At 35.9% G+C, this 115,343-nt stretch carries 99 protein-coding genes, 2 rRNA genes, 3 pseudogenes and 4 riboswitches (2 of these 108 only partly in view); of the genes and pseudogenes, 73 read left to right on the top strand and 31 right to left on the bottom strand.

Going from position 1 to position 115,343, the window contains the following annotated elements; translation table 11 throughout:
• Both ACUN26_RS25590 and rrf read left to right on the top strand, forming a co-directional pair.
• A 23S ribosomal RNA gene (locus tag ACUN26_RS25590) occupies positions 1-1,149 on the top strand; it begins 1,773 nt to the left of the window's first position.
• A 49-nt stretch (positions 1,150-1,198) separates the two neighbouring features.
• Positions 1,199-1,314: ribosomal RNA gene (rrf, locus tag ACUN26_RS25595) — 5S ribosomal RNA — on the top strand.
• 45 nt (positions 1,315-1,359) lie between these two features.
• Here rrf and ACUN26_RS25600 read toward each other — a convergent pair.
• A complete protein-coding gene (locus ACUN26_RS25600) occupies positions 1,360-1,626 on the bottom strand; it encodes a hypothetical protein (protein ID WP_000927496.1) in 267 nt (88 codons plus the stop codon).
• A gap of 299 nt (positions 1,627-1,925) precedes the next feature.
• A riboswitch (purine riboswitch) is annotated at positions 1,926-2,027 on the top strand.
• Between the two features lie 110 nt (positions 2,028-2,137).
• On the opposite strand from ACUN26_RS25600, the gene purE reads away from it, so the two are divergent.
• The 12 genes from purE (at position 2,138) to purD (ending at position 15,197) form a co-directional block, all read left to right on the top strand.
• Positions 2,138-2,623, top strand: coding sequence for a 5-(carboxyamino)imidazole ribonucleotide mutase (purE, locus tag ACUN26_RS25605; protein WP_000839361.1), 486 nt, complete (start codon positions 2,138-2,140; stop codon positions 2,621-2,623).
• Complete coding sequence (gene purK / locus ACUN26_RS25610) at positions 2,620-3,771, top strand: 5-(carboxyamino)imidazole ribonucleotide synthase (RefSeq protein ID WP_000196786.1); 1,152 nt, start codon at positions 2,620-2,622, stop codon at positions 3,769-3,771. Before purE ends, purK begins: the two co-directional genes overlap by 4 nt.
• Positions 3,768-5,075: an adenylosuccinate lyase gene (gene purB / locus ACUN26_RS25615; protein WP_000610752.1), complete on the top strand. Its 1,308-nt coding sequence runs from the start codon at positions 3,768-3,770 to the stop codon at positions 5,073-5,075. Before purK ends, purB begins: the two co-directional genes overlap by 4 nt.
• 88 nt (positions 5,076-5,163) lie before the next feature.
• Positions 5,164-5,883, top strand: coding sequence for a phosphoribosylaminoimidazolesuccinocarboxamide synthase (purC, locus tag ACUN26_RS25620; protein WP_001170546.1), 720 nt, complete (start codon positions 5,164-5,166; stop codon positions 5,881-5,883).
• Positions 5,876-6,130: a phosphoribosylformylglycinamidine synthase subunit PurS gene (purS, locus tag ACUN26_RS25625; protein WP_000278820.1), complete on the top strand. Its 255-nt coding sequence runs from the start codon at positions 5,876-5,878 to the stop codon at positions 6,128-6,130. The genes purC and purS overlap by 8 nt, the downstream gene beginning before the upstream one ends.
• Positions 6,127-6,810: a phosphoribosylformylglycinamidine synthase subunit PurQ gene (purQ, locus tag ACUN26_RS25630; protein WP_000666769.1), complete on the top strand. Its 684-nt coding sequence runs from the start codon at positions 6,127-6,129 to the stop codon at positions 6,808-6,810. Before purS ends, purQ begins: the two co-directional genes overlap by 4 nt.
• On the top strand, positions 6,794-9,013 hold the full coding sequence (gene purL / locus ACUN26_RS25635; protein WP_000055550.1) for a phosphoribosylformylglycinamidine synthase II: 2,220 nt from the start codon (positions 6,794-6,796) through the stop codon (positions 9,011-9,013). Before purQ ends, purL begins: the two co-directional genes overlap by 17 nt.
• Entirely contained in the window at positions 8,998-10,413 is a 1,416-nt protein-coding gene (purF, locus tag ACUN26_RS25640) for an amidophosphoribosyltransferase (RefSeq protein ID WP_000879031.1), read from the top strand. Before purL ends, purF begins: the two co-directional genes overlap by 16 nt.
• Before the next feature lie 104 nt (positions 10,414-10,517).
• The gene (gene purM / locus ACUN26_RS25645) at positions 10,518-11,558 is read left to right on the top strand and encodes a phosphoribosylformylglycinamidine cyclo-ligase (protein WP_001262428.1); all 1,041 of its coding nucleotides are present in this window, start codon (positions 10,518-10,520) and stop codon (positions 11,556-11,558) included.
• The gene (gene purN, locus ACUN26_RS25650; RefSeq protein WP_000088570.1) at positions 11,555-12,142 is read left to right on the top strand and encodes a phosphoribosylglycinamide formyltransferase; all 588 of its coding nucleotides are present in this window, start codon (positions 11,555-11,557) and stop codon (positions 12,140-12,142) included. Before purM ends, purN begins: the two co-directional genes overlap by 4 nt.
• Before the next feature lie 24 nt (positions 12,143-12,166).
• Positions 12,167-13,702: a bifunctional phosphoribosylaminoimidazolecarboxamide formyltransferase/IMP cyclohydrolase gene (gene purH / locus ACUN26_RS25655; protein WP_000745414.1), complete on the top strand. Its 1,536-nt coding sequence runs from the start codon at positions 12,167-12,169 to the stop codon at positions 13,700-13,702.
• 223 nt (positions 13,703-13,925) lie between these two features.
• A complete protein-coding gene (gene purD, locus ACUN26_RS25660) occupies positions 13,926-15,197 on the top strand; it encodes a phosphoribosylamine--glycine ligase (RefSeq protein WP_001101935.1) in 1,272 nt (423 codons plus the stop codon).
• 36 nt (positions 15,198-15,233) lie between these two features.
• On the opposite strand, the gene ACUN26_RS25665 is transcribed toward purD, so the two are convergent.
• From ACUN26_RS25665 to ACUN26_RS25675, 3 genes are all read right to left on the bottom strand, one after another.
• On the bottom strand, positions 15,234-15,398 hold the full coding sequence (locus tag ACUN26_RS25665) for a toxin-antitoxin system HicB family antitoxin (protein WP_001085171.1): 165 nt from the start codon (positions 15,396-15,398) through the stop codon (positions 15,234-15,236).
• Between the two features lie 16 nt (positions 15,399-15,414).
• On the bottom strand, positions 15,415-16,260 hold the full coding sequence (locus tag ACUN26_RS25670) for an SPFH domain-containing protein (protein ID WP_000660691.1): 846 nt from the start codon (positions 16,258-16,260) through the stop codon (positions 15,415-15,417).
• 218 nt (positions 16,261-16,478) lie between these two features.
• Positions 16,479-16,856: a YgaP family membrane protein gene (locus ACUN26_RS25675; protein ID WP_000812337.1), complete on the bottom strand. Its 378-nt coding sequence runs from the start codon at positions 16,854-16,856 to the stop codon at positions 16,479-16,481.
• 306 nt (positions 16,857-17,162) lie between these two features.
• On the opposite strand from ACUN26_RS25675, the gene ACUN26_RS25680 reads away from it, so the two are divergent.
• The 6 genes from ACUN26_RS25680 (at position 17,163) to pruA (ending at position 25,907) form a co-directional block, all read left to right on the top strand.
• Positions 17,163-17,852, top strand: coding sequence for a heptaprenylglyceryl phosphate synthase (locus ACUN26_RS25680; RefSeq protein ID WP_000272083.1), 690 nt, complete (start codon positions 17,163-17,165; stop codon positions 17,850-17,852).
• Positions 17,853-20,102, top strand: a complete 2,250-nt coding sequence (gene pcrA, locus ACUN26_RS25685; RefSeq protein WP_001149618.1) for a DNA helicase PcrA — start codon at positions 17,853-17,855, stop codon at positions 20,100-20,102.
• A 15-nt stretch (positions 20,103-20,117) separates the two neighbouring features.
• Positions 20,118-22,127 (top strand): NAD-dependent DNA ligase LigA, encoded by a 2,010-nt coding sequence (gene ligA / locus ACUN26_RS25690; RefSeq protein WP_000031436.1) that lies wholly within the window; start codon positions 20,118-20,120, stop codon positions 22,125-22,127.
• A 16-nt stretch (positions 22,128-22,143) separates the two neighbouring features.
• A complete protein-coding gene (locus ACUN26_RS25695) occupies positions 22,144-23,340 on the top strand; it encodes a CamS family sex pheromone protein (protein ID WP_000717025.1) in 1,197 nt (398 codons plus the stop codon).
• A 95-nt stretch (positions 23,341-23,435) separates the two neighbouring features.
• On the top strand, positions 23,436-24,206 hold the full coding sequence (locus ACUN26_RS25700; RefSeq protein WP_000343983.1) for a TSUP family transporter: 771 nt from the start codon (positions 23,436-23,438) through the stop codon (positions 24,204-24,206).
• A gap of 153 nt (positions 24,207-24,359) precedes the next feature.
• Positions 24,360-25,907 carry an L-glutamate gamma-semialdehyde dehydrogenase gene (gene pruA, locus ACUN26_RS25705; RefSeq protein WP_000259542.1) on the top strand — a complete coding sequence of 516 codons (1,548 nt, stop codon included), beginning with the start codon at positions 24,360-24,362 and terminating at the stop codon, positions 25,905-25,907.
• A gap of 249 nt (positions 25,908-26,156) precedes the next feature.
• Here the strand turns inward: pruA and ACUN26_RS25710 are convergent, their stop codons facing one another.
• Positions 26,157-26,720 carry a cysteine hydrolase family protein gene (locus ACUN26_RS25710; RefSeq protein WP_000844920.1) on the bottom strand — a complete coding sequence of 188 codons (564 nt, stop codon included), beginning with the start codon at positions 26,718-26,720 and terminating at the stop codon, positions 26,157-26,159.
• A gap of 241 nt (positions 26,721-26,961) precedes the next feature.
• Positions 26,962-27,066: riboswitch (SAM riboswitch) on the top strand.
• A 124-nt stretch (positions 27,067-27,190) separates the two neighbouring features.
• On the opposite strand from ACUN26_RS25710, the gene ACUN26_RS25715 reads away from it, so the two are divergent.
• Genes ACUN26_RS25715 through ACUN26_RS25725 form a run of 3 tightly spaced genes read left to right on the top strand, consistent with a single transcriptional unit; the run spans position 27,191 to position 29,741 of the window.
• On the top strand, positions 27,191-28,210 hold the full coding sequence (locus ACUN26_RS25715; RefSeq protein ID WP_000622986.1) for a methionine ABC transporter ATP-binding protein: 1,020 nt from the start codon (positions 27,191-27,193) through the stop codon (positions 28,208-28,210).
• Positions 28,200-28,865, top strand: a complete 666-nt coding sequence (locus tag ACUN26_RS25720) for a methionine ABC transporter permease (protein ID WP_001261855.1) — start codon at positions 28,200-28,202, stop codon at positions 28,863-28,865. The genes ACUN26_RS25715 and ACUN26_RS25720 overlap by 11 nt, the downstream gene beginning before the upstream one ends.
• A gap of 21 nt (positions 28,866-28,886) precedes the next feature.
• Positions 28,887-29,741: a MetQ/NlpA family ABC transporter substrate-binding protein gene (locus tag ACUN26_RS25725; protein ID WP_000721581.1), complete on the top strand. Its 855-nt coding sequence runs from the start codon at positions 28,887-28,889 to the stop codon at positions 29,739-29,741.
• Between the two features lie 171 nt (positions 29,742-29,912).
• Here ACUN26_RS25725 and ACUN26_RS25730 read toward each other — a convergent pair whose 3' ends face one another.
• The 4 genes and pseudogenes from ACUN26_RS25730 to ACUN26_RS25745 form a co-directional block, all read right to left on the bottom strand.
• The gene (locus ACUN26_RS25730; protein WP_002037859.1) at positions 29,913-30,380 is read right to left on the bottom strand and encodes an HXXEE domain-containing protein; all 468 of its coding nucleotides are present in this window, start codon (positions 30,378-30,380) and stop codon (positions 29,913-29,915) included.
• 57 nt (positions 30,381-30,437) lie between these two features.
• Positions 30,438-30,629, bottom strand: coding sequence for a DUF3926 domain-containing protein (locus ACUN26_RS25735; RefSeq protein WP_000544097.1), 192 nt, complete (start codon positions 30,627-30,629; stop codon positions 30,438-30,440).
• Positions 30,622-31,802 (bottom strand): annotated as a pseudogene (locus tag ACUN26_RS25740) (ArsA family ATPase). The gene ACUN26_RS25735 and the pseudogene ACUN26_RS25740 overlap by 8 nt, the downstream one beginning before the upstream one ends.
• 227 nt (positions 31,803-32,029) lie before the next feature.
• Entirely contained in the window at positions 32,030-32,512 is a 483-nt protein-coding gene (locus tag ACUN26_RS25745; protein WP_000942480.1) for a MarR family winged helix-turn-helix transcriptional regulator, read from the bottom strand.
• 230 nt (positions 32,513-32,742) lie between these two features.
• Between ACUN26_RS25745 and ACUN26_RS25750 the strand changes: the two genes are divergently transcribed.
• From ACUN26_RS25750 to ACUN26_RS25800, 11 genes are all read left to right on the top strand, one after another.
• Positions 32,743-32,979, top strand: coding sequence for a YiaA/YiaB family inner membrane protein (locus tag ACUN26_RS25750; RefSeq protein ID WP_001254393.1), 237 nt, complete (start codon positions 32,743-32,745; stop codon positions 32,977-32,979).
• A gap of 141 nt (positions 32,980-33,120) precedes the next feature.
• Positions 33,121-33,411, top strand: a complete 291-nt coding sequence (gatC, locus tag ACUN26_RS25755; protein ID WP_000086999.1) for an Asp-tRNA(Asn)/Glu-tRNA(Gln) amidotransferase subunit GatC — start codon at positions 33,121-33,123, stop codon at positions 33,409-33,411.
• A 15-nt stretch (positions 33,412-33,426) separates the two neighbouring features.
• Positions 33,427-34,884, top strand: coding sequence for an Asp-tRNA(Asn)/Glu-tRNA(Gln) amidotransferase subunit GatA (gatA, locus tag ACUN26_RS25760; protein ID WP_000051450.1), 1,458 nt, complete (start codon positions 33,427-33,429; stop codon positions 34,882-34,884).
• A 14-nt stretch (positions 34,885-34,898) separates the two neighbouring features.
• Positions 34,899-36,326: an Asp-tRNA(Asn)/Glu-tRNA(Gln) amidotransferase subunit GatB gene (gene gatB, locus ACUN26_RS25765; protein ID WP_001047676.1), complete on the top strand. Its 1,428-nt coding sequence runs from the start codon at positions 34,899-34,901 to the stop codon at positions 36,324-36,326.
• Between the two features lie 507 nt (positions 36,327-36,833).
• A complete protein-coding gene (locus tag ACUN26_RS25770) occupies positions 36,834-37,739 on the top strand; it encodes a diacylglycerol kinase (protein ID WP_000977668.1) in 906 nt (301 codons plus the stop codon).
• A gap of 131 nt (positions 37,740-37,870) precedes the next feature.
• Positions 37,871-38,626 carry an HAD family hydrolase gene (locus ACUN26_RS25775; RefSeq protein ID WP_000416652.1) on the top strand — a complete coding sequence of 252 codons (756 nt, stop codon included), beginning with the start codon at positions 37,871-37,873 and terminating at the stop codon, positions 38,624-38,626.
• Between the two features lie 145 nt (positions 38,627-38,771).
• A complete protein-coding gene (gabT, locus tag ACUN26_RS25780; RefSeq protein WP_001093028.1) occupies positions 38,772-40,136 on the top strand; it encodes a 4-aminobutyrate--2-oxoglutarate transaminase in 1,365 nt (454 codons plus the stop codon).
• Between the two features lie 115 nt (positions 40,137-40,251).
• Entirely contained in the window at positions 40,252-41,619 is a 1,368-nt protein-coding gene (locus ACUN26_RS25785) for a sigma-54 interaction domain-containing protein (RefSeq protein WP_000225129.1), read from the top strand.
• The gene (gabD, locus tag ACUN26_RS25790) at positions 41,612-43,063 is read left to right on the top strand and encodes an NADP-dependent succinate-semialdehyde dehydrogenase (RefSeq protein WP_000358974.1); all 1,452 of its coding nucleotides are present in this window, start codon (positions 41,612-41,614) and stop codon (positions 43,061-43,063) included. The genes ACUN26_RS25785 and gabD overlap by 8 nt, the downstream gene beginning before the upstream one ends.
• A 47-nt stretch (positions 43,064-43,110) precedes the next feature.
• The gene (locus ACUN26_RS25795; RefSeq protein ID WP_000641000.1) at positions 43,111-43,434 is read left to right on the top strand and encodes a DMT family transporter; all 324 of its coding nucleotides are present in this window, start codon (positions 43,111-43,113) and stop codon (positions 43,432-43,434) included.
• Positions 43,435-43,566: 132 nt separating this feature from the next.
• Entirely contained in the window at positions 43,567-44,055 is a 489-nt protein-coding gene (locus ACUN26_RS25800) for a DUF4352 domain-containing protein (RefSeq protein WP_000915101.1), read from the top strand.
• A gap of 44 nt (positions 44,056-44,099) precedes the next feature.
• On the opposite strand, the gene ACUN26_RS25805 is transcribed toward ACUN26_RS25800, so the two are convergent.
• The 4 genes from ACUN26_RS25805 to ACUN26_RS25820 all read right to left on the bottom strand — a co-directional run bounded on the left by ACUN26_RS25805 (position 44,100) and on the right by ACUN26_RS25820 (position 49,212).
• Positions 44,100-45,329 (bottom strand): aminopeptidase, encoded by a 1,230-nt coding sequence (locus ACUN26_RS25805; protein WP_000007352.1) that lies wholly within the window; start codon positions 45,327-45,329, stop codon positions 44,100-44,102.
• A gap of 116 nt (positions 45,330-45,445) precedes the next feature.
• Positions 45,446-46,528 carry a polysaccharide deacetylase family protein gene (locus tag ACUN26_RS25810; RefSeq protein ID WP_001233762.1) on the bottom strand — a complete coding sequence of 361 codons (1,083 nt, stop codon included), beginning with the start codon at positions 46,526-46,528 and terminating at the stop codon, positions 45,446-45,448.
• 175 nt (positions 46,529-46,703) lie between these two features.
• Positions 46,704-47,813: a polysaccharide deacetylase family protein gene (locus ACUN26_RS25815; RefSeq protein ID WP_000760986.1), complete on the bottom strand. Its 1,110-nt coding sequence runs from the start codon at positions 47,811-47,813 to the stop codon at positions 46,704-46,706.
• Between the two features lie 202 nt (positions 47,814-48,015).
• The gene (locus tag ACUN26_RS25820) at positions 48,016-49,212 is read right to left on the bottom strand and encodes a NupC/NupG family nucleoside CNT transporter (protein WP_001200495.1); all 1,197 of its coding nucleotides are present in this window, start codon (positions 49,210-49,212) and stop codon (positions 48,016-48,018) included.
• Between the two features lie 202 nt (positions 49,213-49,414).
• A riboswitch (purine riboswitch) is annotated at positions 49,415-49,516 on the bottom strand.
• A gap of 121 nt (positions 49,517-49,637) precedes the next feature.
• Between ACUN26_RS25820 and rlmD the strand changes: the two genes are divergently transcribed.
• The 3 genes from rlmD (at position 49,638) to ACUN26_RS25835 (ending at position 54,397) form a co-directional block, all read left to right on the top strand.
• Complete coding sequence (gene rlmD / locus ACUN26_RS25825) at positions 49,638-51,014, top strand: 23S rRNA (uracil(1939)-C(5))-methyltransferase RlmD (protein WP_000105007.1); 1,377 nt, start codon at positions 49,638-49,640, stop codon at positions 51,012-51,014.
• A 161-nt stretch (positions 51,015-51,175) separates the two neighbouring features.
• On the top strand, positions 51,176-52,165 hold the full coding sequence (locus tag ACUN26_RS25830) for a tRNA dihydrouridine synthase (protein ID WP_000566715.1): 990 nt from the start codon (positions 51,176-51,178) through the stop codon (positions 52,163-52,165).
• A gap of 213 nt (positions 52,166-52,378) precedes the next feature.
• Positions 52,379-54,397, top strand: coding sequence for a GAF domain-containing sensor histidine kinase (locus tag ACUN26_RS25835; RefSeq protein WP_000947550.1), 2,019 nt, complete (start codon positions 52,379-52,381; stop codon positions 54,395-54,397).
• A 154-nt stretch (positions 54,398-54,551) separates the two neighbouring features.
• On the opposite strand, the gene ACUN26_RS25840 is transcribed toward ACUN26_RS25835, so the two are convergent.
• Positions 54,552-54,791: a hypothetical protein gene (locus ACUN26_RS25840; RefSeq protein WP_000924184.1), complete on the bottom strand. Its 240-nt coding sequence runs from the start codon at positions 54,789-54,791 to the stop codon at positions 54,552-54,554.
• Positions 54,792-54,905: 114 nt separating this feature from the next.
• Between ACUN26_RS25840 and ACUN26_RS25845 the strand changes: the two genes are divergently transcribed.
• Positions 54,906-55,424, top strand: coding sequence for a YehS family protein (locus ACUN26_RS25845; RefSeq protein ID WP_001251732.1), 519 nt, complete (start codon positions 54,906-54,908; stop codon positions 55,422-55,424).
• A gap of 94 nt (positions 55,425-55,518) precedes the next feature.
• Complete coding sequence (locus ACUN26_RS25850) at positions 55,519-56,226, top strand: M48 family metallopeptidase (RefSeq protein WP_000582098.1); 708 nt, start codon at positions 55,519-55,521, stop codon at positions 56,224-56,226.
• Positions 56,227-56,441: 215 nt separating this feature from the next.
• On the opposite strand, the gene ACUN26_RS25855 is transcribed toward ACUN26_RS25850, so the two are convergent.
• Both ACUN26_RS25855 and ACUN26_RS25860 read right to left on the bottom strand, forming a co-directional pair.
• On the bottom strand, positions 56,442-57,137 hold the full coding sequence (locus tag ACUN26_RS25855; RefSeq protein ID WP_000217534.1) for a hypothetical protein: 696 nt from the start codon (positions 57,135-57,137) through the stop codon (positions 56,442-56,444).
• 14 nt (positions 57,138-57,151) lie between these two features.
• On the bottom strand, positions 57,152-58,261 hold the full coding sequence (locus ACUN26_RS25860; RefSeq protein WP_000704469.1) for a mandelate racemase/muconate lactonizing enzyme family protein: 1,110 nt from the start codon (positions 58,259-58,261) through the stop codon (positions 57,152-57,154).
• A gap of 93 nt (positions 58,262-58,354) precedes the next feature.
• On the opposite strand from ACUN26_RS25860, the gene ACUN26_RS25865 reads away from it, so the two are divergent.
• Complete coding sequence (locus tag ACUN26_RS25865) at positions 58,355-59,626, top strand: hypothetical protein (RefSeq protein WP_000584376.1); 1,272 nt, start codon at positions 58,355-58,357, stop codon at positions 59,624-59,626.
• Here the strand turns inward: ACUN26_RS25865 and nhaC are convergent.
• Positions 59,615-61,036: a Na+/H+ antiporter NhaC gene (gene nhaC, locus ACUN26_RS25870; protein WP_000711509.1), complete on the bottom strand. Its 1,422-nt coding sequence runs from the start codon at positions 61,034-61,036 to the stop codon at positions 59,615-59,617. The genes ACUN26_RS25865 and nhaC overlap by 12 nt on opposite strands.
• Positions 61,037-61,329: 293 nt before the next feature.
• On the opposite strand from nhaC, the gene ACUN26_RS25875 reads away from it, so the two are divergent.
• Positions 61,330-62,445 carry a M20 peptidase aminoacylase family protein gene (locus ACUN26_RS25875; RefSeq protein WP_000853538.1) on the top strand — a complete coding sequence of 372 codons (1,116 nt, stop codon included), beginning with the start codon at positions 61,330-61,332 and terminating at the stop codon, positions 62,443-62,445.
• Between the two features lie 234 nt (positions 62,446-62,679).
• On the top strand, positions 62,680-63,285 hold the full coding sequence (locus ACUN26_RS25880) for an SAM-dependent methyltransferase (RefSeq protein WP_001005642.1): 606 nt from the start codon (positions 62,680-62,682) through the stop codon (positions 63,283-63,285).
• A 35-nt stretch (positions 63,286-63,320) separates the two neighbouring features.
• On the opposite strand, the gene ahpF is transcribed toward ACUN26_RS25880, so the two are convergent.
• Both ahpF and ahpC read right to left on the bottom strand, forming a co-directional pair.
• On the bottom strand, positions 63,321-64,847 hold the full coding sequence (ahpF, locus tag ACUN26_RS25885) for an alkyl hydroperoxide reductase subunit F (protein ID WP_000599520.1): 1,527 nt from the start codon (positions 64,845-64,847) through the stop codon (positions 63,321-63,323).
• Positions 64,848-64,861: 14 nt separating this feature from the next.
• A complete protein-coding gene (gene ahpC, locus ACUN26_RS25890; RefSeq protein ID WP_000924420.1) occupies positions 64,862-65,425 on the bottom strand; it encodes an alkyl hydroperoxide reductase subunit C in 564 nt (187 codons plus the stop codon).
• A 593-nt stretch (positions 65,426-66,018) separates the two neighbouring features.
• Between ahpC and mtnK the strand changes: the two genes are divergently transcribed.
• From mtnK to ACUN26_RS25905, 3 genes are read left to right on the top strand one after another with little or no spacing between them, the layout of a single operon-like run.
• Positions 66,019-67,248, top strand: coding sequence for an S-methyl-5-thioribose kinase (gene mtnK / locus ACUN26_RS25895; RefSeq protein WP_000033272.1), 1,230 nt, complete (start codon positions 66,019-66,021; stop codon positions 67,246-67,248).
• A gap of 9 nt (positions 67,249-67,257) precedes the next feature.
• Positions 67,258-68,301, top strand: a complete 1,044-nt coding sequence (gene mtnA, locus ACUN26_RS25900; RefSeq protein WP_002037870.1) for an S-methyl-5-thioribose-1-phosphate isomerase — start codon at positions 67,258-67,260, stop codon at positions 68,299-68,301.
• A gap of 51 nt (positions 68,302-68,352) precedes the next feature.
• Positions 68,353-68,994 carry an L-fuculose-phosphate aldolase gene (locus ACUN26_RS25905; protein ID WP_000926574.1) on the top strand — a complete coding sequence of 214 codons (642 nt, stop codon included), beginning with the start codon at positions 68,353-68,355 and terminating at the stop codon, positions 68,992-68,994.
• Positions 68,995-69,039: 45 nt separating this feature from the next.
• On the opposite strand, the gene ACUN26_RS25910 is transcribed toward ACUN26_RS25905, so the two are convergent.
• From ACUN26_RS25910 to ACUN26_RS25920, 3 genes are read right to left on the bottom strand one after another with little or no spacing between them, the layout of a single operon-like run.
• Complete coding sequence (locus tag ACUN26_RS25910; protein ID WP_000982878.1) at positions 69,040-70,047, bottom strand: FecCD family ABC transporter permease; 1,008 nt, start codon at positions 70,045-70,047, stop codon at positions 69,040-69,042.
• Positions 70,044-71,084: a FecCD family ABC transporter permease gene (locus tag ACUN26_RS25915; protein WP_002037873.1), complete on the bottom strand. Its 1,041-nt coding sequence runs from the start codon at positions 71,082-71,084 to the stop codon at positions 70,044-70,046. Before ACUN26_RS25915 ends, ACUN26_RS25910 begins: the two co-directional genes overlap by 4 nt.
• Before the next feature lie 48 nt (positions 71,085-71,132).
• Positions 71,133-72,050 carry an iron-hydroxamate ABC transporter substrate-binding protein gene (locus ACUN26_RS25920; protein ID WP_000732581.1) on the bottom strand — a complete coding sequence of 306 codons (918 nt, stop codon included), beginning with the start codon at positions 72,048-72,050 and terminating at the stop codon, positions 71,133-71,135.
• A gap of 331 nt (positions 72,051-72,381) precedes the next feature.
• Here ACUN26_RS25920 and ACUN26_RS25925 point away from each other — a divergent pair, with 331 nt between their 5' ends.
• The gene (locus ACUN26_RS25925) at positions 72,382-73,431 is read left to right on the top strand and encodes an NAD(P)/FAD-dependent oxidoreductase (protein ID WP_001078287.1); all 1,050 of its coding nucleotides are present in this window, start codon (positions 72,382-72,384) and stop codon (positions 73,429-73,431) included.
• Between the two features lie 263 nt (positions 73,432-73,694).
• On the opposite strand, the gene ACUN26_RS25930 is transcribed toward ACUN26_RS25925, so the two are convergent.
• On the bottom strand, positions 73,695-74,063 hold the full coding sequence (locus ACUN26_RS25930; RefSeq protein ID WP_000235485.1) for a hypothetical protein: 369 nt from the start codon (positions 74,061-74,063) through the stop codon (positions 73,695-73,697).
• A gap of 180 nt (positions 74,064-74,243) precedes the next feature.
• Here ACUN26_RS25930 and ACUN26_RS25935 point away from each other — a divergent pair, with 180 nt between their 5' ends.
• The 7 genes from ACUN26_RS25935 (at position 74,244) to ACUN26_RS25965 (ending at position 80,038) form a co-directional block, all read left to right on the top strand.
• Complete coding sequence (locus tag ACUN26_RS25935) at positions 74,244-74,483, top strand: helix-turn-helix domain-containing protein (protein ID WP_002037874.1); 240 nt, start codon at positions 74,244-74,246, stop codon at positions 74,481-74,483.
• Between the two features lie 236 nt (positions 74,484-74,719).
• On the top strand, positions 74,720-75,244 hold the full coding sequence (locus tag ACUN26_RS25940) for a hypothetical protein (RefSeq protein WP_000051642.1): 525 nt from the start codon (positions 74,720-74,722) through the stop codon (positions 75,242-75,244).
• 20 nt (positions 75,245-75,264) lie between these two features.
• On the top strand, positions 75,265-75,708 hold the full coding sequence (locus tag ACUN26_RS25945) for a hypothetical protein (RefSeq protein ID WP_000446700.1): 444 nt from the start codon (positions 75,265-75,267) through the stop codon (positions 75,706-75,708).
• A gap of 178 nt (positions 75,709-75,886) precedes the next feature.
• On the top strand, positions 75,887-76,555 hold the full coding sequence (locus ACUN26_RS25950) for a hypothetical protein (RefSeq protein WP_001003899.1): 669 nt from the start codon (positions 75,887-75,889) through the stop codon (positions 76,553-76,555).
• Between the two features lie 237 nt (positions 76,556-76,792).
• Positions 76,793-78,058, top strand: a complete 1,266-nt coding sequence (locus ACUN26_RS25955) for a hypothetical protein (protein ID WP_000433167.1) — start codon at positions 76,793-76,795, stop codon at positions 78,056-78,058.
• Between the two features lie 142 nt (positions 78,059-78,200).
• Positions 78,201-79,427, top strand: coding sequence for an ATP-binding protein (locus ACUN26_RS25960; RefSeq protein WP_001046090.1), 1,227 nt, complete (start codon positions 78,201-78,203; stop codon positions 79,425-79,427).
• A gap of 230 nt (positions 79,428-79,657) precedes the next feature.
• Positions 79,658-80,038, top strand: a complete 381-nt coding sequence (locus ACUN26_RS25965; RefSeq protein WP_000424106.1) for a hypothetical protein — start codon at positions 79,658-79,660, stop codon at positions 80,036-80,038.
• Positions 80,039-80,066: 28 nt separating this feature from the next.
• On the opposite strand, the gene ACUN26_RS25970 is transcribed toward ACUN26_RS25965, so the two are convergent.
• Complete coding sequence (locus tag ACUN26_RS25970; RefSeq protein ID WP_000862990.1) at positions 80,067-80,699, bottom strand: cyclase family protein; 633 nt, start codon at positions 80,697-80,699, stop codon at positions 80,067-80,069.
• Between the two features lie 85 nt (positions 80,700-80,784).
• A riboswitch (SAM riboswitch) is annotated at positions 80,785-80,897 on the bottom strand.
• A 150-nt stretch (positions 80,898-81,047) separates the two neighbouring features.
• On the opposite strand from ACUN26_RS25970, the gene ACUN26_RS25975 reads away from it, so the two are divergent.
• Both ACUN26_RS25975 and ACUN26_RS25980 read left to right on the top strand, forming a co-directional pair.
• The gene (locus ACUN26_RS25975) at positions 81,048-82,157 is read left to right on the top strand and encodes a PRK06851 family protein (protein ID WP_000147480.1); all 1,110 of its coding nucleotides are present in this window, start codon (positions 81,048-81,050) and stop codon (positions 82,155-82,157) included.
• A gap of 111 nt (positions 82,158-82,268) precedes the next feature.
• Positions 82,269-83,051, top strand: a complete 783-nt coding sequence (locus ACUN26_RS25980; RefSeq protein WP_001208227.1) for a nucleotidyltransferase domain-containing protein — start codon at positions 82,269-82,271, stop codon at positions 83,049-83,051.
• 116 nt (positions 83,052-83,167) lie between these two features.
• Here ACUN26_RS25980 and ACUN26_RS25985 read toward each other — a convergent pair whose 3' ends face one another.
• Complete coding sequence (locus tag ACUN26_RS25985) at positions 83,168-84,469, bottom strand: MFS transporter (protein ID WP_001183103.1); 1,302 nt, start codon at positions 84,467-84,469, stop codon at positions 83,168-83,170.
• Positions 84,470-84,611: 142 nt separating this feature from the next.
• Positions 84,612-86,138, bottom strand: a complete 1,527-nt coding sequence (locus tag ACUN26_RS25990; protein WP_000199981.1) for an FAD-dependent oxidoreductase — start codon at positions 86,136-86,138, stop codon at positions 84,612-84,614.
• A 581-nt stretch (positions 86,139-86,719) separates the two neighbouring features.
• On the opposite strand from ACUN26_RS25990, the gene ACUN26_RS25995 reads away from it, so the two are divergent.
• Positions 86,720-87,805, top strand: coding sequence for a fatty acid desaturase family protein (locus ACUN26_RS25995; protein WP_000661221.1), 1,086 nt, complete (start codon positions 86,720-86,722; stop codon positions 87,803-87,805).
• A gap of 52 nt (positions 87,806-87,857) precedes the next feature.
• Here the strand turns inward: ACUN26_RS25995 and ACUN26_RS26000 are convergent, their stop codons facing one another.
• The 3 genes from ACUN26_RS26000 to ACUN26_RS26010 form a co-directional block, all read right to left on the bottom strand.
• Positions 87,858-88,550: an amino acid ABC transporter permease gene (locus tag ACUN26_RS26000; protein WP_000461553.1), complete on the bottom strand. Its 693-nt coding sequence runs from the start codon at positions 88,548-88,550 to the stop codon at positions 87,858-87,860.
• 93 nt (positions 88,551-88,643) lie between these two features.
• Positions 88,644-89,438, bottom strand: a complete 795-nt coding sequence (locus ACUN26_RS26005) for an ABC transporter substrate-binding protein (RefSeq protein ID WP_000728039.1) — start codon at positions 89,436-89,438, stop codon at positions 88,644-88,646.
• Between the two features lie 121 nt (positions 89,439-89,559).
• Positions 89,560-90,282 carry an amino acid ABC transporter ATP-binding protein gene (locus ACUN26_RS26010; RefSeq protein WP_000616930.1) on the bottom strand — a complete coding sequence of 241 codons (723 nt, stop codon included), beginning with the start codon at positions 90,280-90,282 and terminating at the stop codon, positions 89,560-89,562.
• A 375-nt stretch (positions 90,283-90,657) separates the two neighbouring features.
• Between ACUN26_RS26010 and ACUN26_RS26015 the strand changes: the two are divergent.
• The 9 genes and pseudogenes from ACUN26_RS26015 to ACUN26_RS26055 form a co-directional block, all read left to right on the top strand.
• Positions 90,658-90,843: pseudogene (locus tag ACUN26_RS26015) on the top strand (HAMP domain-containing protein); the annotation flags it as partial.
• A gap of 15 nt (positions 90,844-90,858) precedes the next feature.
• A complete protein-coding gene (locus ACUN26_RS26020; RefSeq protein WP_406565772.1) occupies positions 90,859-91,785 on the top strand; it encodes a methyl-accepting chemotaxis protein in 927 nt (308 codons plus the stop codon).
• Between the two features lie 153 nt (positions 91,786-91,938).
• Positions 91,939-92,388, top strand: a complete 450-nt coding sequence (argR, locus tag ACUN26_RS26025) for an arginine repressor (RefSeq protein WP_000711836.1) — start codon at positions 91,939-91,941, stop codon at positions 92,386-92,388.
• 269 nt (positions 92,389-92,657) lie between these two features.
• Entirely contained in the window at positions 92,658-93,890 is a 1,233-nt protein-coding gene (gene arcA, locus ACUN26_RS26030) for an arginine deiminase (protein WP_000682324.1), read from the top strand.
• 30 nt (positions 93,891-93,920) lie between these two features.
• Complete coding sequence (argF, locus tag ACUN26_RS26035) at positions 93,921-94,919, top strand: ornithine carbamoyltransferase (RefSeq protein WP_000930305.1); 999 nt, start codon at positions 93,921-93,923, stop codon at positions 94,917-94,919.
• A 99-nt stretch (positions 94,920-95,018) separates the two neighbouring features.
• Positions 95,019-96,434, top strand: a complete 1,416-nt coding sequence (gene arcD, locus ACUN26_RS26040) for an arginine-ornithine antiporter (RefSeq protein ID WP_000503405.1) — start codon at positions 95,019-95,021, stop codon at positions 96,432-96,434.
• Between the two features lie 37 nt (positions 96,435-96,471).
• The gene (gene arcC, locus ACUN26_RS26045) at positions 96,472-97,434 is read left to right on the top strand and encodes a carbamate kinase (RefSeq protein WP_000113957.1); all 963 of its coding nucleotides are present in this window, start codon (positions 96,472-96,474) and stop codon (positions 97,432-97,434) included.
• 200 nt (positions 97,435-97,634) lie between these two features.
• Positions 97,635-98,324, top strand: a complete 690-nt coding sequence (locus tag ACUN26_RS26050; RefSeq protein WP_001081909.1) for a Crp/Fnr family transcriptional regulator — start codon at positions 97,635-97,637, stop codon at positions 98,322-98,324.
• Between the two features lie 157 nt (positions 98,325-98,481).
• Positions 98,482-99,165, top strand: a complete 684-nt coding sequence (locus ACUN26_RS26055; protein WP_000251621.1) for a hypothetical protein — start codon at positions 98,482-98,484, stop codon at positions 99,163-99,165.
• A gap of 122 nt (positions 99,166-99,287) precedes the next feature.
• Here the strand turns inward: ACUN26_RS26055 and ACUN26_RS26060 are convergent, their stop codons facing one another.
• Positions 99,288-100,622 (bottom strand): FAD-binding oxidoreductase, encoded by a 1,335-nt coding sequence (locus tag ACUN26_RS26060; RefSeq protein WP_000814886.1) that lies wholly within the window; start codon positions 100,620-100,622, stop codon positions 99,288-99,290.
• A 398-nt stretch (positions 100,623-101,020) separates the two neighbouring features.
• On the opposite strand from ACUN26_RS26060, the gene ACUN26_RS26065 reads away from it, so the two are divergent.
• The 4 genes from ACUN26_RS26065 to ACUN26_RS26080 all read left to right on the top strand — a co-directional run bounded on the left by ACUN26_RS26065 (position 101,021) and on the right by ACUN26_RS26080 (position 108,456).
• Positions 101,021-102,685, top strand: a complete 1,665-nt coding sequence (locus tag ACUN26_RS26065) for a glycoside hydrolase family 13 protein (protein ID WP_001044715.1) — start codon at positions 101,021-101,023, stop codon at positions 102,683-102,685.
• Positions 102,686-102,891: 206 nt separating this feature from the next.
• Positions 102,892-104,529, top strand: coding sequence for a PTS transporter subunit IIBC (locus tag ACUN26_RS26070; RefSeq protein WP_000705554.1), 1,638 nt, complete (start codon positions 102,892-102,894; stop codon positions 104,527-104,529).
• A 4-nt stretch (positions 104,530-104,533) separates the two neighbouring features.
• A complete protein-coding gene (locus ACUN26_RS26075) occupies positions 104,534-105,325 on the top strand; it encodes an endonuclease/exonuclease/phosphatase family protein (protein ID WP_000772006.1) in 792 nt (263 codons plus the stop codon).
• 305 nt (positions 105,326-105,630) lie between these two features.
• Positions 105,631-108,456 (top strand): YhgE/Pip domain-containing protein, encoded by a 2,826-nt coding sequence (locus ACUN26_RS26080; RefSeq protein WP_000810063.1) that lies wholly within the window; start codon positions 105,631-105,633, stop codon positions 108,454-108,456.
• A gap of 35 nt (positions 108,457-108,491) precedes the next feature.
• Here the strand turns inward: ACUN26_RS26080 and topB are convergent.
• A pseudogene (gene topB / locus ACUN26_RS26085) lies at positions 108,492-110,366 on the bottom strand (DNA topoisomerase III); the annotation flags it as partial.
• A 138-nt stretch (positions 110,367-110,504) separates the two neighbouring features.
• Between topB and ACUN26_RS26090 the strand changes: the two are divergent.
• The 4 genes in view from ACUN26_RS26090 to ACUN26_RS26105 are tightly spaced (each overlapping or abutting the next) and all read left to right on the top strand, a layout consistent with a single transcriptional unit that may run on beyond the window.
• Complete coding sequence (locus ACUN26_RS26090) at positions 110,505-111,752, top strand: site-specific integrase (RefSeq protein ID WP_167092516.1); 1,248 nt, start codon at positions 110,505-110,507, stop codon at positions 111,750-111,752.
• The gene (locus ACUN26_RS26095; RefSeq protein ID WP_167092513.1) at positions 111,736-113,679 is read left to right on the top strand and encodes a helix-turn-helix domain-containing protein; all 1,944 of its coding nucleotides are present in this window, start codon (positions 111,736-111,738) and stop codon (positions 113,677-113,679) included. The genes ACUN26_RS26090 and ACUN26_RS26095 overlap by 17 nt, the downstream gene beginning before the upstream one ends.
• The gene (locus ACUN26_RS26100) at positions 113,669-115,306 is read left to right on the top strand and encodes a site-specific integrase (RefSeq protein ID WP_445540891.1); all 1,638 of its coding nucleotides are present in this window, start codon (positions 113,669-113,671) and stop codon (positions 115,304-115,306) included. Before ACUN26_RS26095 ends, ACUN26_RS26100 begins: the two co-directional genes overlap by 11 nt.
• On the top strand, positions 115,293-115,343 hold the 5' portion of the coding sequence (locus ACUN26_RS26105) for a hypothetical protein (protein WP_445540892.1). The gene runs 639 nt beyond the window's last position; 51 of the gene's 690 nt are visible here — the first part of the coding sequence; it begins with the start codon at positions 115,293-115,295; its stop codon lies beyond the right edge, outside the window. The genes ACUN26_RS26100 and ACUN26_RS26105 overlap by 14 nt, the downstream gene beginning before the upstream one ends.

Here is a 115,343-nt window from a genome sequence, read left to right on the forward strand (position 1 = left end):
CCGCAGTGAATAGGCCCAAGCGACTGTTTAGCAAAAACACAGGTCTCTGCGAAGCCGTAAGGCGAAGTATAGGGGCTGACACCTGCCCGGTGCTGGAAGGTTAAGGAGAGGGGTTAGCGTAAGCGAAGCTCTGAACTGAAGCCCCAGTAAACGGCGGCCGTAACTATAACGGTCCTAAGGTAGCGAAATTCCTTGTCGGGTAAGTTCCGACCCGCACGAAAGGTGTAACGATTTGGGCACTGTCTCAACCAGAGACTCGGTGAAATTATAGTACCTGTGAAGATGCAGGTTACCCGCGACAGGACGGAAAGACCCCGTGGAGCTTTACTGTAGCCTGATATTGAATTTTGGTACAGTTTGTACAGGATAGGCGGGAGCCATTGAAACCGGAGCGCTAGCTTCGGTGGAGGCGCTGGTGGGATACCGCCCTGACTGTATTGAAATTCTAACCTACGGGTCTTATCGACCCGGGAGACAGTGTCAGGTGGGCAGTTTGACTGGGGCGGTCGCCTCCTAAAGTGTAACGGAGGCGCCCAAAGGTTCCCTCAGAATGGTTGGAAATCATTCGTAGAGTGCAAAGGCATAAGGGAGCTTGACTGCGAGACCTACAAGTCGAGCAGGGACGAAAGTCGGGCTTAGTGATCCGGTGGTTCCGCATGGAAGGGCCATCGCTCAACGGATAAAAGCTACCCCGGGGATAACAGGCTTATCTCCCCCAAGAGTCCACATCGACGGGGAGGTTTGGCACCTCGATGTCGGCTCATCGCATCCTGGGGCTGTAGTCGGTCCCAAGGGTTGGGCTGTTCGCCCATTAAAGCGGTACGCGAGCTGGGTTCAGAACGTCGTGAGACAGTTCGGTCCCTATCCGTCGTGGGCGTAGGAAATTTGAGAGGAGCTGTCCTTAGTACGAGAGGACCGGGATGGACGCACCGCTGGTGTACCAGTTGTTCTGCCAAGGGCATAGCTGGGTAGCTATGTGCGGAAGGGATAAGTGCTGAAAGCATCTAAGCATGAAGCCCCCCTCAAGATGAGATTTCCCATAGCGTAAGCTAGTAAGATCCCTGAAAGATGATCAGGTTGATAGGTTCGAGGTGGAAGCATGGTGACATGTGGAGCTGACGAATACTAATAGATCGAGGACTTAACCATATAATATGTAGCAAATGTTATCTAGTTTTGAAGGAATATGCCTTCATAGTTTGGTGATGATGGCAGAGAGGTCACACCCGTTCCCATACCGAACACGGAAGTTAAGCTCTCTAGCGCCGATGGTAGTTGGGACCTTGTCCCTGTGAGAGTAGGACGTCGCCAAGCAAGCTTAAGACGAGTCAGAATGACTCGTCTTTTTTGTGTTTATTTTTATTTACCAAATGTCATAATCCATAAATTTAATAACGCCAAAAATGAAAAAAGAATGAAATAGAGACTGTTTAAAATAATGGCAATGATTTTTGGTGTTCCTGATTTTCCGACTGCCCTAAAATAATACTTAAGAACAGGAAACATTATTTCTATTATAAGTATATATTTTAAAAAATGAGAGTAGAAAAAATGGGATGATATAAATAAGTATTCAATCATTATAGCAATTACTGCGATAGAGAAAAATAAATAAGATAATAGCATAGTTATTTTTTTTCACGGTTATTCTCCCCCTAAAAATTAAATCGCTATAATATAAGTTCTATTGATGTATAGAGAATAAGAGTTTATATACTTTTATTAAAATGTACTGAAGTACCATATAAACAATTGTACGTAAAATAGATCTCTAGAAATATATATTCTAATTCCCTTTCCTTCTTGCATATAGTTGCAATTCTTCTTTTGAATATAACTAAAACACGAACGTTATTGGTAACTAGTAAAAAAACATTCGATTATTTATTGACATTGTTTATAAAATATTGTTAATATAGCCATAGAAACAATAATATATAAGACCTCATATAATCGCGGGGATATGGCCTGCAAGTCTCTACCTAACGACCGTTATTCGTTAGACTATGAGGGAAAGTCACTCGGTATTTTTCTATTCACAAGGGATACGTATGCCTGAGTAGAGCGCTTTCTCTCATAGTAAAAGAGAAACTGTTCTATTTCAGGCTTTTTTTATTTGAATCGGGGGGATTCTAATATGAAATCACTAGTTGGAGTCATAATGGGAAGTACGTCAGACTGGGAAACAATGAAATTTGCTTGTGACATTTTAGATGAATTAAATATACCGTATGAGAAAAAAGTTGTATCCGCTCATCGGACTCCGGATTATATGTTTGAATATGCAGAGACGGCTCGTGAACGTGGATTGAAAGTTATTATTGCTGGAGCTGGTGGAGCAGCGCATTTACCAGGAATGGTTGCAGCGAAGACAAATCTTCCTGTAATTGGCGTTCCAGTTCAATCAAAAGCGTTAAACGGATTAGATTCATTATTATCCATCGTCCAAATGCCAGGAGGGGTTCCAGTTGCAACTGTTGCAATTGGTAAAGCTGGTTCAACAAATGCTGGATTACTTGCTGCACAAATACTTGGATCATTCCATGATGATATACATGATGCATTGGAATTGAGACGAGAAGCGATTGAAAAAGATGTGCGTGAAGGTAGTGAGCTAGTATGACGAGAATCATTTTACCTGGAAAAACAATCGGCATTATTGGAGGCGGCCAGCTTGGAAGAATGATGGCATTGGCAGCTAAGGAGATGGGATATAAAATTGCTGTTTTAGATCCTACAAAGCATTCACCATGTGCACAAGTTGCTGATGTTGAAATTGTTGCACCATATGACGATTTAAAAGCAATTCAGCATTTAGCAGAGATAAGTGATGTTGTCACATATGAATTTGAGAATATTGATTATAGATGTTTACAATGGCTTGAAAAACATGCTTACTTACCACAAGGTAGTCAGTTGTTAAATAAAACGCAAAATCGTTTTACAGAAAAGAATGCAATTGAAAAAGCCGGGTTACCGGTAGCGACGTATAGATTAGTTCAAAATCAAGAGCAGCTTACTAAAGCGATTGCTGAGTTATCATATCCTTCCGTCTTAAAAACAACGACAGGTGGATATGATGGGAAAGGGCAAGTTGTTTTAAGAAGTGAAGCTGATGTTGAGAAGGCACGAAATCTTGCGAATGAAGCAGAATGCATTCTAGAAAAATGGGTGCCTTTTGAAAAAGAAGTATCAGCTATTGTCATTCGTAGTGTAAGTGGTGAAACGAAAGTGTTTCCAGTAGCGGAAAATATTCATGTGAATAACATTTTACATGAATCTATCGTTCCAGCTCGCATTACAGAAGAACTTTCTCAAAAAGCAATTGCTTACGCAAAGGTACTTGCGGATGAATTAGAACTTGTGGGAACACTAGCGGTAGAGATGTTTGCTACAGCTAATGGTGAGATTTACATTAATGAATTAGCACCAAGACCTCACAATTCAGGACACTATACACAGGATGCATGTGAAACGAGTCAATTTGGTCAACATATTCGAGCAATCTGTAATTTACCTCTTGGAGAAACAAATTTGTTAAAACCAGTTGTCATGGTAAACATTTTAGGCGAACATATAGAAGGGGTCCTAGGACAAGTGAATAGATTAACCGGGTGCTATTTACACTTGTATGGAAAAGAAGAAGCAAAAGCGCAGCGAAAAATGGGGCATGTTAATATTTTAAATGATAATATTGAAGTCGCTCTAGAAAAAGCGAAGAGTTTGCATATTTGGGACCATCAAGAACAACTGTTGGAGGGAAAAAGATGATTAATCGTTATACACGCCCTGAAATGGGTGCTATTTGGACGGAAGAGAATAAATTTAAAGCATGGTTAGAAGTTGAGATTTTAGCTTGTGAAGCATGGGCTGAGCTTGGCGATATTCCAAAAGAAGATGTTAAAAAAATTCGTGAGCATGCATCATTTGATATTGATCGTATTTATGAAATTGAAAAAGAAACACGTCATGACGTAGTTGCTTTCACTCGTGCTGTATCAGAAACACCAACATTAGGTGAAGAACGCAAATGGGTTCATTACGGTTTAACATCTACAGACGTAGTAGATACAGCTTTATCTTACATCTTAAAACAAGCAAATGAAATCTTGTTAAAAGACTTAGAAAACTTCGTTAGCATTTTAGCTAACAAAGCGAAAGAGCATAAATACACGATTATGATGGGAAGAACGCACGGTGTTCATGCAGAGCCAACGACATTTGGTTTAAAACTTGGTCTTTGGTATGAAGAAATGAAACGTAACGTAGAGCGTTTCAAACAAGCTGCGGATACAGTTCGCGTTGGTAAATTATCTGGTGCAGTTGGTACATACGCGAACATTGATCCATTCGTAGAAAAATTTGTTTGTGAAAACTTAGGATTAGAAGCGGCACCAATTTCAACACAAACATTGCAACGTGATCGTCATGCACATTACATGTCAACACTTGCGCTAATCGCAACATCTATTGAAAAGATGGCAGTTGAGATTCGTGGTTTACAAAAGAGTGAAACACGTGAAGTTGAAGAGGCTTTCGCAAAAGGTCAAAAAGGTTCTTCTGCAATGCCACATAAACGTAATCCAATTGGATCTGAAAATATGACTGGTTTAGCTCGTGTTATCCGCGGTTATATGATGACGGCTTACGAGAATGTTCCATTATGGCATGAGCGCGACATTTCTCACTCTTCAGCAGAACGCGTAATTCTACCAGATGCTACAATCGCATTAAATTACATGTTAAATCGCTTTGGTAATATCGTTAAAAACTTAACTGTATACCCGGAGAATATGAAACGCAATATGACAAGAACATACGGCTTAATTTACTCTCAGCGCGTAATGCTTACACTAATCGACAAAGGTATGGTACGTGAAGAAGCTTATGATATCGTACAGCCTAAAGCGATGGAAGCTTGGGAAACACAAGTACAATTTAAAGAGCTTGTAGAAGCTGATGAGCGTATTACGAGCAAATTAACGCAAGAGGAAATTAACGAATGCTTCAACTATGAGCATCATATGCAACATGTTGATACAATCTTTGAACGCCTAGGATTAAACGAAGCGTAAAATTTTATATGGCACAGAATAGAGTCATTCTGTGCCATTCTTTATAAAAATATTATTCACATTTTTCAAACTACAGGGGGCTTGCGAAATGCAAAAGCTAGAATTGCTGTATGAAGGTAAGGCAAAAAGAATTTATCGTACAGAATCAGCAGATATGGTTTGGGTAGAGTACAAAGATAGTGCGACTGCTTTCAATGGGGAGAAAAAAGAGACGATTACAGGAAAAGGTCGTTTGAACAATGAGATTACAACTTTATTGTTCAGAAAGTTACAAGAAGTAGGAATAAAAACACATTTTGTTGAGAAGTTATCTGAAACAGAGCAACTTGTAAAAAAAGTGAGTATTATTCCTTTAGAAGTTGTCACAAGAAATGTAATTGCAGGAAGCCTTTCAAAGCGATTAGGAATGGAAGAGGGAACTGTACTTGCAGAACCAATCGTAGAATTTTACTTCAAAGATGATGATTTAGGAGATCCGCTTGTAACGGAAGATCATATTCGTGTATTAAATGTTGCGTCACCAGAGCAAGTAAGCGTATTACGAGATATGGCTCTACAAATCAATCAAGTATTGATTGAGCATTTCGCAAGCTGTCGTGTAAGATTAGTAGATTTTAAATTAGAGTTTGGTGTAACGGAAGAAGGAGAAATCATATTAGCGGATGAGATCTCACCAGATACTTGCCGTTTATGGGATGAAACGAGCAATGAAAAGTTTGATAAAGACGTATTCCGTCGCGATCTTGGAAATTTAACAGAAGCTTATGAAGAGATTTTAAAACGTTTAGGGGGAATTTCACATGTATAAAGTTAAGGTATATGTAACGTTAAGAGAAAGCGTATTAGATCCACAAGGAACAGCAGTAAAAGGGGCACTTCATAGTCTTTCATTTACAGAAGTACAGGATGTTCGAATCGGAAAGTACATGGAACTAACAATTGATAAATCTGTATCTGACCTTGACGCAAAGGTAAAGGAAATGTGTGAAAAATTATTAGCAAACGTTGTAATGGAAGACTTCCGTTATGAAGTTGAGGAGGTTGTCGCACAGTGAAATTTGCCGTAATAGTATTTCCGGGTTCGAACTGTGATGTCGATATGTTCCATGCAATTAAAGATGAGCTTGGTGAAGAAGTAGATTACGTTTGGCACGATAAAGAGAATTTAGATGAATATGATGCAATTTTACTACCTGGTGGATTCTCTTACGGTGACTATTTACGTTGTGGTGCTATTTCTCGCTTTGCTAACGCAATGAAAGCAGTGCAAAAAGCTGCTGAGCAAGGAAAACCAATTTTAGGAGTGTGTAATGGATTCCAGATTCTTGTTGAATCAGGATTACTACCAGGAGCACTAATAAGAAACGAAAACTTAAAATTTATGTGTCGCACGGTTCAGTTACGTGTTGAAAATAACGAAACGATGTTTACATCACAATATGAAAAAGATGAAGTAATCAATATTCCAATTGCACATGGTGAAGGGAATTACTATTGTGATGAAGTAACTCTTAAACAATTAGAAAAGAATAATCAAATCGCATTCCGTTATGTAGAAAATCCGAATGGTAGCGTTTCAGATATTGCTGGTATTGTAAATGAAAAGGGAAATGTACTTGGTATGATGCCACACCCAGAGCGTGCTGTAGATGAATTGCTTGGTGGTGCTGAAGGGTTAAAAGTCTTTCAATCTATCTTAAAACAGTGGAGGGAAACATATGTCGTTAATGCTTGAACCAAATCCAACACAAATTAAAGAAGAGCGTATATATGCGGAAATGGGGCTAACAGACGAAGAGTTTGCCATGGTTGAAAAGATTCTAGGCCGTTTGCCGAATTATACAGAAACAGGTTTATTCTCTGTAATGTGGTCTGAACATTGTAGTTATAAAAATTCAAAACCAGTTCTTCGCAAGTTCCCAACAACAGGTGAGCGTGTCCTGCAAGGCCCTGGAGAAGGCGCTGGAATTGTAGATATCGGTGATAATCAAGCGGTTGTATTTAAAATGGAAAGCCATAACCATCCTTCTGCTATTGAACCATATCAAGGAGCAGCAACAGGCGTTGGTGGTATTATCCGTGACGTATTCTCTATGGGAGCACGTCCAGTAGCTCTATTAAACTCACTTCGCTTCGGTGAACTACAATCACCACGTGTGAAATATTTATTTGAAGAAGTAGTAGCAGGAATCGCAGGATACGGTAACTGCATCGGTATTCCTACTGTTGGTGGCGAAGTACAATTCGATCCATGTTACGAAGGAAATCCACTTGTAAATGCAATGTGCGTAGGTTTAATTAACCACGAGGATATTAAAAAAGGGCAAGCACACGGTGCTGGCAATACAGTAATGTACGTAGGAGCATCAACTGGTCGTGACGGTATTCACGGTGCAACATTCGCATCTGAAGAACTATCTGAAAGCTCAGAAGCGAAACGTCCGGCAGTTCAAGTAGGAGATCCATTTATGGAGAAACTTCTTATCGAAGCATGTTTAGAACTTATTCAGTCTGATGCACTTGTTGGAATTCAAGATATGGGAGCTGCTGGTTTAACTTCATCTTCTGCAGAAATGGCAAGTAAAGCAGGTATGGGTATTGAAATGTACTTAGATGATGTACCACAGCGTGAAACGGGAATGACACCATATGAAATGATGCTATCTGAATCACAAGAGCGTATGTTAATTGTTATCAAAAAAGGTAGAGAGCAAGAAATAGTAGATTTATTTGAGAAGTATGGTCTTGCAGCAGTTACGATGGGGAAAGTAACGGAAGACAAAATGCTTCGCTTATTCCATAAAGGTGAAATGGTAGCTGAAGTACCAGCAGATGCTCTTGCAGAAGAAGCGCCAATTTATCATAAACCATCAAAAGAAGCAGCATACTTTGCTGAGTTCCAGCAGATGAAAGTGGAAACACCGCAAGTAGAAGATTATAAAGAAACGTTATTCGCTTTACTACAACAACCGACAATTGCAAGTAAAGAGTGGGTATATGATCAATATGATTATCAAGTACGCACAAGCACAGTTGTTACACCAGGTTCAGATGCAGCGGTTGTACGTGTACGCGGTACAGAAAAAGGATTAGCAATGACGACAGATTGTAACTCTCGCTATATTTACTTAGATCCAGAAACGGGCGGTAAAATTGCAGTAGCAGAGGCAGCGCGTAATATCGTATGTTCTGGTGGAGAGCCACTTGCAATTACAGATTGCTTAAACTTTGGTAACCCAGAAAAACTGGAAATCTTCTGGCAAATTGAGAAATCGGTAGATGGTATGAGTGAAGCTTGTCGCACATTACAAACGCCAGTTATTGGCGGAAACGTATCGATGTATAACGAGCGTAGTGGTGAAGCGGTATATCCAACACCGACTGTTGGGATGGTTGGTCTTGTCCATGATTTAAAACATGTAACAACACAAGAATTTAAGCAAGCTGGCGATTTAGTGTACGTAATTGGAGAGACGAAAGCTGAATTTGGTGGAAGTGAATTACAGAAAATGGTCCACGGCAAAATTTTCGGCCAATCACCAAGTATCGATCTAGATGTAGAATTAAAACGCCAAAAACAAGTATTAGAAGCAATTCAAGCTGGCCTTGTTCAATCGGCACATGATGTTGCTGAAGGTGGTTTAGCAGTTGCAATTTCTGAAAGTGCAATTGGTGCTAACGGTTTAGGTGCTACTGTGAAATTAGACGGTGAAGCAACGGCGGTATTATTTGCGGAATCACAATCTCGCTTCGTTCTAACTGTAAAACGTGAAAACAAAGAAGCGTTCGAGAAAGTCGTCGAAGCAATTCAAGTTGGAGCAGTGACAGATACAAATGAGGTAACAATTCATAATGAAGAAAATGAAGTATTACTTACAGCAAATGTAGATGAAATGAGACAGGCTTGGAAAGGGGCAATCCCATGCTTGCTGAAATAAAGGGGTTAAATGAAGAATGTGGCGTCTTTGGAATTTGGGGGCATGAAAATGCGGCACAAGTTTCGTACTACGGATTGCACAGTTTGCAGCACCGTGGGCAAGAGGGCGCAGGCATTGTTGTAAATAATGGGGAAAAAATCGTCGGTCACAAGGGATTAGGTTTAATATCGGAAGTGTTCTCAAGAGGTGAGCTAGAAGGATTGAACGGAAAATCAGCAATCGGACACGTACGATACGCGACGGCTGGTGGAAGTGAAGTAGCTAACGTTCAACCATTATTATTCCGTTTTTCTGATCATAGTATGGCATTAGCTCATAACGGAAATTTAATTAATGCAAAAATGCTTCGCCGCGAATTAGAGGCAGAGGGAAGTATTTTTCAAACGAGTTCAGATACAGAAGTACTTTTACATCTTATTAAGCGTAGTACGAAAGATTCTTTAATTGAAAGTGTAAAAGAGGCACTAAATAAAGTGAAAGGTGCGTTTGCATACCTTTTACTAACTGGGAATGAAATGATTGTTGCGCTAGATCCGAATGGGTTCCGTCCTCTTTCAATTGGAAAGATGGGTGATGCTTACGTTGTAGCATCAGAAACATGTGCTTTCGATGTAGTAGGTGCAACATACATTCGTGATGTAGAACCGGGTGAATTACTTATCATCAATGATGAAGGAATTCACGTAGATCGTTTTACAAATGAAGTAGATCATGCAATTTGTAGTATGGAGTACATTTACTTTGCGCGTCCGGATTCTAATATCGCTGGTATTAATGTCCACGCAGCACGTAAAAACATGGGGAAACGTTTAGCGGCAGAAGCTCCTATTGAAGCTGATGTTGTTACTGGTGTACCAGATTCTAGTATTTCAGCTGCGATCGGTTATGCTGAGGCGACAGGTATTCCATATGAGTTAGGATTAATTAAAAATCGTTACGTTGGACGTACGTTTATTCAACCTTCTCAAGAACTGCGAGAGCAAGGGGTAAAGATGAAGCTTTCCGCAGTAAGAGGTGTAGTTGAGGGGAAACGAGTTGTTATGATTGACGACTCTATCGTAAGAGGAACGACAAGCAAACGAATTGTTCGTATGCTTCGTGAAGCTGGAGCGACAGAGGTTCATGTAAGAATTGCTTCACCGCCTCTAAAATATCCATGTTTCTATGGTATTGATATTCAAACGAGAAAAGAATTAATTGCAGCAAATAATACAGTAGAAGAAATCCGTGAAATGATCGGAGCGGATTCTTTAACATTTTTAAGTGAAGATGGATTAGTAGATGCAATTGGACGTCCATATGAAGGGAAATATGGCGGCCTATGTATGGCTTACTTCAATGGAGACTATCCAACAGCTCTTTATGATTATGAGCAAGAGCTTTTAGAAAGTATGAAATAAGAAAGTGAAAAAAGCTTCTACTTCTTTTGATGTAGAAGCTAGCTTCTTTCTTAAAAACGGCCGCCCTGGATGGGGAGAAATTAAAAGACGAGGTGTAAATAACGATGGCGAATGCATATAAGCAAGCAGGAGTAGATATTGAAGCTGGATATGAAGCGGTATCTCGCATGAAAAAACACGTACAAACAACAATGAGAAAAGAAGTACTAGGCGGTTTAGGCGGTTTTGGAGGTATGTTTGATCTATCAAAATTTGCATTAGAAGAACCTGTATTAGTATCTGGAACAGATGGCGTGGGAACAAAATTGATGCTCGCTTTTATGGCAGATAAACATGACACAATTGGTATTGATGCAGTAGCGATGTGTGTAAATGATATTGTTGTCCAAGGGGCAGAGCCGCTTTTCTTCCTTGATTATATTGCTTGTGGTAAAGCTGAACCTAGTAAAATTGAAAACATCGTCAAAGGTATATCAGAGGGCTGTCGCCAAGCTGGTTGTGCATTAATTGGTGGGGAAACAGCTGAAATGCCAGGAATGTATTCTACGGAAGAATACGATTTAGCTGGTTTTACAGTTGGGATTGTTGATAAAAAGAAAATTGTAACAGGTGAAAAGATTGAAGCTGGTCACGTATTAATTGGCTTAGCATCTAGCGGTATTCATAGTAATGGTTACTCTTTAGTACGAAAAGTGTTACTAGAAGATGGAGAACTATCTTTAGATCGCATTTATGGACGCTTAGAACTACCTCTTGGTGAGGAGTTATTAAAACCAACGAAAATTTATGTCAAACCTATTTTAGAACTATTGAAAAAACATGAAGTGTACGGTATGGCTCATATTACAGGTGGTGGATTCATTGAAAATATTCCACGTATGTTGCCAGAAGGAATTGGTGCTGAGATTGAACTTGGATCTTGGGAAATTCAGCCGATTTTCAATTTGCTTCAAGAAGTTGGGAAACTAGAAGAGAAAGAAATGTTCAATATTTTTAACATGGGTATTGGTATGGTAGTAGCGGTAAGGGAAGAAGATGCAAAAGATATTGTTCGTCTTCTTGAAGAGCAAGGAGAAACAGCTCGTATTATTGGTCGTACTGTACAAGGGGATGGCGTTACCTTCAATGGGGGCACAGCACTATGAGTAGATTAGCAGTTTTTGCTTCTGGAAGCGGATCTAACTTTCAATCTCTCGTTAATGCGGTAGAAGAAAAGAGATTGGATGCAGATATTAGTTTATTAGTATGTGATAAACCAGAAGCACGCGTTATTGGACGGGCACATTATCATCATATCCCATGTTTCGCTTTTTCAGCGAAAGCATATGAGTCAAAAGAAGCATTTGAAAAAGAAATATTAAAGAAGCTAGAAGAGTATGAAATTGATTATGTTATTTTAGCTGGATATATGCGTTTAATTGGGCCAACTTTACTAGAAGCATATGGCGGGAAGATTATTAACATTCATCCATCACTACTACCGAGTTTCCCAGGGAAAGATGCTGTCGGTCAAGCGTTAGAAGCAGGTGTGAAAGTAACTGGAGTAACAATTCATTATGTAGATGCAGGTATGGATACAGGTCCAATTATTGCGCAAGAAGCAGTAGTTGTTTCTGAAGGTGATACGAGAGAAAGCTTACAAAAGAAAATTCAACAAGTTGAACATAAATTATACGTAAATACAGTGAATCAAATTGTTCAGTCTGTGAAAGAACCAACTGTTAACTAACATACAACCAGGGGTGAAGGATAAATGAAAAAGCGTGCATTAGTAAGTGTTTCAGATAAAACAGGAGTAGTAGAATTTGTTAAAGGTTTACTAGAACAAGGGATTGAAGTTATTTCAACAGGTGGTACGAAAAAATTACTAGAAGAAAATGGTTTACAAGTAATCGGTATTTCTGAAGTAACTGGTTTCCCAGAAATTATGGATGGCCGTGTAAAAACATTACATCCAAATATTCATGGTGGTCTATTAGCAGTTCGTGATAATGAAACACATGTAGCGCAAATGAATGAATTAGGCATTCAACCAATTGACTTTGTTGTTGTTAACTTATACCCATTTAAAGAAACAATCGCTAAGCCTGATGTAACATTTGCTGATGCAATTGAAAATATTGATATTGGTGGCCCAACAATGATTCGCTCTGCTGCGAAAAATCATAAATTTGTATCGGTAATCGTAGATCCAGTAGATTATGATGTTGTATTAGCAGAACTGAAAGAGAACGGCGAAGTAAAAGAAGAGACGAAACGTAAATTAGCAGCGAAAGTATTCCGTCATACAGCGGCATATGATGCGTTAATTTCTAACTACTTAACAGAACAAATGGGTGAAGAAAGTCCAGAAACGTTAACTGTGACGTTTGAGAAAAAGCAAGACTTACGTTATGGAGAGAACCCACATCAAAAGGCTACTTTCTATAAAGCACCATTTGCTGCAACTTCTTCTGTTGCATATGCAGAACAATTACATGGTAAGGAATTATCTTATAACAATATTAATGATGCAGACGCAGCGCTTAGCATCGTAAAAGAATTTACAGAACCAGCAGTAGTAGCGGTAAAACATATGAATCCATGTGGCGTTGGAGTAGGAACTGATATTCACGAGGCATATACTCGTGCTTATGAAGCGGATCCAGTATCAATCTTCGGCGGTATTATTGCAGCAAATCGTGAAATTGATAAAGCTACAGCAGAAAAGTTACACGAAATTTTCTTAGAAATTGTTATCGCTCCTTCGTTCTCGCAAGAAGCTTTAGAAGTGTTGCAAAGCAAGAAGAACTTACGCTTACTAACTGTAAATATTGAAAAAGCGACAAGTGCAAGCAAAAAACTAACTTCTGTACAAGGTGGTCTTCTTGTTCAAGAGGAAGATACGTTATCATTAGATGAGAACACAATTTCAATTCCAACGAAACGTGAACCATCAGAGCAAGAGTGGAAAGATTTAAAACTAGCTTGGAAAGTTGTAAAACATGTGAAATCAAATGCAATTGTTTTAGCGAATGATAACATGACGGTTGGTGTAGGCGCGGGACAGATGAACCGTGTAGGCTCTGCAAAAATTGCAATTACACAAGCTGGCGAAAAAGCACAAGGTAGCGCACTTGCATCTGATGCTTTCTTCCCAATGCCAGATACAGTAGAAGAAGCAGCAAAAGCTGGTATTACAGCAATTATCCAACCAGGTGGATCAATTCGTGATGAGGATTCTATTAAAGTGGCAGATAAGTATGGGATTACGATGGTGTTCACTGGCGTACGTCATTTCAAACACTAATAGAGGATGTCTAAAAGGTCCGGTCGAGATAATCTTCGCATGTCGTCGTTGCAATGCCAGTGCGGTACTCATGTAGGAAAACTATACTCCGTATCCTCTTGGAAAATGCGCCTCGACCTGCTCGGTTCTCTCGATCCTCCCTTTTAAACTTCTATTGATATGAAAAAGCAAACTAGGAGCATAGCTTCTAGTTTGTACCTATTTAATTATTGGGGGATGAAATATGAATGTTTTAGTAATTGGCCGCGGTGGGCGTGAGCATGCTTTAGCTTGGAAGTTTGCACAATCTGAAAAGGTGGAGAAGGTGTATGTAGCACCAGGTAATGAAGGTATGCGAGATGTTGCAATACCAGTTGATATTGATGAAAATGATTTTGATGCATTAGTTTTATTTGCCAAAGAGAATAATGTTGAATTAACTTTCGTTGGGCCAGAAATTCCGCTTATGAATGGAATTGTTGATCGTTTTAAAGAAGAAGGACTTCGCGTATTTGGTCCGAATAAAGCGGCTGCTGTTATTGAAGGCAGTAAAGCTTTTACGAAAGAGTTGATGAAAAAGTATAATATACCAACTGCTGCATACGAAACTTTTACAGACTATGATGAAGCAGTAAAGTACATTCAAAAAGTTGGTGCGCCAATTGTTGTTAAAGCTGATGGATTAGCTGCTGGTAAAGGTGTAACGGTAGCAATGACGCTTGAAGAGGCATTACAAGCTGTGAAAGAAATGCTACAAGATGTGAAATTCGGCGTGGCAAGTAAGAAGGTCGTTATTGAAGAGTTTTTAGATGGACAAGAATTTTCATTGATGGCATTTGTAAATGGAACAACTGTACATCCGATGGTAATTGCTCAAGACCATAAACGAGCTTTTGATGGCGATAAGGGTCCTAATACAGGTGGAATGGGCGCATATTCTCCAGTACCACAAATTCCAGAATCAGCAGTTCAAGAGGCGATTGAAACAGTATTACACCCAACTGCTAAAGCGATGATCCAAGAAAATCGTTCGTTTACAGGTATTTTATATGCAGGGCTTATTTTAACAAATGATGGTCCAAAGGTAATTGAATTTAATGCTCGCTTTGGTGATCCTGAAACGGAAGTTGTATTACCTCGCTTAGAGAATGATTTAGTTGATGTATGCAACGCTGTGTTAGATGAAAGTGAACTAACTTTACAATGGTCAGAAGATGCTGTTATCGGTGTTGTACTTGCTTCTAAAGGATATCCAGAAGCGTATAAAAAAGGTGAAGTTATTAACGGATTAGATACATTGCAAGATGTGATTGTTTTCCATGCGGGGACAGTAATGAAACACGGTGATTTTGTAACAAATGGTGGCCGTGTATTATTTGTTGCTTGCAAGGCGAATAGTTTACAAGAAGCAAAAGATAAAGTATATAAAGAAATCGGTAAAATTGAGAGTGATGGTCTATTTTATCGAAGTGATATAGGATATCGTGCAATTGGGCATGAGATGACGAGAAGTTAATGTATAAAAAATCCCGCTGAGAAATCAGCGGGATTTTTATGCATCTTTATCTTTTTTCAATTTTCCTTTTTGCTTTGCCATTTCTCGAAGTAAATACTCGATGTGTGCATTGACGCTACGAAACTCATCATTCGCCCATTTTTCGATGACTGCGTGTAATTCAGGATCAATACGTAATGGAAAGCTTTTCTTTTTAGCCATTATTATTTACAACCTATTAATATAGGCTTCCTGTATTAATAACTGGTTGCGCACCTTTATCTGAAACGATGGCAACCAATAAGTTATTTACCATATTTGCTTTACGCTCGTCATCGAGTTCCAGTACGCCTTCTTCATCTAACATATGGATTGAATCTTTGGCCATCTTCACAGCACCTTCAACAATCTCTTTTCTAGCAGCCAACACTGCTTTTGCTTGTTGACGTTGTAGCATTGCATGGGCAATTTCTGTTGCGTAAGCTAAATGCGTTAAACGAGTTTCTAATACTTCTACACCAGCGATTTCAAGACGCGCTTCTAATTCGCGTTTTAGCTCTTCTGAAATTTCCTCAGTATTTCCACGTAACGTAATACAAGTTTCATCTTGGAAATTATCGTAAGGATATTTTGTTGCAACGTGGCGGATTGCTGTTTCACTTTGGATTTCTACGAATCGATCGTAATGCTCAACACCAAACATTGCTTTTGCAGAATCAACCACTTTATATACGATAACAGCTGCAATTTCAATTGGATTTCCTTCAATATCATTTACTTTTAATTTCTTACTATTAAAGTTTTCAACACGTAAAGATACAGTTTGACGGAATGCAAATGGAATTGTTAAAAATAAACCGTTTTGACGAATTGTTCCTAAATAATTACCGAAGAACGTAATAACTTTCGCTTGATTCGGTTGAACGATACCGATGCCTGTAGCCAAAACAGATGCTAATATGAGAGCTAAAATAGCTATTACAAACATTTCTTGTACAAGGCAAAATACACCGATAGCGGCTAAAACTAAAATTCCAATAACACCCAGAAACCCATTTACATAAAATACTTGTTTTTCTTTCATATGATCGCCTCCTGATATAAAAATGATATCATTTTTATATCATTTTAAGCAAGGGGTTCACACCTAATTTTCTGAATTTTTTTATTTGGTATCTTTTATGTACGTGTTAGGGATGAAAAAAGAATGTATGTTCTGTTTTGTGGTAAAATAAAGAGGACTTAACCGCCCACTGCAGCAGCTAAGTCCCTTTGAGAGCATCTTGCATCGTGACAAATGATTCAAAGCGGTTTGGCCAGGATTATTTCTTCAATCGCTGACTCAATCTCTTTGTCAGAAGAGTCGTAACTTCCATTTGACTTTGGTTTGTCATGGGTAGAAGTTTGATTCACTTCTTCTTTAGCATGTCCTTTTTCAGTAAAATTCATGCTAGGCATTTTAAATGCGCCCATACTCATGTATTTTCCAAATTTACATACTTCAGCAATAGGGCAGAAACGAACAATCCCCTCTGCAATTTTCATGGCACCAATCCATAGTAAAACTTTAGACCAAGTGCACCACGGTTTGCGTACGAGTTTCGCTGTACTACAACCGAAGAGGATAAGTCCGAGTGTAATTCGAATTAGAGCGTTTATTGTACCGATGTTTTGCTTCATTTGAAAAACACTCCTTTTTGATGAACTTCGAAATAGCAAATACTATTTCTTTTATTAGTATTCCATGTGATTTTTGTGATATGTAATCCAACATTTGACGTTAAAAAAGATGTTGGAATGGGCGTGTGTGTAAGTAGCTTTTTTTGTTATAATGAAAGAATGCACAAAAAGAAGTTTAAAACTAGATCCTCTTTTTGAACAAATAGGGAAGAGGAGATTTAAAAGGAATTTTAAAAAATCCTGATGCAAATTAACTGTTATTTTGAACAGACATAGATATAACTAGAGAAAAGAAAGGGTGTTTTCATGTACGATATTTCCGGATGGAAACATGTATTTAAGCTTGATCCAAATAAGGAGTTAAGCGATGAACATTTAGAAATGATTTGTGAGTCTGGAACCGATGCTGTTATTGTAGGCGGAAGTGATGGAGTTACAATTGATAACGTATTACACATGCTAGTTAGCATTCGTAGATATGCAGTTCCTTGCGTGTTAGAGGTTTCTGATGTGGAAGCAATCACACCAGGCTTTGATTTTTATTACATCCCAAGCGTATTAAATAGCCGAAAAGTAGAATGGGTAACAGGTGTTCATCACGAGGCATTGAAAGAATTTGGGGATATTATGGACTGGGACGAAATTTTCATGGAAGGGTATTGTGTTTTAAATCCTGAAGCGAAAGTAGCCCAGCTTACAGATGCAAAATGTGATTTAACAGAAGATGACGTTATTGCATACGCGCGTTTAGCAGACAAGCTATTACATTTACCGATATTCTATTTAGAATATAGCGGTACGTATGGAGATATTGAACTTGTTAAAAATGTAAAAGCAGAATTGAAACAAGCTAATTTATATTATGGCGGTGGCATTTCTAATGCAGAACAAGCGAAAGAAGTAGCGCAGTATGCCGATACAGTAGTTGTTGGAAATGTTATTTATGATGATATAAAATCGGCGTTAAAAACAGTTAAAGCAGTAAAAGGAGAGTAGGTGCAGGCGTATATGAGTATGACGGATAAGTTATTAAATGGTTTAAATCCACAGCAACAAAAAGCAGTGCAAACAACGAATGGACCGCTACTATTAATGGCGGGAGCGGGTAGTGGTAAAACACGTGTGTTAACACATCGTATTGCATATTTACTTGGTGAAAAAGGTGTAGCGCCATGGAATGTACTAGCTATTACCTTTACAAATAAGGCTGCTCGTGAAATGCGCGAGCGTATTGATACACTTGTCGGACCAGAAGCAGAAGATATTTGGATTTCTACGTTCCACTCTATGTGTGTACGTATTTTACGACGTGATATCGATCGTATTGGTATTAATCGTAACTTTACAATCTTAGATTCAGGCGATCAGTTAACTGTAGTCAAAAAAATTATGAAAGAGCGTAATATTGATCCGAAGAAATTTGAGCCGCGCTCTATTTTAGCCGGCATTAGTAATGCGAAAAATGAACTGTTATCTGCAGATAAATATGCAAAAAAAATTACAATCGCTGATCCATATGAAAAATTAACGAGCGATGTATATACAGAATATCAAAAACGTCTTTTGAAAAATAACTCATTAGACTTTGATGATTTAATTATGACAACGATTCAGCTATTTGAACGTGTTCCAGAAGTACTAGAGTTTTATCAGCGCAAGTTCCAATATATTCACGTGGATGAGTATCAAGATACGAACAAAGCACAGTACCTTCTTGTTAAACATTTAGCAACACGTTTTAAAAACCTTTGTGTTGTGGGTGACTCAGATCAGTCTATTTATCGTTGGCGTGGTGCGGATATTTCTAACATTTTGTCATTCGAAAAAGACTATGAGAATGCGCAAGTTATTCTGTTAGAACAAAACTATCGCTCGTCACAAAATATTTTAAATGCAGCCAATGCTGTTATTGAAAAAAATACGAATCGTAAACCGAAAAAATTATGGACAGACAACCAAGTTGGGAGCAAAATTTCGTATTATCGTGCTGCAACTGAAAAGGACGAAGCGTATTTTGTTGCGAAAAAAATTCGTGATGATATTCAAATGGGTAACCGAAAATATACTGACTTTGCAGTATTATATCGTACGAATGCTCAGTCTCGTATGGTTGAGGAGATTTTCCTGAAATCTAATATCCCTTATAAAATTGTCGGCGGTACGAAGTTCTACGACCGTAAAGAAATTAAAGACATTTTGGCGTACTTACGTTTAATTGGGAATCCTGATGATGAGATTAGTTTCGCACGTATTATTAACATGCCGAAGCGCGGGATTGGTGCGACTTCTATCGATAAAATTATTAATTACGGTGTGCAAAACGGAATTTCATTAACGGCTGTATTTGATGAAATTGAGCATGTTGGTGTAAGTGCAAAAATTACAAAGGCAGTAAAAGAATTCGCAAGTTTACTACACAACTGGGTAAATATGCAAGAGTACTTATCTGTTACAGAATTAGTAGAAGAAGTCATTGAAAAAACAGGATATCGCGAGATGTTGAAAAATGAGCGTTCTTTAGAAGCAGAAGGCCGTTTAGAAAACTTAGATGAGTTTTTATCTGTTACGCAAACGTTCGAATCTCAAAGTGAAGATAAGAGCCTTGTTGCATTCCTAACAGACTTAGCTCTTGTCGCGGATATTGATCGTGTAGATGAAGATCCAACTGCTGGTGAAGAAGTTATTTTAATGACGATGCACTCAGCAAAAGGGCTAGAGTTCCCTGTAGTCTTTATCGTTGGTTTAGAGGAAGGAATATTCCCGCATACGCGTTCTCTTATGGAAGAAGATGAAATGCAAGAAGAGCGTCGCCTTGCTTATGTAGGTATTACTCGTGCAGAAGAAGAATTATACTTATCGAATGCGCAAATGCGTACTTTATTTGGTAGGACAAGTATGAATGCAGCATCTCGATTTATTACAGAAATCCCGGCAGAGTTGGTGGAACCATTAAATGAAACAGCGCCGAAGCGTGAAACTTCGTTTAGTGCAAAAGGAAGAACGACAGGAGCTGCGGCAACAACAACACGCTCTCGTTCAGCTTTCGTACGTCCGGCTGTTAAGACAACAGGCGGCGAGCAAATTGGCTGGGCAGTAGGCGATAAAGCTTCCCACCAAAAATGGGGAGTCGGTACAGTTGTAAGTGTAAAAGGCGAAGGTGATTCAAAAGAATTAGATATCGCGTTCCCAAGCCCGATTGGTGTTAAACGTTTATTAGCAAAATTTGCACCTGTGACGAAACAATAGGAAAGGAATGAGGATATGTCAAAAGAGATAGCAAAAAAACGTATAGAAGAACTACGTGATTTGTTAAATACATTTAACTATCAATATCACGTATTAGACAATCCTTCTGTTTCTGATGCGGAGTATGACCGTAATATGCAGGAGCTTATAAAATTAGAAGCAGAGAATCCAGAGTTCATGAGTGAAGACTCTCCCTCCGTGCGCGTTGGGGGAACTGTTCTTGATATATTTGAAAAAGTAACGCATAAGTCACCGATGTTAAGTTTAGGAAATGCATTTAACGAAGGAGATTTGCGTGATTTTGACCGAAGAGTACGTCAAGGAATTGATGATGCGAATGTAAGATATATATGCGAATTAAAAATTGACGGACTTGCTGTTTCACTTCATTATGAAAAAGGACGCTTTATTCAAGGTGCAACACGTGGTGATGGTATAACAGGTGAAGATATTACCCAAAACTTGAAAACGATTAAAGCAATTCCACTTCGATTAAATGAAGAGGTAACGTTAGAAGCGCGAGGCGAGGCTTATATGCCGAAGCGTTCATTCGTTAAACTAAATGAAGAAAAAGAGCAAAACGGTGAAGATGTATTTGCGAATCCGCGTAATGCGGCAGCAGGTTCAATACGTCAACTTGATACGAAAATTGCAGCAAAGCGTAACCTATCCATGTTTGTATATGGTCTTGCAAATGTAGAAGAAAAAACAATTTCATCGCATAGCGAATCACTTGATTTCTTAGGTGAACTGGGGTTTAAGACAAATCCAAATCGCCGTACATGTGAAACAATTGAAGAGGTTATAGCTTATGTAGAAGAATGGCAGGAAAAACGTCCGAATCTTGATTATGAGATTGATGGGATCGTTATAAAAGTAGACGATGTTGCTCTTCAAGAAAGCCTAGGAACTACTGCAAAGAGTCCAAGATGGGCGATTGCTTATAAATTCCCGGCTGAAGAAGTTGTAACGAGATTAACGGGCATTGAATTAAGTGTTGGCCGTACAGGGGTTGTAACACCGACTGCAGAGTTAGAACCAGTACGAGTGGCTGGTACGATCGTTCGTCGTGCTTCCTTACATAACGAGGATTTAATTCGTGAAAAAGACATTCGAATTGGTGACTACGTTGTTGTGAAAAAGGCTGGAGATATTATTCCTGAGGTTGTGAACGTTATTTTTGATAAGCGTACTGGTGAGGAAGAAGAATACCGCATGCCAACGCATTGTCCGGCATGTGAGAGTGAACTAGTTCGTTTAGAAGAAGAGGTTGCACTTCGTTGTATAAATCCAACTTGTCCTGCCCAAATTCGCGAGGGATTAATTCATTTCGTTTCAAGAAATGCAATGAATATTGACGGACTTGGCGAGCGTGTCATCACACAGCTCTTTGATGCAGATTATATTCGTACGTTTGCAGATTTATATGCATTGACGAAAGAACAATTACTACAGCTAGAGCGTTTTGGTGAAAAATCAGCAACAAATTTAATACAAGCAATTGAGAATTCGAAGGAAAACTCGTTAGAGCGATTATTATTTGGCCTTGGAATTCGCCATGTCGGGGCGAAAGCAGCACGTACATTTGCAGAGCATTTTGAAACGATGGATGCACTTGTGAAAGCGACGGAAGAAGAGCTAAAATCAATTAATGAAATTGGAGAAAAAATGGCGCAATCCGTTGTGACATATTTTGATAATGAAGATGTATTAGAGCTATTACAACAGTTTAAAGAGTATGGCGTGAACATGACATACAAAGGCATAAAAAGTGCAGATTTACAAAATGTTGAATCTTACTTTGCAGGGAAAACTGTCGTCTTAACTGGGAAATTAGAAGTGATGGGACGCAGTGAAGCGAAGAAGAAGATTGAGGCATTAGGTGGAAAAGTAACAGGAAGTGTTAGTAAAAGTACGGATTTAGTTGTTGCTGGTGAAGCTGCTGGCTCAAAATTAGCGCAAGCAGAGAAGCACAATGTTGAAGTTTGGAATGAAGAGAGGTTCTTACAAGAGCTAAATAAGTAAGAGGTGCAAACTTACCATGAAAAAAATAGCATTAGCGGTATTAAGTCTTGGCCTACTTGTAAGTGGTTGTAGCGCAGGTGCCGACAAAGATGAAAAAGTGGCTGAGAAATCAGGGAAAGCAAAAGAGCAAGCAGTCGTTCCGAAGTATGCTATTTCGGATGAATATTATAAGACGACTGTTCCATTTGATGCAGGATCTGCACGTGGATTAGTTGTGCAGGGATTAAATAATCGTCTTGATATAGATGAATTTGAAACAGGATTAATGCGTATTGCAAAAGAATCATTTAATACGAAAGATTATTTCTTTAAAGGTGGAAGTACTCTAGATGATCAAACCGTAAAAATGCTTGTAAAAAGAAAGCGTACAGATGCCGAACAAAAGGAACTAGAGAGCAAATTAAAAAAAGATGCAGTTAAATTTCCGAATATAGGGCTCAATCCAGCGTTAGGCGAAGGATCAGAATCACTAGAAGTGAAAAATAAAAAAAATCCAATATATATTACAAATATTTTAGAGCATAATTATTATGTGAAAAAAGGCGATAAAGATGTTGAACTTGGTGGTATTGTAGTTGGTTTAGCAATGAATTCTGTTCAATATTTTAATGAAGAGCATGGTTATCCGCGTGAGGCTAAAATCGAGGACGAAAAAATGTTAGCTGAAGGGAAAAAAATGGCGCAAGAAATCTTGAAAGTTATGCACCAAAAAAAGCCCGACATAAAAAACGTTCCGATTACATTTGCGATTTATCGTCAATCTCCAAAGTCTGCACTTGTGCCAGGAAACTTTGTTTCTTATGCTAATGTGGAAAAAGGTAGTGAAACGGTTGAAGATTGGAAACAAATTAACGAGAAATACTATTTGTTCCCGTCTGAACAAGCAAAAACAGACAATAAGCGTGAAGATCTTGCAAGGGTATCTAACTTCAAAGCAAAACTAAGCGATTATTTCCAAGGCGATTATTCCGCTGTTATCGGTACTGGTATGTATAGAGACGAGGAATTAAAAGAAATGAAGCTGGATATTCCTGTCCAGTTTAATGGAAAAGCGGAAATAATTGGTTTTACACAATATGTAGCAGGGCTTGTTATGGAATACTTCCCAAATTATATGAGAGTACAAGTAACGATTAAATCTGTAGAACGTCCAGAAGCGATTATTATACGTGAAGCGAAGCAAGATGAGCCACTCGTAAAAATTTTAGATTAAAGATAAAAGCTGTTCCACAAAGGAACAGCTTTTTTTCTTGAGGAATTTTGTTATAATTTTAAATGTTATAAATAAGGGGATAAGGGGTAAAGGTCATGGACGAACTAAGTCTTCAAGTCATTATTTTATTAATTGCATTCGGATTTTTAGCAGCTTTTATTGATTCAGTTGTTGGAGGTGGAGGATTAATTTCGCTTCCTGCACTAATGTTTGTCGGTTTGTCACCAGCTTCGGCAATTGCAACGAATAAATTAGCTGCAACGATGGGGACGTTTACGAGTGCAATTTATTTTATTCGATCAGGAAAAGTCGATTTTAAAATTGTAGGAAAGTTAATCCCATTAACTATTATTGGAGCGGTCGCAGGTGCTTTAGTGGTAAAATTTATTCCACCGGATATTTTACGTCCATTAGTACTTGTAATGTTGGTGTTTATTGCCATTTATATTATTGCAAAAAAGGATTGGGGAAGCGTATCTACCTATAAGAAGATGACGAAAAGGAAAACATTAATATTTTTCTTTGTTATTTTAATGATAGGGTTTTATGATGGTTTTTTTGGACCAGGGACAGGATCATTTTTAATTTTTGCATTTTTATTAATAGGGTTGGATTTTATTCAAGCAGCGGCATCTGGAAAACTTTTGAACTTTGTTAGTAATATCGTATCTTTAATTACTTTTTTATTTTTAGATATAATTCATTTTGAATACGGTATTATTATGGGATTATCAATGATTTTAGGTGCTTATTTTGGATCGAAGTTTGCAGTTCAAAAAGGCGTTGGATATGTAAGGACTTTATTTTTATTAGTTACTATATTATTGATCGGAAAAAATGTTTTGGAATATACTCATATTTTGTAGATTCATACGCATGTATGAATCTCTTTTTTTATTATATTTTAAAAATTTATTAATTTTTAAAATATAAGTCTAGGAATATTTGAATAAATCTAAATTATCGTGTAGAATAATGTTGTAAAATGTAAACGTTTTTCTAAGGGGAGGCTAAAAAGAATGGTAGTAGCATACAAACATGAGCCATTTACAGATTTTTCAGTAGAGGCTAACAAATTAGCGTTTGAAGAAGGTTTAAAGAAAGTAGAATCTTATCTTGGACAAGACTATCCATTAATTATTGGGGGAGAAAAAATCACTACAGAAGATAAAATTGTTTCTGTAAACCCTGCAAATAAAGAGGAACTTGTTGGTCGTGTTTCAAAAGCAAGCCGTGAATTAGCTGAAAAAGCAATGCAAGTAGCGGATGCAACATTCCAAACTTGGAGAAAGTCAAAACCAGAAATGCGTGCAGACATTTTATTCCGTGCTGCAGCAATTGTTCGTCGTAGAAAACATGAGTTCTCTGCTATCCTTGTAAAAGAAGCAGGTAAACCATGGAATGAGGCAGATGCTGATACAGCGGAAGCAATCGACTTTATGGAATATTATGCTCGTCAAATGTTGAAATTGAAAGACGGTATTCCAGTAGAAAGCCGTCCAATTGAATATAATCGTTTCTCTTACATTCCATTAGGAGTAGGTGTTATCATTTCTCCTTGGAACTTCCCATTCGCAATTATGGCAGGTATGACAACAGCTGCTTTAGTTTCTGGTAACACAGTATTACTAAAACCAGCTAGTACAACTCCTGTAGTAGCTGCGAAATTCATGGAAGTATTAGAAGAAGCTGGCTTACCAGCTGGCGTAGTAAACTTCGTGCCAGGTAATGGTTCTGAAGTTGGTGACTACTTAGTAGATCATCCTCGTACACGTTTCGTAAGCTTCACTGGATCTCGTGATGTAGGTATCCGCATTTATGAGCGTGCAGCGAAAGTAAATCCAGGTCAAATCTGGTTAAAACGTGTTATCGCTGAAATGGGCGGTAAAGATACAATCGTTGTTGATAAAGAAGCAGATCTTGAATTAGCAGCTAAATCTATCGTTGCATCAGCATTCGGATTCTCAGGACAAAAATGTTCTGCATGTTCTCGTGCTGTAATCCACGAAGATGTATATGATCACGTATTAAATCGTGCTGTTGAATTAACAAAAGAATTAACAGTTGATAACCCAGCTGTATTAGGTACAAATATGGGTCCTGTTAATGACCAAGCTGCATTCGATAAAGTAATGAGCTATGTTGCAATTGGTAAAGAAGAAGGTAGAATCCTAGCAGGTGGCGAAGGAGACGATTCTAAAGGCTGGTTCATCCAACCAACAATCGTTGCTGATGTTGCAGAAGATGCTCGCTTAATGAAAGAAGAAATCTTCGGACCAGTAGTAGCATTCTGTAAAGCAAAAGACTTCGATCATGCACTTGCAATTGCAAACAATACAGAATACGGTTTAACAGGAGCAGTTGTTTCTAATAACCGCGACCATATTGAAAAAGCACGTGAAGACTTCCACGTAGGTAACTTATACTTCAACCGTGGATGTACTGGTGCAATCGTAGGTTACCAACCATTCGGTGGCTTTAACATGTCTGGTACAGACTCTAAAGCTGGTGGCCCAGATTACTTAGCACTTCACATGCAAGCAAAAACTACTTCTGAAACTTTATAAGAAATAGTAGAGGAGCTTTTCACAGAATGTGAAGAGCTCCTTTTAAATTAGAATCCCATATATTACTATTATTCGAAGAGGACGAGCTAAACCCTATTAATAGCGGGATAAACATGTAAATAGAAATAAAGTGACGGGAAAAGTTGATTTATTAGTCACATTTTTTAGTATTCATTTTAAGAATTTCCTGTATAATACAATTTGAAAGAAAATCTATGGTTTGACAAGAAACACTCTTTTCGGTTTTGCTCACTGAATGGAGTGTTTTTTTGTAACCAAAAATTCCTCTGTACTCATTGCATTTGCATATACTCCATTTAAACTGGCCAAAATTGTATTGTGAATATAAACAGCTGGTATAGTAGCATTCTTAAAAGAAAGATCTTTTGTAGCACAAGCATCGTGTATAACGGTACAATGAAAGCCGAAATCAAAAGCAGCTCTTACGGTAGCATCAATACACATATGAGTCATCATCCCGCATATGACGATGTGTTCAATGTCTAAACGTTGTAATTGTTCTAAAAGATTAGTTTCTCGGAAGCTATTTGGATAATGTTTGAGTATAACAGTTTCTTCTCTAAGCGGACGGACATTCTCGTGAATATGGACACCTTCTGTATTAGGTAGGAAAAAAGTAGCATCATTTTTTATTGCTACATGCTGGATATGAAAAATAGGTCCGCCGTTCATTCTAAAGTGTTTTAGTAGCTCACTGGCATACTCACTTGCTTCTACCGGATTGCGCAATTCCATCTTTCCATTTGGAAAATAATCATTTTGGATATCAACGAGTAATAGAGCTGTTTTCATATATTCACCTTCCTCTGATTTCATATTCAAATAATAGTATTCAATTCATAGAAAAAATAATCCTTTTAAAAAATATGAGGGAGAAGAATTTTACATAACCTTCAAGATTACTATTTTATTATGAATTTTTATTTGAAAATTTTAATAAAGAAATAATTAATATTTTTCTAAAAAATGTATTGACTCTCACTATTCTGAGTTCTATAATGAGAATTAATTAAACGACAATTAAATCGATACATTCTTATCCAGAGAGGTGGAGGGACTGGCCCTACGATACCTCAGCAACGGGTTTTTTAATACCGTGCTAACTCCAGCAAGTCTTTATAGGCTTGGAAGATGAGAAGATGTGAACGAGTACATATAAGTGCTCTCCTTCTTATCTTTTATTACTGATAAGAAGGAGAGCACTTTTTATTTTACCTCGAAAGCTCTACTTCTAGTTTTTACAGCATATAGGAGGGAAGAAAATGATTTCTTTTAATAACGTAAGTAAAGTATATGAATCAGGTGGGCAATCTGTTCATGCTGTGGAGGATGTAACATTATCAGTTGAGAAGGGCGAAATTTTTGGCATTATCGGATTTAGTGGTGCTGGAAAGAGTACGTTATTACGCCTAGTAAACATGTTAGAGAGACCGACTGCAGGAACGATCTCAATAGATGATAAAGATATTACATCCTTATCAACGAAAGAATTACGGAAACTTAGACAAAGAATTGGGATGATTTTTCAAAGTTTTAATTTATTTAATTCAAGAACAGTGTTTGGGAATATTGCTTATCCATTAAAGTTAGCGAAAGTACCAAAGAATGAAATAAAAGAAAGAGTCAATGAACTGCTGAAGTTTGTAGGGCTAGAAGATAAAGCAAACTATTATCCGGAGCAGTTATCAGGCGGACAAAAGCAACGTGTTGGGATTGCTAGGGCACTTGCAACATCACCAGATATACTTATATGTGATGAGGCAACATCAGCCTTAGATCCAGAAACAACGACAGAGATTTTAAACTTATTAAAGAAAGTCAATCGTGAATATAATTTAACAATTCTTCTTATTACACACGAAATGCATGTTGTGAAAGAAATTTGTCACCGTGTAGCTGTAATGGAGAAGGGAAAAGTTATTGAAGAAGGAAAACTGTTTGATGTTTTCACACAACCAAAAACAAAGACAACTCAAAACTTTGTACGTTCTGTTATTAATGACCACTTGCCAGAAAGTGTTCTAGCGAAAATTCAAAATGGTGGTCAGATTTATCGCTTAACTTTTACTGGTGAGGAGACAGGACAGCCGGTACTATCATATATCGCAAAAAACTATAACGTCGATGTAAATGTACTGTACGGAAATATTATTGAACTTCAAAATGTGCTATTTGGAAATCTTCTTGTAGAATTGCAAGGTGAACAGAAGGAAATTCAAAAAGCATTACAACATCTAAGACTGCAAGTGAAGCTGAAGGAGGTAGAAGCTCATGCGAGTTGATTGGAGTATATTTTGGCCTCGCATATTAGATGCGACGGGGGACACCCTCTTAATGGTAATTGTAACCCTTATATTCGCTATAATTCTTGGTATACCTCTAGGTTTACTTTTATATGTAACGAGAAAAGGTAATTTTTTAGAAAATAAATGGGTTTTTTCTATTCTTAACGTCATCATTAATACAATTCGTCCAGTTCCATTCATTATCTTTTTAGTAGCTTTAAGCCCACTAACAAGAAGCGTGATCGGAACGACGATTGGAACAGCGGCAGCAATCTTCCCAATGACGTTAGTGGCATCTATTGGTATTGCTAGAATGGTTGAAACAAATCTTGTCTCAGTTCCGAAAGGAGTAATTGAAGCTGCACAAGCGATGGGCGCTTCACCACTTAGAATTGTTTTTGAAATTCTCGTGCCAGAAGCGTTAGCACCATTGATCTTAGGTGTTACGTTTATGACAGTTGGTTTAATTGAATTTTCTGCAGTTGCTGGGCTTGTCGGTGGTGGTGGTCTTGGTGACTTAGCGATGACATATGGTTATCAACGTTTTGATACATCAGTTATGTTCGTAACGGTCGTTTTACTTATTATTCTCGTACAGATAGCTCAAAATTTAGGAAACTACTTTGCGAAAGTGTTTTTACGCAGATCATAAAAAGGAAGAGGGGAAAAGAAAATGAAGAAAATTTTAGCATTTGCATTATCAGCGATTGTAGGAATTTCAGCACTAAGCGGCTGCTCGGGTGGAGACACAGGTGCAGGAGCAAAAGAGAAAGTAGTTCGCGTCGGTGTAACTGGAACGGATGGAGACGTTTGGGAAATTTTGAAGAAAAAAGCTGAAAAAGAAGGAATTAAAATTAAACTGGTTGAGTTCTCTGATTATACAACGCCAAATAAAGCGTTAGCTGATGGAGATATTGAATTAAACTCATTCCAGCATATTGCTTTCTTAGAGCAATTTAAAAAGGAGCATAAGTTAGATATTACAGCTGTCGGTACAACACAAATTGCACCAATGGGCTTATTCTCTGAAAAATATAAGAAAGCAAATGAAATCCCAGATGGTTCAGAAATTGCTATTCCAAATGATCCAACGAACCAAGCACGTGCATTAAAACTTCTTGATGCAGCGGGGTTATTGAAACTTAAAAAAGATTTTGGTCTATTTGGGGATCCAAGTGGTATCGCTGAAAATCCGAAGAAGTTAAAAATTACACCGGTTATTGCACAGCAAACACCTCGTGTATTAAAAGATGTAGCTGCTTCAGTTATTAATAACGGTGTGGCTGGTCAAGCTGGATTAGATCCAGCGAAGGATCCTATTTTCTTAGAAGATCCAAAGAATGAAAATGCGAAGCCTTATATTAATATTTTCGCAGCTCGTACGAAAGATAAAGACGATCCAACACTGAAAAAAGTAATTGAATTATATCATTCAAAAGAAGTAACAGATGCAGTTAAGAAAGAAACAAAGGATGGTTCAATTTCAGTAGATCTTTCATTTGAGGAGCTTGAAAAAATCGTAAAATAATCATTGGGTTTAATGAACTAATAGAAGGAACCCCTCCGCTGTTAGTTCGTTCAACATATAATCTACTTAACAAACAAAACCCTAATTTTGTACCTTCCAATTTTGTATAACGTAGAATCCAATGTTTGTTAAGTAGAGTGATGGACCGGGAGTTTTCCTGGTCTTTTTTTATTACTGAAAGCAGCTAGCGAATAGTAAGGTAATCCAAATTATAATGGGATAAGAAAGTAAGCTGAAAATGAGTGTAATTACGAATTGCTTTTTATGAATTAATTGTTTTTTGGATGAAAAAAAGAAAATAGAAAAGATAACAATGAAAACTGAGGATATTACGCCAGGATTATAGGAGCGATAAATCAAAAACAAAATAATATGTTGCACTGCGTTAAAGAAAATGGCCCCTTGTATAAAAATAATCCAGTATATAGAAGACAAGAAGTTTAGTTGATATAGAAAGACGATAAGTACGACGAAGATTGTTAATATGGAAATGGCAATGAAAAATTGTTGGCTAGTTATAAGATGAATTGAAAATTGATTAGCAAGATATTGTCGCATTTGGAAAGCTTCTTCAAGGTTATGAATGAAAAATAATAAAGGAATGATCCAAAGCGTAATAGTGGAATGTTTTTTTATCAACTTATATCACTCCAATAAAGTATAGAAAGCCTAAAAAGGCCCTCTATACAGAGATGATTATTCAATTATGATACTTTTTAAATTATCTTCATGATGCTCTCGTTCTTTCGGATAAGCAGCTAGCTCCTCTTGCAAAATACTTAGCATTTGCTTAGCTGATTGCTGGATTGGAGTAGGTAGCTCTTCTAATATACGCATACCGACTCTTACTTTTGTCCGAATTACTTTTCGTAGTAATTCCTCATGCATGCACCACACCTCCAAATCGAATGTTTAGTACATCCTCTTCAAACTTGGCTCCTTGAATAGAAAGGTGTGTTAATGTTTTTGGTAATGTGATGTTACGTTTAACAGAGCCGGCTCGAATAATAAGCTCATCACCTTTTTGATTTAATGAAAGTTCACTTTTGTTTGAGAAGGGGATGGACAGAACGAAAATATATTCATCGCCATCTTTTTTCACATATTGTGTGCGACCATTGAATTTCACTTCAGTAGGAGAGGGATCGGATTTAAATAAAGCATTGCCTACACGCTCTAACATAGGTAAACCAACAACTTCTTGTTCAAACATGGGAGCTTCGTAAATAGGAAGCGGCTGAAAACTATCTTGAATTAATGTTTTATATTTCTTTTGCGTATCTTTCCATGCTTGAAAATAAGGATCGGTGACAGTGTTAGGGATGACACGGTTAATCATGATGGCATCTACGTTATAATCGTATAAATTTAAATAAGTAAAACTACGCTGAGCTTCTTTAATGACCATTTTTTCGGGATTTACAACGATGCGGATACTTGTTATTTCTCGGTTCGATAAAATATCTCTCATTTCTCCAAGCTGTTCAAGTGTATTTGTTAATTCGTCCATAATATCATCGGTTGGAAGGGGGACACCAAGAAGTGGTTGAGCTACAGGACGAACGACTTTTAAAACTTTTCTTTTAATAGGAAATAATTTTTCCATCCACCAGCCGAGCATGTCTGGAAAACTAAGCATTGCTAATGTTTCTCCTGTTGGAGCGCAATCAATGATGATAACGTCGTATGTGTTTTTTTATAATAATCGAGCACGCGAAGTAAGCTAATTAAATCTTCCATACCAGGAAACATCGTTAATTCTTCTGTTGTAATATCATCAGCTGCTTTGGAAGTGAATAACAAGGTAATGTATTTCTGTAACTTTCCCCAGCCTTTTTCCATTTCATAAATCGTATTAATCTCTTGTGCCCACAAGTTTTCGCGAATTTCTAATGGCTCAGAAGATAGCTTTATACCAAATGAATCTCCTAAACTATGAGCAGGATCTGTACTCATTACTAATGTTTTTAATCCTTGTTTTGCGCTTTGAAGTGCTGTTGCTGCTGAAATGCTAGTTTTTCCTACGCCGCCTTTACCTGTATACAAAATAATTCTCATCATTCTATCCCCTTTGTTTCGGTTATCGAATATTACGAACATCGAAGTATTTAAGTGAATAAAAACCCAGTTAGGGCTTTATCCCGCATTAACGGGCAGTAAGACTTCCGTCCAAAAATTCGGCTGGAGCAAAGAAATTAGGTGGGGGGGCAACTGTCCGTAAATGCCCGATTGGTTCAACTAATAATCAGTGAGGGATGAGAAAACCCCTCACTGATTAAAGTTTCACTTTATTCAATCGGAATGTTTTTCATTCTAGGTGTAGAAACCTTTTCTTCTATTTTTTGCTGTGACGTAGCAATGTGATTCATAATTTTTTGGAAGATTTGTAGTAAGAATGCTTTTTCTTCTTCTGACAATGCTTCTGTCACTAGGCTAAAGTAATGGGCTGCATTTTGTTTTACTTCTTGAACGAGCATTACGCCGTTTTCTGTTAAACGAATTAATACAATGCGTCGATCGTTTTCATCACGGTACCGTTCAATATACCCCTTTTTTACAAGGCGATTTACAACACCTGTCGTTGTACTCATCGGTATATCAAGAAGGTCAGCAATTTTTGTCATTGTAATATCTGTATTTCGCTCCATCCAAAGTAAACAAAATACTTCTGTCTTGGAAAGTGTTAAATCAAGGCTTACCCATTCTTCAGGATAGAAAAGTTTCTTGGCGTTATCTAGCAGTAAGTCTAAAAAGTGTTCATATTGCAACAATTAATTCCACTCCCGTATATTTCGAGGTTCGTAATATTTGTTTTTATTTTATGTAGAATAGAAATAAATGTCAATATTTTTAATTTATTTTTCAGATTAGACAGAAAACAATCTTTAAAAGGGCATTTTTTTATGATAGATTAATAAATAGAAAAAGAATTTTACATAAAAATCCATAACGGTAAATATATTTATCTATAATGGATGTGCATCTAACAAGGGGGATAATGATGAGAAGAAGAAATACGCAAGCGTTCACGTTTTTAGCATGGACTTCATTTGTTTGTGCGCTTTCAGGGATGCTAATTGGGATTTACACGTTAGATGAAACGCTTAGTGTAAAAGGGTACTATTTAATTGGAACGTTATTTTTAACGATGTCTTGTTTTGTATTACAAAAAACAATTCGTGATAATGAAGAAGATAACGAGAGATTTCCAAAAAATAAACCGTTAGATAAAGAGTAAATTGTAAAGAAAGGCGTTTGCCTTTCTTTTTTTATGTAAAAATGCCGTAAGTGCCATGTGTTGACTTGCTTGAAGTACTGAAAATTTGGTATCATCAATAGTATTGTAGATTGAACGATATATTATGGAGGTGGCCTAGCCGTGTCAAGAATTTCCGTTGAGAATGTAAAGCACGTAGCACATTTAGCACGTCTTGCAATTACTGATCAAGAAGCAGAAAAATTTCAAAAACAACTAGATGCAATAGTTACATTTGCAGAACAGTTAAATGAATTAGATACAACAGATGTAAAACCAACAACTCATGTATTAACTATGAAAAATGTTATGCGTGAAGATGTGCCAGAAAAAGGTTTACCAGTAGAAGAAGTATTAAAAAATGCACCGGATCACAAAGATAATCAAATCCGTGTTCCAGCAGTATTAGAATAGAGGAGGGGAATTTCGATGTCATTATTTGATCATTCTGTATCAGAGTTACATAAGAAGTTAAACAACAAAGAAATTTCCGTTACGGATTTAGTAGAAGAATCTTACAAACGTATTGCGGATGTTGAAGATAACGTAAAAGCTTTTCTTACATTAGATGAAGAAAATGCACGCGCGAAAGCGAAAGAATTAGATGCTAAGATCGGCGCTGAAGATAATGGTTTATTATTCGGTATGCCAATCGGTGTAAAAGATAACATTGTAACTAACGGTCTTCGTACTACTTGTGCGAGCAAAATGTTAGCAAACTTTGATCCAATTTACGATGCGACAGTTGTGCAAAAGTTAAAAGCTGCTGACACAGTTACAATCGGTAAATTAAATATGGACGAGTTCGCAATGGGTTCTTCAAATGAAAACTCAGGTTTCTACGCTACAAAAAATCCATGGAACTTAGATTACGTTCCAGGCGGATCTAGTGGTGGTTCTGCAGCAGCTGTAGCAGCAGGAGAAGTATTATTCTCTCTAGGTTCTGATACGGGTGGTTCTATTCGTCAGCCAGCTGCATATTGCGGTGTTGTAGGTTTAAAACCAACTTACGGACGCGTATCTCGTTACGGATTAGTAGCATTCGCATCTTCACTTGACCAAATCGGACCGATTACACGTACAGTAGAAGACAATGCATACTTATTACAAGCTATTTCAGGTATTGACCGCATGGATGCAACTTCTGCAAATGTTGAAGTTGGAAACTACTTAGCTGGTTTAACAGGCGATGTTAAAGGTTTACGCATTGCTGTACCGAAAGAATACTTAGGCGAAGGTGTTGGCGAAGAAGCTCGTGAGTCAGTACTAGCTGCTTTAAAAGTATTAGAAGGTATGGGCGCAACTTGGGAGGAAGTATCTCTTCCACACTCTAAATACGCTCTAGCAACGTATTACTTATTATCTTCTTCTGAAGCATCTGCTAACCTTTCACGCTTTGATGGCGTACGTTACGGTGTTCGTTCTGATAATGTAAATAACTTATTAGATCTTTACAAAAACACACGTAGCGAAGGTTTCGGTGACGAAGTAAAACGCCGTATTATGCTTGGTACATTTGCACTTAGCTCTGGTTACTATGATGCATATTACAAAAAAGCACAACAAGTACGTACATTAATTAAAAACGACTTTGAAAATGTATTTGCTAACTACGATGTTATTATTGGACCAACAACGCCAACTCCAGCATTTAAAGTGGGCGAAAAAGTGGATGATCCAATGACAATGTATGCAAACGACATTTTAACAATCCCAGTAAACTTAGCAGGTGTTCCAGCGATTTCTGTTCCATGTGGATTCGGTGCTAATAGTATGCCACTTGGATTACAAATCATTGGTAAACACTTCGATGAAGCGACAATTTACCGCGTTGCACATGCGTTTGAGCAAGCAACAGACTATCATACAAAAAAAGCAAGTCTGTAAGGAGGCGAGCATAGATGAATTTAGAAACAATTATTGGTTTAGAGGTTCACGTTGAGTTAAAAACAAATTCGAAAATTTTCTCTGCGAGTCCAACAGAATTCGGAGCAGAGCCAAATACACAAACGAGTGTAATTGACTTAGGATACCCAGGGGTACTTCCAACTTTAAATAAAGAAGCAGTTAACTTTGCAATGAAAGCTGCAATGGCATTAAACTGTGAAATCGCAACGGAAACGAAGTTCGACCGTAAAAACTATTTCTATCCAGATAATCCGAAAGCTTACCAAATCTCTCAGTTTGATAAGCCAATTGGAGAAAATGGTTGGATTGAAATCGAAGTAGATGGCAAAAAGAAACGTATCGGTATTACACGTCTTCATTTAGAAGAAGATGCTGGTAAATCAACGCATACAGCTGACGGGTCATTAGTAGACTATAACCGTCAAGGTATGCCTTTAATCGAAATCGTGTCTGAGCCAGATATGCGTACGCCAGAAGAAGCATACGCATACTTAGAGAAGTTAAAATCAATCATTCAATACACTGGCGTATCTGATTGTAAGATGGAAGAAGGTTCTCTACGTTGTGATGCGAATATTTCCCTTCGTCCAGTTGGACAAGAGAAATTCGGTACAAAAGCAGAACTGAAAAACTTAAACTCATTCACTTACGTACAAAAAGGTCTTGAGCACGAACAAGTGCGTCAAGAAAAAGAATTGTTATCTGGTGGTATCATCCAACAAGAAACACGTCGTTATGATGAAGCAACGAAGAAAACAATCTTAATGCGTATAAAAGAAGGATCTGACGATTACCGTTACTTCCCAGAGCCAGATTTAGTTGAACTTTATATCGATGATGCGTGGAAAGAAGAAGTGCGTGCTTCTATTCCAGAACTTCCAGATGCACGTAAAGCTCGCTATGTTGCTGAAATTGGATTACCAGCTTATGATGCACACGTATTAACATTAACGAAAGAGATGTCTGATTTCTTTGAAGCAACAATTACAGATGGAGCAGATGCGAAATTAACATCAAACTGGTTAATGGGTGAAGTACTTGCATACTTAAACAAACAACAAAAAGAATTAAAAGATGTTGCATTAACGCCTGCTGGTTTATCTAAAATGGTTCAATTAATTGAAAAAGGTACAATTTCTTCTAAAATCGCGAAGAAAGTATTTAACGAGTTAATTGAAAAAGGTGGAGATCCAGAAGAAATCGTTAAAGCGAAAGGTCTTGTTCAAATTTCTGACGAAGGTACACTTCGTAAAGTCGTAACAGAAATCCTTGATAATAATGAACAATCTATTGAAGACTTCAAAAACGGTAAAGACCGTGCAATTGGCTTCTTAGTTGGTCAAATTATGAAAGCGACAAAAGGACAAGCAAACCCACCGCTTGTTAACAAAATCTTACTTGAAGAGATTAATAAGCGATAAAATAAGAGAGAGATTCTTATTTTTGAATGCTAAAATAGTATAGATTCTTAAAGATTAAACAGAAAAAACACCCTTATTTGGGTGTTTTTTCTGAGTTAATCAAACGTTTGTTTAAATGGTGAAAAATAATTTAAATAAACGTTTGATTAACTGTCAAAAGTGAAAAAATGTTTGTATAGCAACTATGGTATGATAGTTGCAAAAAGGTGGGAATAATGATAAATCTAGACATAGAGGTTTTTTTTCATCTCATGAAATAATAGATAATTATTATTCGTTATATGTAAATTTTTATGGAAGAATGGATAGACATAAAGTGAAACTTTAATCAGTAGTGGGGGTGTTCATCCCCCGTTGATTATTAGCCTTCACCAATCGGGTTCTTACTGCCTGTTTGAGCGGGATAAAAGAAGGATAGGAAGATGAGAGGAGGTAGGCATAGGGATACTGAATAAGAATTCGGTGTATTCTTTTTTTCAATGAATAAGGAATTTCCTGTGCTAATAAATGATGAAACGAGCAAGGATTATTTATAACCCTACTTCTGGGCGTGAGCTATTTAAGAAGAGCTTACCAGAAGTATTACAAAAATTAGAACAAGCTGGATATGAAGCGTCTTGTCATGCGACGACTGGTCCTGGAGATGCAACTGTAGCGGCGAGACAAGCTGCGGATCGTAAGTTTGATGTTGTTATCGCCGCTGGTGGTGACGGTACGTTAAACGAAGTGGTAAATGGTTTAGTAGGACATGAGCATCGTCCGAAGTTTGGAATTATTCCAGTTGGAACGACAAATGACTTCGCACGTGCGATCGGTGTACCTCGCGCTATAGAAGAGGCAGCCGATATTATTTGTGAAGGGAAAACAGTTCCTTTAGATCTTGGTAGAGCGAATGATACATATTTCATTAATATTGCTGGTGGCGGCCGTATTACAGAATTAACATATGAAGTACCAAGCAAGCTAAAGACAGTATTAGGCCAACTTGCTTACTATTTAAAAGGAATAGAAATGTTACCATCATTACATCCAACATATGTTGAAATCGAGTATGATGGGAAGTTATTACAAGAAGAAATTACGATGTTTTTAATTACAAATACTCGTTCAGTTGGTGGATTTGAAAAAGTAGCACCGTATGCATCGATTAACGATGGATTATTTGACTTATTAGTGCTGAAAAAAGGTTCTATCGCTGATTTAATTAAAGCAGCAACACAAGCGCAGCGTGGGGAACATATTAACAATCCGAAAGTACTATACACACAAGCAAATCGAATTAAAGTGCATTCACCAGATAAACTAATGATTAATTTAGATGGTGAGTACGGTGGGGATGCCCCGATGGAATTCGAAAACATATATCATTGTCTGGAATTATTTGTTCCTGAACATCAAGAGGATGCCCTGTAAGGGCATCTTTTTTTATTAGAATTGTAAATTGGAAGTTAGTTTGATTTTTATGGTATTTTTACAATTCATTTATTTTATATCCATATTTTATTGATACACTGAAGAGGATAAGAAATGAGAGGTAGGGTGCTATGGAGAAGGTAAAAGCAATACTATTTGATAAAGATGGGACATTAATGGATTTTCACTCAATTTGGATAAAAGTAGCGGAAGAGCTTGTAGCGGAATGTATAAATTTATATCAATTACCAGAGTCAATGCAGCAAGCTTTATTAAAAGAGATTGGTGTGGATGGGGTATTTGTTCATCCAAGTAGCGCACTAGCGGCTGGAACAAGCCTCGATGTAGCAAAGGGGCTTTGTAAGTATATTAAGTCATCTAAGGAAGAGGAGATGCATGAATGGGTAAGTGAAAAATTATTTTCGCTTATGTACGAGCATCGTTCCTATATGAAAATGACGGCAGATCTACCAAGAATTTTACAAAGTTTAAAAGATAAAGGATTTATTTTAGGTGTTGTTACAGCTGATGATTTTGCGCCGACAGAATTATTTTTAAAACAATATCAATTAGAATCCTTTTTTGATTATATTGTAGCTTCTGATACGTTTCCGGCACAGAAACCTGATAAAAGAATTATAGAATCCTTTTGTGAAAGGTTTCATTTAGAGGCATGTGAGGTGGCAGTCGTTGGAGATACGCCAACCGATCTATATTTAGCTAAAAACGGTGGTGATTGTTATGCTATTGGAGTACTATCTGGTACGGGGGACCGTAAAACTTTAGAACCACTTGCGGACTTAGTCGTAGAATCTGTTGGTGAGTTTATTTCTCATTCAGGTGAGTTTATTTGGGAACAAGGAAAGTCTAGTATGCAAGGGAAATAAGTCTATAAAGACTCTTGATGAGTCTTTATAGACTTATTTTTTATGCCTGGATACAAAGAGTATAGGATGAATACTAGAACGGAAAGTTGGCATGTATTTTGCAATAAAAAGAGAAAACAATGTAAAGAAAAGGATGGGGTACGCAATGAACACAAAAAAATTTGCTAAAGTAAATGAACAAATTCCAGGACCAAAAGCAGCAACTTTATTAGAGCGCCGCCAAAATATAGTACCAAAAGGAGTAAGTAACGGCATATCAACGTTTGTACAATCTGCAAATGGAGCTCTTGTAACAGATGTTGATGGTAATCAGTATATTGATTTTGCTGGGGCAATAGGGACAATTAATGTAGGGCATTGTCATCCGGCTGTTAAAGAAGCACTTCATAAACAAGTAGATCAATACATTCATACGGGATTTAATGTCATGATGTATGAGCCATATATTGAATTAGCGGAAAAGCTTGCTGCATTAGCGCCAGGAAGTTTTGATAAACAAGTACTATTTTTAAACAGTGGTGCTGAAGCGGTAGAGAATGCAGTGAAAATCGCCCGTAAATATACGAAAAGATCAGGTATTATTGCGTTTTCTAAAGGTTTCCACGGGCGTACATTGATGACAATGACGATGACAAGTAAAGTAAAGCCATATAAATTTGGATTCGGTCCATTTGCTCCAGAAGTATATAAAGCGCCATTCCCATATGAATACCGTCGTCCAGAGGGGTTAACGGAAGAGCAGTACGATGATTTTATCATTGAAGAGTTTAAGAACTTCTTTATATCAGAAGTAGCACCAGAAACAATTGCAGCTGTTGTTATGGAGCCGGTTCAAGGGGAAGGCGGATTTATCGTCCCAAGTAAGAAATTTGTTCAAGAAGTACGCAATATTTGTTCAGAACATGGCATCTTATTTGTAGCGGATGAAATTCAAACTGGATTTAGCCGTACAGGAAAATACTTTGCAATTGATCATTATGATGTCGTTCCAGATTTAATTACAGTGTCTAAGTCATTAGGAGCTGGTGTACCGATAAGCGGTGTTATTGGACGTAAAGAAATTATGAATGAGTCTGCACCTGGAGAGCTTGGTGGAACGTATGCAGGAAGTCCATTAGGATGTGCGGCTGCATTAGCGGTTCTGGATGTAATAGAAAAAGAAAAATTAAATGATAGAGCGATAGAATTAGGAAAAGTCGTAATGGACCGATTCCAAGAGATGAAAAATAAATATAATTGCATCGGTGATGTGCGCGGATTAGGGGCAATGTGTGCATTTGAGATCGTTCAAGATCGTAAGACGAAAGTGCCTGACAAAATATTAACAGCTAATTTGTGTGCGGAAGCAAATAAACGAGGATTACTTTTATTATCTGCGGGGACATATGGAAATGTTGTCCGTGTATTAATGCCATTGGTTATTACAGGTGAGCAACTTGAGGAAGGTTTAACGATTATTGAAGAATCATTACAAGCTTGTTATGAGCAAGCAAATATCGCCCGTGTATAAAAACTGAATGATAAATCGCAAACATTCTAGCTGACTCTATATAAAATGCAGAAAATTCACTTTATAATAAAGGTAGTGAAGTGAATCGATGGATTTGAAGTTAGGGGTGGCTAGGATGGTTGCAGAAAAGGAACGAGTGTTAATGGATTTAAAAGATGTATTTGAATATGCGTTTGACGAAATTTTTGTTACAGATGAGCAGGGAATCGTTGTACGTGTAAATAGTACATGCGAAAGGCACTATCAACTAGCTGCTGAAGAGTTAGTAGGTAAACATGTAAAGGAACTACAAAAGGATGGAATCTTTTATCCATCTGCAACATTAGAAGTAATTGAAAAAAAGAGACCGATTGAACTCGTTCAAACGACGAAATCGGGAGAGTATTTACATGTTCGGACGAGGCCAGTTTTTGATGATGAGGGAAATTTAAGAAGAGTGATTAGTTATTCTCGAGATCTTACTGAACTCTATCAATTACGACAAAAGGTAGAGGAAATGGATAATCAGTTAAAAACATACAAAAAAGAATTAAGGGAAACATATGAACATGAAGGACTTATTTTTAAAAGCATTGCTATGCAAAAAATAATAGAAACGATTAAAAAAGTATCTGTGGTAGATAGTACTGTTCTCGTTTTAGGTGAGACAGGCGTGGGAAAAAGCCGCTTAGTACGTCATCTACATGAAGTAAGTCACCGGAAGAATGAAAGTTTCTATGAAATTAATTGTGCGGCTTTGCCAACAAATTTAATTGAATCGGAGCTTTTTGGATATTCAGGTGGGTCTTTTACAGGTGCAAATCGTGAAGGGAAAAAGGGATTATTAGAGTCAGCACATAAAGGGACTCTATTTTTAGATGAAATTGGTGAAATGCCGCTTGAAATTCAAGCGAAGCTTCTGCAAGTATTGCAAGAAAAAACATTTCGTCCTATAGGCGGAAGAGAATTAAAAAAGGTGGACGTTCGAATTGTAGCGGCAACAAATAGAGATTTAAGTGAGATGGTGAAACGAGGAACATTTCGGAAAGATTTATATTATCGTCTGAATGTCATTCCGATTTCAATTCCGCCACTTCGGGAAAGAACAGAAGACATTTTACCACTCGTTTATCATTATTTACAGCACTTTAATAAAAAGTACGGACGTGATGTAAAGTTAGCACCTAGTACGTTACAAATGTTTGTTGGATACCCGTGGGAGGGAAACAATAGAGAAATAGAGAATGTAATTGAAAGAATTGTTATTACTGCTGACGATATCGTTACGATAGAGGATTTACCAATAGCAATGCAGGAATCAACAGTTGAACAGTCAGGTCAAAGTCTCTATAAAATGTTGGAAGAAGTGGAACGAAATATTATTTTAAAAGCGTATAAAACATGTGGATCAAGCTATAAAGTAGCAGAGTTTTTAAAAATAAGTCAATCTGCTGCCACTAGGAAGATTAAGAAGTTCATAGAGGAGGAAGAAAACATTGGATAAAAAATCGACGTTTGTAAATGTAGAGAAAAAAGCGATGTATATAAATGGTGAGTGGATTACACTGCAAGAGCAAATCGAAGTAAACAATCCAGCAACGAAAGAAATATTTGCAACTGTACCAAAGGGCGGGATAACAGAGGCAAAGCAAGCCGTTGATGCGGCGCATGAGGCTTTTAAAACATGGTCAAAATTAACAGCCGCGGATCGTGCAACGAAATTAAAAAAGTGGTTCACACTTATTGATGAAAATAAAGAAGAAATCGCAGCGATTATGACGAAGGAGCAAGGAAAGCCGTTTGCAGAAGCGCTTGGTGAAGTGAATTATGCAAATAGCTTTGTTGAATGGTATGCAGAAGAAGGGAAGCGCGTATACGGTGAAATGATTCCTGCTTCTCATCCGAACAAACGTATTTTAGTTATGAAGCAACCAGTTGGGGTTATGGCAGCTATTACACCGTGGAACTTCCCAGCGGCTATGATTACGAGAAAGGTAGCTCCAGCGCTTGCAGCAGGTTGTACAGCAGTTGTAAAGCCTGCAAGTCAAACACCGTTAACTGCATTGAAGTTAGCTGAATTAGCACACGAAGCGGAAATTCCAAAAGGTGTAATAAACATTGTAACAGGTAGTGCAAAAGCAATTGCTGATACGTGGATGGAAGATGAGCGCGTTCGAAAAGTGTCCTTTACAGGATCAACGGAAATTGGGAAAGAGTTAATGGCTAGCGCTGCGCAAACGATGAAAAAAGTTTCATTAGAATTAGGTGGTCACGCTCCATTTATCGTAATGAATGATGCAGATTTAGATAAAGCGGTAGAAGCCGTTATTGGTTCGAAATTCCGTAATGCAGGACAAACGTGTATATGTACAAACCGAGTATTCGTTCAAGAAGAAGTATACGAAGTATTTGTAGAGAAGTTCCAAAAGGCAGTAGGGCAACTTAAAGTCGGAGAAGGATTCGGTGCGGGAACTACTGTAGGACCACTTATTGATGAGAATGCAGTTTCAAAAGTACAAGAACATATTGAAGATGCAGTTCAAAAAGGTGGAGAACTTTTATATGGAGGCCAACAGGTTACAGAGCTAGATGGACATTTCATTCAGCCGACTGTAATTGGATTGGCAAATGATACAATGCTTTGTATGACTGAAGAAACATTTGGACCAGTTGCACCAGTTGCGAAATTTAAAACAGTTGAAGAAGTAATTGAACGTGCAAATAATACACCATACGGTTTAGCTGCGTATATTTTTACGAAGGATATTAGCCAAGCGTTCCAAATTAGTGAAGCGCTAGAGTACGGTATTATCGGTTTAAATGATGGTCTTCCGTCAGTTGCACAAGCGCCGTTCGGTGGGTTTAAAGAAAGTGGTATCGGGCGTGAAGGCGGTCATTTCGGCATCGAGGAATATTTAGAAATCAAATACATTTCATTAGGATTATAAGTAGTACACTAGAATCTCTATAAGGTAACAGAGAAGGAGATTCCAGTATGATATATTGGCTATTATTACTTGTTACAATTATTTTTGAAGTAGCTGGAACGATTGCGATGAAATTATCGAATGGCTTAACAAAGCTTGTTCCAAGTGTACTTATTTTCGTTTGTTATGGTATTTGTTTCAGTATCTTTGCTATCGTTGTAAAAAAGATTCACTTAAGTATTGCTTATGCGATCTGGTCTGGCCTAGGGACACTACTTATTACGATTATTAGTATATACTTCTTTAAAGAGCATATTAACTTATTCCAAGCGTGTTGTATTTTATTTATCGTTTTAGGTGTAATTGGACTTAAAGTATCATCGGCATCATGAGAGCTATCTTGTGTAGAAGATAGCTTTTTTCTATTTGTGAAGTTAGCAATTAATACGACAAAATATGACAAGAAAGTGTGAAGGGTTTTGTTATGATACATATGAAATGTTGTCTTATGTGGAGGAAAAAGTATGTTAAAAAAGGTGAGTCAAATTGTTTTAATTTGTGGCATAGTTTTTAGTTTAAGTGCTTGTACCGAGACTGAAAATAGTAATGAAAGTAAACAAGAGAACGTTCAAGAAAAAATTTATAAAATAGGTGAGACAGTAGATGTAGATGGTTTGCAAGTAACTCTCGATTCAGTCCAATTAGGGTATCCAGATTACACCATAGATAAAAAGAAAGATGATATTTTAGGGATTGTTTTCACGGTGAAAAATAATAGTAAAAAAGAAATACCTTTTGCATTTTACGAATTTGAGATTACAAATAAGAAAGGTACAAAGTTTAAAGAATATAAATATGATAGCTTCATTAGTAAAAAGGTAGCACCAGATGAAAAAATCCAAGACATCATGCGATTTGATGTAGATAAAGAAAATACATATATCGCCACATACAGGCCGGAGTTTACACGTGAGAATAGAACGATAAAATTTGAATTGAAACCAAATAAATAAAAAACACATTGGATTATCCAATGTGTTTCTTTATGGTAATTAATTTAAAACGCCCAGTTACCTTTACGGAAGATAGGCTCATGTCTGCCATCAGCTGTAATACCGTCAATATCAAGCTCAGCTGATCCAATCATGAAGTCGTTGTGTGTGATACTAGTGTTTGCTCCGTTTTCAGCAAGTTCTTCTTTAGACATTGTTTTTCCGCCAACTAAGTTAAATGCATAAGCATTTCCGATTGCAAGGTGGCAAGATGCATTTTCGTCAAATAGTGTATTGTAGAATAAAACATTTGTGTTTGAAATTGGTGAGTCATGAGGTACTAAAGCTACTTCTCCTAAGAAGTGAGAACCTTCATCTGTTTCTACTAAATGTTTTAAAGCTTCTTCACCAGCTTCAGCTTTATAGTCTACGATACGTCCGTTTTCAAATGTTAACGTGAAATTATCGATAATATTACCTGCAAATACTAACGGTTTTGTACTAGAAACTTGGCCGTTTACACCTGTTTTAAGTGGCATTGTAAATACTTCTTCAGTTGGAATATTAGCCATAAATGGTACGTTCTTTTCATTTAAGCTACCGGCACCAGCCCATACATGTTTTTCTGGAAGTTCGATTGTTAAATCTGTTCCAGGACCTGTATAGTGAAGAGCTTTATAATGCTTTTCGTTTAAGTAATCCACTTTTGTATGTAATGTTTCATCATGTTCTTTCCATGCTTCTACAGGATTTTCTAAATCAGCACGAGTAGCTTTGAAAATAGCATCCCATAACTTTGCTTCTTGTTCATCTGGCGCTACGTCAGGGAATACTTTCGCAGCCCATTCTTTCGTAGGAACAGAAATTACACACCAACTTACTTTATCGGCTTGTACGTAATCACGGTATACTTTCATCGCTTCACCAGCTACTTTATGAGCTGTTGCGATACGTGTTGCTTCTACACCTTTTAATAAATCAGGGTTTTCTGCATAGATAGACATAAATGCAGCGCCTTCTTTTGCTAATTCTTCACGAGCATGTGCTTTCCAAGAAGGGAATTCAGCAAATGCTTCTTCAGGAGCTAGATCGAACTTTAAGCGTGTTAACGTCTCATCATTCCAATCAACATATACGTGTTTTGCACCAGATTTATATGCTTTTTCTGTAACGAGGCGTACGAATTGTACAGCTTCAAGAGGTGCGCTAATTGATAAAGTTTGTCCGGGTTGAATATTAACACCAACATTAACTGCAAGGGCAGCATACTTCTCTAACGTTTGTTCAAATGACATATGTATAATCTCCTTTAGTTTGAAAGATTTCTTACTATATATAATACAAGAAAATTCTAAAAATATATATAAATATAAAGTAAAAAGAGAGCTCAAAATTTATTGAGCTCTCACATTTATTTAATGGAAGAAGCGAACTGTTCAACTGTAGTTGTATGGTGTATACGAACACGTTTCATTTTTAGCAACTCATCTGGTTCACCTTTCGTAATGAACTTTCCAGGCTTTGTTGTCGTCGCAAATTGATAATATTTCTTCGTTTCTGTAATGACTTTATCATCTACATGGCCGAATGGATAAGCAATTGCGATAACGGGCTTACCTGTTATTTTTTCTAGCTTTTCTTTCGATCCTTTTAATTCTTCTTCGTAGTTTGTAATCTTCGGTAAATCAGCATGTGTTGCTGTATGAGACTGCACTGAGAAAATACCGGAATCAACCATTTCCTTTATTTCATTTGTAGAGAGAGAACTTTCAACATCGACATTATCAACAATCATATATTCTGTTGCTGTCGGCTTGAAAGTATCGTCTTTTAGTTTTTGCAAAATATGAAATGCAGTCATATTATTTTTCATACCATCGTCAAATGTAACAAAAATTGGCTTGTTGACTTTATTAATATCGCCCCAGCGTTCAAACGTTAATAATGTATAACCGTTATCTTTTAAATATTTCATTTGGCCTTCAAAGTTAGCAGGTGATACGAATAAGTCTTTAATGCCTTGTCCATGATAATCATCGATTGCATGGTACATAAGAACGGGAACCTTTTGCTCGAAAGTAATAGCAGATTTTGTGAGTGAGATGATTTTTCCATCTTCCTTGACTCCTGTTGCTTCAATTTGGAACTCACCGCGTTTTCCTTCAAATTCTTTTATGTCAAATGGAAGTGTAAATTGTTTCTCCTTTTCTTTAGAAGAAAAAGATTTAGCATGTTCCTTTCCATCCGCAGTGCGCCAAATTTTATATTGTACTTCGGTTAGAGAATCTTTTATTTCTGTAATATGGATACTTGTGTTTGTAGAATCGTGTGTAATCGGATTATAAGAAATTTTACCTTGTTCTTGCACAGTCTCCTCTTGTTTTTTAACTTCTTGAACCTTTTTCTCTTTTTTAGGTTCTGGACTTATAGTGCTAGTATTACATCCTGCTAGAATAGCAGACGTACATAAAGCAATTGTTGCGTATTTTCTCATAAAATCACCTTCTATTGTGTAGTATGTTGCATACTTATATTTAAAATCCCCACCGCTGTAAGAGCGGTGGGGACTTACCCTTGTTTATCGTATCATTTTTAGATGGGGGATAGGTTAGTGACTGTAAACAGATCTCTTCTTTCATTTTTTAGTAAGATTTAAAATATCTTATGGTTTACTTTATAAGAGATGCGAATTTCTCCATTGACATATCAGGTCCTACAAAATGGCGTTTAATTAAGAGTTGCTCGTTTGGGGTGCCTTTTGTAATATGATTGCCGTGATCGGTAGTTACTGCGAACTCATAATGTTTTTTTGTTTCTTCGACAGCTGGGTCATTATAAGAGCCGACTGGGTAGGCGAGAGCGATGACCTTTTTACCGGTAAGAGTTTCAATTTTTTCTTTAGAACCGCTTAATTCCTCATCATAATTACCTGAATGAGCCATCATTGTATGATTTGCAGTATGAGATTGAATAGAAAAAATACCTGAATCTATCATTTGTTTTATATCATCTGTTGATAGACGGTTCGGTTTGTCTATCTCATTTGAAGTAAGAAATTCAGTTGCTGCAGGTTGGAATGTATCATCTTTTAATTTTTGTAAAACATGAAGAGCATTCATATTATTTTTTCGACCATCATCCATTGTTATAAAAATAGGTTTATTAACACGGTTTATATCATTCCAACGTTCAAATGTGAGCATCGTATAACCGTTATCTTTTAAATACTGCATATGTTTTTCGAATTGTTCAGGCGGTACGTATAAGCCGTAATCACCATCACCTGGTCCAGGGTATTTTTCAATCGCATGATACATCAAAAATGGTACATGTTGCTGGAATGTAATTTTAGATGTTACTAGATTTGTTTCCGTATTATCTTCTTTAATCCCTACTGTTTCAATTTGAAATTCTCCACGTTTTAAATGAAATGTTTTTAAATGAAGTGGGAGGGCAAAATCACGATCTTTTTCTTGTGAAGTAAAAGTTTGTTTGCTTTCAGGTCCATCGGCAGTGCGCCAAATATTGTAACGTACTTGTTTAAATGAATCTCTTAAGTTTTTTGTATAAAGCGTGGTGTTTTGTGCGTTATATTCATACGAATCCCATGTGATAGCCCCTTGCGTTAAAGGGATTTCTACTGTTTTTGCTTGTGCTTTTTTTGGTTCAACTGCTTGTTCCGCTGTTGTTTCTTTTATTTGTTTATCACTAGCATTACTAGTGTTACAACCTACGAGAATAGCAGAGGAAAGTAAAGCGATATATGTATATTTCTTCATTCTATCATCCTTCTATTGTGTTTTAATTATAGTCACTTATACCCTTGTCCATCATATCATCATAGAATATATAGGGGAATACATTTTTGGAATAATTCGGAAAGGGGTCTTGCGTTTTTTTGGAGTAGTTTATATATAGAAGATAGTAAAAAACTCCACTCAAACTTCATTTAGAAAAATAGAAGTAAGGTGGAGTTTTTTATTAGATAAATAATCCAGCGATTGTCGCAGATAAAATAGAAGCAAGTGTTGACGCGAATAGCATTTTCCAACCAAATTTAGATACGACGCTTCCTTGTTTTTCAGAAAGGGCACGGATTGTACCAACAATCGCACCAATTTGGCTAATACTTGCGAAGCTAATTAAGAATACTGTAACGATTCCAACTGTACGTGGAGCTAATGTTGTAACTGTTTCTTTTAAATCAAGGATTGCTACAAACTCGTTTAATACAATCTTCGTACCCATAATACCACCAGCTGGGATAATATCTTGAGTTGGAATACCCATTAAGAATGCGAATGGAGCAAGTATATAACCGAAGATTTGTTGTAACGTAATAGCATGTCCCATTGCACCTGAAGCTGCGCTAATTACGTAGTTTACAACTTCCATAACACCGATGAAAGCAATCATTAATGCAGCAACGATCCCAGCTACTTTTAACCCGTCAAGCGCACCGTTAATCATTGCGCCAATAAAACTGTCTCCAAATAGAGTTCTATCAAATTTTTGAATCACTTCGTCTTCTTTTTTCGTATCAACTGGTGTTAATAACGAACAAACGATTAAGCTTGAGAATAAGTTTAGCGGAAGAGCAGCTAGTACATATTTCGCATCTAACATCATTACGTATGATGCTGTAACAGAAGCAGAAACGGAGCTCATCGCAGAACAACAAATAATAAACATACGGTTTTTGTTAAAATGCTGTAAATCATTTTTAATAACGATTAACGCTTCACTTGAACCGAAGAATACAGAGTTTACTGCGTGGAATGATTCAACGCGTGGTAAACCAGTAATTTTTGAAATTGCACCGCCGACAACGCGAACAATAAATGGTAAAACACCTAAATAACTAAAGATCGAAAGTAGTGCTGAGAAAAATACGATAATTAATAATACATTTAAGAAAAAGACAAAATCTCTTTGAATCCCATTAAAGAGAAAATCGACACCTGTCGTACCAAGTTTAATTAGTTTGTTGAAAACTTTACTAATGAAAATAATGATTTGTTGACCAACCTTTGTAGCAAACATAAACCAACCGATTAAAATTTGGAAACCAATCATAATTGCAATTGCGCGGAAGTTGATTTTACTTTTGTTGTTTGACAAAGCAAAACATAAACCTAAAACGACAAGAATACCGATAATGCTCATTACATATTGCATGTAGTTGCCCCTTTCAGAAGTTCGTATAAAGTTTGTACATAAAACGCTCGTTATATTACTAAAAATAAAACAAAGAGGTTTTATGTCATACGTAAGATGTCTGACCTTTTAGAAAAGTAAAAATAAAAAAAGACCCATATGGATTCACTTTCATCTATGAGAGAAAGCTAATCAATATGAGTCCTTTTTTGCGCATAGGCTAATATTCATTAGTTTTCCCCATAGTCCAGCAATTTAAGGTTGCCGGGTAGAAACTCTCGATCCATATTATCGAGTATATATGAGGTAACATCGTCCGTATTAAATTAGTAGTAGCGTAACATTACTAGAGAACTATCGTCAATAGCTTTTTTTCTTCCAATAGAAATAGACCATATAAGTATGATAAAATGTAACGCAGTGTTATGAAAAAGAGAGGTCGGAAAATGAGTACAAAAATGACGCCACCAGTTGAAAAAAACGAGTTTATAGATGTAGTATTTGAAGATTTAACACACGATGGTGCCGGTGTTGCGAAAATAAAGGGTTATCCTATTTTCGTTAAAAACGGACTACCAGGTGAAGAAGCACAAATTAAAATTATTAAAGTGAAGAAAAACTTCGCGTTTGGTCGTTTGATAAAACTTCATACAGAGAGCCCGTATCGTAAAGATGCAGAATGCCCAGTATACAACCAGTGCGGCGGTTGTCAGCTTCAGCACTTAACATATGAAGGACAATTACAAGCGAAAGAAAAACAAGTACGTGACGTTATGCAGCGTATCGGCGGGTTAAGCGATGTCCCTGTTCATCCTGTACTAGGCATGAAAAACCCATGGGTATACCGTAATAAAGCACAAGTACCGATTGGGGAACGTGAAGGCGGACTTGTAGCTGGCTTCTATCGTCAAGGAACGCATGACATCATTAATATGGAATCATGCTTAATTCAGGCAGAAGAAAACGATGCATTAATTCAAGAAGTGAAACGTATTTGTGAGAAACATGGTATCTCGGCATACAATGAAGAGCGTAACAAAGGAACACTACGCCACGTAATGGCTCGCTACGGACAAGTAACAGGGGAAATTATGCTTGTCTTCATTACACGTACAGCAGAATTACCAAACAAAAAAGCAATCATTGAGGAAATTGCAGCGAAATTCCCAGAAGTAAAATCAATCGTTCAAAACGTAAATACGAAACGAACAAACGTTATTTTCGGTGATACAACGACAGTACTGTACGGATCAGAATATATTTATGACTTTATCGGTGACATTAAATTCGCGATTTCAGCACGTTCATTCTATCAAGTAAACCCAGAACAAACGAAAGTGCTATACGATAAAACGCTAGAATACGCAAAGTTAGATGGTAACGAAACAGTAATTGATGCATATTGCGGAATCGGATCAATCTCTTTATTCCTAGCGCAAAAAGCGAAAAAAGTGTACGGCGTTGAAATCGTCCCAGAAGCAATCGAAGACGCAAACCGTAACGCAGCACTAAACAACATGACAAACGCTGAATTTGGCGTAGGAGAAGCAGAAGTAGTCATTCCAAAATGGTACAAAGAAGGCGTAATCGCCGACACAATGGTCGTAGACCCACCGCGTAAAGGTTGTGACGAAGCGCTATTAAACACAATCATCGACATGAAACCAAAGCGCGTCGTATACGTATCATGTAACCCAGCAACATTAGCACGCGACTTAAAAGTACTAGAAGAAGGCGGATATAAAACACAGGAAGTACAGCCTGTTGATATGTTCCCGCATACGACTCATGTGGAGTGTGTGGCTTGGCTTAAGTTGGTATAATAGAAAAGCAGTTGATATAGGAAAAATCTATACCATCTGCTTTTTGGTTTACAAAAATACCATTCATAAGCGATTTTAGTTAAAATAAATATTGCTGATTTTCACAAATTATAAATTGAGAGTTTGAAATTGCATTCATAATGAGAGGATTTGAATTTGAAATGATAGATAATTTTTGGCGTGAATTACCACGACCATTTTTCGTACTTGCACCAATGGAAGATGTGACAGACGTCGTTTTCCGTCACGTAGTAAGTGAAGCTGGCCGACCGGATGTATTCTTCACAGAGTTTACAAACTCGGATAGCTATTGCCATCCAGAAGGTATGAAAAGTGTACGTGGCCGTTTAATTTTTACAGAAGATGAACAACCAATGGTAGCACATATTTGGGGAGATAATCCTGAATATTTTCGTCAAATGAGTATAGGTATGGCAGAGTTAGGATTTAAAGGTATCGATATTAATATGGGATGCCCAGTACCGAATGTAGCATCGAGAGGAAAAGGTAGCGGCCTTATTCTACGTCCAGACGTTGCAGCAGAATTAATTCAAGCAGCAAAAGCGGGCGGATTACCTGTCAGCGTAAAAACGCGACTTGGCTTTAAAGAGTTAAGTGAGTGGGAAGATTGGTTAACGCATATTTTTAAACAAGATATTGCAAACCTTTCTATTCATTTACGTACAAGAGAAGAAATGAGCCAAGTAGATGCGCACTGGGAACTAATTCCGGAAATTAAAAAATTACGTGACCGCATTGCACCAAATACGTTAATAACAATCAATGGAGACATTCCTGACCGTCAAACTGGAATGGAACTTGCTGAAAAATACGGTATTGATGGCGTTATGATCGGGCGAGGTATTTTTAAAAATCCGTTTGCTTTCGAAAAAGAGCCAAGAGAGCATAGCAGTAAAGAACACTTAGATCTTTTAAGACTACAGCTTGATTTACAAGATCAATATGCAGAAGTACTGCCACGCTCAATCACGGGACTTCATCGCTTCTTCAAAATTTATGTAAAAGGATTCCCTGGAGCTGCGGAACTAAGAAATCAATTGATGAGCACGAAATCGACTGATGAGGTGCGTGCGTTGCTTGATAAGTTTGAGGCAAGTGTTAACACGGCTGGAGATAGTGAAACAGTGTAACTTTTGAAAGTTAGAGCTGCTGGGGTGTATCGATTTTATGAGCGTTTGTTTCAGTTTAATTAAGGTGAGCTGTATCATAAGTAATTGAGGTATTCTATGTAAAACAGGGGGAAGAAAAGAATACAGGAGAAAATCGGAAATGGCAGGTTGATCTTGATTTTCACTGATATTATCATGTTTATTTTATTATGCCTATAATTGGAGGCCATGTGAATGTTAAGTGATCAGGCGAGATATTCTAGGCTCGCGAATATAACAAAAATAATAAATACAAAATTAGAACTACGTGAAGTATTGCAGCGTGTAACAATGGCGATATCAGAGGAGATTGTTAGGTGCAATGCTGTTGGAATTTATTTACCCCAGGAAGATGGAACATTTAGAGGGTTTGCAGGAAAACCAGAGACCATAAATGGTGTAACGCTCGATACGCAAGTAATTGATCCTGAAATAGACTTACTGGCAAAAGAAGTTATTGAAACCAAAAAAACGATCTATATTCCTGATACCTCAAAGGATCATCGGCCGGATCCTAGACCAGTTGATGCGTTCAAAATTAAGTCCTTATTAGCCTTGCCTATCTCATTCGGGCAAGAGTTATTTGGTCTGGTTTTTTTATTTGATTATGGAACTCCAATGAACTTAACAGATTCAGAAATTCAAAGTGTTGAAGCTTATGTAAATATGGCTGCGGTCGCAATTCAAAACGCAAATAATTTAACACAAAAGGAAAACCTTATTGCCGAGAAGCAGTTGTTACTAAATGTTACCCGTGATTTATCAATGTGTTCCTCGATACAGGAGAGTTTTGATAAATGTTTTTTTTACTTAGGACAGATTTTAGAGAGTAAAAACGTGGCTGCCCACCTTTTAGACCCGTTAGACAAAAAAACGATTAAAACAACGAAGTTAAGTAAGGACTGTAATTGGACAGAAGTGGATTGGATGGAAAAAAGCTATGACGCCAAGATCCAAGAGGTTATTCAAACAAAAAATATAGATAGTAAGGGTCTTTTGATGATCCCATTGGTTTCAATGGGAGAAGTATTAGGGGTAATTGTTGTTGGTAAAGAGGGAAAATTTTACAATTACGATAATTCCCAAATTCAATTGGCAAAATCTATCGTTGATGCTACAGCTCCTACGTTTTCAAACTTGTTATATATGGATCAACTTGAAAGCATGGTGGAAGAGCGAACGAGAGAACTAGCTGCTGCTAATGAAAAAGTTACAAGTGTGATCGAAAGTATTACGGATGGATTCTTTACTTTGAATAATAAATGGGAATTTACGTACGTAAATAAGCATCAATATTTTCCACAAAGAAAAACAGCAAAAGATGTATTAGGCAAGAATATACGGGAGGTTTTCCCGAGTAGCGTCGACACAGTTATGTATAAGGAATTTCATAGTGCAATGTCAGAGCGAACTACAGTTCATTTCGAATTTCTTTCTATATCTGATGAATATTGGTACGAAGTTAGTGCATACCCGTATGATGATGGTATTTGTTGTATTTTTAAAAACATAACGGAAAAAAAGCAATATGAGCAGGAATTGAAAAGGTTATCAAACATAGATTTAATAGGGCAAATGGCAGCAGGTATTAGCCATGAGATTAGAAATCCAATGACAACAGTACGAGGATTTTTGCAGTTATTAAAAGAAGAGAACATCTATGAGAAACATAATAAATACTTTAATTTAATGATAGAAGAACTTGACCGCTCCAATTCTATTATTACTGAATTTCTCTCAATGGGTAATACAAAGAAATCGGATTTGCAGATGTTAGATTTAAATTTAATTATCCATGATACGATTCCTTTAATAAAGATTGATACGCATAATCAAAATAAATATATTCAAGTCGATACAAATGACATTCCGGAATTACTTTTAAATCGTAACGAGATACGGCAATTATTAATAAACCTATACCGTAATGGCTTAGAAGCGATGAGCACAGGGCAAGTTCTAACCATCAGTACCTACAAGGAAGGTCAAAATTGTGTGGTGCTTGCAGTGCGTGATCAAGGAAAAGGTATCAGACCTGAAGTATTAGAGAAACTGGGTACTCCATTTTACACGACCAAAGATAATGGAACTGGATTGGGGCTAGGTATATGTTATGCCATTGCTGCCCGTCATAATGCAAAAATAGAAATTCAAACAGGATCGGAAGGCACGACTTTTTTTGCTAAATTTAACTATGCAAATAATAAACAATAACCTCGTTTAGATTAGTTACGGTGAACCGTAACGCAAATAAAAAGTAAAACCTAAGTAAACATAATCAATATATTTCACCTGAATTTTGCGTAACATTCATGTTTGAGTTGCCCACTAAATTAGAGTTGCATAAAAAGAAATGGACTAACCTATATTAGGTTAGTCCATTTTCAAGTGTGTTAATTAATAGTGAATCTCCCTTCTGTACTTTTAGGAGCTTTTCGGTATTAGCTCCTGACTCTCCATATGTATATTCTGTTAGCATTGGGTCCTCATGTCCGAAATTTCGTTCAGCATTTTTATACCCAATTAAATAATTTAATTGGGTATAAATGGATAATGACAAGTGCCTAAACAACATATGTTGCTGTTTTAAAATCATCCCCAAAAGCATTAATCCACCTAAGACTACAAAACCTCCCCCTAAAATGTTAAAGTAGTAACTTGACGACATTAATTTATACATGCTAAAAGCATTACTATAATCAATATTTCAGGAGGCAAAACAATGGCAATGAGCAACAACGATATATTAAAGAGAGTAAGATATGCTTTAGATATAAGAGATATAGATATGGTGGAAATCTTTAAACTTGGCGGGATGGAAGTAACGAAAGAAGACGTAGTTGATATGCTTACAAAAATAAAAAGAGCTCCTCAGCATGAACCTGAAGATGCTGATATAATCGAAGATGAGTACGTAAAAACATGCGATATGATGATGTTAGAGGCATTTTTAAATGGATTTATTACTTTAAAAAGAGGAAAGCAAGATCCGAAACCAGGACAACCGGCACCTGTACAGAGCAAGGAGAGTGCCAATAACCTTCTTCTAAAGAAAATGAAAATTGCACTATCGTTAACGACTGAGGATGTGCTTGATATATTAGATAGCGTAGGAGTTACGGTGACAAAAGGAGAATTAGGCGCCTTATTAAGAAAGAAAGGCCATAAGAATTACAAAGAGTGCGGCGATAGATACGCAAGGAATTTCATTAAAGGATTAGCTGTAAAGTATAGAGGATAATGAGTTTGTTAAAGCAGTAAATGATATAATAAGTAGAGTAGGACGTTTGTATCCTACTCTTTTTTATTTGTAAAATAATACGCTAGGTGATGAAATGATACATACATATTTAGGTGAGACAATTAATTTTCATATAACTTATAAGAAGAAAAAGTCCGTGCGTCTTTTTGTAGATTCGTACGGAAATGTGGAAGTGCAAGCTCCAAAAGGGACACCTGTTGAATACTTAGTCCAGTTGCTAGAGGAGAAGTGGGATTGGATTCAGAGAACCCGTAAGGAAATGCAGGAGCGAGTGCTTGGACCACAGGAAAAAGATTATGATCAAGGAGAGGAATTTCTGTATTTAGGAAGTACGTATCCGATACAGATTTCTCAAGATACAAGTATGGAGCAAGACAATGCAGTGTTTGAAGGGGATAAGCTACATATTTATGTGAAAGAGCTTAAGGATGAGAAAATACAACAAGCTTTAAAACGATTTTATTATAAGCAGTGTAAAGCGCTAGTAGAGAAGAGTATTAAAGCGCATCAAAGTAATTTTAAAACAAAACCGCGATCTATTCGTATTACAGATAGTAGTCGTACGTGGGGAACTTGTGATTCTAATTTACAATTAACATTTAATTGGAAGCTAGCGATGGCACCACAGCGAGTGATTGACTATGTAGTTGTTCATGAAATGTGCCATATGGTTCATTTAAATCATGATCGTTCTTTTTGGCGCCTTGTCGGAAAGATAATGCCTGATTATAAGGAAATGGAGAATTGGTTAGCGTTATCTAGTTGGAAGATGACGATTTAGGAATATCGATTTTTGTCGGTAAATCGATATTCCTTGTCGAATCGTTGATATATTGTGAGTTTTGATAGATATATTTGAAAAACCGTTGATATATTGTAAGTTATGATAGATATATTCGAAAAATCGTTGATATAATTTCATTTACCACAAAATTGTTCAAAGGATCGAAAAAAGGAGATGTCACAAGGGACATCCCCTTTTTTCGAGCATATAGATTATCGCCCAAACTTCACAATGAAAGTATCTGCTGTTTTCTCCATCTCATACCCACGATACCCCTCCGAAAGCAAAGCCTGCTGTCCATTAGCATCACTCATTAGAATACTTTGAACATCTGTCCAATCTCTTTCTTTATCTCTGCGCAATTCCTTCACAAAAACATACCGCATACTACCACCATACTTCTCTTTCAGCGCAGCAATCTCCATCCCTTGCGCAAACTTATCCTTCAAACTTGGAATGTTAAAAGGAGCAACGGTGCAACATACATAATCATATTTGCTATCTTCTTTTTGCAATTCTTCCATAATGACTTTTGCTAATATTTTTTGCATCCCATTTCCTCGGCAGTTCGGATGAACGTTTGAGATTTCTTGATAGATAACTCTTTGTAGTTCGCTTTCGTGTAATCCGATATCGAGTCCTAAATGTTCATCGTCGATAGGAGGGACGAGTAGAGCACGAAATGCGACGAGTTCATTTTCGATAAAAGCGCCAATCATCATGCCGTTTCCTTCTAGAATATATTGAAATTCTTCTTGTGAGAGTGGTTGTAAACGACTTTTATCTTCCAACGCTTCAACTATAATGTTTTGTAATGATAAAATTTGTTCGATGTGCTTTCTTGATAGTAATGTAACGTGAAATGGTTGTTCGTTTTGTTTTAATGTTCCTTCATATAGAACAGTCATGCGTTAGTCCTCCTTTAGCGTACAACGTCTTGAAAGACGGTTAGTTCTTGTAATGTATCTTCATTTATTTCAATGCCGAGTCCTGGCTTTTCGTTTAAGCGAATAAATGGTACGTCGTAATGTAAGTTTCCGATGTCTTTCGTGAACTTTAATGGACCTGTAAGTTCAACGCTCGTAATGATTTTTTTCGAGAAAGCGACATGGAATCCTGCGGAAGAGGCAACGGATGATTCGACCATGGATCCAACTTGGCATTCAATGCCGGCCATTTCTGCTTGATGAGCGAGTTTTACAGCGGGATATATGCCGCCGCATTTCATTAGTTTTATATTTACTTTATCAGCCGCGTCTAATTTAATGATTTGGCGCATTTCACGAGAACCTTTTAATCCTTCATCAATCATAAGCGGAAGGTCTGTTTTAGAACGAATGTGAGCCATTGCGTCAATATCGTCTGCGACAACAGGCTGTTCAATCCAGTCGATGTTTAAATGACCTAATGAACGAAGTGCCGTTAATGTGTTGGCGCTATTTTTCCATCCTTGGTTTACATCAACGCGAATCGCAATATCACTTCCTACACGTTCACGTACCGCTTCAATACGTTTTACATCTTCTTTTACATTCGTACCGACTTTCATTTTGAAAGATTGGTAACCTTTTTGAATCATGGAAGCAGCTTCAGCAGCCATGTCTTCTGGATCGGCGATACTTAAGACGTGAGTGACAGGGAAGTCTTCATGGTAGCGTCCGCCAATTAATTGATATACAGGTTGATTTAGTTTTTTGCCCATTATATCAAAACAAGCAATATCAATCGCGGCCTTCGCAGTAGGCACACCGTAAATTGTATTGTCCATCATATCGTGTATTTTCTCAATATTCATTGGATTTTGCCCGATGAGCGCAGGAGCAAGTGTATGTTTTAAAGTATGGAAAGTACTTTCCCATGATTCGCCTGTAACGTGATCATCAGCAACGCCCTCACCGTAACCGATAATGCCTTCATCTGTTTCCATTTTGACGATAACAGAAGGCATATCAGAATAAGAACCATAACTAATAACAAACGGATCGCGAAGCGGTAAACGAATTGCGTAAAGATGAATAGCTGTAATTTTCATTGAATAGAAACCCCTTCCTGTTTACAATAGTTTTATACATTCGATATAGTTGACGTTAAATAGTCGTTAATTAATAATAAGGAGTTAGAGAAAATGATAATAAAAATTGCAGTTGTCGGTTCAAAGGAGTTTATGGAGAATCTTTTCCCTATTGCTCATAAATTAGAAGAAATAGAAATTGATCCATATGTTTACCTTCATCCGGCAGAATCTTCTGAACTATTAAAGCGTTTAAAGCCTTGTGATGTTATCTTTTTCTCAGGTGCCTTACCTTATTATATGGCAAAAGAAATAAGAGAACAATTACGAATTCCAAGTACGTACTTACAGCAAGATGAGACAACGGTTGCATCTTCACTTCTTTCTGTCATATATCATCAAGGTATTCAACCACATAAAATTTCAATCGATTTAGTAGACCGTTCGTTTATTACAAATGTATGCCGCGATATCGGTATAAAAGAAAAGCCACAAGTGTTGGATTATGAAAATATGTTGTGGAGTAAAGAGGAAATAAATAGAGTCATTGATTTTCATGTAGCTAAATATCAATCCGGAGAGGCTCATTTAGCTTTAACTAGTATTCACGCTGTTTACGATGAGCTTCAAAAAATAGGTGTTCCTTCAGAGCGTATGATTGATCCAACACAGTCCATTATACATGGGCTAAAAGATGCAAAAATAAAAGCTGAGTTAGCAAAAAGCTATTCAGCTACTGTTGGTGCTTGTATTATTTCTTCCTTAGAATTACGAACGAGTTTGCTTGAAAAACTAGATGTCATTTCAAAAGAACTACGTGGTTCATTTAAACAAGTGGATGAAATGACATGCATTTTGTATACAACTCGTGGTGATATCGAATCGATTATTAAGACAAATGCGATACATAACTTGTTTGCGAGCGTAGAAGGAACGATAGCTATTGGATTTGGTTATGGAAAAACCGTGAAAGAGGCGGAGAAAAATGCAAAAATTGCTCAAAGTTTTGCAAAGAATAATCCAATAGATCGTTGTTTTTATATACTAACAAGTGATAAAGATTTATTTGGTCCGTTCCCGAAAGAACAGAGAGTACAAAGTTTGAAAAATGATAATCCGGAACTAATGAAAATAGCGAAGGAAACGAAGCTTAGTCCGGCCAACTTGTCAAAAATCATTCAATTTAGTCAATCGCATCCGTCATTGAAGTTTACAGCAGCTGACCTTTCTGAGTACTTACAAGTGACCCGGCGATCGACAGAAAGATTGTTAAAAAAATTAGTTGATTACGGGTATGCTCATATTTGCGGCGAGGAAATGCCCTATCAACAAGGGCGACCTCGCGCACTATATGAACTGAATTTACCGCTATTTTTAAGCTTCTAGTTGCGCTTTTTGTTTCTTTAGTAGTTCTGCTTTTTCAATGTCTGATAGTTTTACAATTGTGAAGCCTGTTATACCATAAATGATTGAGATAATAGGTACGATGAAATTCAAAATAGCATAAGGGGCATATTCAAATGCACCTACGCCAAGTGTAGCGAGAATAAATACACCGCACGTATTCCAGGGAACGAAGACAGAAGTTAATGTTCCGCCATCTTCTAATGCTCTGGATAAATTTTTTGAATGTAGTCCTTTTTCTGTGTATGCATTTGCGTACATTCTTGAAGGAACAACAATTGAAATATATTGTTCAGAGCAAGTAAGGTTTGTTACAAAACAAGATGCGATAGTAGAAGCGATAAGCCCTTTTGCTGATTTTGCTAACTTTAAAATTTGATTTACAATTGAGCGAAGAATACCTGTATGTTCTAATACTCCTCCGAAAGTCATAGCGACAATTGTCATAGAGACTGTATTCATCATCGAATCTAAGCCACCGCGGTTAAATAGTTCGTCTACTAGCTTGTTTCCAGTGTCTATAACAAATCCAGCTTGGAGTGCACCGACAGATGCTGAGACAGAACCACCTTGAATAAAGACTTGTGATAAGAATCCTAAAATAATACCGACGAGAATGGCTGGTATGGCAGGAACCTTTTTAGCGACCAATACCATAACGGCTACGGGTATGATTAATAGGAAAGGTGAAATAACAAAGTTTTGTTGTAAGACTTGTAATGTTTGATCGATGCTTTGCGCATCAATATTGTTATCACCGAAGCTTCTTCCTAAGAAAGCATAGACGATAAGAGTAATAATTAAACCTGGAATTGTAGTAAATAACATATGACGAATATGTGCGAATAAATCTGTATTTGTTAATCCTGCGGCTAAGTTTGTTGTGTCTGAAAGCGGTGACATTTTATCGCCAAAATAAGAGCCTGAAATAATGGCACCAGCAACCATTGGAGCTGGAATACCCATACTTAGACCAATGCCCATTCCGGCAACACCAATTGTTCCCATTGTAGACCAAGAGCTACCAATCGCTAATGCAACGATAGAACAGATAATGGTAATGGATACTAAAAATAGTGATGGAGTTAAAAGTTTTAAACCGTAATAAATCATTGTTGCGACGATTCCACCGCCAATCCAAGCACCGATTGTTAAGCCAACAAGAATAATAATGACGATAGCGGGTAATGCAAGACGAATCCCTTTATACATTGCTTCTTCAAGATCATTCCATTTGTAACCGTAACGCCAAGCGACGATAGAAGCAACGGTCGTACCGATAATAAGTGGAACGTGAGGGCTTTGTTTTAATACAACAATTGTAACCATCATAACTGCAACGGTAATGATAATAGGGATAATCGCTATTCCAAAAGGTATTTCTTTTTTCATAAATTTCCTCCTTGTTACGTATGTTTGTTTGTATTTTTTGGAATTGTCGTAAAATAGACGGTTATTAGGTTATGATAACTAAAAATATATGTAAGCGTCAACAAAAAAACAGAAAATAAGGAATGTTCTAGTTGTTTATTCAGTTTGTAATATAGATACAGAGTAAGCTTTTAAAAAGTTTAAAAATAAACAATTGACTTTTTTCTTAAAATTCAATATGTTCATAAAAACATCTGTTTTTCATAAGTATAATTAACCTGAATGGTTTGTAATTTGGGAAGGAGAATGGAGCTTTGAAAACATTAGAACTACAAGAGCGTTTAACGGAAATTTTTCAGCATTTACATGAAAACCCTGAAGTAAGTTGGAAAGAGTATGAAACGACAGCTTATATTACTAACTTTTTAAAAGAAGAAGGAATTTCATATAAAACATTTGATGATTGCCCAGGCGTAATCGCTGAGATTGGAAATGGGAACCCGGTTATTGCGATTCGTGCTGATATGGATGCACTTTGGCAAGAAGTAGATGGAGAATTTAAAGCGAATCATTCGTGTGGTCATGATGCTCATATGACGATTGTAATGGGGCTTATTTTACAATTGAAAAATATGAGATGGGATAGTGGAACGGTTAGATTTATTTTTCAACCGGCAGAAGAGAAGGGAAATGGTGCTTTAAAGATGGTAGAGAAAGGTGCTGTAGATGATGCTGATTTCTTATTCGGTGTCCATTTACGACCAATCGAAGAATTATCTTTGAAACAAGCAGCCCCATCTATTCGTCACGGAGCAGCAAGATTTCTAGAGGGTATGATTCATGGGGAGGATGCACATGGGGCAAGACCACACCAAGGTGTGAATGCAATTGATGTCATTTCCATGATTAATATCGGTTTGAAAAATATATGGTTGCCGCCACAAAGTTCATATTCAGTGAAGATGACGCGGTGCCAAGCTGGTGGAGATAATTTAAATATCATTCCAGGTAACGGCCATTTTAGCTTAGATGTAAGAGCGGAGAATAATACATTATTAGAAGAATTAAAGAAAAAGATAGAGCATGTAATAGAATCAGCCGCATCAATGGGATCGAAAACTTCATACGAATGGATTGATCTTGCTCCAGGAGCAGAGGTGTCAGAAGAAGCGGAGCGTTACATGCGTAAAGGCATTCTCGAAGTGTATGGAGAAGAGCAATGCACAGGGCCGCTTTATACGACAGGAAGCGATGACTTCCATTACTACACAGTGAAGAGACCACATTTAAAAGCTGTCATGCTTGGACTAGGAGCAGATCTACAACCTGGATTACACCATCCGCATATGAGGTTTGATCATAGTTGTATTATGGATGGGGTAGAAATATTGAAGCAAACTGTATTGAAAGTGTTAGAAGACAGGGGCTAGAGAGCTCCTGTTTTTTTATCGTGAATTGACGGTAAATCGATATATTTGAAAAACCGTTGATATATTTTGAGTTATGATAGATATATTGAGAAAATCGTTGATATATTTGAAGTTACGATAGATATATTAAGAAAATCGTTGGTATAATTTCACGGACCTATTAATTTGATGAAAAATGAGCCTCCAGTACATGGTGTATAATAATAAGTACCATTTTTTAATAGGAGAAAACGAATGAACGAACAATATTATGATGCAGTTTTACATATAAAAACAGTCGGTGAGCAAAAAGGGTTTAACAAGTCTATGCATTATCACCGCTATGAACCGACGCCGTATAGCGGGTTAGATGAGTTATTGAATCAATATGAAATACGAAGTAGCGACCGAATTGTAGACTTTGGGTGCGGAAAAGGGCGATTAAACTTTTATATGCATCATAAATGTGGTGCTTCAGTAGTTGGAATTGAAATGAATGAAGAGTTTTATAAAGAAGCGATGGATAATAGAGATCGTTATGCACGAAAGGCACGAAACAGTAAGGGAAAAATTCAATTCCAATGTTGTTTAGCGCAGGAATATGAGATTGATCCACATGATAATAGGTTTTATTTCTTTAATCCGTTTTCTGTGCAAGTGTTTATGAATGTAGTCAATAACATTTTGCTTTCAGTAGAAGAAACGGGGAGAGAAGTGGGTATTATTTTATATTATCCTTCTGAGGACTATATTTTCTTCTTAGAAAATCAGACTGCGTTTGAGCTAAAGAAAGAAGTTAGATTGCCAGGTGCTTATGAGAAGAATGGGAATGAGAGGTTTTTAGTGTATACGTTAGGATAATAAAAAAGCAGATGCTAAGGCACCTGCTTTTTTTATTAGTTACGGATTAAGTAATCAAATGCGCCTAAAGCAGCGTTTGCACCTGAACCCATAGAGATGATGATTTGTTTGTACGGATTATTTGTACAGTCACCTGCAGCAAACACTCCTGGTACGTTTGTAGCGCCGTGCTTGTCTGTTACGATTTCACCGCGAGCGCGTTCAACTGTTTCGCCTAACCAGTCTGTGTTTGGCACAAGACCGATTTGAACGAATACACCTTGTAATTCAACGTGATGAACTTCTTCAGTTTCACGATCGATGTAAGAAATACCGTTTACTTTGTCAGTACCAGTGATTTCTTTCGTTTGAACGTTTTTCAGAACAGTTACGTTTGGTAAGCTGTTAAGACGCTCTTGTAATACAGCATCAGCTTTTAATTCTGGCATGAATTCAAGAACAGTTACGTGCTTAACAATACCTGCTAAGTCGATAGCTGCTTCAATACCAGAGTTACCTCCGCCAATAACTGCTACATCTTTTCCGATGAATAATGGACCGTCACAGTGTGGGCAGTATGCTACACCTTTATTTTTGAACTCAGCTTCACCTGGTACGCCAACATTACGCCAGCGAGCACCTGTAGAAACGATTACGCTCTTACTTTTCAGAATAGCGCCGTTTTCAAGTTCCACTTCAATAAGTTCTTTTTTCTCTAAACGTTTCGCACGTTGTAGATTCATTACATCGATGTCGTATTCTTTTACGTGCTCTTCAAGGCTTGCTACTAGCTTAGGACCTTCAGTGCGTTTTACGCTGATGAAGTTCTCAATACCCATAGTATCCATTACTTGACCACCGAAGCGCTCAGCAACGATACCAGTGCGGATGCCTTTACGTGCTGCATAAATTGCTGCACTTGCACCAGCTGGGCCGCCACCAACAACAAGAACATCGTATGGATCTTTATCAGAAAGCTCTGATGCATCTGGACCGTTACCCATTTTAGCTAAAATTTCTTCAAGTGTCATACGACCGCTTCCGAAAGATTCGCCATTTAGGAAAACTGTTGGTACTGCCATGATGTCTTTGCTTTCTACTTCCTCTTTGAATGCAGCGCCATCAATCATAGTATGTGTAATACCAGAGTTAAGAACGCTCATTACGTTAAGAGCTTGTACAACATCAGGACAGTTATGACAACTTAGGCTGATATAAGATTCAAAATGATATTCGCCTTGAATGTTTTTAATTTGATCGATTAATTTTTGTTCAACTTTTGGAGCACGTCCACTAACTTGTAGTAAAGCTAACACTAATGAAGTAAATTCGTGTCCTAATGGAATACCAGCGAATACTACACCAGTGTCTTCATCAGGGCGATTTACACTAAAGCTTGGTGTTCTCTCTAGTTCAACTTTTTCTACTGTAATCTTTGATGACATAGTAGCTAATTCATCTACTAGAGATAACATATCTTTAGATACATTATCGTCTCCTGAGCTAACTTTAAGTAAAATATCGTTCTCCATTAACTGAAGGTATTGGGATAGTTGTGTTTTTATATCTGCATCTAGTATCATTTTGATCGAACTCCTTAGATTTTGCCTACAAGGTCAAGGCTTGGTTTAAGTGTTGCAGAACCCTCTTGCCATTTAGCTGGGCAAACTTCACCTGGGTTGTTACGTACGTATTGAGCTGCTTTAATTTTGTTAACAAGAATGCTTGCATCACGGCCGATACCGTCAGCGTTGATTTCCATAGATTGGATAACGCCGTCTGGATCGATGATGAATGTACCACGAGCAGCAAGACCTTCTTCTTCCATTAAAACGTTGAAGTTTGTAGTGATTGTGCGAGTTGGGTCACCAATCATAATGTATTCGATTTTACCGATAGTTTCTGAGCTATCATGCCATGCTTTGTGAGTGAAGTGAGTGTCTGTAGATACAGAGTATACTTCAACGCCTAAGTCTTTTAGAGTTGCATATTGGTTTTGTAAGTCTTCAAGTTCAGTTGGGCAAACGAATGTGAAGTCAGCTGGGTAGAAACAAACTACACTCCATTTTCCTTTTAAACTTTCGTCAGTAACTTGGATAAATTCTCCATTATGGTAAGCATTAGCTTTAAACGGTTTTACTTCTGTGCCGATTAATAACATATTAAATTTCCTCCTAAATGTTGGTTTTGAGCATCAAAAAATAGTTTGCTCATAAAATATATTTTTTAATTAACTATAATAATTCTAATTCGATATTAATTATCATATAGAAGTGGTTATTTTGTCAAGAGAATAAACCAACTTTATACCAATTTAATTAATATTTATTCTCAATTAAGGTTGTTAGGGAATGAAAAGGTAATTTTCATGTCATAAATTTTCAATGAGTGTTTGAAAGAGTAGTGTGTATGTTAGAGACATGGTGTAAGTATAAATTCTTAGGAAGGAGATATTTCTTAGAAGTTGTAGATTTGAAAAGGAACTGCTTATTTCTATTTTACAAAGAATTGTGCGATAAATAAAATAAAATGAATCGGAATCTTTTTGAACAATTTTTGTCCGCTCAAATATATAATTAGGAAGTATATTGCAATGATAATTAGAAACATTGACTCAAAGTGCTAACAAGATATAATAAAATCTAGATATATCTTTCAAAAAGAAGAATATATAATATAGGATGAAAAACATTCAACCTATTATTTTTTTATAGCCTTTAGAAAACGCTTACAATTAGTGTGGGAGGGGAAACCATGTCTAAGTTCACGAAGTATTTTTTAATGGAAGATAAAGATGTGATTGCATATGTGAAAGAGAAATTATCTAAGTTTGAACATGCAAAGGGGTTACAGTGTAAAGAAATAGGTGATGGTAATTTAAATTATGTGTTCCGCGTTTGGGATGAAAAAGAGACCATGTCTGTCATCGTAAAGCAGGCCGGGAATACAGCACGTATTTCAGATGAGTTTAAGTTGTCGACGAATCGTATTCGTATAGAATCAGATGTTTTGCAGTTAGAGGAGGAGTTAGCACCTGGGCTTGTTCCAAAAGTATATTTGTTTGATAGTGTGATGAATTGTTGCGTGATGGAAGACTTATCAGATCACACAATATTACGTACAGCACTTATAAATCATCAAATATCTCCGAGGCTTGCTGAAGATTTAACTACTTTTATGGTAAATACTCTTCTATTAACATCAGATGTTGTAATGAATCATAAAGAGAAGAAGGAACTTGTGAAGAATTATATAAATCCAGAGTTATGTGAGATTACAGAGGACCTCGTATACTCTGAACCATTTACAAATCATAATAAACGTAATGAGTTATTTCAATTAAATGAAGGATGGATTAGAGAGCATATTTATAGTGATAAAGAGCTTCGTATGGAAGTAGCGAAACTTAAGTTTTCTTTTATGACGAATGCGCAGGCGTTGCTTCACGGTGATTTACATACTGGTTCTGTTTTCGTAAAAAGTGATTCTACAAAAGTTATTGATCCTGAGTTTGCTTTTTATGGACCTATGGGATATGACATTGGGAATGTAATGGCGAATTTAATATTTGCTTGGGTGAATGCAGATGCAACGATGCTACCTGGAACTGAGAAAGATACGTATATGGATTGGCTAAAAACGACGATGGTAGAGGTAATTGATTTATTTAAGAAGAAGTTTTTAGTTGCTTGGGATATTCATGTGACAGAAATCATGGCGAAGGAAGAAGGCTTTAATGGCGTATATTTACAATCTGTGTTAGAGGATACAGCTGCAGTGACGGGTCTTGAGTTAATTCGTCGTATTGTTGGATTAGCAAAAGTAAAGGATATTACTTGTATTGAGAATGATGAAGCACGTGCTAGAGCGGAGCGAATTTGTCTTCAAGTAGCGAAGAAGTTTATTTTACGAGCGAATCAATATAAAACAGGTACGAGTTTTGTAGAAATGTTAAAAAAACAGTCCATTCATAGCGCGAAGTAAGGAGAGAAAATGATGAAAGAGCAATTAATACCAATTCAATGGAAAGATGATGCTTTAGTTTTATTAGATCAAACGTTATTACCGAACGAAGTTGTCTATGAATCTTTCAAAACAGCTGAAAGTGTGTGGGATGCAATTCAAGTCATGAAAGTGCGAGGTGCACCAGCGATTGGGGTTTCAGCAGCGTATGGTGTGTATTTAGGGGTAAAGGAATTTGCTGAAAGTACGGTAGAAGGATGTATTGAAGAAGTAAAAAGGGTATGTGCATATTTAGCAACATCAAGACCGACGGCAGTAAATTTATTTTGGGCGCTGGAAAGAATGGAAAGTGTAGCGATAGATAATGTTCACTTATCGATTGCACGGTTGAAAGATAGATTGTTAGAAGAGGCAAAAGAGATTCATAGAGAAGATGAAGAAATTAACCGTCAAATTGGAGAACATGCATTAACATTATTCCATGATGGCATGGGATTATTAACTCATTGTAATGCAGGTGCGTTAGCAACGACTAAGTATGGTACTGCGACAGCTCCAATGTATTTAGCGAAAGAAAAAGGATGGGACCTTAAAATCTACTCTGATGAAACACGACCTAGATTACAAGGTTCAACGTTAACAGCATTAGAACTACAGCGAGCGGGAATTGATGTAACAGTCATTACCGATAATATGGCAGCTATGGTCATGTCACAAGGGAAGATTGATGCGGTAATCGTCGGCTGTGACCGAGTAGCAGCAAATGGTGATGTAGCAAATAAAATTGGAACATTAGGCGTATCTATTTTAGCTAAATACTATAACATTCCGTTTTATGTAGCAGCACCAACACCGACAATTGATTTAAACACACCGACAGGAAACGAAATTCCGATCGAAGAAAGAGATGCTTCTGAAGTAATCAATCGTTTCGGACAATATTCAGCTCCGAAAGTAAGTAAAGTATACAATCCAGCATTTGATGTTACGCCACATGCAAATATAACAGCAATTATTACGGAAAAAGGGATTGTAAAGGCACCGTTTACGGAGAATTTAAAAAATCTATTTTAGTAAATAGGTATATAGTCAGTCATCATAAGCTTCATACTTAGGGGGATGTATATGTTATTACAAAAAGAAAGAGAAGAAATTGTAGCGTACGGAAGGAAAATGATTTCTAGCGGTTTAACAAAGGGGACCGGCGGAAATATTAGTATTTTCAATCGTGAACAAGGCCTAGTTGCAATTAGCCCAAGTGGTTTAGATTATTATGAAACAACGCCCGTGGATGTAGTTATATTAAACTTAGATGGTGAAGTAGTAGAAGGTGAGAGAAAACCGTCAAGTGAACTAGATATGCATCTTATTTATTATAGGAATCGTGAAGATATAAATGCGCTCGTTCATACACATTCACCTTATGCGAAGACGATTGCATCATTAGGGTGGGAGCTTCCGGCTGTTTCATATTTAATTGCTTTCGCAGGCCCGAATGTACGCTGTGCACCGTATGAAACATTTGGTACGAAGCAATTAGCAGAGGCTGCTTTTGAAGGCATGATTAATCGCCGTGCAGTATTACTTGCGAACCACGGTTTAATTGCAGGTGCAAATAGTATAAAAATGGCATTTACTGTTGCGGAAGAAATTGAGTTTTGTGCGCAAATTTATTATCAAACGAAAAGCGTCGGAGAACCGAAGTTATTGCCAGAAGATGAGATGGAGAATTTAGCGAAGAAGTTTGAAGGATATGGGCAGCAGTAGAATGAAACGAAAACACCCTCAAGATTGCACTCTTGAGGGTGTTTTTTATGCTTTCTTAAGCAATAAATACATAAAGTAAGGAGCACCAATTAAAGCAACGACAATACCTGCCGGAATACCGTTAGGCTCAACGATGTTTCGTCCGATTGTGTCTGCTAATAGTAATAGCCATCCGCCGATTAAAAGGGCGATAGGCATGAAGATTTGATGTCTTGGGCCTACTAAAGATTTTGCGATATGAGGAGCCATCAGCCCGATAAAGCTAATTCCTCCTGTTACGGAAACTGCTGCAGCTGCAAGTGCAACGGCTGCAATTAATAAGTATCTGCGTTCTTTTTCAATTTCAATTCCAACGCCGATTGCGACTGGTTCGTTTAATGCTAAAATGTTTAATCGATTTGCTTTATAGAAAACAAATGGAATTAATACGATTAACCATGGGAGCATTGCGAAAATGAAGATCCAATCATCTCCCCAAATGTTTCCGGCAATCCATTTGGCGATAAAGTCGACTTTCATACGATCAGCAGATGAAATAAGGACAATCATTGCTCCAGATAGTGCAAATGAAAAACCGATACCGGTTAATGTTAATCGTATTGGCTGAAGCCCTGTTGATTGACTATATGAAAATACGTAAATTAAAACAGCTGTAAGAAAAGCCCCGATAAATCCAACGACTGGTAGTAAATAAAGAAATGAACCTACATCTATTGGAAAGTATAAAAAGAAAATAGAAACAGCAACACCAGCACCAGAGTTAATCCCGAGAATACCAGGTTCAGCTAAATCGTTACGTGTAATGCCTTGAAGGATAGCACCTGATAAAGCGAGTGCCATACCAGCTAATACTGTAATGATAATTCTAGGTAGTCTTAAAGAATATAAAACGAATTCTTCTTTAAATGAACCTTGTCCCATTAGCGTTGGGAGTAGTCGATCATAAGATAAAGATGCTGAACCGAGTCCCATTCCAATTACAATGGTTGTAATAGTTAGTATAAGTAATGCGAGTATAATAAGACGTTGTTTTCTTAAAATAGATGGCATCATGAGAATGTTTTTCCTCCTTTACGAACAATGAATAGGAAGAATGGTAAGCCTACAATTGCGACGATAGCAGCAACGGGTGTTTCATACGGAGCATTAATTGTACGTCCGATTGTGTCTGCAAGTAACATAAAGGAAGCACCAGCAATTGCTGACATCGGAATAATAAATCGGTAATCTGGACCAACAATAGGACGCACCATATGAGGTATCATTAAACCGATAAATGCCATATTTCCGACAAGCGCCACAGAAGCACCAGCAAGTAAGATAATAATGATAAACAAAATTGTTTTAATAACAATGATTTTTTGACCGAGTCCAACAGCAACTTCTTCACTGAAACTAAGGACTGTCAATTTTCTTGCAAATAAGATAGCGATAAAGATACTTATTGAAATGACTGGAATAATAATTTTCAATTGACTCCAAGTAGTTCCAATCACCCCTCCAGCAGTCCAAAGTGATACATCTTGTGAAATTTTGAAGTAAATGCCGACTCCTTCCGAAATTGCGAGTAGAAATGCTGAAACTGCAGCACCTGCTAATACAATTCGAAGAGGAGAAAGTCCGCCTTTTTTCACCATACCAATTCCAAATACCATAATTGCCCCTACCGCAGCGCCGATAAAGCAAGCTAATGTTAAGTACAGGTAGCTTATGGAAGGGTTGAAAGCAAGTGTTAGTGCAAGTGCAGCATTTGCGCCACCCGTTAGCCCAAGTAAGCCAGGGTCTGCAAGGGGGTTTCGTGTTAATCCTTGCATAATTGCCCCAGAAACGGCTAGTCCAGCCCCTACAAAAATAGCAGCAACTTCACGTGGTAAACGTATTTCACGAATAATAGATATTTTGTCTCCTTTAGCGGAGGAAGTAAGTGCTAACCATACATCCTTTATTGAAGTATCTGCAGCCCCTAATACCATTGCAACCATAAAAATAAGAAAGAATGCAATTATGCTCAAAATTAGTTTGTATGTAAAAGCTATAGAACGTGGATTGTCATGATCTTTTGTCATTCGTTTCACATCTTTTCTGTTCATAGAATAAAGGAAGAGGAATTCTTAAATTAAGAATTCCTCATGTTTGTATTATTTACCAAGAAAGCTTTTCTTGAAGAAGTCTAGTTGGAAATCTAATGTAAGTGGATCATTGAAATAGAATTCCATCATGTTTGCTTCGTATACGCGATTATTTTTTACTGCTGGAATGTTTTTATATGATTCTGTCTCTTGGAATGAGTTATCAGTATCTTTGTTTTTACTTACGATTAAGTAATCACCAGCAAACTCAGGCAATACCTCAGTAGATAATGCGTAGTAACCTTCTTTTAAAGCTTTTTCTTTTACTTTTTCAGGCATTTTTAATTTCATTTCTTGGTACAGAATTTCTGTTCCGCGGCCCCAGTTCTCGCCGTATACATAAAGCTGTTTATTGAAGTTTTCAACAACAGATACTGTTGCATCTTCACCAATTTTTGCTTTAATTTCTTTACCAGCTTCTTGTGCACGTTTCTTGAAATCATCAATCCAAGTTTTTGCTTCTTTTTCTTTGTTTAATAACTTACCGATTTCTAAATGTTGTGTTAAGTAATCAACTTTTCCGTAAGTGTATGTTACAGTAGGAGCGATTTTCTTTAACTTATCAACATTTTTAATATTTGATAAACCAATGATTAAATCTGGATTTAGTTCAGCGATTTTTTCAACATTTTCATCTGATACTTCAGCAACATCTTTAAGTTTACTATCAAAACGTGGGTTTTGTTTAGACCATGAATCTACCCCAACAACATTTACGCCTAATGACATTACGTTACCAGCGAATGATGATAAAACAACAACGCGTTTTGGATTTGCAGGAACTTCTACTTTACCATTTTCAGATTGGTATGTAATTGTTTCTGATTTACTACCTTTTGCATCATTCTTTTTGTCTGTAGAGCCGTTGCTACAAGCACTCATAACAAGAACGAAAAGAACTGTTAGTGAAATAAATAACTTTTTCATCGTCTTTCTCCTTTAACGTAGATGTATGTGTATACAATAATTTGTTTAACTGCAATCTTTTTGAAAGAGTAGTGGTAATGCAAAATAATTTATTAAAAATCTTGAATGTGAGATTTCACAATATAGTATTAACCATATTAATGAAAGAAGATGTAATCTCAATTTGCTAATTATTAACAAATTGATAATGATTATCACTATTGATTCTTTAAATAATATAATTTTATATAGGTGTATTGTCAATAGTAATTTTGATTGTAAATTTTGCGGAAACAGGTTATATTTTATTGAGAATGATAATCAATGATTGATAGCTGAGGAGTGAGCACGAATGAATCGAGAAGAATTGTTTGATGTAACTGTAATAGGCGGAGGACCTGCAGGGCTTTATTCAGCTTTTTATAGTGGACTTAGAGAGATGAAAACGAAAATAATAGAATTTCAACCACAGTTAGGTGGAAAAATACATGTTTATCCGGAGAAGATGATTTGGGATGTAGGAGGGCTATTGCCAGTTACAGGTGATAAATTAATTGAACAACTTGTACAGCAAGGGCTAACATTTAAGCCGGAAGTTGTATTAAATACAAAAGTAGAATCAATTATTCGTAATGAAGATGGAACTTTTACGTTAAAAACAAGTACTGGCGAAGAACATTTTTCAAAAACAATTATCGTCGCAACTGGAAGCGGTATATTGAAACCGCAAAAGTTATCGATTGAAGGTGCGGAGCGATTTGAAGTATCGAATTTAAATTATACAGTTAAATCTTTAATGCGTTTCAAAGATAAAACGATCATTATTTCTGGTGGAGGAAATTCTGCCGTTGATTGGGCGAACGAATTAGAACCAATCGCGAAAAAAGTGTATGTAACATATAGAAAAGAAGAATTATCTGGTCATGAAGCACAAGTAAAACAACTAATGAACAGCTCAGCGGAGTGTTTTCTGAATACATCGATTACAAAATTAGTTGCTGGTGATAATCATGAAGCGATTGAATATGTAGAATTAACGAATCATGAGACAGGTGAAGTTTCTCATTTACCTATTGATGAAGTTATTATTAATCATGGATATGAACGTGACATTACATTATTAGAAAATAGTGAGTTGGACGTTGCGATTATAGATAATTTTTATATTGCAGGTAATGCAAATAGTGAGTCTTCTGTAGATGGATTATATGCTGCGGGAGATATTTTGAAACATGATGGGAAATTGCATTTAATTGCGGGAGCATTCCAAGATGCTGGAAATGCTGTGAATAAAGCGAAACAATTTATTCAGCCAGATGCAAGTGAGTACGGAATGGTTTCTTCGCATAATGAAGTATTTAAAAAACGAAATCGAGAATTGATAAAGCAAATGATGAAATAATAAAGTGAAACTTTAATCAGTGGGGGCTATCCTGCACTGATTATTAACCTTCACTAATCGGGCTTTTACTGTCCACAAATAGCGGGATAAAGGTACAAGTATACCCCCATTTACTTCTCTATTCAAATAGACGAGAGATGTAAATGGGGGTTTTCCTGTTTACTATATTTTCAATCATTATTATGACACCGGTTTCATCAGTTCATATGACATGAACATTTTATTTGTAAATCAGTCTAGAAAATAATGAATCTATGTTTTGTTTACGCTGTTCCTTTTGCTCGTTCGTTAGGAAATGGCATATTTAGTATAGAAGCAATGTATTGTTTTCCATGTTTTCGAGCCAATGACTCTAATATTTGACGAACGCGTTTTGTAAGATGCCCTTGTTTTTTTATCGCTTCACAATATGCGTCGTAGAAAGCATATTTAGCCCATAGAAAATCATCTTGTTGGAATAAGAAATGATTTTTGTACCATTCACCAATTGTATGATAACAATTGATTTCGTGTATTGCTACGCCTTGAGAAAGAATACGATCAGATAAAGATGTAGTTAAATGAGAAGTTGTGTTTTCTGTTTCAACTTGTAATGTTTTTTCTAACATTGTAATGATGTGACGAGTAGCCATATGTTAACTCTCCTTTGTGTAAATGGGTGATACCATTCTATATTTAAAAAAATACTTACTATATTATTATACAATATATGGAATGGTTCTACCTGCTTTTTAAACTGCATTTACAAAATCTTTTTTATTTGTTTACAAAAATAAAGTAAGATACAGTATATATGAAAAAATAATAAAGGAATGAACGCATTGTATATAACAATAGAAGAAGCTGCGGAGTATTTGAATTTACCAAAATCGTATATTGAAGAGCTAATTCAGCAAAAGAAAGTTCGTGCGCTATTCGATGGAGAGCAATATTTATTAAATAAAGAACAATTCAACACGCATTTAGAACAAATGGAGAAATATAAACAATTAGTAGAAGAAATATTAAACGAACCAATTCCAGAAGATATGGACGTTAAAGACGAAGACTAAACTTTAGGAAATCCCGTATGAAGATATGCAGAAATGTATCTTCATACGGGATTTTTTTATCTAAAGACATCAAAATCCTAAGGAGCCCTCAGGATTTCTTAGAATTTTGATAGGTAGTAGTCTACCATGTTAAAAGCATATTTTTTTCGAGCTAGGACAAACATAGAGAACGTAACCTGTACAGATACATATACTATCAGTGCAAAAGCTTATAAATTAATGGAAGGGGTTTTCTCGTGAGTTTATTTCATTGGGATTTTTTGAAAGACTTAATTGGATCTTATGTAAGAGTGAACAGAGGTGGACCAGAATCTCAAAAAGGAACAATAGTATCATTAGGTGCGGACTACTTCGGATTAGAGAATGAAAAAGGAGAGAGCCATTACTACCAGCTTCGCCATCTGAAAAGCATTACCCAAAATACGAAAGATGGTGGAGTAGGTGATTTAGAATGGGTGGAAGAAGACATTGCAGAAGACTTTGAAACGCTACTTCAAAGCTTCAAATACCGCTGGGTGAAAATTAACCGTGGTGGACCAGAGAAAATTGAAGGTATTTTACAAGATGTTTCTGGCGGTTATGTAACATTGATTATTAAAGAAGAAGTTGTATTAATTGCACTATCTCATATTAAGAGTGTTAATTATAATGCACCAGTAAGTGGAGAGAGTAGTGATGAGAGTAGCGATGAGAAAAGTAATGAAAACAGCAATAATTCAGGTCGCGCTCGTGCACAAAGACAATCAAGTAGAGGAAGATAATAAGAAAGGAGGGTACAAAATTGGAGAGTGTATTATGCTGTGATCAAATCAAAGGTTTAGTTGGTGAGAATGTAAAAGTAAATCTTCGTGGACCGGAAAGTCGAGTAGGTGTACTGTCATTGTTAGGAAAAGATTACCTTACACTACAATTACCTCATGGAGAATTAGTGTATTATCAACTGAAACATGTGAAGAGTCTAGTCAGAAAAGTGAAAGAGGCACAAGGAGAATATGGTTCATGTTTTTATGCGGAAGAAGATACTTTTTTAGATGCATTAAATGACTTGAAGTATAAATGGATAAAGATTAATCGTGGTGGACCAGAGTGTGTGGAAGGTTTATTAAGTGATATACATGATGGAAATATTACACTAGTTAATGGTGATGAGGTCATTTATGTGATTAATTCCCATATTAAGAGTGTGAGTCAAATAGTTAAAAACAAAAAGAATGAAGAAGAATAATGTTTAATAAATAAAAGGGGCATTATGATTGAAAATGAAGAATGATTTCATATTTCTCTGTAATTATTTTTGGATATATGAAAAAGGGTTTCTTACTATTAAAAAACAGAACATTGCCCCTGATTATTTTTAGAATAAAAGAAAGGGAAATTGTAATTTCATAGGAAGGAGGATATAGATGAATGAGTTACACAAAAGTATTGGAGAAAATATATATGTTAAATTAATTGGTGAAAAGAGATTTAAAGGCGTATTAATCGATGTAGGAAATGATATTGTTGTTCTTTACAATGGACAAGACTACGTATATATATCTTTATATCATATCCAATATTATAAGTTTTTAAGACCATATGATGAAGAAATATTAAAACCTGATGTAGATTCTGTAATTAAAAGGGAATCTCCTTCAATTTCTTTGAGGAAAGTATTAAGCACATCTAAAGGGATTTTCACAGAAATTTATGTAGCAGGTAATGCTCCAATACATGGATATGTTACAAGTGTAATGAACGATTATATTGTTTTTTATAGTCCAGTCTATAAAACTGTATATATATCTTTAAAGCACTTAAAATGGTTAATTCCGTATAAAGAAAACCAAGTGCCTTATTCCCTCAATAAAAATGAACTCCCCGTAAATCCATTAAATATTACGTTAGCTCGAACGTTTGAGGAGCAACTTATTAAAATGTATGGAAAGATTATGGTGTTCGATTTAGGTGAGGAATCCAATAAAATTGGAAAAATGGCGAAGATCGATGAAGGACATATTGAAATATTAAAAGCGCGTGATGCAAAAATGTATGTGAATATTCAACATGTAAAATCTGTCCATTGTCCGTAGGCTAGTTGAAAGGGCTGGCTTTTTCTTTTATATGCAGAAGGAAAGGTCGGGCCTGTTTGTTTAGTTCGATTTGGATATGAGGGGAAAAATGAATTGAATATAAATTATGTTAGTATGATTTTTGAAGAGGCAATCTTGTGCTAAATTATAAAAAATATGTACGAGCCACCTTTTGATGTATTCAATTTATTTTTTGAGGAAGAACTGCTCAACTAATTTACTAAAGGGGTTTTATTTGTGGAGCCGTTTCCAAATTCGTTATCGATTACATTACTTGGTAGTGCTGGTGGAGCAGCGAAGGCAGTTTTAGCAATTTTAAATCAAGCGATAGCAAATGAAAAAGATCCAATTTATGAAGTGATAAAGAATGTTACATTTCATTTGGTTGATATAAAACAAAAAGATAGGGCTTATTATGATGAGTTGTTTCCAAATTTGAAAGGTCATTTGTCATTATATGAAATAGACCTTCAAGATGTAGTGAAATTTAAACAGCATTTAACAGAAAAAAGTACGAGTGTTGTTATTGATGTTTCGGGTGCAGATACGATCAGGGTACTGAGCTGTTGTAATGAACTTGGAATCTTTTATATTAATTCAGCTTTGGAAAATGAGGCAGTAGATCAGGACGATAGTTTACTTGGATTTCAGCTTACGGAACGATATACGAGGTTTGAGAAAGAGAAAGAAAAATTTACAAATACAAAAGCGATTATAGGTTCAGGTATGAATCCAGGTGTTGTTCAATGGATGGTTGTTGAACTTATGAAAGAACGGCCGAATGAACAGCCACAAGCATGCTATATTGTAGAACATGATACGTCGTTTTTGAATGATACGGCACTTATAAAGCCGTATACACTTTATACGTCATGGGCAGTAGAGCGATTTCTAGACGAAGCGATATGGAGTTATCCGATGTATATGAGTCATCATCGTCCTCTTTATTTTTATGAGGATGTATATGCTTCAGAGTATAAAGTGAAGTTAGGAAAAAGAGAGTTTTATGGTTGCTTAATGCCACATGAGGAAGTTTTAATTTTAGGGAAAAATTTCAACATGGAAGTTGGTTTTCTTTACCGAATTAATGAGTATACAACAAATGTAATTAGACAGAACTTAGATAAGGTAGAAGATTTATGGAACTGGAATCGTAAAGTATTCAATCCAGCGGAAGAAGAGGTTGCAGGAGAGGATCTAGTAGGTGTATTACTCGTTTATGAAAATGGCGAGACGTATATGTATAACGTAATGAATAGTAGCCAAGTTTTTCATAAATATAAAACGAATGCAACTTACTTCCAAGTAGGGTGCGGAATTTATGCAGGTTTGTGTAGTTTACTTTTAGATCACTTTGGACAAGGTGCTTATTATGTCGAGGAATTATTATTAAATACAGAAAGTAAGTACGGTGAATATTTAAATTTATATATGAAGGATTTTGTAATAGGGCATAATGATTTTACGGATGGACTGCTACATGATAGGGTCAGATGGATATAAGTTGTGACTAGAAAGGAAGGAGAAGTCTCCTTCCTTTTTAGTATTATAAGGTTACGTATTGCCCTGAAAGCAATTTCATACTTATAATTTAAGGAGATAACGGTGGGGATTTTTTTTCGTATCGATCAAGGGGAGTTTTTATATGAACAAATACAAGAGCTTGATTTATGAAGAAAGAAAAGCTTTAAAGGTATTTATATTATTATTCTATATTATATTTTTTTCATATGACGCTATATATTATTTTGTATATCCTGCTATGAATATTAATGGAACAACGGTAGGATGGCCAGAAGGAAGCCTTGGGATAGGCGTATATATATTTGTAATAGCATTATTCCCTATTTCAATGTATCTTCAAAAAAGAGGTTATGTATATTCTATAAAATATTTATTTTTATTTGGCTACATGTTTATCAATCTTATAAATAATTTAATGATTTATTTGCGAACGGATAGAGCTTTTGAACATGGTAGTATGGTAGAAATGTTATTAATTTTATTTGCACCGGTTTTCGTGAACAGAAAATATTTTTATTTAGTTTCCTTTAGTGTAATTGGAAAGTACGTACTTTTTACATTGATACTACAAGATCTAAAAGTTGTGATTCCGCTTGTCTTATGTGTATTCTATTTCATTATTTCACATTCTTTGTTGAAACGATTTCAATCTTATGTAAGAACGGTTGTTGAAATGATGAACAATATGAAAGAGACGGAAAATTTAGCTGTAATTGGGACTATGTCTACAACAATTGCGCATGAAATCCGAAATCCATTAACGGCTTTGAAGGGGTTTACGCAAATGCAAAAAGAAAGAAACCCTGAAGATATGATGAGCTATGAAATAATGTTACAAGAAATTGAGAGAATTAACGGATTTGTTAGCGAATTGATGTTATTAGGAAAACCGAAACCAACAAATTATGAATGGTGTAACATACGGGAAATCCTTTTATATGTTGTGCAGTTAATGGAAAGTTATGCGAGTCAATATAAAGTGAAAGTTTATTTGCAAATAGATGGAAACTTACCCGTTATAAACGGTGATGATAAACAATTAAAACAAGTGTTGTTAAATATTATTAAAAACGGAATAGAATCAATGCCAGAAGGTGGGGATATTCATATTCGGGCATATGAAAAAACTAAGGGGTATTTGTGTATTGCTGTCGAGGATCAAGGATTTGGTATAGAGGCAGGAAAATTAGAGAAGATTGGAAAGGCTTTTTACACAACGAAGGAGAATGGTACAGGGCTTGGTTTAATGATTACATATAAAATTATTAAAGAACATCAAGGGAGTATCACGATTCAAAGTAGTATGGGTGTGGGAACGAAAGTGGAAATTTATTTACCGACGATGTAGCGAAGTAGAAGAAAATATTTTTCAGAAAAGTGTTCTTCTTGTGTAAATATAAACATTTAATAAAATGTTTCAAGAAGGGTTTTTTTTATAAAATACTTCGTTTATAATGGAGGAAAATATCGACATGAGATTGGTTACTCATGTAACGGTTCGGTAGTGTTATGAAAAGAAAAGAAGGGGTGCCCGCGCATCCTTTTTTCTATGCAGATATGATGAAAGAGGTGGTATTGATGGAATTAACATTAAATTCGACTGTATGCTTACACACGATTCAATTTCGAAAAGAGCAAAAGAATTATATTGTAAAAGATACAATTACAGGAGAAAAATATGAAATGCCGCCACTTTGGATTGATGCATTGGCAATGATGCGTGACGGTTTTTTATTGGGAGAAATTGAGGAGAAATTAAAAGAAGAGTATCCAGCAGAAGAAGTAAATATACTAGCATTCACGAGGCAACTGTTAGAGCTAGAACTTGTTGGAATGGTAGATGGGGAAGAGATAGCTTGTACAAAGAAGAAAGAGAAAGATTATTTAGCTTGGGTACGTCCCCGGTTGGAACAATTTTTCCTTAATGTAAATAAAAAATATAGAAGCAAAGGTCAGTGATGATCTTTGCTTTTTTGTAGTCCATATTTTAAAAAATAACAGCGAATGCCCTTGCGAAAGCACCGTCACTATTTTTAATTTTTAAAGGTGCTGCTGAGAAAAAGAAACGTTTCGCTTTAATAGCATCTAGATTTGTTAAGTTTTCAATTAAGAAAATATTATTGCCTAACAGTATGTGATGAATGGGTGATGTTTCTGTCGTTACCTCATCGGGAGAAATAAAATCTAAACCGACTGATTTTACTTTTAATTCAACTAGTTCTTCAGCTAATTCTTCGGAAAGATAAAATGCTTCTTTCTCATAAGCTTCTGTATTCCATTTATTAGATAGATTAGAATGGAAAATGACAATATCGTCTTTTTTTATGTCGGCATTATGCAATACTTCTTTAGGGAGTTTTCTCTCTTGAACATGAGTGACATCGATGAGAACTGCTTCACCTACAAACTGATCAAGGGGCAATTGATCAATCGTTGTTGCACCAGAAATAAAATGCGCAGGAGCGTCGCAATGTGTACCGACATGAACGACCGAATGGAAATCTGTAACTTGATATCCTGTTTCTTCAACGCTTGTAATGGCTTCTAGTTGGATTGTTGGTGTTCCGGGAAATTGAGACATATTATTTTCAAACGTTTGTGATAGATCAATTACTTTCATTTTAAATACCTCCAATATATGTTTTTCAAATAATAAAAAGCCCATCTTTCATGATCAAGAAAGATGGGCTTTACATACTAGTTGCGTTTTATCTTCCAAAATGCAATGCATTTTGCAGGAATTAGCACCTATTCAGTTCTTATAAACTGAGGTTGCTGGGCTTCAAAGGGCCGGTCCCTCTGCCTCTCTTGATAAAGGTTTATTCAGTTTCGGAATTCGAAATATTCATGATATTTAAATTGTAATTCATTTCCTTTTTTCATGCAATACAAATTAGGTGTTCACCCAAATAAAGTTGCTCGCATATTGTAGCTTATGTAAGTAGACTGTTGCGAAGGAGTGAGTGCAGTGACAGGGAATGTGTTAAATTATTATGCTGGTGGTAATACAGCTAGAGGATTTCATAATTTATACGAAGAGAATTTAAAAGGGCTAGATAGGTTGTTTATTTTAAAGGGTGGTCCAGGAACGGGAAAATCTTCTTTAATTAAGGCAATAGGTCGTGAATGGGTTGAAAAAGGATATGATATTGAGCTTTTGCATTGTTCTTCTGATAATAAGTCGGTTGATGGGGTGATTATTCCAAAATTAAAAGTAGGAATTGTTGATGGAACATCACCGCATGTTATTGAGCCGAAAATGCCAGGAGTTATTGAAGAGTATATAAATTTAGGAGTTGCTTGGGACTCAGGTAAATTAAGAAAGCAGAAGGTAGAAATTGAACGGTTTGTATCAGAAGCGAGCAAGGCTTTCAAATCTGCTTACGGATGTTTTAAAGAGGCATTAGTTATACATGATGAGTGGGAGAAAATATATATTAATAACATTGATTTTAATAAAGCAAATGAACTAACAGATCAGCTAATTCAGAAATTATTTGCAGATAAAAAGGGGCAACAATCGATTGTGAAACATCGTTTTTTAGGAGCTGCTACACCGAAAGGAGCAGTTGATTTTGTTCCTAATTTAACAGAAGGATTGCCACATCGTTATTTTATAAAAGGACGCCCGGGCTCTGGAAAATCAACAATGCTCAAAAAGTTATCGAAGGCAGCAGAAGAAAAAGGTTTTGACGTTGAAGTATATCATTGCGGATTTGACCCGAATAGTCTTGATATGGTTATTGTAAGAGAATTAGGATTTGCAATTTTTGATAGTACCGCACCACATGAATATTTTCCAAGTCGCGTGGGTGATGAGATTATAGATATGTATGCTCTTATTGTTAAACCGGGGACGGATGAGAAGTATGCTACAGAAATTCGTGACGTTTCCATTCAATATAAAGCAAAAATGAATGAGGCGATGTCTTTCTTAGCAAAAGCAAAATCAGTTCGTGATAAATTAGAACGAATTTATATTGCTGCCATGGATTTTTCAAAAGTGGATGCATATAAAGAGGAAATTCAAAAAGAGTTTGAACGAATTACCGCTACTGTAATTGAAAAGAAAAAATAGTCTTTGTTAAACTGTCAGAAAAATTCTGGCAGTTATTTTAGTGTGTAGTAAAATTAATAGTATATTTGTCGAATTTCCAAGGAAATAATCAAAAAATGGGGATGGTATGAAATGAGAGAAAAAATTGAATTAGAGTTAGAAAGAATTGAAGAAGAGAATGATGTGAAAATTTTATTTGCAGTGGAATCGGGGAGTCGTGCTTGGGGATTTCCATCGAAAGATAGCGATTATGATGTTAGGTTTGTTTATATACATCCGGTAGAATGGTATTTATCAATTCATGATAAACGTGATGTAATTGAATATCCAATTAGTGATGACTTAGATATAAGTGGCTGGGATATTAAAAAGGCATTACAACTGTTTGCGAAGTCAAATCCAGCTTTACTTGAGTGGATTCGATCACCAATTTTTTATTCGAAAAACTCTAACTTTCCAGAGCAGCTTCAGCAAATGAGTGAAAAGAATTTTGATCCAAAAGCAACGATATATCATTACTTACATATGGCTTCAAAAAATTATCGTGAATTTTTGCAAGGCGAGAATGTAAAGTTGAAAAAGTACTTTTATGTATTACGTCCTATTTTAGCTTGTCAGTGGCTAGAAGAGAAAGGGACATTACCTCCAGTAGAATTTAATCGTTTGATTACAGAACTATCTATAGAACGTAGTGTATTGAATGAGATTGAGAAGTTGTTAATAAAGAAAAAAGCGGGTACGGAATTAGATGTTGGATTGAAAATTCAAGTGTTAAATCAATTTTTAGAAGAACAAATTGATTATTATCAGCAATACGTGAAAGGGATTGAAAAGGGATTAGGGATTGATATTGAGAGTTTGAATACACTATTTAGAAATATGTTGTTTGAAGTAAATAAAAAAGAGCACAAGTAAATTTGTGCTCTTTTTTTATCCCGCTATTTGTGGGAGCCTTACTGCCCGTAAACGCCTGATTGGTGTGGACTAATAATCAGCTGGGGATGCACCTCAACACTGATTAAAGTTTCACTTTATTTTGTAGGAATAAAGAAAACAGATATAGCTGCGATAAGACCTGCAAAAGAGAATAAGTAAAAATTCCATGCTAAGTCATATTGCATTGTCATAATAATACCGACAAGAATAGGTCCAGCAATTGCACCAACTCGGCCAAGTCCAAGTCCCCAGCCTAAGGAGGTAGCTCGTATATGTGATGGGAAGTATTGTGTTACATAAGCATTTAATATTTGAGTAATACCGACTGATCCAATTCCAGCAAGACCAATTAAAAGATAAATGATTGTAACAGATGGTTTAATTGTTAGTAGTCCAATACATATGGCTGCCATAAGATAGGAGATGCTAATAACAATTTTTGCTCCTATACGATCGGCAATCGCCCCAGCAAATAATGCGCCGATAGCTGCAGTAATATTTAGCATAAGTAGAAATGATAAACTAGATCCAAGAGGATATCCTGCCTGACGCATCATCTGTGGTAACCAAGTATTTAAACCGTATATTAAAAACATTCCCATTATATAAGTGATCCAAAAAAGTAGCGTTGCTTTTATGTATTCTTTTGAGAATAACGTAAGAAATCCATTTTTCTTTTGTATATTAGATGGTGCTTCAGAAATTTCATCTTTTACATGGAATTCAATTTGAAAGCGATTAAGAATTTTGTTCACTTCTTCTTGTCGATTCCGCGATAATAAAAATTGAATGGACTCAGGTAAATAAAGAATAATGAAAGGAATGAGGAGTAGCGGAATCATTCCGATGCCAAACATAATTCTCCATCCGAAATCTTCTAACATAAACATGGATAAAATAGCACCTAACACGATACCTAAAGGATAGCCGGTAAACATAAGAGCATAAATAAAAGATTGCCGTTTTTTTGATGAATATTCAACAGTAAGTGCGGAAGCCGTTGGGATAACACCGCCTAATCCGATTCCTCCGATAAATCGAGATAGCCCAAATACTTCAGGAGAAGGAGCAATTGCAGCTAAGCCCATTGTGATAGAAAAAAGAGCTAAACAGCATATAAGTGTCCACTTTCGTCCAATTAAATCTGTAATGGTTCCGATTAGAATAGCGCCAATAAACATCCCAAATAGAGCATAGCTGGCAATTGTTCCAGCTTGAGCTGGTGATAGTGCCCAGCTGTTGTCTTCTAAAAGCTTTGGCAGAACGGCACCGTAAATACCTAAATCATATCCGTCAGCTAGAATGGCGAGCCAACAAATAAAAACAACAAGTTTTGTAATAGAGCTTGAAAAGATAGTTTCTGTAGATTCTAGATGAGGTGGAGCAGAAGGTTGCATAGTATTCACCCCTTTTATTTGTAGATGAATATATTATTTTATTTACTGTTAATATTCCCCTTCTTATGTCGAAATTTATATGAAAAGGTGTCATGAAAAACAAAGAAGTTCAACAGGATTCTTGTTGAACTTCTTTGTTTTTTTATTCGTTATCAACTCGTTTTAATGGTTGATCTGCTGGCCCTTCCATAACATCGCCATCAATTGAAAAACGAGAACCGTGGCAAGGACAATCCCAAGTACAATCACCGTTATTCCATTCAACTTCACAGCCGAGGTGTGTACAAGTCGTATCGACGATATGTAGTTTTCCTTCTTTATCTTTATAAGCACCTGCTCGTTTACCGTTGACATGTACAACGGATCCTTCGCCAACTTCAAGATCCTCTGGTTTACGTAATGCAGTTTCAAGTTTCCCTTCAATTAAATGTTTAGCAACATCAATGTTTTGAGAAAGGAATGTTTTTATATCTGGATTTGCATGAAAGCGTGATGGTGCAAACAGCTCTTTATATGGGCTGTGGACTTTTAGAATGGAATCCTTCAGTAAATGAGCTGCAGCAGTTCCTGTTGTCATTCCCCATTTGCGATATCCAGTTGCAACAAATATATTTGGATTGCTTTCGTTAATATGTCCGATATAAGGGAGCTTGTCTAGCGTAATCAAATCTTGCGCTGACCATCTATAGGGAACTTCATCTAATCCAAAAGTTGCTTCAGCAAAAGAATAGAGTGCTTCATAATGAAGCATCGTATTTATTCCCTGTCCCGTTTTATGGCTCTCTCCGCCAATCAAAATCAACTTTTCTCCATTGTTTGTTATATAGCGTAAGGAGCGTTTTGGATCATCAATACTTAAATACATGCCACCTGGATAATCTGTTTTTGCTTTTATTGCAAGAGCATAGGAGCGTTCTGCGTACATTCGCGTAAAGAAAAAGCTATTCGCATCATAAAAAGGAAAGTGAGAACAAGAGACGACATATTCACAAGTGATGCGATGCCCCTCTTTTGTAATTACTTGTGGATAATCTCCTTTTTCCACATCCATAGCTGTTGTTTGTTCATAGACCTTTCCTCCCATCTCCACAAACTTTTCTAAAAGTGTTTTCAAATAAAGGAGGGGGTGGAATTGCGCTTGATTTTTCATTACAAGTGCAGATTGTACTGGAATAGGAATCGATAGAGATTGAACATAGTCACAAGGTATATTTAATTTTTGATAAGCTTCATATTCTTTCGATAAATTTCTTAAACCGTTATCAGTAGTTGTATACAAGTATGAATCTTCATTTGAAAAATTACAGTCGATTTTATATGTTTGCACAGTGTCATTTATGAATTGTAGAGCATGATTATTTGATTCATAGTAAAGCCTGGCTTTTTCCACACCGAAATGATTTATTAATTCATCGTAAATAAGATCATGTTGTGCTGTTACTTTTGCTGTTGTATGCCCAGTCGTTCCGTTTAAAATACGACCAGAATCAATTAAAACAACATCGATGCCTTCTTTTGCAAGTAAATAGGCAGTAGTAATACCTGTAATACCAGCACCGATAATAGCAACTTTTGTCTTTATATTTTCGGATAAACGAGGGAAAGTAGGAAACTGAGTAGATTCAATCCAATAAGATAGCGGCAGTTGTGGAAATGTATCACTTGTCATTGCGGAAACCTCCTGATTTTAGAACAATTTTCCTTTTAATATTTCCATAATATATGAAATTCATGTGTGTTGTTTTAGAAGTAGTCTATTTTTATTAAAAGAGGTTATAAATTATTTTAATATAATTAATTAGATGGGGCATTATGAAGTGGTAGGATTTATATAAAACTAAATTCAAGTGATTCTGTTTGTTGATTACATAGGGAGTTATTGAATGAGATAGAGTCTATGGCGTTTAAGAAAATGTCTATATATAGTGGGTAAATCCTTATGGAATCTATACATTTTCTTTAGTGAAATAAAGTATGATTATAAAAATATAACCACCTTTTATTACTAGGTCATAAAAGGTGTTGACAATATAGAAATTCTATTGTTATGATTCATCATGTGGAAAGGTTGATAGAGAGTAAAAAGAGAAATGTTTTTCATTGATAATAAAAGCGAAAAATAAGTGACGATAGAGTGAGTATATTTTCCTTATAATAGATGCTTTTTGGATCATCTAGTAAAATCAATCTGGAAGCAAGAATTGATATATGTAAGTTGCGCAAGGCGCGGCATAAGAAAGGAGCAAAAGGATGAAGGAGCTTCATACGTTTGGGTGGTATGCAGCACGTGTATCACCACATTTGCCGAAAAAAGCATTTAAACCAGTGCCTACTCGTTTATTTGGTGGACTGGCTTATTTGCTTGTGGCATTGGCGGGGTTAATATCGATTGGTGTATTTGAATTGAATGTGTGGGCGAATCTAGGAATTGCGATTGTTCTTGGATTATGTTTTGCTTCACTTGGATTTTTAGGGCATGAAATTTTACATGGAACTGTTGTAAGAAAGGCATGGCTTCGTGATTTCTTAGGCGCGATTGCATTTATGCCATTATCAACAGGACCAAAACTTTGGAGAAAGTGGCATAATGCAACTCATCATGTTCATACACAGCATGAAGAGAATGATCCAGATGCATGGCCGACACTTGAGAAGCTTAAAAAAAGTAAGTTTTTAAGTTGGGTATATCGTATGCCTCTTCATGTACGTTCATTCTTTAGTTTCCTGTCACTAACAATTCAATTTACATTGCATTCAACTCGAATGTTCTTTCATTTTATAAAAGAATTTAAGTCATCGAATCAAAAATCTGTATGGCTTCAACTTCTTTTGCCTTGGACAGTTTGGATTAGTTTATTATTTATTATGGGACCTGGAAAATGGTTATTTGCATATGTGATTCCGTTGTTAATTGCTAACTTTATTGTAATGGCATATATCGCAACAAATCACCGCTTAAATCCAATTGTTCCAGTAAATGATCCGTTAGCAAACTGTTTATCAGTAACAGTGCCGCGCTGGGTAGACGTTTTACATTTCAATTTCTCGTATCATACAGAACATCATCTGTTCCCTGCTATGAGCTCTAAATACTATCCGTTAGTAAAAGAGAAGATTAAAGAAATGTGGCCGGAACGTTATCACGAAATGCCGATGACAAAAGCATTGGCAGCACTTTGGAATACACCACGTGTGTATTATCACGGAAGTGAATTAGTTGATCCGCATAGAGAACATTTCTACGGTTCTTTAGGAAATGGATTAGACCCTCATAATATTTCATATCGTGAGGAACATATAGAAGAAAAAGAGAGTATTAAAAAAGTAAATCAGTAAAATTTGATATATTTTGCAGTGAAAAAGCAAGCCATCTCAGGCTTGCTTTTTTTTATAAAGAAACTTCTTTTTTATTCTTTGTATGGACTTGGATAGAGTTTGTCTCTTTGCGCTGTAATCGTTTTTCTAAAAGGTTAACAAAATAAGTAAATAGGAGAACGAGTACGAGATAATATAAACCAACGATTACATATGTATCTAATTGTTGGAAGTTACTTGCGGCAATTGATAAACCCGATCCCCATAATTCGGACAGTCCTACGTAAGCAACAAGTGAGGAATCTTTCAATCCAATAATAAATTGATTACCTAGAGGAGGAAGAGATAGACGAAATGCTTGTGGTAATATAATTCGGCGCATCGCCAAAGGGTAAGGCATGCCTAAAGAGCGAGCAGCTTCTAATTGTCCACGGTCAACGGATTGAATGGATCCACGGAAAATTTCGGTAATATATGCACCGTTATGAATTGCTAAAGCAATTGCTCCTGCCCAAAAAGGGGTGAACACAACAACAGATGTAATACCAAAATAGAGAATTGCGATTTGAACAATTAAAGGTGTACCACGAATAATGGCGATGTAGACATGAGCGATACTATTTAGAACTTTATTGTTAGAGATTCGAAAGAAAGCGAATAGTAATCCAATTAATGAGCCGAGTACTAGGGAAGTTAATGTTAATTGTAATGTGACAATAGTAGCTTTTAAGAGTGTGGGGTAGGTAGAGATAAAAATTTCAAACATGCGTTTCACCTCATAGTGTATAGATTTTAGTAGGGAATGAAATACCCCACATAAAAAGTGGGGCATGATTTATGGAATCTTTGAATAGTTAACTTACTTCGTTTTTGCCTCTTCTCCAAGAATATTACGACCAAACCATTTTTTACTAATCTTTTCGTACGTACCATCTTTAATGATTTCATCTAAAGCTTTATTTACTTTTTTAACCATTTCTTTATCATCTTTGCGAATAGCAATTCCCATTTCATCAAGATTTAATGGTTTTCCAGCTTCTTTTATATTTGATTTACCTTCTTTAATCATTCGAAGACCAACCATTTGATCAGTGATTACTGCGTCCACACGCCCAGGCTCTAAGTCCATAAGAGCGGTAATATCACTATCGTATTCTGTAATTTGATCTGTATGTTTTGAAACAAGAGTTTTAAAGGTACTAGCTTTTACAACACCAATTTTCTTTCCTTTCAAATCTTCTGGAGAAGAGATAGACGTATTCTTTTTAGCTACGAAAATCTGGGCACCAGAGCGATAATATGGGTTTGAGAAACTAACAGCTTTTAATCGTTCTTCTGTAATGGCCATACTTCCTAATATCGCATCATATTTTTTTGATTGTAGACCTTGAATTAGCGTTTCCCACGGATTTGTAATAGGAGCGGGTTTCATTCCCATCTTTTTCGCGAGCGCCTCACCTATTTCTACATCAAATCCGGCAAGTTTTCCGTCATTTTCTTTATAGTTAAAAGGTTTGTATAATCCACTCATCGCATAACGAAATTCCTTTTCACCATTTGATGAAGTAGTCGAGCTTTCCTTACTACAGGCTCCCAGTATGAATGATGTACATAGTGTAATACTCGCAACAATGGTTAATAGTTTTTTTTTCATAAGACCCCTCCTATATATTGATCATACGGATGGTTTTAAGTATGTTATCGAGATATTTTATTTGGACAATTAGTTGTGCACCGTATGAATGTATTTCTTTACGTTTGAAATAGAAGTTACATTATAAAACGTTACGTAAAAACTGTTTTACTCGTTCATGTGATGGAGCTGAAAAGAATTGCGCTGGCGGAGCATCCTCTACAATTTTTCCGTCATCCATAAAGATGACGCGATCAGCTACATCTCTTGCGAAATTCATTTCATGAGTAACAATCACCATTGTCATTCCTTCTTCAGCAAGTTCTTTCATAACTTGCAATACTTCTCCAACGAGTTCAGGGTCTAAGGCTGAGGTAGGTTCATCAAATAGCATAATTTTAGGATTCATAGCAAGAGCTCGTGCAATCGCAACGCGTTGTTTTTGACCACCTGAAAGTAGGTGAGGAGTTACATCCGCCTTATCTTGTAGGCCGACTTTTTGTAGGAGTTGATTCCCAACGTCCTTCGCGTCTGCTGTTTCCAATTTTTTTACGTGAATAGGTGCTTCTATGATGTTTTCTAGTGAGGTCATATGAGGAAAGAGGTTAAAGTGTTGAAAAACCATACCGACATTTTCACGGACTTTGTTTAAATTTGAATGCTTTGGATCAATTCGTTCACCTTGTAAGTGAATTTCACCTTCATCGTACATTTCTAAAAAGTTAAGACAACGAAGTAATGTACTTTTGCCGGAACCACTGGCACCGATTAAAACAACAACTTCTTTTTCTTTTACTTCTAAATCAATTCCTTTTAAAACATCAAGTGAGCCAAATGATTTTACTAGATTTCGAACTTGAATCATACAAAACCCCCAGTCAAAAATATATTTTACAAATGTTGCCCCTTATTTCTGTTATTAGTCATAAATTGTCAGAATCCTTTATTTTTTTCAGGGGATTTAATATTCAAAGAAATAATGATTTTTAAAATCACTATATCTTTCTATAACGAAAATATGGATAATAATATATAGGTAGTACTTATATTGCTTATAAGAAGGGGGAAAGAAGAGATGGGAAAAGAAAGAAAAACATTTTCCTTTGGCTTGCGTATACAGCTTATGTTATTTACTACAATTCTAGCTTTCATTACATATTCAACAAGTTTAATTTTCATTTACGTTATATATGATTATTTTCAAAGTTATGTAAGTCAAACTGTTTATAATATTATCGTTATGTTATTAGGTGTAGTATGGTCTGGAATTTTAGCGTATGGGGCAGCAATATTTTTAATTAAACCACTTCGAAAGTTGGAAGAAGCAGCAAGGAAAGCGGCTGAAGGTGATATTCGTGAAGATGTCCCATTGCCAAAGACCGATGATGAGATAAAATCTTTAAGTGTTGCATTTAATATGATGCTAGGGAACTTAAGGGGCATGGTAAAAAATATCGATACTACATTTTCGTATACAAATAATCAAGTTCAGCAAATTAGAAAACAAACAGGTGAAGCGACAAAGCAAGCACAAGGTGTGTCTGAAACCCTTGCGGAGATTTCTTCCGGTGCCGAGCAATCAGCAGCATCGATTCAAGCGATCGTTTCTACTGTTGATACAACGACTTCTATTGCAAATGAAGTAGAAGGAAAAGCAAAACAGTCTGACGAGTTGTCTTCAGAAATGGTTCAAGCTTTAGGACAAAGTACACGTGTCTTTACTTCTTTAATTCAAGGTATTCAAACATTGGCGAGAGAAAATGAAGATTCGATGGAAAATGTACAGAAATTAGAAGAGCGAATGAAACAAGTTGAACACATTGTTTCTGTTGTGAGTGAGATTGCTAGCCAAACAAATTTATTAGCACTCAACGCTTCTATTGAGGCAGCTCGTGCAGGAGAGCATGGAAGGGGCTTTGCGGTTGTAGCAGAAGAAGTACGTAAACTTGCTGATGAAAGTGATCATTCCGCAAGAAACATATCGCAGTTATTACGGAATATGCAAGATGAAGTACAGCAAGTCGCATTGAAAATGACAGAGCAGGTGAAGACAGCTAAAGAAGAGGCAAAACGCGGAGAAGCTACAGAATTAATTTTAAAAGAAATGTCATCAAGTGTTATGGAAGTAGCCGATGCAACTAAGCAAATTAGTAATTATATGAATGAACAAGTGAATCACATTTATCAAACAGGAGCACAAACAAAGGCTGTAGCAGCAATTGCGGAAGAAACGTCAGCTGGTTCACAAGAAGTGGCACGTGTGACGTTGCAACAGTCTAAAAATATGATAGCAATCGATCAATTATTAAAAGACTTAGAGAAACAATCAGCGGATTTAAAACAAACAATTGAACGGTTTTCAATGTAAAAGGGAAGAACAGAATGCTGTTCTTCCCTTTTTTTAGCTAGATTTAATATCTACAGTTAAAAAGTATAAACTATGAACGTTTCCGCAACATTCTTTTCTGTCCCTTTCGGATGAAAATTATAGCGAGCTATAATATTAAAAGGGGTGTCTTTTATGAAAAAAGAAAAAAGACAACGATTAATTAAACAATTTGTAAAGGAGTATGAAATAGAGAAGCAAGAAAGATTAGTAGAATTGTTAGCAAAAAAAGATGTATTAGTAACACAAGCTACAGTTTCTCGAGATATTCGTGAGTTAAATTTAACGAAGGTACCTTCTCAAGAAGGATTAATGATATATAAATTTTTCTCAGAAGAGCATTTACAAACTGATATAAAGTTAAAGAAAAAATTACGAGAGGTTGTTGTAAAAATTGATTGTGTAGATCAATTAATGGTTATTAAAACATTACCCGGTAATGCACATGTTATTGGTGTTTTGTTTGATGAGCTAGATTGGAAAGAAAAAATAGGATGTGTATGTGGAAATGATACATGCCTTATCATTTCTCAGTCAAAATCAGATAGGGAGATTTTAGAAGAAAGGTTAAATTTAATTATTTAGATGCAAAATCCTGTTTTTAATAAAAATTAAAAACAGGATTTTTGTTTAAATACGGAAGTTAAATATTCAACATATATGCGTAATATATGTGTTTTTTTATTGAAAAATCGGGATGAAGTGTTATAAAAATACAAATTCATATGATTTTAAAAAAATAACTTGTTTAATATTTCACAATGATAATGTGGATGCTTTCACAAAGATGAAGGCGCGTAGCATTTATTATGTACTTGTAAGACATCAAACATATTTAAAAGGAGGTACAACAAATGAAGCATCCGATACATGTTACTTCAGAGATTGGGGAATTACAAACAGTTTTATTAAAACGACCTGGTAAAGAAGTGGAAAACTTAACGCCAGATTATTTGCAACAATTATTATTTGACGATATTCCATACTTACCAATTATTCAAAAAGAGCATGATTATTTTGCACAAACATTACGCAATCGGGGTGTTGAAGTTCTTTATTTAGAAAAACTAGCTGCTGAGGCATTAGTAGATAAAAAACTTCGAGAAGAATTTGTTGATCGTATTTTAGAAGAAGGACAGGCTGACGTAAATGTTGCACATCAAACTTTAAAAGAATATTTACTTTCCTTTTCAAATGAAGAATTAATTCAAAAAATTATGGGTGGTGTACGGAAAAACGAGATTGAAACAAGTAAGAAGACACATTTATATGAATTAATGGAAGATCATTATCCGTTTTACTTAGACCCAATGCCTAATTTATATTTTACTCGTGATCCAGCAGCTAGCGTGGGCGATGGATTAACGATAAATAAGATGAGAGAACCGGCGCGTAGACGTGAATCATTATTCATGGAGTACATCATTAAATATCATCCAAGATTTGCAAATCACAATGTGCCAATTTGGCTAGATCGTGATTATAAGTTTCCAATTGAAGGTGGCGATGAGCTAATTTTAAATGAAGAAACAATTGCAATTGGAGTATCTGCCCGTACGTCAGCTAAAGCAATTGAACGTTTAGCTAAAAATCTTTTTAGTCGACAAAATAAAATTAAGAAAGTGTTAGCAATAGAAATTCCAAAATGCCGAGCATTTATGCATTTAGATACAGTGTTTACAATGGTTGATTATGACAAGTTTACAATTCACCCAGCCATTCAAGGGCCAAAAGGAAATATGAATATTTATATTTTAGAAAAAGGTCCAGATGTGGAAACTCTTAAAATTACACATCGCACTTCTTTAATGGAAGCATTAAAAGAGGTATTAGGTTTAAGTGAATTAGTTCTTATTCCTTGTGGAGGAGGAGATGCAATTGCTTCCGCTCGTGAACAATGGAATGATGGTTCTAATACATTAGCAATTGCGCCAGGTGTAGTTGTTACATATGATCGCAACTATGTATCCAATACGTTATTGCGGGAACATGGTATAGAAGTCATTGAGGTGCTAAGTTCGGAATTATCTCGTGGGCGTGGGGGTCCACGTTGCATGAGTATGCCAATTGTTCGTAAAGATATTTAGTATAAATAACGGAGAAAGTAGGGATGAAGTATGTTAATGACTAGACCAAATTTAAAAGGAAGAAGTTTTCTAGCTGAAAAAGATTTTACACAAGAAGAATTATTATATTTTCTAGATTTAGCAGCAGAATTAAAAGAGAAAAAGAAAAACGGTGTCTCACATCATTATTTAGAAGGTAAAAATGTAGCGCTATTATTTGAAAAAACCTCTACTCGTACGCGATGTGCATTTACAGTAGCATGTACAGATTTAGGTGCGAACCCTGAATATTTAGGGAAAGGTGATATTCAGCTTGGAAAAAAAGAATCCGTAGAGGATACAGCAAAAGTGTTAGGACGTATGTTTGACGGAATTGAGTTTCGTGGATTTAATCATGAAACTGTAGAATCTTTAGCACAAAATTCTGGTGTACCGGTTTGGAATGGATTAACAGATATGTGGCATCCAACACAAACACTTGCAGATTTATTAACAATTAGAGAACATGTAGGGAAATTAAAAAATGTGAAGCTTGTTTACGTTGGAGATGGACGAAATAATGTTGCTAATAGCTTACTAGTTGGTGGAGCGATTGTTGGAATGGATGTACGTATTTGTACACCGGAATCTTTATGGCCAGAGCAAGAAGTAATTGATTTAGCAAAAAAATATAATGAACAGGTAATGATAACAAGTAATGTGGAAGAAGCTGTTGCAAATGCAGATGTAATTTATACAGATGTATGGGTGTCTATGGGAGAAGAAGAAAAATTTGCTGAACGTGTCGAGTTATTGAAACCTTATCAAGTAAATATGAAAATGATTAAAGAAACAGGGAATGAAAACGTGATTTTCTTACATTGTTTACCCGCATTCCATGATGTTGAAACGATGTATGGTGAGGAAGTTTATGAGAAATATGGGCTGAGAGAAATGGAGGTAACTGACGAAGTATTCCGCAGTAAACATTCAAAAGTATTTGATCAGGCTGAAAATAGAATGCATACAATTAAAGCGGTTATGGCAGCTACTTTAGGAAACATGGAGTAAAGAAGAAAGGGGGTCTTCCTTTCTTCTTTCTCCTCCTTTAGACACTATCATTCACTATTGCTTTCGTATTGTTATTGCAATTAAAGAGAGGTGAGTGGAATGGGTGAAGATAAGAAATTAGGGTTGTTTACATTAACGGCGCTTGTAGTGGGGTCTATGATTGGCGGTGGAGCATTTAATTTAGCAAGTGATATGGCAAAAGGTGCTGGTGCTGGAGCCATTATTATTGGTTGGGTTATAACAGGAATTGGGATGATTGCGCTTGGATTATCTTTTCAAAATCTAACTGTAAAACGGCCAGATTTAGATGGTGGTATTTTTAGTTATGCAAAAGCAGGATTTGGGAATTTTATGGGATTTAATAGTGCGTGGGGATATTGGCTATCTGCCTGGCTTGGTAATGTAGCTTACGGCACATTATTGTTTTCTTCATTAGGGTATTTCTTCCCAATCTTTGAGGGCGGTCAAAATGTAGCATCCATTATTGGTGCAAGCGTATTATTATGGTGTGTTCACATGTTAATTTTACGTGGAGTTCAATCAGCAGCACTTGTGAATTTAGTAACTACAATCGCAAAATTAGTACCTGTATTTGTATTTATTGTTATAGGAATCTTCGCGTTTCATATTGATACGTTCCTAGATGGATTTTGGGGACAAACTGGTTCTTTTTCATGGGGAGCAGTTGGCAGCCAAGTTAAAAGTACAATGCTTGTAACTTTATGGGTGTTCATTGGGGTAGAAGGGGCTGTTGTTTTATCAAGTCGAGCAAAAAATAGAAGTGATGTAGGGAAAGCAACGGTTATTGGCTTAATTGGTACACTCATCATTTACATTTTAATTACATTACTGTCTCTTGGACTTATGCAGCAAGCAGATATTGCTAATTTAAAAAATCCGTCTATGGCTTATTTATTTGAAAGTGTTGTTGGAAAATGGGGTGCTATCTTTATTAATTTAGGTTTAGTTATCTCTGTATTAGGTGCTTGGTTAGGTTGGACTTTACTCGCATCTGAAATTCCGTATTTGGCGGCTAAAGACGGAGTATTTCCAAAATGGTTTGCAAAAGAAAATAAAAATAAAGCTCCAATAAATTCATTATGGATAACAAATGGCTTAATTCAAATGTTCTTATTAACATTCGTCGTTTCCGATCAGGCGTATAACTTTGCATTCTCATTAGCATCTTCAGCTATTTTAATCCCATATGCTTTTTCAGCATTTTATCAACTGAAGCATAGCTTAAAGTCTGAAGAAGCGGATCGAAATAAAAATATAATAATTGGTTTGATAGCAAGTATGTACGGTGTGTGGTTAGTTTATGCAGCTGGTTTAGAGTATTTATTATTAACAATGACTTTATATGCGCCAGGTATTTTTATTTTTTACAATGTTCAAAGGCAAAAGAGTTCGAAGCAAATATTTACTCGAGTGGAATTAGCATCATCGGTAGCAATTGGTGCTTTAGCATTCTTTGCGATTTATGGATTAATTACAGGCAGTATTACTTTATAAAGCGTTGTGAAATCGAAATCAACTGGAGGGCTGAAATATGGCACGAAGAAAAATTGTAGTTGCACTAGGGGGAAATGCGATACAGTCTGGAAAAGCTACTGCGGGAGCACAGCAAGAAGCGTTAGAAAAAACAGCGGAACAACTTGTGAAAATAATGGAAAATGATGTAGATATAGTAATTGCGCATGGAAATGGTCCACAAGTGGGAAATATTTTATTACAGCAAAAAGCTGCAGAAACGGAAAAGACACCTGCAATGCCATTAGATACTTGTGGTGCAATGAGCCAAGGGATGATTGGATATTGGATGGAAAATGCGATTGAAAAGGCATTGAAAAAAAGGAATATAAAAAAAGACGTAGCAACGGTTATAACACGCGTTGTCGTGGATGAAAAAGATGAGGCATTTAAAAATCCAACTAAACCAATTGGTCCTTTTTATACAGAAGAAGAGGCCAGAAGATTAATGGAAGAAACAAAAGCAGTGTTTAAAGAAGATGCTGGCAGAGGGTGGAGACGTGTTGTTCCATCACCGAAGCCTGTAAGTATTCATGAACATAAAGTAATTAATTCTTTAGTTGAGGATGGAAATATAGTGATAGCTGTTGGTGGTGGTGGAATTCCAGTAATTGATTCTGAAGAAGGGTTAAAAGGAACTGAAGCGGTTATCGATAAAGATTTCGCTGCGCAGAAATTAGCTGAATTAGTAGATGCCGATACGCTCGTAATTTTAACTGCAGTTGATCATGTGTATGTAAATTATAATCAACTGAATCAAAAGAAATTAGAGCATGTCACAGTGAATCAATTAGAAGAATACATGGAAGAACAACAATTTGCTGCGGGAAGTATGCTTCCAAAAATTGAAGCTGCTATTAATTTTGTTAATACAAATCCAAAAAGAAAAACAATTATTACGTCTTTAGAAAAAGTATATGAAGCACTAGAAGAAAAAGCTGGTACTATTATTTCTAAACAGAATGTATGCATGTATGTTTAAATAATTATGTACGCTATTTATTAGTAAAAAAGAATGGAGTTAGTAACTTCATTCTTTTTATGTATTAATATTTTTTGTACTCATTGTTCATAAAGTTTTCATGATGAAATCTGAATATATAAGTTAATTATGATAAAATTAAATTTGAATACGCTTTCTTGATTTTTCGCTCCAACATACAGCAAGAGAGAGGGAATCTTATGAATAGACGGAACGTAGTTAAAGATTTAAAGCAATTTGAATTATTTGCTCATTTAACAGAAAAGAAATTGAAAGGTTTGACGGAGTTTGTCTATTGGCGAACTTATAAAAAGGGTCAATTTTTATTTTTAGAAGGGGATTCAAGAGAAAGAATTTACTTCATGTTAGATGGTTTTGTAAAGTTAGAGCGGGTAAATCAAAGTGGAAATTTATTATATGATGACTATGTAAAGCGGTATTCTATTTTTCCTTATGGTGGTATGTTTACAGACAGAGGATATAACTATACGGCAGAAGCGATGACAGATGTAGAGGTATATTATATTCCGACAGTAATTTTTGAAGATATGGTGAAATCTAGTAGGACGCAATTAATGTACGTTGTTCAGCAATTATCATCAATATTAAAACTAAACGAAAATCGAGTGCAAAACATTACAATTCCTAATGCACAAGATCGAGTCATTCAAACATTAAATTATTTAATGCAAGATTTAGGAGAACAGAGTGGCGAAACGATTGTAATTTCATGCCCACTTACAACAATTGAAATATCGAAAATATCTGGTACGTCTCGAGAGACGGTTAGCGGCGTATTAAAACAATTAAAAAACGATAGTATTGTTACAATTCTGGATAAAAAAATTACAATACATAATCCAACATATTTTGAGGAAATCTCTATGTGAAAATTGCATATGGATTTTCTAATTCATACTGTATATTAATAAAGTTCTTTATATATTTATAAGGAGCTTTTTTACGTTATCCTCTATAAAAAGATTGTATAGCATGGTAATAATAGCTAAAATCGATAATAAAAAAGTAAGGGGAAGGAGAGAAAGAATGGTCCGAATTGAGTATGATCGATTAGTAGCTATTTGTTACAGTATAGGGGTTTTGTTATTATTAAAAATTCCAAACGATAATGAATTAATTGGGGAAAAACTATTCAATTTCTTTAATGTTCCGGTATATACATATACTTATATGGATTATAAAGTCTCAAATATAGTAATCGTTTCTTTCATACTACATGTAATAGCATTTATATTATTTGTAAAATGGTTAGTAAAAAAGAAAGCTAGTACATTTAGAACAATGAATAAGATAAAAGTAGTAGGCATTAGTATTTTGATTTTAATGATGCCTTTTATGCTAAATAACATCCTCCAGACATTGAATAAAACATGGTACTACGCAGGAAAAACAGGGGTAGAGGCGATAGAATATAAAAAAGAAGATAGTCAATGTAGAATGGAGAAAAATGGGGGGGATATTGAACAAAAGTGCATTGTTACTTTAAAAAATTATCGTAATCATTCACAAGCATTAAAAATTGTTTTATATGATAATGCAACAGAGACTTCCAAAAGTTATCCAGTACCGAAACCAGTCTATTTACAAAAACATGAGACAAAGCAATTCGAATTTCAAATTCCTGTTGCTTATAATACCGGTATTGAGAAAGATAAAGTACCAAATATAAAATTACATTCATTGCATAAAAATGATGAGAAATACAATTAATCCGTAATTGAAAGGTTATGAGTAGGAGCAATAATTTGAAACGATATAGAAAATCAACTTGAATCATCCAACATGCTGCGAGGTAACGGCATATTGGATGATTTTTTATTTTATCCCCTTTTTTACGTATGAAAGGGTGGGATACTTTGTTGAAAACGAAAAACATTGCAAGGATCATATATGGTTTTCACTTTACGTAATCTTTGAAAGTTAGAACCATAGTAACTAGTTTGCCAATTTTTAATGTCGATATCGGGCCAATTGACATAATCACCTAGCGTATAAGGATCTAAGTTTTCTCTTAAATCTTTAACCCAGCGTATATTTCGATTTTCTTCATCATCGCATTTCCAAGAGGTAATGTATTCTTGCGCAATAATTGCTTTGCGATGGAAATAAGCTGTTTCAGTAGGCGAAATATTTTCCACAGCACCTACGAGCGATTGGTGCCAAATACTCGCATCTTTATTTGGTGCATGAGAAAGAAAATATTGCATAATCTGAATGCCTTTAAGAGGGATAGGTTTATATACGTAGGAACCGGAGCGCTTGAAGTTTTCAGGGATGTTGCCACTGTTAAAAAATTCAATAGCCTTTATATAAGGAACTTCATCTATAAAGAGAGAGGGGGTACCAGTTTCAAGAAGAGGTGATAATAAGGAATGGAGTTCAGAGGGAGAGCCAACAAACTCACCTTGTGCCTCAACTTTATTTTGTCGCTTTGCGAATAATTCAATTGATGAAGTGAGACGTTCGTCTATATAAGGCGCCCAGTTTTGCCAAGCTTGAAATGCAGCGATAAAATCTTCCCATTCCCATGTGATGGAGAAGATTGATACATTTTTTATAGGATGTACTCGAAAAGTTAAAGAAGTAACAATTCCGAAGTTTCCACCACCACCGCCGCGGCACGCCCAAAACAAGTTAGGGTTTTCTTGTTCGTTTGCACGAATGATTTTTGCGCTCAATTTACCGCATGCTTGTACCATTTCAACTTCTACTAATTGATCACATGTTAATCCAAATAAGCGTGAAAGCATACCGATACCACCACCAAGTGTTAATCCAACAATTCCAACACTTGCACTTGTACCAGCCGGTATTGTAACACCATAATTCCAAAGCTCTTTATAAACCGTGCCAAGATTTGCACCAGCTTCAATTGTTACTGTTAATTTATTTGTATTAACAGTAATGCGATGCATTTCACTCACATCAATAATAAGTCCTCTATTTAAAAGAGAAAAATTTTCATAGCTATGACGTCCGCTTCTTAAGCGAAATGGTATATGACGTTCACGTGCCCATTTTAAGGCATTACACACATCATTTTTATTTTGGCAAAAAACAATAATACAAGGGAGTTTTGGAATACTTAAATTTAAATTCATTCGGGCTACGTCATAGTCAGGATCTGAGGGAACAACGATACGACCTGTTAATTTTGTTTGTTTCAATTTATCACTCCTTTCTAAAATAAGCAGTGCTTTTTATTAATATATGAAAAGCGTATGTAACGTGCGTGGACAAGAGCAGGTAAGGAATGAGATTTACCTTTGCGAGAAATAAATAAAGTGAAACTTTAATCAGTGGGAGTTTTGTTCCTCCCCCACTGATTATTAGCCTTCACCAATCGGACTTTAACGGGCAGCCCGATCCCCACCGAACTTCTTTACTTTCGCTGAATTTTGAGGTGGGGTTCTTACTGCCCGGCCAATAGCGGGATAAAGCATAAGAATAAGGAATCTACATAGAGTTCAATGAAAACAGTTGCAAACTATTCATATTTTGTTATGATAGTGTTACGAAAACGTTTGCATAAAATTCCGATGGGATGCAAAAGGAGAGAATGACTATGAATAAGACATGGTGGAAAGAAGCAGTTGCTTATCAAATTTATCCACGAAGCTTTATGGATTCAAATGGTGATGGTATTGGAGATTTACAAGGTATTATTGCAAAGCTGGATTATTTAAAAGATTTAGGTATAGATGTAATTTGGATTTGTCCAATGTATAAGTCTCCCAATGATGATAATGGTTATGATATTAGTGATTATCAAGATATTATGGATGAGTTTGGTACAATGGCGGATTTTGATGCTTTATTAGATGAAGTTCATAAGCGTGACATGAAGCTTATTATTGATTTAGTTATTAATCATACAAGTGATGAACATCCATGGTTTATTGAATCTCGTTCATCTAAAGACAATCCGAAGCGTGATTGGTACATTTGGCATGATGGTAAAGATGGTGCGGAACCAAACAACTGGGAAAGTATTTTTAATGGTTCGGCATGGGAATATGATGAAGTAACAGAACAATATTATTTACATTTATTCTCACGTAAACAACCAGATTTAAACTGGGAGAATAAAGAAGTTCGTGAAGTGTTATACGATACAGTTAATTGGTGGCTTGATAAGGGAATTGATGGTTTCCGTGTTGATGCAATTAGCCATATTAAAAAAGAAGATGGCTTCAACGATATGCCAAATCCAAAAGGATTAAAATATGTACCATCTTTTGATAAACATATGAATGTGGATGGTATTCAACCTTTATTAGAAGAGTTAAAAGAAAATACATTTTCTAAGTACGATATTATGACTGTTGGTGAAGCGAATGGCGTTAAGATTGAAGATGCTGAGCTTTGGGTTGGAGAAGAGCAAGGTAAATTCAATATGGTATTCCAGTTTGAACATTTAAGCTTATGGGATGCAGAAAAGAAGAAAGACCTTGATGTTGTAGGATTGAAAAAGGTATTAACGAAATGGCAAAAAGGATTAGAGAATAAAGGATGGAATGCTTTATATATCGAGAATCACGATAAGCCACGTATCGTTTCAACGTGGGGAGATGATAAACAATATTGGCGTGAAAGTGCAACAGCTCTAGGAGCGATGTATTTCTTTATGCACGGTACACCGTTTATTTATCAAGGACAAGAAATTGGTATGACAAATGTTCAGTTACCAAATATTGAAGATTACGATGATGTAGCAATTAAAAATTTATATCGAGAGAAAATTGCAGAAGGCGTATCACATCAAGATATGATGGAAATTATATGGGCCTCTTGCCGTGATAATTCACGTACACCTATGCAGTGGAACGATGAGATGAATGCTGGTTTCACAACAAATGCACCTTGGTTTGGCATGAATCCAAATTACGAAGAAATTAATGTTGAAAAGCAAAAAAATGACGAAAAGTCTATTTTCAATTTCTATAAGACAATGATTGCCTTGAAAAAAGAGCACGATGTATTGAATTATGGTACGTACGATTTACTTTTAGAGGACGATCCACAAATTTATGCATATACACGTACGTTACAGGATGAAAAAGTCATTGTAATTAGTAATATCTCAAAAGAGGAAGCTGTGTATAATGAGCCTTTATTCGCACTAGAACGCAAACGTTTGCTTTTAAATAACTATGAAGTTGCGGAACATGAACAATTAACTACAATCACGTTAAAACCTTATGAAACAAGGGTTTATCGCATTTCATAATAAAAAAGGATGCTCCTTGAGCATCTTTTTTTATGAAAAAAAATAAATTTCTATTGCAATGTGAAAACGCTTTTATTAAAATAGATTTATGAAAACGGTTGCGTAACAAAAAAAGATAAAGCAATATGAGGAATCGTTTTCATAAGAGAAACAGAAATTATAATTTAAATCATTATGTTGTTATAAATAAAGGGGAGGAAGAACAGATGAAAATTACGTCTTTTGATTTTTGGCAAAAGTTCGGGAAAGCATTATTAGTTGTTGTAGCTGTAATGCCAGCAGCTGGTTTAATGATTTCCATCGGTAAGCTAATTGGAATGTCTGCTGGGGATATTAACGCAGTTCATACTATTGCTCGTGTAATGGAAGACATCGGTTGGGCAATTATTACAAATTTACACATTTTATTTGCAGTAGCAATTGGGGGATCTTGGGCGAAGGATCGCGCAGGTGGTGCATTTGCAGCACTATTAGCATTCGTCTTAACAAATCGAATTACAGGAGCAATATTTGGCGTAAACGCTCAAATGTTAGCGGATTCAAAAGCGACAGTTTCTTCAGTATTAGCAGGAGATTTAGTTGTAAAAGATTACTTTACTTCTGTACTTGGTGCACCAGCATTAAACATGGGAGTTTTCGTAGGTATTATCACAGGTTTCTTAGGAGCTACTTTATATAACAAATACTATAACTATAATAAACTGCCACAGGCATTAGCATTCTTTAATGGAAAACGATTCGTACCATTCGTTGTAATTGTTTGGTCTACAGTCACTGCGATTGTATTATCACTTTTATGGCCATTTATCCAAAGTGGATTAAATGAATTTGGTCGCTGGATTGCAGCATCTAAAGATAGTGCGCCAGTTGTTGCGCCATTTGTATATGGAACGTTAGAACGTTTATTATTACCATTCGGATTACATCATATGTTAACGATTCCGATGAATTACACAGAGCTAGGCGGAACATATACGATGTTAACTGGCTCAAAAGTTGGACAAATTGTAGCAGGACAAGATCCATTATGGCTTGCATGGATTACAGACTTAAATAATTTATTAGCAAGTGGAGATACGAAAGCATATAACGATTTATTAAATAACGTTGTACCAGCTCGTTTCAAAGCTGGACAAGTTATCGGCTCAACAGCAGCGTTAATGGGAATTGCTTTTGCGATGTTCCGTAATGTTGATAAAGAAAAACGTGCAAAATATAAACCAATGTTCTTATCAGCAGCATTAGCAGTATTTTTAACAGGTGTAACAGAACCAATTGAATTCATGTTCATGTTTATTGCACCAGTACTATATGTTGTATATGCTATTACAACAGGACTTGCATTTGCATTAGCAGATTTAATCAACTTACGTGTTCACGCATTTGGATTTATTGAGTTAATTACTCGTACACCGATGATGGTTAATGCAGGACTAACAAGAGATTTAATCAATTTCGTTATCGTTTCATTAGTATTCTTCGGTCTTAACTTTACATTATTCAATTTCTTAATTAAAAAGTTCAATTTACCAACACCAGGACGTGCAGGTAACTATATTGATAATGAAGATGAGTCATCAGAAGGAACAGGAAATGTACAAGATGGTTCATTAGCAACAAAAGTTATTGATTTATTAGGTGGAAAAGAAAATATTGCTGACGTAGATGCTTGTATGACGCGTTTACGTGTAACAGTAAAAGATTTAGATGTTGTTGCACCAGAAGCGCAGTGGAAACAAAATGGTGCTTTAGGACTAATCGTAAAAGATAAAGGTGTACAAGCAGTATATGGTCCGAAAGCTGACGTATTAAAGTCAGACATTCAAGATATGTTAGGTGCGTAATAATATGAAATTGCTAACTTTAAACTGTCACTCTTGGCAAGAAGAGAATCAAATGGAAAAGATAAAATATCTTGCTAAAGTCATTCAAGAAGAAGAATACGATGTCATCGCATTGCAAGAAGTCAGTCAGTCGATACAAGCTGAAAATGTATGCGGTAACAAGAAAAAAGATAATTTTGGACTTTTACTATTAGAAGAGTTAAAAGCGTTACATGTAAAAGATTACAATATTACTTGGGATTTCTCTCATATTGGTTATGATGTGTACGAAGAAGGATTAGCGATTATAACAAAGCATACTATTATAAAAGAAGATACGTTCTTTATATCAGAAAATAAAGATACAACGTATTGGAAAACACGTAAAATTGTAAGTGCAACAATTGCTTATAATGGTAAGGATATAACGTTTTATTCTTGCCATCTAGGTTGGTGGAATGATGAAGAAGAATCATTCCAAGGTCAAGTCGATCGTTTGATGGAGCGTGTAGATAGCAATGAGCTTTCCTTCTTAATGGGGGATTTTAATAATAATGCTCGTTTGCAGGGTGAAGGTTATGAATATTTGATGCAAAAAGGTTTGTACGACACATACGAACTAGCGATAGAGAAGGATGAAGGAACAACTGTCCAAGGCGAGATTGCTGGTTGGGATGAAAATAAACATAATTTGCGAATCGATTTAATAGTGTGTAACCAAAGTAAAAGAGTTCGTTCTTCAAAAGTTATTTTTAATGGTACAAACCGAAATGTAATTTCAGATCATTTCGGTGTAGAGGTTCAATTAGATATATAATAGAAGAAATCCTCACAGGTAATAAAAGCTGTGAGGATTTTTTTTAGGAATACAAGTATTTCCAAGAGAAAATACTTGTATTTTTTATGACATTTCCTATATATTTGTTATTATTGAATGTAAAACTAATTTGGTCATTTTGTATGCATACTTTTTTTACTTCGTTATATAATGAAGTAAGTGAAATATTTAATGGAAAAAATAGTGTGTTTTCGTTTAATCCACGATGTAGAAAGTGATATAATTGCAAAATGTATGTATCATTTTCTAAAGAAGGAAAAATATATAATTAGGTGATAACTTCTATGAAACAAATTTGGCGTATTTATAAGACAGATTTACGGAATGTAGCTAAACATTGGGCTGCAATTGTTATTGTTTTAGGGTTAATGATTTTACCATCGTTATATGCATGGTTTAACATTAAAGCTTCTTGGGATCCATATGGAAATACAAAAGAAGTTCCCATTGCAGTTTCTAACCAAGATGCAGGCTCTAATTTAAGAGGGAAAGATATCAATATCGGGGACGAGATTGTAGATTCTCTTAAGAAAAACAAAAATCTTGGCTGGAAATTTGTAGATGAAAAACAAGCAATTTACGGAGTTGAGCGTGGGGATTATTATGCGAGCATTACGATTCCGAAAGACTTCTCTGAAAAAATTGCAACTGTTCTGGATGAAAATCCAAAGAAACCAGAACTGGATTACTATGTGAATGAAAAAGTAAATGCGATTGCACCGAAAATTACAGCAAAAGGTGCATCAGGTATTACAGAAGAAATTAGTAAAAACTTTGTTAAAACAGCAAACGGTGAGATTTTTAAAATTTTCAATGACCTTGGAATCGATTTAGAAACAAACTTACCAAGCATCGAGAAAGTAAAAGATCTTGTATTTAAGTTAGAAGCGCAGTTCCCAGAAATGAATACACTTATGGATAAGGCGTTAGATGATGCGACTCGAGCAGAAGATGTTGTGAAAGTAGCACAAAAAGAGTTACCGGTTGTAGAAAGTGTTATTAATGATGGGCAAGAAGCGTTAGGGAATTTAGATAAGTTCTTTGCAAACAACGATCAAACATTGCAAAATGCTCCTGGGACGATACGAAATCATTTAACAACGGCTAAAGATGTAATGGACAAAGCAAATACGTTTACGAACTTTTTAATGAATCCAGGGATAGACCTTTCTGGTATGAAGGGATTACCTGAGTTTCCAGCGCGTCCGGACCTTTCAAAGTTGAATGATGAAGGTTATAAAAATATTGCAAGAAATATTAATCAAACAGTGAATAATGTTTTGAACTCGGCACGTGCAGGAACAACATACGGGAAAAGTGTTGTAAACGGATTGCAAAATGGTCAGTTTGATCCAGAAAAGGCAAAGCAAGATCTTAATGCGGTTTCTGAAAATCTTCAAGGTCGTACAGATAGTGTTGCATACCTTATTAATGTATTTACTGAACTTCAAAAATCGGCTACGACTGATTTTGGTCAAAGCTTTTTCCAAGGGCGAGTGGATCGCTTAACTAAGCTGAAAAGCGGTATGGAAAATGCAAACAACGGTATTAAAGATATTGTAAATGTTATTGGTACAGGACAAGAAGTAAAGAAAGATGTAACAGATGCAGCAAATCAAAAATTAGATGCAGCAAATGGATTAATTGATCAAGCGGAAAAAGATTATAATGAAACATTTGTAGCAGATTATAAAAAAGCAGTTAGCACAGTTGATCAAGCGAAAGCTGATGCAAATGGAGCATACGATACTGTGAAAAATGAATATGATAAGGCAAAAAATACTTTTGAAGGTATTATAGCAGACGTAAATAATAGAGGTGTTAATGGATTAGATAGCACAAAAGTATATTTAAACGATTTAAATGGTCAATTACAAGCTACTAAGAATCTAATTGGTGATGCGATTCCGGTTCTAGAAAGCACAAATAAGGTATTAGCAGATGTAAATAGTGACAAAAACCTTAATAATGGAATTGCAAAATTGAATAAAGCACAAAATGCTGTTCAAAAAGGTATAGATGCAACAAATAAGGCAACTACATTAATTAACAATGGACAGAAGCCTACAAAAGAGGTTGTAGAAAGTATTAATGAAGCAACTAAAAATGCCTCAGCTCAATTAGGAGATTTCTTAGCAACATATGATTCAGAAATCGTTCCAAACTTTAATACAGCAATTGAACGTACGAAACGTATGTCTAAAAACACAACTCAAATTTTAAGCGAAGCAGACAAAAAGCTTCCAGATGTTAAAAAATTACTAGAAGATTCATCAAAAGGCTTAGTAGACGGTAGAAAGAAATTAGCAGACATTAAAGCCGAAATGCCGGAGACTGAGAAAAAGATTAAAGAATTAGCAGATAAAATTCGTGATTTTGAATCTGAAGAAGATTTAAAAGACATCATACGCCTATTGAAAAATGATGTTGAAAAGCAAAGTGATTACTTTGCAAATCCAGTAAATTTAAAAGAGAATAAATTATTTGCGATGCCGAACTACGGTTCAGCGATGTCACCATTCTATACAGTGCTTGCATTATGGGTAGGCGCATTATTAATGGTTTCATTATTAACAGTAGAAGTACATGAAGAGGGCGCAAATTATAAGAGCCATGAAGTTTACTTCGGACGTTTATTAACATTCTTAACGATAGGTCTTTCACAAGCGTTTATCGTATCAATGGGAGATATATTCTTACTCGGTACGTACGTAGTCGATAAATTCTGGTTTGTGTTATTTAGTTTATTTATTGGTGGAGTCTTCGTTTGTATCGTATACTCACTCGTTTCTATTTTCGGAAACGTTGGGAAATCGATGGCGATCATTTTACTTGTACTGCAAGTAGCAGGGTCGGGCGGAACATTCCCAATTCAAATGACACCGGCGTTCTTCCAAGCACTTTATCCGTTCTTACCATTCACGTATGCAATTAGTGCAATTCGTGAAACAGTGGGTGGAATGCTTTGGGATATCGTAACGAGAGATTTACTTGTACTAAGTGCTTTCGTAGTAGTTATGATTGTTGCTGCATTATTACTGAAAACACCAATTAATAAATCAAGTGAAAAATTCGTTGAGAATGCAAAAGGAAGTAAAATCATTCACTAAAAAAAGGTTCCTACCTCCGGTAGGAACCTTTTTGTTTAATCAAATTTTAATTTCTTTAATGCTTCTGCGAACGGGTTATTTAATGGTTCTTCTTCTTTGTTCTGTTGTTTCATATATTTTTGAACGTCACGCTTATCAGCTTTGTTTCCAGAGTCTTTTTTACGTCGCTCCTGGAATGTCGATAATTTTTCGCGATAGCCACATTTACATGCAAAGATTTGACCTTCACCCTCACCACGTAGTTCTAGTTTCTTCTTACATTGTGGACAACGAGCGTTTGTTGTACGAGATACATTTTTACGATGACCACATTCACGGTCTTGGCAAACGAGCATTTTTCCTTTTTTGCCGTTTACTTCTAGCATTGGTTTACCACAGTCTGGACAAGACTTCGTTGAAATGTTGTCATGTTTATATTTTTTATCACTTGATTTAATTTCAGAAACAATTTCTTTCGTATAGTTCTTCATTTCAGAAATGAAGACTTCTTTTTTCAGTTTACCCTTTGCGATAGCCTCAAGTTTTTGTTCCCATTCACCAGTTAGTGTAGGAGATTTTAACTCTTCTGGTACTAAATCAAGTAACTGACGGCCTTTTGATGTAATGTGAATATCTTTACCACGCTTTTCAAGTAAAAATGAATTGAAGAGTTTGTCGATAATATCTGCACGTGTCGCTACAGTGCCTAATCCACCAGTCGATTTTAACGTATCAGCAAGTTGTTTATTTTGCGTATCCATATATTTTGTAGGATTCTCCATTGCTGAAAGTAAAGTCGCTTCATTAAATCGTGCAGGAGGCTTTGTTTGACCTGATGTTTGCATAATTAACTTTACAGCTAATGTATCACCTTTTTCAATGTGAGGTAGAAGCTGCTCTTTTACGTCATCAGTTACATCATCGTCTTCAAAGCGATTTTCGTATACTTCTTTCCAACCAGCGTGTAAAACCGTTTTTCCGCGTGCAATGAATGTTTCATTACCAACTTTTGTGCGTAACGTTAGTTGCTCGTATTCGAATGCAGGGAATAAAACAGCTAAGAAACGTTTCACAACTAAATCATAAATTTTACGCTCTTTATCTGTAAAGGATGAGAAGTTAACGTATCCTTCTGTTGGAATAATTGCGTGATGATCGCTTACTTTACTATCATCAACAAATGATTTATTAGGCTTAATTGGCTTTTGTAGTACTTTATGTGCTAACGGACGATATTCCCCGACACCGCACGCTTTTAGACGTTCTGGAAGTGTTCCAACGATATCAGATGAAATGTAGCGTGAATCTGTACGAGGATACGTTAACACTTTATGTTGTTCATATAATTTCTGCATAATGTTTAATGTTTCTTTAGCAGAGTAACCAAACTTTTTATTTGCATCACGTTGTAATTCAGTTAAATCGTAAAGACCAGGAGAGAATGACTTCTTCTGTTTTTTATCAATTTCCACAACAGTGGCATTTTGTTTATCTAGATTTTTTACAATACCATCAATTTTTTCTTTATTAAAACTACGGCTATTACCGTTTGCATCTTGCCAAGTTAGTTTTAACTTATCAGTTGTTTGAGCTTCGATACCGTAGTAAGTTTGAGCTTTGAAGTTTTTTATTTCATCTTCACGACTAGCGATCATAGCAACAGTAGGTGTTTGTACACGACCACAATTTAGTTGAGCGTTAAAGCGAGTTGTTAAAGCTCGAGTCGCGTTAAGGCCGATATACCAGTCAGCTTCTGAACGCGCAACTGCTGAAGCGTATAAATTGTCATATGCCTTACCTGGTTTTAAATTTGCAAAACCATCTTTAATTGCTTTATCGGTTACAGAAGAAATCCATAAACGTTTAATTGGTTTATTCAACTTAACTTTATCGATAATCCAGCGTGCGACTAATTCGCCTTCACGACCTGCTTATCTCCATAATGATGTACAATAATAATATACTCAATATTAAAGAACATCAAAGATGCTTCATTATTAATTCCATAAGGAGATAGGGGATGATAAACTTTAAAATTCATTGCACATAATTAAAAAGGGGGAGAGTTAGTGGGGGAATTAATCTCAGTAAAAAGTGTGAATGAAAATTTTAAGTTTATAACGCAACCAATTTGGATTGATTATGTAATTGAGGAAAATCAAACAGTTAAAGAGAAAAAACATATTTTATTAATTGCTCTTAAAAACATCGAAAAGGACACATATGTAATTCATCATCTTAGCAATTTTATTATTGAAAAATGGGGGTATAAGTCATTTAATACTCAGAAAAAGCATGCTTCAAATATAGTGAAATTTTTTAACTACTTAATAAAGTATTATCCAAGTTTGAAAATCAAAAATTTAACAGAATTGACTATCTCACATGGCTCATCATACTTAAATTGGCTGGGTACCAATAAGGTTTCTCAAGATACTGTTAAAGACGCTGAAAGAACCCTAGTGCACTTCTATACTTGGGGAATAAACAAATTGTTATTCTCAAAAGTTAGTTTAACTAATTTTAAACAAGAAAAAAACGAATACAATACGTTATATTATAAATCTCCTTTTAAAGTGGTTTATCCACAAAAGAAAATTAAAGAAATTGAACACATTTTACCATCTGAATATATACCATTATTTTTAGAGATTGCCTCTACACATACTCCCAGAATCGCTTTAGGAATATATTTACAAATATTTGGAGGGCTACGAGTTTCAGAAGTAGTTAATTTAAAACGTACACAAATATCAAAATCTATAACAAATAAAGAGTTGATATTAAAAGTAGAAAATCAAAATTTTAGAACAGATCTAAAAGAACATGCCTCAGTAAAAAAGACACGATCTCAGGTAGCGTTAGATGTGAACGGTTGGGGAACTACCCTGATTCGACAGCATTTAAAGCTATATTCTTCTCAGCAAACTAATGCTTTGTTTTTAAACACCAATGAACAACCGATGTCAGGTAGAAGCTATAGACAGTACTTCGACAAATGCAAAACTAAATTAATATCCACCTTAGAAACTTCAAATAATATTGAACATCGCTTAGTAGCCCAGCATTTAAAAAGTATTAAATGGTCTACGCATATAGGACGGGGAACATTTACAAATCTCATTGCAAATGAGGCACAAAATCCTTATGAAATTGCACATTTACGAGGTGATTCTAGTTTAGAATCTGCTCTCTCTTATATGGTCTCAACACCACGAATGCATAAAAAAATTGAAGAGAAATTAGATAATATGCATGAGGAATACATTCCTAAGCTTATTGAAAGGAAGTTGAAGGGGTATGATTCAATTAAATAAAGATTATTATTCAATTAAAGAAGCTTCGGAGATTCTTGGTAGAAGTATGGTTTCTATTCAAAATAGCATTTATTCAAAGCAATCCAATCATAAAATGAATGTAAATAAAATAAATGGTCGAGTTTTTATACCAAAAGAAGAGCTGATAAAATACAAACAGTTTCTCGAAGACCGTGATAATCTTGTGGAGATTGACTGTGAATATGCGATAAATAAAATATCTAACGAAACACAACAAAATAATTTGTTTATGGATACTCGAACGCTATTTATAACGTATTCACAAGCTTACTTTAATAAGTGTACAGGCTCTACATTTCATAAAAAAGATACTATTAGTCAATTTATTAATTTTCATAATAAACTCCAAAGAAACTTATCTAGGGAAATCTTCAAAGTTGATATAGAGGAATTAAATCAATTGTTTTTAAAAGAAGGTCTGCTTACTGCGAAGGAAAAATTGTTATTTACTCGGTTTCTATCATACGTATTTGATCAAAAAAATATGCCTTTAAAGAATAAATTGTTAGCTGTTCAAAAGTCTAAACATAAAGAACAGGAAATTTATTCGGCTTCAACTTTTAATCAAATATATAAGCATGTACAAAATATAGAACTTCATATCGAAAAAAGTCTTAATAGCAGACAGTATGCAAATATGTGGGCATATGTTACTTTACTATGCTGTGATTTTATACGAGGAAGTGATTTGGTTCTTAACACACCTAGCTTAAATTTAAAAGAACTTGATATTCAGGAAGCAGATTTTCACAGTAATAACTTTAAATTGAATGAGCATCAAGTTCAAATAGTAATTAAGACTTTGTATCTTTCTTTTAGAAATAAGCGTGCATCTAAAACAGGTGAGCTACTTACTTTCTTAGTGCCTTCGAACCTAGAGATGCCACTAGCTTACGCGTTAGTTTTATCCGAGCGATTAAGAGAAAATAAAACATGTCAGTTAGAAACCTTTATCGCGGGGAAGTATCGCAAAATTAAAACTCAAGGTGGTATGACTCATTTAAAATTTTTTAACGAGTATAAAAAATTTGAGGGACTTAGATTTAGTAGTTTAATAATGAATCGCTCTTTAGCAACATACTTATATGGATCTGTAACTGAAGGGGATGCTTTTGATTCCGAGTTAGCACTGACTTTAGCTCAAAATGCAAGATCACATAAAAATGAAGATACCACAAAAACTTATATACAGCTTATGAATAAAGATGGCTCTATTGGAAGAGTTGCCATAAATATTTTTCGAAGAGGAAATTTTGGATGGCTATATGAGCAATTATTAAAATTTATGTATACGGATAATTATAAAACCCTAAATCTAGAAGATAGAACTACTATTATTGAAGAAATAAAAGAACACATCTCTCTTAAAGAAACCGAATCAATAGCTGCTTATGTTTCTAATTATTTAACTCCTACCATTATAGAGGAGACTGATAATGATTCAGTTGTGGAAGTAATGAATGCAATCTATGAAAAGAGGTTAAAAGTTATACATCAAGTTATGCGCTTAAATAAACAGCAATTACATGACTTATTTTCGGAATTATCAACCCATTCTATGCCATCTAAAATTGAACATGCACAGTGTTTAGTATTCCCAAATTGTGCTTATCCAGCTTTAATGAATTGCATGTATTGTGAATATGTTCTTCCACAAAATTTGATTCTAATTCAATTAAATCAGGAACTTCTAAGACTTTTAACTTCAATACAGGAAAATGATAATGAAAATCTTTTAAAAAGGCAAAGTCGCTTTCTACTGCAATGTTTATTGATACTGAGTGAAGCTAATAACACTTTCGGTAAAAGTTATGTAAAAGCTTATGTAGATGTTAATCAAATTAATGGTTTATTGAAGCGATATGCTCACAAAATCTATTTGCCAGGAGTTGAATATGGAAATTAGAAAGCTTTTAAATGAATCAAGTTTTTATAAGATAGAATCTATTCAACAAATTTCTAAAGATGATTTATTGTTAAAAGACTATAAGCAGATTTTTGATGATTTAGTCGAAAGAGAGATTATAAAAAATAACTCTTTTGAAGAAAATCTATGGTTTGTTTATGATCCTTTATCACAATTAAATTTACAAATAAAGTTTGATTTAATTAGTTATCCAAAAATTAATGAGCATTTAAAATTTTATGTGTTGCTCAGGCTTATATCAGGTAAAACGCCTAAAACTATTTACGATGAGTTAGCTTCATTACGAAAGATTATACTTAGTTCGCAAGGTTTTGAAAATTTAACCCAATTAAAAAGTCTACTAGCTGAGAGTATTGCGAAATATAAATACCTTGGTTATCACTTGGTTAGTGCTACGTCTAATTTTATCGATTTCTATAGGAGTGATAATTATCAAGAAATCCTTAATATTTGCTCAAAAATGCCCAAACACCCTAAAACATCCAGAGATTTACCTGATTTTCAAGATGTACTTGAATTGGATGATATCATTAACCATTATTTTAAAAATCATACTGTAGAAGAAACGATAAGTTACACGCCAATTCTGGTTTGGTGGCTACTTACTAATACGCTGCCTATGCGCCCAAGTGAACTTCTAAAACTCAAGAAAGATTGCTTATCTTATGATGACAGTAAAAACGAGTCCTATACAATTTTGGTTCCGCGAATAAAAAATAAGTCTGCTACCATTGATTTTTCTATAAAATATGATTCAGTTGTGATTGATCAAAAAACATATCAACTTTTAATAGAAGTAAGGAACAAGGTAAATATGTATTTTCCTTACTCGGAATATTTTTTTCCATCAGAAATGTTTAGCTTAAATTATAAAGTTAGAAGGAAAAAGCAGAATCCAATAATGAACTTACGAAATTTTAATGATTTAAAAGATAGATTCTATAAAATAATCGTAGAAGAGAAATATGGACGATACAATTTGGAACGCGTGAAAGCTGGTGATACTCGACACTTTGCTATCATCAATATGTGTTTACAAGGTTTTAGTATGCATAATATCGCTACACTAGCTGGTCATACGGAACTTAGAGTTACGCAAGGTTATTTTAGTCATGTTAAACATTTCGCGCAATCGTATGTATATAGGCTGGCTCAACTAAAGATTGAAACAGAGATTGGCTATAGAATGGACAATTCTATCATCGGATGGAAAAAATATATTGTTCATAAATCTAACATTGAGAGAGAGAAGATAGCCGAAATACACGTAGGTAGAGTTCAATACGGTTTATGCTCAGAGCTTAAAGAGAATTTCCCAAATACTTGTATTGAGTTTTGTGAGTTTTGTCCAAAATATATTTTCTCACCTAGTATAAATGAAAAAGACGACGCTTTTAAGTGGCTATCTAGTCATTCTGAAGATTTAAAACAGCGAATTGAAGAGGCTATTTCGCTTTTAGAAAGTTTATTTTCATTGCCACAAAGATATGGCCATGATTTAAATATAATTGAAAGAAAATCAGCAGCGAAAAAGTTACAATATTATATGGAATTGAAATCGAAAATAGATGCGGATATTGCGGGTGATATGAATGGTAAATACTAAAAGGGGTAAACCAAAAAAATGGTCTGATGAGGATTTA

Source organism: Bacillus sp. WC2503, assembly GCF_052682895.1.

Excerpts from the sequence above, each read along its gene's own strand:
- gabT (WP_001093028.1), top strand. The coding sequence starts at position 38,772 with ATGAACACAAAAAAATTTGCTAAAGTAAATGAACAAATTCCAGGACCA.
- ACUN26_RS25695 (WP_000717025.1), top strand. The coding sequence starts at position 22,144 with ATGAAAAAAATAGCATTAGCGGTATTAAGTCTTGGCCTACTTGTAAGT.
- ACUN26_RS26075 (WP_000772006.1), top strand. The coding sequence starts at position 104,534 with ATGAAATTGCTAACTTTAAACTGTCACTCTTGGCAAGAAGAGAATCAA.
- ACUN26_RS25830 (WP_000566715.1), top strand. The coding sequence starts at position 51,176 with ATGATAGATAATTTTTGGCGTGAATTACCACGACCATTTTTCGTACTT.
- ACUN26_RS25720 (WP_001261855.1), top strand. The coding sequence starts at position 28,200 with ATGCGAGTTGATTGGAGTATATTTTGGCCTCGCATATTAGATGCGACG.
- ACUN26_RS25840 (WP_000924184.1), bottom strand. The coding sequence starts at position 54,791 with ATGCTTTTGGGGATGATTTTAAAACAGCAACATATGTTGTTTAGGCAC.
- ACUN26_RS26080 (WP_000810063.1), top strand. The coding sequence starts at position 105,631 with ATGAAACAAATTTGGCGTATTTATAAGACAGATTTACGGAATGTAGCT.
- ACUN26_RS25935 (WP_002037874.1), top strand. The coding sequence starts at position 74,244 with ATGAACGCATTGTATATAACAATAGAAGAAGCTGCGGAGTATTTGAAT.
- ACUN26_RS25700 (WP_000343983.1), top strand. The coding sequence starts at position 23,436 with ATGGACGAACTAAGTCTTCAAGTCATTATTTTATTAATTGCATTCGGA.
- purM (WP_001262428.1), top strand. The coding sequence starts at position 10,518 with ATGGCGAATGCATATAAGCAAGCAGGAGTAGATATTGAAGCTGGATAT.
- rlmD (WP_000105007.1), top strand. The coding sequence starts at position 49,638 with ATGAGTACAAAAATGACGCCACCAGTTGAAAAAAACGAGTTTATAGAT.
- ACUN26_RS26020 (WP_406565772.1), top strand. The coding sequence starts at position 90,859 with ATGGTAAAAAATATCGATACTACATTTTCGTATACAAATAATCAAGTT.
- ACUN26_RS26065 (WP_001044715.1), top strand. The coding sequence starts at position 101,021 with ATGAATAAGACATGGTGGAAAGAAGCAGTTGCTTATCAAATTTATCCA.
- ACUN26_RS25865 (WP_000584376.1), top strand. The coding sequence starts at position 58,355 with ATGATAATAAAAATTGCAGTTGTCGGTTCAAAGGAGTTTATGGAGAAT.
- ACUN26_RS26050 (WP_001081909.1), top strand. The coding sequence starts at position 97,635 with ATGAATAGACGGAACGTAGTTAAAGATTTAAAGCAATTTGAATTATTT.
- ACUN26_RS26070 (WP_000705554.1), top strand. The coding sequence starts at position 102,892 with ATGAAAATTACGTCTTTTGATTTTTGGCAAAAGTTCGGGAAAGCATTA.
- ACUN26_RS25845 (WP_001251732.1), top strand. The coding sequence starts at position 54,906 with ATGGCAATGAGCAACAACGATATATTAAAGAGAGTAAGATATGCTTTA.
- purD (WP_001101935.1), top strand. The coding sequence starts at position 13,926 with ATGAATGTTTTAGTAATTGGCCGCGGTGGGCGTGAGCATGCTTTAGCT.
- ACUN26_RS26095 (WP_167092513.1), top strand. The coding sequence starts at position 111,736 with ATGATTCAATTAAATAAAGATTATTATTCAATTAAAGAAGCTTCGGAG.
- ahpF (WP_000599520.1), bottom strand. The coding sequence starts at position 64,847 with ATGATACTAGATGCAGATATAAAAACACAACTATCCCAATACCTTCAG.
- mtnA (WP_002037870.1), top strand. The coding sequence starts at position 67,258 with ATGATGAAAGAGCAATTAATACCAATTCAATGGAAAGATGATGCTTTA.
- ACUN26_RS26010 (WP_000616930.1), bottom strand. The coding sequence starts at position 90,282 with ATGATTCAAGTTCGAAATCTAGTAAAATCATTTGGCTCACTTGATGTT.
- ACUN26_RS25835 (WP_000947550.1), top strand. The coding sequence starts at position 52,379 with ATGTTAAGTGATCAGGCGAGATATTCTAGGCTCGCGAATATAACAAAA.
- ACUN26_RS25850 (WP_000582098.1), top strand. The coding sequence starts at position 55,519 with ATGATACATACATATTTAGGTGAGACAATTAATTTTCATATAACTTAT.
- purF (WP_000879031.1), top strand. The coding sequence starts at position 8,998 with ATGCTTGCTGAAATAAAGGGGTTAAATGAAGAATGTGGCGTCTTTGGA.
- arcA (WP_000682324.1), top strand. The coding sequence starts at position 92,658 with ATGAAGCATCCGATACATGTTACTTCAGAGATTGGGGAATTACAAACA.
- ACUN26_RS25815 (WP_000760986.1), bottom strand. The coding sequence starts at position 47,813 with ATGAAGAAATATACATATATCGCTTTACTTTCCTCTGCTATTCTCGTA.
- arcC (WP_000113957.1), top strand. The coding sequence starts at position 96,472 with ATGGCACGAAGAAAAATTGTAGTTGCACTAGGGGGAAATGCGATACAG.
- ACUN26_RS25810 (WP_001233762.1), bottom strand. The coding sequence starts at position 46,528 with ATGAGAAAATACGCAACAATTGCTTTATGTACGTCTGCTATTCTAGCA.
- ACUN26_RS25725 (WP_000721581.1), top strand. The coding sequence starts at position 28,887 with ATGAAGAAAATTTTAGCATTTGCATTATCAGCGATTGTAGGAATTTCA.
- ACUN26_RS25805 (WP_000007352.1), bottom strand. The coding sequence starts at position 45,329 with ATGTCATTTGAACAAACGTTAGAGAAGTATGCTGCCCTTGCAGTTAAT.
- ACUN26_RS25995 (WP_000661221.1), top strand. The coding sequence starts at position 86,720 with ATGAAGGAGCTTCATACGTTTGGGTGGTATGCAGCACGTGTATCACCA.
- ACUN26_RS25930 (WP_000235485.1), bottom strand. The coding sequence starts at position 74,063 with ATGGCTACTCGTCACATCATTACAATGTTAGAAAAAACATTACAAGTT.
- gatA (WP_000051450.1), top strand. The coding sequence starts at position 33,427 with ATGTCATTATTTGATCATTCTGTATCAGAGTTACATAAGAAGTTAAAC.
- ACUN26_RS25920 (WP_000732581.1), bottom strand. The coding sequence starts at position 72,050 with ATGAAAAAGTTATTTATTTCACTAACAGTTCTTTTCGTTCTTGTTATG.
- ACUN26_RS25800 (WP_000915101.1), top strand. The coding sequence starts at position 43,567 with ATGTTAAAAAAGGTGAGTCAAATTGTTTTAATTTGTGGCATAGTTTTT.
- ahpC (WP_000924420.1), bottom strand. The coding sequence starts at position 65,425 with ATGTTATTAATCGGCACAGAAGTAAAACCGTTTAAAGCTAATGCTTAC.
- ACUN26_RS25880 (WP_001005642.1), top strand. The coding sequence starts at position 62,680 with ATGAACGAACAATATTATGATGCAGTTTTACATATAAAAACAGTCGGT.
- ACUN26_RS25985 (WP_001183103.1), bottom strand. The coding sequence starts at position 84,469 with ATGCAACCTTCTGCTCCACCTCATCTAGAATCTACAGAAACTATCTTT.
- ACUN26_RS25735 (WP_000544097.1), bottom strand. The coding sequence starts at position 30,629 with ATGCATGAGGAATTACTACGAAAAGTAATTCGGACAAAAGTAAGAGTC.
- purK (WP_000196786.1), top strand. The coding sequence starts at position 2,620 with ATGACGAGAATCATTTTACCTGGAAAAACAATCGGCATTATTGGAGGC.
- purB (WP_000610752.1), top strand. The coding sequence starts at position 3,768 with ATGATTAATCGTTATACACGCCCTGAAATGGGTGCTATTTGGACGGAA.
- ACUN26_RS25980 (WP_001208227.1), top strand. The coding sequence starts at position 82,269 with ATGAGAGAAAAAATTGAATTAGAGTTAGAAAGAATTGAAGAAGAGAAT.
- mtnK (WP_000033272.1), top strand. The coding sequence starts at position 66,019 with ATGTCTAAGTTCACGAAGTATTTTTTAATGGAAGATAAAGATGTGATT.
- purN (WP_000088570.1), top strand. The coding sequence starts at position 11,555 with ATGAGTAGATTAGCAGTTTTTGCTTCTGGAAGCGGATCTAACTTTCAA.
- ACUN26_RS25680 (WP_000272083.1), top strand. The coding sequence starts at position 17,163 with ATGTACGATATTTCCGGATGGAAACATGTATTTAAGCTTGATCCAAAT.
- purC (WP_001170546.1), top strand. The coding sequence starts at position 5,164 with ATGCAAAAGCTAGAATTGCTGTATGAAGGTAAGGCAAAAAGAATTTAT.
- ACUN26_RS25675 (WP_000812337.1), bottom strand. The coding sequence starts at position 16,856 with ATGAAGCAAAACATCGGTACAATAAACGCTCTAATTCGAATTACACTC.
- ACUN26_RS25795 (WP_000641000.1), top strand. The coding sequence starts at position 43,111 with ATGATATATTGGCTATTATTACTTGTTACAATTATTTTTGAAGTAGCT.
- ACUN26_RS25905 (WP_000926574.1), top strand. The coding sequence starts at position 68,353 with ATGTTATTACAAAAAGAAAGAGAAGAAATTGTAGCGTACGGAAGGAAA.
- ligA (WP_000031436.1), top strand. The coding sequence starts at position 20,118 with ATGTCAAAAGAGATAGCAAAAAAACGTATAGAAGAACTACGTGATTTG.
- ACUN26_RS25860 (WP_000704469.1), bottom strand. The coding sequence starts at position 58,261 with ATGAAAATTACAGCTATTCATCTTTACGCAATTCGTTTACCGCTTCGC.
- ACUN26_RS25715 (WP_000622986.1), top strand. The coding sequence starts at position 27,191 with ATGATTTCTTTTAATAACGTAAGTAAAGTATATGAATCAGGTGGGCAA.
- ACUN26_RS25855 (WP_000217534.1), bottom strand. The coding sequence starts at position 57,137 with ATGACTGTTCTATATGAAGGAACATTAAAACAAAACGAACAACCATTT.
- ACUN26_RS25665 (WP_001085171.1), bottom strand. The coding sequence starts at position 15,398 with ATGGCTAAAAAGAAAAGCTTTCCATTACGTATTGATCCTGAATTACAC.
- ACUN26_RS25820 (WP_001200495.1), bottom strand. The coding sequence starts at position 49,212 with ATGCAATATGTAATGAGCATTATCGGTATTCTTGTCGTTTTAGGTTTA.
- ACUN26_RS25910 (WP_000982878.1), bottom strand. The coding sequence starts at position 70,047 with ATGATGCCATCTATTTTAAGAAAACAACGTCTTATTATACTCGCATTA.
- ACUN26_RS25925 (WP_001078287.1), top strand. The coding sequence starts at position 72,382 with ATGAATCGAGAAGAATTGTTTGATGTAACTGTAATAGGCGGAGGACCT.
- argR (WP_000711836.1), top strand. The coding sequence starts at position 91,939 with ATGAAAAAAGAAAAAAGACAACGATTAATTAAACAATTTGTAAAGGAG.
- ACUN26_RS25965 (WP_000424106.1), top strand. The coding sequence starts at position 79,658 with ATGGAATTAACATTAAATTCGACTGTATGCTTACACACGATTCAATTT.
- ACUN26_RS25770 (WP_000977668.1), top strand. The coding sequence starts at position 36,834 with ATGATGAAACGAGCAAGGATTATTTATAACCCTACTTCTGGGCGTGAG.
- argF (WP_000930305.1), top strand. The coding sequence starts at position 93,921 with ATGTTAATGACTAGACCAAATTTAAAAGGAAGAAGTTTTCTAGCTGAA.
- purL (WP_000055550.1), top strand. The coding sequence starts at position 6,794 with ATGTCGTTAATGCTTGAACCAAATCCAACACAAATTAAAGAAGAGCGT.
- pruA (WP_000259542.1), top strand. The coding sequence starts at position 24,360 with ATGGTAGTAGCATACAAACATGAGCCATTTACAGATTTTTCAGTAGAG.
- ACUN26_RS25670 (WP_000660691.1), bottom strand. The coding sequence starts at position 16,260 with ATGAAAGAAAAACAAGTATTTTATGTAAATGGGTTTCTGGGTGTTATT.
- purE (WP_000839361.1), top strand. The coding sequence starts at position 2,138 with ATGAAATCACTAGTTGGAGTCATAATGGGAAGTACGTCAGACTGGGAA.
- ACUN26_RS25775 (WP_000416652.1), top strand. The coding sequence starts at position 37,871 with ATGGAGAAGGTAAAAGCAATACTATTTGATAAAGATGGGACATTAATG.
- ACUN26_RS26005 (WP_000728039.1), bottom strand. The coding sequence starts at position 89,438 with ATGAAAAAAAAACTATTAACCATTGTTGCGAGTATTACACTATGTACA.
- purS (WP_000278820.1), top strand. The coding sequence starts at position 5,876 with ATGTATAAAGTTAAGGTATATGTAACGTTAAGAGAAAGCGTATTAGAT.
- ACUN26_RS25960 (WP_001046090.1), top strand. The coding sequence starts at position 78,201 with ATGAACAAATACAAGAGCTTGATTTATGAAGAAAGAAAAGCTTTAAAG.
- ACUN26_RS26000 (WP_000461553.1), bottom strand. The coding sequence starts at position 88,550 with ATGTTTGAAATTTTTATCTCTACCTACCCCACACTCTTAAAAGCTACT.
- gatB (WP_001047676.1), top strand. The coding sequence starts at position 34,899 with ATGAATTTAGAAACAATTATTGGTTTAGAGGTTCACGTTGAGTTAAAA.
- ACUN26_RS25785 (WP_000225129.1), top strand. The coding sequence starts at position 40,252 with ATGGTTGCAGAAAAGGAACGAGTGTTAATGGATTTAAAAGATGTATTT.
- ACUN26_RS25990 (WP_000199981.1), bottom strand. The coding sequence starts at position 86,138 with ATGACAAGTGATACATTTCCACAACTGCCGCTATCTTATTGGATTGAA.
- ACUN26_RS26055 (WP_000251621.1), top strand. The coding sequence starts at position 98,482 with ATGGTCCGAATTGAGTATGATCGATTAGTAGCTATTTGTTACAGTATA.
- purH (WP_000745414.1), top strand. The coding sequence starts at position 12,167 with ATGAAAAAGCGTGCATTAGTAAGTGTTTCAGATAAAACAGGAGTAGTA.
- ACUN26_RS25970 (WP_000862990.1), bottom strand. The coding sequence starts at position 80,699 with ATGAAAGTAATTGATCTATCACAAACGTTTGAAAATAATATGTCTCAA.
- ACUN26_RS25600 (WP_000927496.1), bottom strand. The coding sequence starts at position 1,626 with ATGCTATTATCTTATTTATTTTTCTCTATCGCAGTAATTGCTATAATG.
- arcD (WP_000503405.1), top strand. The coding sequence starts at position 95,019 with ATGGGTGAAGATAAGAAATTAGGGTTGTTTACATTAACGGCGCTTGTA.
- ACUN26_RS26100 (WP_445540891.1), top strand. The coding sequence starts at position 113,669 with ATGGAAATTAGAAAGCTTTTAAATGAATCAAGTTTTTATAAGATAGAA.
- ACUN26_RS25950 (WP_001003899.1), top strand. The coding sequence starts at position 75,887 with ATGAATGAGTTACACAAAAGTATTGGAGAAAATATATATGTTAAATTA.
- nhaC (WP_000711509.1), bottom strand. The coding sequence starts at position 61,036 with ATGAAAAAAGAAATACCTTTTGGAATAGCGATTATCCCTATTATCATT.
- ACUN26_RS25750 (WP_001254393.1), top strand. The coding sequence starts at position 32,743 with ATGAGAAGAAGAAATACGCAAGCGTTCACGTTTTTAGCATGGACTTCA.
- ACUN26_RS25710 (WP_000844920.1), bottom strand. The coding sequence starts at position 26,720 with ATGAAAACAGCTCTATTACTCGTTGATATCCAAAATGATTATTTTCCA.
- ACUN26_RS25915 (WP_002037873.1), bottom strand. The coding sequence starts at position 71,084 with ATGAACAGAAAAGATGTGAAACGAATGACAAAAGATCATGACAATCCA.